The sequence below is a fragment of the Moraxella bovoculi genome (assembly GCF_000988745.2).
In the GTDB taxonomy this organism is placed as follows: Bacteria; Pseudomonadota; Gammaproteobacteria; order Pseudomonadales; family Moraxellaceae; genus Moraxella; species Moraxella bovoculi.
Window position 1 is genome coordinate 807,401 of the sequence record NZ_CP011381.2, and the last position, 115,343, is coordinate 922,743.

Below are 115,343 nucleotides of genomic sequence, written 5' to 3' on the forward strand. Positions count from 1 at the left end.
ATGTACCAAAGACACGTGTTTGATTTTTTACGATGGTATGAGTGCTGATGGTAGCACGGCACTGCTCCCGGCATCGCCTGTGACGGAGTTGCTTGAATTTTTAAAGTCGGGCATGGATTGGCAGCTGCCTGATTCAGCTGATGATTTGACCAGACGGGTTGGTGAGCGACTACCTGGCTTAATTGAGCATTATCTGCTGACTAGGCATGAGGCGATGAGCTTTGAGCGGTCGTTGTTCTATCGTGATGATGGCGTGATTGACGATGATGATCCTGTGTCTGCCTTAACGAGCGTCATTGATGACAAAAAGCGTGAACTGCAGTCATTCCTACCGCCTGCACCACTTTGGCAAAATGTGCGTCAGGTGCTTGACGATAGATTGCGCGATACAGAAGATAAGTCGTTTGTAACACTGCCGACTGATGATGAGCTGGCAAGGATTCAAGCGGTGTTTATCAAGGTGATGACTGGGTCGTCAGATGCTGATCAGTCGGTGGATGATCTACTGTCAGCTTACCACATCGAGCTACCAAGTTACCTTACCGTACAGACGATCAACAGCGCCATCAAATCACCTGCCAAATCTTATCTGCAAGGTAAACTTATGGTATTAACCGCATTGGAGGGGATGGATCGAGATGAGCCATTATCGATGGGTGGTCTGGAGGGTTGGCGGCTCAGCGATGCCATCGTTCAGACCTTGGCGACAGGGGTGTTCGATGGCAAGAACATCAATGAGATGGATGTAAAAGCGCTGTTTGACGTGGCAATGCCATCTGACTTGACACCCCAAAGACAGCAAAAGCTTACCCAGTTCAAGGCGCTTCGTCACGAGCCGCTACTGCCTGCAGGCGCAACCAAATACGCACGCCTAAAACAAGACATTGAGCTGGTAAGTGGTGTGGTTGATGAATTTTGGACTCAGCTGAATAATGCGAATGGTAGTCTAGTGGGGCAGTTGGAGGTGGATGGCGGTAGTAGTCTGAACTTTTCGGCATTCATCACATCCACCCAAGAGCAGGCGATCCCGCTACATATCGGCACGAAGCCGCTGAAGATCTTGGCTCAATTACCAGATTTCTCAAGCGATCATTGGCTTAATGTCTTGGTAAGTAGTACTTCATCGGATAAGCTGCTTGGGTTCTGGGTGCAGCATTTGTTATGGCAGATTCATCGCCAAACAACCGCTCAAGACGAACGTACCGATCTCGGTATGAGTATTTGGCATTATAAAAAAGGACGAAAGCTGATTAAGCCATTTTCTGAGGTCGCTACCATCGTGATGCGCCCGATTTGTGCCGATAAGGCGATGCGGTATTTAAAAAATCTGATACTATTCGCCGTATTGACTCGCGTGACGCCATTGGTGCTAACGGCAGATAACGCCTTAAAAATTCTATCTTTGGATGATACGCCGGTGGAGGATTTAAGTCTTGATGACTGCATTGGCAAGGATACAGATTATTCTAGTAAAGATCTGTATTGGGAGGCGCTGCTTCAAGGGCAGAACGTAGATCAAGCAATGAGACAGGCAGCGATATTGGCTAAGCCTTTATATGGTGATATTTTGGCATACATGACAACTTTAGAGAATCTAAATCGCCCACCAGCACAAGGAGATGCTCATGAGTGATATTCGTAGCACGCCTGCCACGGCCTGCACGCTATCAGGCGCTTATCTGATCGAGGCATCTGCAGGTACGGGCAAGACTTGGACGCTTTCGGGCATTATTTTACGCTTACTGGTTGAGAAAAAGTATGCACCAGAGCGGATCATTGCCACCACATTTACCCGCGCTGCCGCCGCTGAGATGCAGGAGCGAATTCAGGCGCGCTTGACGACTTTTTATCGCTATTTGACTTGGATGAAGTCCAAGCAGGCTACTCATGAGTCATGGTTTGACCGTAAGATACACACTTCAGATCGTCTTAATGAGATCATCACAACTGCCAAGCAGGCGGGCATTGATGAAGCGGATGATATTGTCAATCAGCATTTGATTGAGTTCTTGATTAACCATGAGGATGATTTTGCTTTTGATGAGGCGTTTCGTCGGGTGGGGCTATTGCTATCAATGCTCGATAAGCTCTTTGTGGGTACGCTCGACAGTCTGGCACAAAAATGGCTCAAAGAGTTCGCCGCTGAAATTGGTCATCAGGCAAAAGCAGAAATCCAATACGACAGCGATGACATCACGACCGCCATCATTCATGACAGCCTGCGTAAGAAGCACGCACAAATAATCACTCAAAACCCCAAGCTATACGCATTCATTGCGCCCAGTAATGTATTTAGTGACATTCATGGCACCAAAGCCACCATCAATCTTACCACACAGTTTTTTGATGCGCCGATTGACTCGATGCCCGATATTGATGATGCTTATGTGGAGAGTCTTGAGGCTGAACTGGATGAAATTTTAAGTTATGATTTGGACGAGATTCATCAATTCTTGGATGATGACTATCGAAAAAAAGTAGGGATTAATGGTCATGCCAACCTGCCCAAATCTTTGGATAAGTTGACCGAAATCCAAGCACTGATTCGTGAGCATGGCATTGGATTTGTCAATCATTTGGAACCATTGAAAAATTGGATTAAAAATATCGAGAAAATCAAAGACATAACAAATCTGACGAACAAAAATTACGATCACGATGCGGTGATGATGCTGTATGATTTTATCCAGCAAAAACTGATCAACATTCCGCCAATCATTGAGAAGATTCGTGATATTAGTGTTCAATATCGAGCTTATCTATATCGTCAAATCGCTGAGGATGTCCGACGGCTGAGCCCGTCATGGCTTGAGGGCATGGGTAAGACGACATTCACCTTGCAGATGAAGCGTTTGAATGATGCGCTGGCAAGCAGTAAGGACTTGGTGCGTCGCATTCGTCATCACTATCCTGTGGCACTCATCGACGAGTCGCAGGACGTGAATGGCGCTCAGGTAGCCCTGATTAAGCGGGTATATATCGACCCCTTGCAAGACGAATTACAAAATAACAAAACACCCAAGGGATTTTTGTTACTGGTGGGCGACCCTAAGCAGGCGATTTACCGTTTCCGTGGCGGTGATGTGAGCAACTATAACTACATAAAATACTTGGGAAATGCTCAACATCAACAAGACAAACAGCCTCAGATTATTAATAAAGACTTAACACTCACCGTAAATAGGCGCTCTAACAAAGCCCTGATTGATGCGTTAAATCAATGGTTCGTGAATGAGTCGTTTGATGGCTTGAACCCTGCCAAACTTGGTGAAGGCATCTATTATCAGCACATCGAAGCGCACAATCAAACCCAAAGACTGTCTTGGCAAAATAAATCAATGCAGGCAAGCTACCTAGATGAACAGCCATTAACAGTGTTGCACACGTCTTATCTAAATGGCGATGATGCTTGGCAAAAACATCAGGCGATCGCCCATCATATTAATAGCCTTCTACAAAATCCGCATTGCACGATGGATGATAATGGCAGGTCAAGACCCATCGTCCCCAGTGATATTGCTGTCTTGGCTAAGACCAAGGCTGAATTCTCAGCGGTTAAAGGTTATTTAGATAAACTAAACATTCCTGCCATTGCTATCAAAGATGAGAATGTCTTTGCCATGCCTGCCGCTAATGATTTATACGCCTTGTTGGCTGTGTGTCTGGATGCGGGCAATCTTGAGAAAGTAGGTCGGCTACTAAGCGGGTATTTGTTTGGATTGTCTCTTGACGACATTACGACTTTATTCACTGATGAGTCGGATCAAATGAGCCAAGATGGTGCAGAGCAGAAGATTCGATTGTTCGGTTATCTTGCCAAAATGCGCGAACAGTGGCAAAAGTACGGCATCGCCAGCGCGATTTGGTATGCACTATCGATTAACCCGCTAAATGACAAACGCAGTCTATCCGATGGCTTATGGCTAAATGCTGCCAAAGCCGGTGAGCGATATTTGGCAGACTTGTGGCAAGTGGTTGAATTAGTAGGTGAGCAGTCGCATCTGCACGAGACCGCGCTGTTAGAATGGTTCGATATTCAAATGAAAGAGGGTGCAAGTGAGTACAACAAAAGAAGGGTGCTGCCCAGCGAAGCAGGCGTGAATCTGATGACCATCCATGCATCAAAAGGGCTTGAATTTCCCATCGTATATGTGCTCGGACTTGAAAAGTCGGTGAAGGGCAATAATGCGTTATTTTACCCTTATAGCGATGATAAATATCAAAGACGCATCTCGCCCGTTCGCAATAGAGGTGATGTGGATTATGGGGCGCTTGATCTTACGGAGAGTGTCGATGAGGCTAAGCGCATAGGCTATGTCGCCCTAACACGTGCATCTGAGCAGGTGTATGTGGTGGCTTCGGACAGCTATTATGCAGATAATAGCACATCCTCCATGTTCATATGGTGTCAAGCTAGTAAGCAAAAAGCGCTGATGTTACCGGAGCGAATGCAAGGCAAGATGGGCTGGATTGAGCTTTTGGATTGCGAAGACTTAATCAAATCGCGCTATAATGCCAATGATAAGCCTCAATCTTGCATCAATTACGTGGATTGGCACGTCGCCATTCCCAAGCAGTCTTTTGAAGGCATACATCAGGCGAGCTTTACAAGGTTAATCAATCAGTTAGAGTCATCACAGGGGATGATGGATGATGACAAACAAGACGTTCATGACGAAATGGTGATCGATGACTCATCTGATGAGGTGGTTGAGCGTATTCAAAACACCTTTGTCCGTGGTGCGACAGCGGGTGAATTCTTGCATTTGGTATTACAAGAAGTGGGTACATCCATGCCCATCACTGACAGGTCGGGTCAGCTACTCGCCATCAGTCAGGAGATTGATCGTCAGGCGCGCAAATTAGGCTTGGCTGAGTATCTAAGCCATAAGCACCAATCTATGCCTTTAGAATCGGATAAAAACACGCCGCATCGTCAGCTGGTGCTTTGGCTGTATGAGGTGATTCATGCCAAATTTGGCGCATCGGGCACCAATCTAAAATCACTGCATAATGGCAATAGTGTGCGCGAGATGAAGTTTGTGCTTGGGTTAAAGCATGGCTTTGGCGTGGCTGACATTAATGCAGTTTTTGAAGAACACAGCGACCATGCGTTGGAATTAACCCCCGACCATAACGATCGCGTGTATCATTATCTTAAAGGTGAGATTGATTTATTATATGAGCATGAGGGTAGGTTCTTTGTGCTGGATTATAAGTCGAATTTTTTGGGTGATGATTGGCGTGATTATGATAGACAGTCGCTCATATCAGCGATGTATAAGGCGGGTTATTGGCTGCAAGCAGCGTTCTATCAGGTGGCGCTACATCGCCTATTAAAGATGAGAATCGCTGACTACGTGGGTAATGAATCGCGCTATCTTGGTGCGACAGAATATCTGTTCTTGCGTGGTATCTCATCTGACGATGAGCGCGGGGAGTGCGGGCGCATGATATGGCAGATACCGTTAAATCTAACTTTGGCATTAGATGAATTATTTGAATAGGATACACCATGAACGATACTGCGATCAGTCATTACATCACCAGTCGCATCAGGGCAAATGCCGATTGGTATGAGGGCAAGGGAATGGTTTTGCCATATCAGTACGATTCATTGGCATCTGATGTATTCCTTGTGCTGAATTTTAACAGCATGCTTGCCTTGGATGAGGGGCATACTGTGATGATGGTTGCCAATGATGGTACGCCATCAGACATCAAAGGGCTGTCTCATTGGCAGGCGACACTGTTGTCTCCTGCGATGATGTCCTTGGCAGGGCAATTTAAAGATGGGCAAAGCCCACTTGAGTTTGAGCGTTATTTTGATGAGATGGGTGAACTGCGCAGACAGTCACCTCATGAACTGCCTAATTATCTTAATCGACAACATCACGAGTTCAAGCAGGCACTGCTAAAGTCGCCACGCCTTAGCGCTTCACCAGCTGAGCTAAGCTTATTATTCATGGCGGTTCTTAGGGTATTTGATGGTGTGAGTCATGAGCTGAATGATGATTTTGAGCGGTTTGTGACGTTATTGGCTGATAGTATATATTTTGCTGACTTTGAACATAAGCCGACCATTGGCACGCCATTGATGATAAAACGAGGTGATTCTGGCGAGTTATATATCTGGTCAAATAGAGCATGGCGAGCTGAGCGCATGACGATGCATCACATTGAGCGTATCTTGGGGGCGAGAGTCGAGCAATTCGATGTGAGTGATTTGCCAAAAGGTATGAAAGCTGCACAAGAGCAGGCCGTTAAGCTGGTGAGTTGCTCGCCATTTGCCATTATCACAGGCGGACCAGGCACGGGTAAGACATATACGGTGGCTCAGATTGTGCTGGCACTGCTTCGCCAAAACCCACAAATTAACCTAGCGTTGGCAGCTCCTACAGGTAAGGCAGCTCAGCGTATGGGCGAGTCTTTACAAAAATCACTAAATGGCGCTCAAATCGATCTGCCAGAGCCAAAAACCATCCATCGACTGCTTGGTATCGGTCGTCATGGCAGTCCGCGCTACCATGAATATAATCCACTGTCCCAAGACATCATTATTATTGATGAGGCATCCATGTTGGGTGCGGAGCTGTCCTGTTCGCTGCTGGCAGCAGTCAAGACGGGTGCCAGATTGATACTGCTTGGGGATGCGCATCAGTTGTCAGCGGTGGAAGCAGGGGCGGTGCTTGCTGATCTTTGCCGTGTGGATAAGCTACAACAATCTCGTGTGCATTTATCGGAGTCAACTCGCTTTACGTCCACATCGAGTGTGGGTAAATTGGCGACGTTCATCAATGACTATAATGCAAAGGGCAGCGCCTTGCCACAGATTGAGGCGTTAATAGAGAGTGAGGTGAATTTATCATGGGTCAATTTACAGCATTATAAGGACTTTTTAGAAAAGTTAATCGAGCCTTATTCCGCATATTTTGAGCAAAGTAAAAATCTACTAAGACAAATCAACCGATACAGCGATGACCAAAAAAACAATCAAATCAAAGTGCTAATCGATGAGCTGAATCGCTATCGCATTCTCACGGCATCGCATGTCGGGGTGGCGGGCGATGTGATGATCAATGAATACATCGCCAAGAAGCATCGCGATGAACTGCGCACCTCTACATGGACGCTGCCATGGTATCATGGGCGAGTGGTGATGGTGCAGACCAACCGATATGATTTGGGCTTGTTCAATGGCGACATTGGTGTATGCATCCAAGAAAATGGCGATTTGTTCGTGTATTTTGATGGCGCGACACTCAAGAAAGTCTCTGTGAGTGTTCTGGGTGGCGAGACGGTGACAACAGCCTACGCCATGACTGTTCATAAATCGCAAGGTTCGGAGTTTAATGCAGTGGCGGTGGTTTTTGATGATTCTAACAGCCGACTGCTGTCAAAAGAGCTGATCTATACTGCTGTCACGAGAGCCAAAGACAGTGTGCAGATTTATGCCACACCTACTGCGCTAGACATCGCCATCAAAACGCCAACCGTCCGTACTACAGGACTTGGGTTGTTGCATAAATTGTGATTGGCGCTAGCTGCACTATAATTTTGATGGTGTAATTGTTTTATCTGATTTCAAACGAATGTCTGGTTTAAATTTGCATTGATCTGATTAGGATGCATTCAATTTACTGAGTCATGTCGTGATTGCGCAAAAATTCATCCACAACAGCAAACTGCCCAGCAGTGGTGTCTTTGCTGTACATCGCTTCACGAAAGGCGTTGGAGTTGGGCAAACCACCTGTGTACCAGGCGATGTGCTTACGAGCAATGCGGCAACCTGAATATTCACCATAGAATTGATATAGCTCTTCTAAGTGAGTAAGTACAATCTCGCGAAGCTCTGATATGCTAGGCGACGCAAGAAGTTCACCTGTTTGTAGGTAATGATGAATGTCACGAAAAATCCACGGCTTGCCTTGAGCGGCGCGTCCGATCATGATGGCGTCCGCGCCTGTTAGTTCATAGACGGCTTTGGCTTTTTGTGGGCTGTCGATGTCGCCATTGACGATGACAGGGATTTTGACTTGTTGTTTGACTTGCTTGATAAGGTCATAGCGTGCCTCGCCCGTATAAAAATCCTCTCTGGTGCGCCCATGGATGGCAATGGCAGCAATGCCTGCTTTCTCGGCGATGTCGGCGATTTTTAGGATATTTTCTTGACCGTTGGCGAAGCCCAGCCGAGTTTTTAGGGTGACAGGCACATCCACAGCATCTACGGCGGCCTCTAATAGCTGTCTTACCAGGATTTCATCTTGTAGTAATGCCGAACCTGCCAGTTTTTTGCAGACTTTTTTGGCAGGGCACCCCATGTTAATATCAACAATCTGCGCACCATTAGCCACCTGAAAACGAGTCGCTTCGGCAAGCTTGTCAGGTTCTGCGCCTGCGATTTGAGCAGAGATGGGCGCAATTTCACCGTCAAAATTAGCACGATAAAGTGATTTTTTGCGTGCGTATAGAGCAGTATCAGCGATGATCATTTCACTGACTGCGTGACCTGCGCCAAATGACTTGGATAGTCTTCGAAACGGATTATCAGTAACGCCTGCCATTGGGGCGACGATCAGCCGATTGGCGATGGTTTGATTGCCGATATTGAGCGGCGTTAGTAGGGGGTGTGTTGTCATTGCCAAACCTAAAGATCTAAGAAAAGGACCACCAAAATGGCGGTCCTTTTATCATTAAAGCAAAATTACTTGATTTTTGCTTCTTTGAATAGAACGTGTTGGCGAATTTTTGGATCAAATTTTTTGATTTCCATTTTGCCAGGCATGGTACGCTTGTTCTTAGTAGTGGTGTAGAAATAACCAGTACCAGCGGTAGAAACTAGTTTAATTTTATCTCTCATGATCGTGTCCTTAAAACTTAATCTAAATGGAAAAATCTAAAATTAGATTTTTTGACCTTGTGCGCGTAGGTCGGCAAGCACTTTTTCGATGCCGTGCTTGTCAATGATGCGCATACCTTTAGATGATACACGAAGACGTACGAAGCGGTTCTCAGACTCTACCCAAAAACGATGGTTGTGTAGGTTTGGTAGGAAGCGACGACGGGTTTTGTTGTTCGCGTGTGATACGTTGTTACCCATTAGCGGGCGCTTTCCAGTCACTTGACATACTCGAGACATGGTGAACTCCTAATAATACATGGCGCGGATATTGAGCGGTATCGGGTGCGCCGTTTGGACAAGGTGCCTTATAAATGGTATGGACATAGCACAAATTTGACCAAACTATAAGGTTACACCATTCTTTTTTGTTGTTAAAGGCGACAACAATCAAGAAATGGCAGAAAAATTAAAGCCCAAATTATATAGCAAATTTACTCGAATTTCAAGTAAATTCTATCTAATTTGGGATTTTTAGCATTTATTTAATAGTTGAAATCAAATGTTAAGCATTAACGAGCGGTTAGGGCGTTCTTTTGAAGTCCGATGCCTTGCCAACCATAATGCATAAAATTACGAATATTGGCATGATCAGTGCCGTCAGGATTGTCCAATACAGATTGATAATACTCAGCGAAAAGTTTTAGCGTGTCCACTTGATTCAATCCGTGCAGCTTGGCTAGGCTAAATACTTTGGCAGAACCTTCGTTGGTGCCAGCTGCATTCACAACTTCGCCATTGCTAAATTCAACAGGCGTGTAGTCATAATTGCCATCGATGAATGCCATCACGTCAGCGAATCTTAGTGCGCCTGTTTCGATGCCATTTAGCATAGCAGAGATACTCGTGGTCATGATGTCATCCTGCAATTATCGGTTGAAGTAATCATCATCATCGAATGATGGCGGTGCGAAGTTGCCTTGTTCTAGGTGGCTCATGTGTGCCTGCATAGAACGCTCATGTTGAATGCGCTGATATATCTCTTCGCGGTGAACAGCGATGTCTTTTGGGGCCTTCACACCTAGGCGAACTTGGTTGCCTTTGACACCAAGAACGGTTACGCTGACTTCATCACCAATCATTAAAGTTTCGCCAACACGGCGAGTTAGGATTAACATAAATAGCTCCTTGCACTATAAAAATAAAGTAAACTCGATTACGATATACGTTGAAATTCACTCACACAAAAATAAAAAATACCCAAGTTGCTATTATAAGGCGCGTTGGGTATTTTGTCAGCAGTTTTTAGAATGAGTTATGTAAATTTTTCTTATTAATGATTTACAACCATGCTAAAATCGTTACTATTGTTGATGGAATTTTAAGCAATTATTTGATTGAAATTCCATCGGTTGTCAGGCAATTATAGGCCAGCAACTTTACTTTCACCATCTTCACGATCTAGACCAAAAGCGGTGTGTAGTGATTTCACAGCTTTTTCTAGGTGCTGTTCTTGGATGAGTACAGAAACTTTAATCTCAGAAGTTGAGATCATTTGTAGGTTGATGTTCTCAGATGCCAGTGTGTCGAACATCTTGCTAGCAACGCCTGCGTGAGAGCGCATGCCCACACCAACAATCGATACTTTGACAACTTTATCATCGCCAACAATTTGGGTTGCACCGATGTCGTCTTTTACTTTCTCGTTTAGGATTTTTAGGGCTTTATCATAGTCGCCACGAGGTACAGTAAAGCTAAAATCAGTCACACCGTTCTCAGAGATGTTTTGGATAATCATGTCCACTTCGATGTTAGCGGCACTGATTGGGCTTAGGATGGCAGATGCAATGCCTGGGCGGTCTGGCACGCCAAGCAATACAATTTTGGCTTCATCGCGGTTAAAGGCAATGCCTGAGATTACGGCACGTTCCATATCATCTCCTTCGTCAACGGTAATTAAAGTACCGACATTTTGTTTAAATTCACCATCAAATGCACCATCAGTGCCTTCATCAAAACTTGACAGCACTCGTAAAGGCACTTTGTATTTGCCTGCAAATTCTACCGAACGAATTTGCAATACTTTTGAACCAAGAGATGCCATTTCTAGCATTTCTTCAAAAGTGATTTTTGAGAGTTTTCTGGCTTTTGAGGTAACTCGTGGGTCGGTGGTGTATACACCGTCCACATCGGTGTATATTTGGCATTCATCAGCACCGATGGCAGCGGCAATCGCAACACCTGTTGTGTCTGAACCGCCACGACCCAGTGTCGTTAAGTCATTATGTTCGTTCACACCTTGGAAACCTGCCACGATCAGAACTTTACCATCGGCAAGTTCGCGTTTTAGATTGTCAGCGTCAATGTGCTCAATGCGCGCCTTGGTATGTGTGGTGTCGGTCTTAATGGCGACTTGGCGACCAGTCATTGATTTGGCATCTAAGCCTAGGTCTTTTAGCGCCATGGCAAGTAGGGCGATAGAAACCTGTTCTCCAGTAGCAACCATTTGATCATATTCGCGTGCATCTGGATCATTGCTGATTTCATGAGCCAGAGCAATCAGTCGGTTTGTTTCACCACTCATCGCTGATACCACAACCACAACTTGATGTCCGTGGTCATGCCAGCGCTTAACTCGGGCTGCGACATTTTTGATGCGGCTGGTGTTACCCATTGAGGTGCCGCCGTATTTTTGTACGATTAACGCCATTGTGTCTGCCTTTTAATTGCTAATAGAAAACCCAAAGGTTCTCAATAAATTGTAAAAATTATAATCCAAATCATTCTTAAAATAAACTGATAAATTCATCAAAAAAAATTAATGAATCACTGTCTATTTAGTATGGTTTAATCATTCGGATGACTTTAATGTTGATGTTCTGATAATTTCAAATGATCAAAATATCGCCACAAGCTTCTGCTAGATCTGTCAGATTTTATCCATTTCTGTCAAAATCTCAACCGCTGCACGATAAGCTTCTTGGGTAGCTGGTGCGCCACAATAAGGCAAGCTGTGCAGTAGTACTTCTTGGATTTCTTCAACACTGGCGCCATTATTGATCGCGCCGCGAATATGACCCTTGAGCTCGGTTGGTGACTTCTGAGCGATCAAAAAAGCCATCGTAACCAAGGAGCGTGTTTTGTTGTCAAGTACACCGCGCTGCCAAGTAGAACCCCAAGCGTGCTCATTGATCCATTCTTGCAAAGGTGCAGTAAAGGGCGTAACATTGCTCATCGAACGCTCGACATGAGCGTCGCCCATCACAGCTCTACGCATGGCAATGCCATCATTGTAGGTATTGTTACCGTTTGACATAGAACGCTCCACTGATATATCAATTTAACTTAAATTTGCAATCAGTATGATCTACCGACATCAATAATAATTAAGCTTTTGCCATTGCCCTCATCAACCAATCCAGAATGGATCATGCTAATGTATCGCTCAAATTGGCTTTCAATGCACTTAGTACAGCACCTAGCTTATCCGACTTCTCAGCACCGCCCTGAGCATAGTCTGGCTTGCCGCCGCCTTTGCCGCTGAGCTCTGCGGCCAGATGACGAATGATATCACCTGCTTTAACTTTATCTGTCAGACCCTTGGCGACACTTGCCGCTAGTGCTAGGTCGTTCGTCTCACCCACTAGAACGATGACGGCATTATCAAGGCGTGATTTGGCAGTGTCCATCAGACCGCGAATGGCTTTACCGTCGATGCCATCAGCTTTCGTTACTAGTAGATTTACGCCATTATCAAGCTTGATTGCGCTGCTAAGTAGGCTGGCGGCTTGATAGCTGGCAAGTTTTTGCTCGGATTTCTCTAGCTGTTTCTCGAGTTCGCGACTGCGCTCACTTAGGCTGGTCACACGCGTTTCGATCTCGCCACGTTTTGCTTTGAAATTGGTGGCAAGATTGCCCAGAATAGATTCGCCTTGTTGAACGTAGCGAATCGCTCCCATGCCAGTTAGGGCTTCGATGCGGCGCACACCTGCAGCGATACCGCTTTCAGCAACGATCTTAAACAGACCGATATCACCAGTATGAACCACGTGCAAACCACCGCATAGCTCGATAGAAAACGGCGTCTTATCAGCATTCTCGCCCATGGTGAGCACGCGCACAGTCTCGCCATATTTCTCCCCGAATAGTGCCATCGCGCCTTTTTTCATGGCTTCATCGATTGGCAGATGTTCGATTTGCACAGGGCTGTTTTTTTGGATTTGTTCATTAACCATGCGCTCGATGGTTAGTAGATCTTCTTGGCTGATCGGCTTATCATGCGAGAAGTCAAAGCGCAATACCTCTGATGATACCAATGAACCTTTTTGGGCAACACCTGTGCCTAGTACAGAACGTAATGCCGCGTGTAGTAGGTGGGTTGCTGAGTGGTTCTTGGCAGATGCGCGGCGGATGTCTTCGATCACTTGAGCGTGCGCGCTTTGGTTTGGTTTGATGCTGCCCATCTTTACGGTGCCGTAGTGGATGATGGCATTGCCTGATTTTTTGGTGTTTTGCACTTCGAACACGCCTGATTCGGTGCTGATCTCGCCAAGCTCACCCACTTGACCACCGCCTTCAGCATAAAATGGCGTGGCTGACAATACGATAACGCCTTCATCACCTTCGATAAGTTCGCTGGCTTCTTTACCATCTTGATATAAACCGATGATTTGGCTGTCGTGCTGAGCCAGTCCATAGCCGACGAACTCGGTCCGGCTATCCACCTTGATGGCGGCGGTATAATCCACGTCGAATTTGCCTGCGTCACGCGCACGTTCACGCTGCTCTTGCATCAATGCTTCAAAGCCGTCTTCATCAATGTTCATGTCACGCTCACGAGCGATGTCGGCGGTTAGGTCGGTTGGGAAGCCATAAGTATCGTATAATTTAAATACGGTTTCACCTGATAATGTATCACCTGAATTAAGCTTATCAAGCTCGCCTGATAGCAGACGTAGACCTTGCGCCAGAGTTTTGGCGAATTGCTCTTCTTCTTTTAGGATGATGGCTTGAATGTGTTCTTGCTTTTTAGCCAGTTCTGGATAAGCGTCGCCCATCTCCTTGACCAGTGCAGGCACGAGCTGATAGAAGAAGTTGTCTTCTGCGCCAAGCTTATTGCCATGACGTACGGCGCGGCGAATGATGCGGCGCAGCACATAGCCACGACCTTCATTGCTTGGGCGAACGCCATCAGCGATCAAGAACGACACAGCACGGATGTGATCGGCAACAACCTTAAATGACGGCTCGTAAGTATTGGGTACGCCAATCACTTTGGCAGCAGCATCCATCAGATTAACAAAAAGATCAACTTCATAGTTGCCTTGTTTGCCTTGCATGATTGAGCTGATGCGCTCAAGACCCATGCCTGTATCGACTGAAGGCTTTGGCAGCGGCTCTAGCGTACCATCTTTTTGGCGGTCGAACTGCATGAATACGCAGTTCCATACTTCGACATAGCGGTCGCCATCTTCTTCGGGGGTGCCAGGTAGTCCGCCTTCAACGTGCTTGCCATAGTCATAAAAGATTTCACTGCTAGGGCCACAAGGGCCTGTATCGCCCATTGTCCAGAAGTTATCAGACTCGTACTGCTTGCCTTTGTCGCCGATACGAATGATGTGCGATGGATCAAGACCGATTTCTTTATGCCAGATGTCATAAGCTTCGTCATCGGTATGATAAACGGTGACGTACAATCGGTCTTTTGGCAGGGCAAGCCAATCTTCGCTGGTCAAAAATTCCCACGCGAATTTTAGGGCGTCTTGCTTGAAATAATCACCAAAAGAAAAGTTGCCGAGCATCTCAAAAAACGTATGATGGCGAGCGGTGTAGCCAACGTTGTCAAGGTCGTTATGTTTACCACCTGCGCGAACACATTTTTGGGAAGTGACGGCGCGGTTGTAGTCACGTTTTTCAAGACCTAAGAAAGTATCTTTGAATTGGTTCATGCCTGCGTTGGTGAACAGCAGGGTGGGATCGTTATGAGGGATGAGTGATGAGGAGTCAACGTGCGTGTGATTTTTGGTATTAAAAAAATCAACAAAAGCTTGGCGTACTTCGTTTAGTTGTAGGGTCTTTTTGAGATGAGTCATAATAAATCCTTGGCAAAAAATGGCAAATAAATCGTGCTTTTTAAAAGTTTTTGGCTCTTTTGATTAATAAATCTGCAATTAGATTGTTACTAAGCTTAAAATCACTAAGCGTCATAACAAACGTCTAATTTTAGCATAAACCACGTCAAATTAAAGCGAATTTTCTCCAAAATCACGCACCATTTAACGAAAATTTATGAATTTTTTAAATTAACAAAAATTTTAGGGATTTTTTGTGAAAAACACTTAACATTTGTGCAAAAAAGGTGTATAAATAACATATCAATTTTATTCCGTAACTTTTTTGGGGAATTGCCATGAATATTCCATTATTCACAGCCATGTTATCGATTGCGTCTACCGTTGCGATTGGTGTATTGATGATTGTTGCTTTCGTGACAGGCTATGACAGCAGTAAGTTTATCATTGGTTCGGTGATTGTGGGCATATTGATTAGCTTGCCGATCGCCTTGGCTGTCACCAAAAAAATTAGTGCGCTAACAGGTGCGCCAGACAGAGCGCCTAAAGCGTAATTTAGTTAAGATTTTCATCTAAAAATATAAAAACACGGTTCTGTATGACCGTGTTTTTTGTTGTTAAAAATAGGTGAAAAGTAAGCAAAAAATGACGATCATGTGACCGTCATTTTTTATGGGATTATTTCAAATAATCCTTCAATGCCTTCGCCTGCTCATCAGCATTGCCGATATAGGTTGCTGGGGTCAGTTCAGCCAAGCGTGCACGCTCATCGGCAGGAACAGCTACCAGCTCATCACCATTGACAAATCCCACCATCATCTCACGAGTCATCGCTTGTCCGCGAGTCAGTGCTTTTAGTTTCTCGTATGGCTTTTCGACGTTGTAGCGTCTCATTACGGTTTGGATAGGTTCTGCCAGCACTTCTTGCGCTTGGTCCAGATCCTCAGCCAGTCGGGCTTCGTTAATTTCAAGTTTGCCAATGCCTTTTAAGCATGCTTCAAAAGCAATCAGACTCTGAGCAAAACCCACACCCATGTTACGAAGGACAGTCGAGTCAGTCAAGTCACGCTGCCAACGTGAGATAGGCAGCTTCTCGCCGAGATGAGCAAGAACTGCGTTGGCGATGCCAAGGTTGCCTTCTGAGTTTTCAAAATCAATCGGATTTACTTTGTGTGGCATGGTAGATGAACCAACTTCACCGTCTTTTAGCTTTTGTTTAAAATAGCCCAGCGAGATATAGCCCCACACATCACGGTTAAAGTCAACCAAGATGGTGTTAAAACGACGCAGTGCATCGAACAGTTCCGCCATGTAGTCGTGCGGCTCAATCTGTGTGGTATAAGGGTTAAAGGTTAAATCTAGACTCTCAACAAAACCTTGAGAGTGCTTCGCCCAGTTGATGCTTGGATAGGCGGACAGGTGAGCGTTATAGTTACCAACGGCGCCGTTGATTTTGCCAAGCAGTTCTACATTCTTGAACTGCTTTAATTGGCGGTGCAAGCGATATGCCACGTTTGCCATTTCTTTACCTAGCGTGGTAGGGCTTGCCGTCTGACCATGTGTGCGTGACAGCATCGGCGTGGCAGCGTAAGTGTCTGCCAGCTTGGCGATTTCATCGATGATGGTTTGCATCGATTCAGCTAAGATATCACGACCTGATTTTAGCATAAGGGCGTGCGATAGGTTATTGATGTCTTCAGACGTACAAGCGAAATGGATAAATTCGCCAGCATCTTTAAGTTCATCAATGTCAGCAATCTGCTCTTTTAAGAAATATTCCACCGCCTTAACGTCGTGGTTAGTGGTGCGCTCAATTTCCTTGATGCGCAGGGCGTTATCTTCGTTAAAATTCGCCACAATCGCATCTAGCTTGTCATTGGTAGCCTTGCTAAATGGTGCGATCTCGCTGATCTCTGGGTGATTGGCAAGGGCTTGTAGCCAGCGGATCTCAACAGTGACACGAGCGTGAATCAGTCCAAATTCAGACAAAAAAGGGCGAAGAGCATCGCATTTAGATGCATAACGACCGTCAAGGGGGGATAGGGCGGTTAGGGCGGATAACGACATGGAATTTCCTTAATGTTGGGTAGGGGTAAGAGTTGGGTGATTATATCAAATTGTCAGATTTATTTAAACCATCAAAGCGCACGATTATAACGGGTTAATAAAAAGGAGCCATCAAGGCTCTTTGTAATGTTTAATTGATTTGGGCGTTGGTTGTTTGTATCACGCCCCCACCAAGACACACGTCATCAATATAAAACACGACAGACTGCCCTGCGGTAACGGCTCGCTGTGGCTCATCAAAGACCACACGCACGCCTGTATCGGTGGCAAAAACGGTGCAAGTTTGGTCGGGTTGGCGATAGCGGGTTTTGGCGGTGCATTTTAGTCCGTTGTCATGGATTTGGGGTGGCTCGCCTGTTACCCAGTCCAATTTATAAGCGTTAAGTTTAGTGGATTGTAGCCAAGGGTGGTCATGCCCTTGCCCGACTATTAGGCGGTTATTTACCAAATCTTTGTGCAAGACAAACCACGGCTCTTCGGGGCGGTTTGTCACGCCACCAATGCCAATGCCCCCGCGTTGCCCAAGCGTGTAGTACATGAGTCCGTCATGCGTGCCAATTTTTATGCCATCATCGGTATAAATGTCGCCTTGTTTGGCAGGCAGGTAGGTTTGTAAAAAGTCTTTGAATTTACGCTCACCAATAAAGCAAATGCCTGTTGAGTCCTTTTTCTTGGCGGTGGCAAGCTCGTATTTTTCGGCGATTGCCCTAACTTCACTTTTTTCAAGTTCGCCCACGGGGAATAAGGTTTTGGTGATTTTGTCGCCCCCTACTGCGTGCAAAAAATAGCTTTGGTCTTTGTTATTATCCAGCCCACGAAGTAGGCTTGCCTTGCCATGCGTCTCAAAACTTCGGCGGGTATAATGCCCTGTGGCGATGTAGTCCGCCCCAAGTGTCAAGGCATGGTCCAAAAAGGCTTTGAATTTGACTTCTTTGTTGCACAAAATATCAGGGTTTGGTGTGCGACCTGCTTTGTATTCTTCCAAAAAATGCTCAAAGACATTGTCCCAATACTCCGCCGAAAAGTTGGCGGTGTGGAGCGTTATGCCCACTTTGTCGGCAACGGCTTGGGCGTCCGCTAGGTCGGTCATGGCGGTGCAGTATTCGGTGCCGTCATCTTCTTCCCAGTTTTTCATGAATAAGCCTTCAACATCAAAGCCTGCTTCTTTTAGCAGGACTGCTGACACTGAGCTGTCCACGCCGCCAGACATACCTACAATGACTTTGATTTGATTGGGATTTTTGTTGTGAAATTGGGCGACATCGGACAGACGGTAGGGGGTGGTGTTCATGTTGTTATCTTACTAAATTAAATTTGCCATTATATGGGGTTTTGGGATTTATTTTCAAGGTGTTGGGCGTGTTGATGAAGGCATTTTTTGGTGATATACTATAAAGTAAATATGCAAGGAGCTAAGCATGTGCATTGCCCATATTCGTAAATCCGACAAAGCCATTCAATCGCTTCAAACGCATTTAATTGAGACTTCCCAAATCGCTCGTGTATTAGCAGGTAAATTGAATTTATCGCAAGCGGGTGAATTATTGGGTCTTATGCATGATTTTGGTAAATATTCACAAGATTTTCAAGAATATATTCGGGCAATGACAGGTATAGATGTTGATATAGACAATGATTATGTTCTGCCCAATGGCAAGAAGATTGATCATTCTACCGCAGGGGCTCAGTGGGTTTATCAAAATTTACGTCAATTCGATACCAAAAATGGCATTGGTGAATTAATTGGGCAAATACTTGGTTTGTGTATTGCGTCTCATCATGGATTGGGGTTGATAGATTGTTTAACGCCTGACGGTGAATTAAATTGGAAACGCCGTTTTGATAAATCAGATGAATTAACGCATTTATCCGAATGTCAATCAAAAGCCGATACAGAAATTTTACAAAAAGCCCATGCTTTGGTTAATGACAATCTTATCAAAGAATGCCTAAAATTTATTTTACCAATTTTTAAAAATACTGATATTAAAAATAACTCAAAAATCCAAGAATTTTATTTAGGATGTTTTGCTCGGTTTTTATTTAGTTGTTTGATTGATGCTGACCGTATCAATAGTGCAGATTTTGAGCGTGAACACCAAAAATCTTTACGCCGTTTTGATGAAAAACCCAATTGGCAACAAGCCATTGATTTATTAGAAACACATTTGGCAAATTTTACCATCCAATATCCCATTGATAAAATTCGCCAAGACATCTCGGAGACTTGCCTATCCCGTGCCAATGACTCACAAGGCATTTACACCCTAACCGTACCCACAGGCGGAGGCAAGACTTTAGCCAGTCTGCGTTATGCACTTCATCACGCCAAAAAACACAATCTCGACCGCATTATCTACATCATTCCTTATACCTCTATTATCGACCAAAACGCCAAAACCGTGCGTGATATTTTGGGTGATGATTGGGTATTAGAACATCACTGTAACATCGAACCTGACAAACAAAACTGGCAAGACAAACTGTTGTCCGAAAATTGGGATAAACCTATTGTGTTTACCACAATGGTGCAATTTTTGGATGCATGGTTTGGTGCTGGTACTCGGGGCGTGCGCCATGTTCACGCCATGACAAATAGCGTGTTGATTTTTGATGAAATCCAAACTTTGCCGATTAAATGTGTGCATTTATTTTGCAATGCATTAAATTGGCTCAATCAATTTGGCAAAAGCAGTGCCATTTTATGCACGGCAACCCAGCCTTTATTACATCAATTAAAAAATTCACAGTTAGGGCAAATCAAATTATCAGACAATCATGAACTTATGGGCTTGGATAATTTAAATCAATTATTTGATGATTTATCACGAGTACAGATAACTTATCATCCAAAAGTCGGCGGTTATGACATAGATGATGCAGGTGATTTTTTATTAAAGCAATTTAATCTAACTCCAAGCTGTCTATTTATTGTCAATACCAAGCAATGGGCAAAAGACTTATATCAATATTGTCAAAAAAATAATGTCCCAAAAGAAGCCCTATTTCATCTAAGCACCAATCAATGCTCGACTCATCGCAGGGCTATTTTTGATAATATCAAACACCGCCTAAAAAATAACGAACCTGTTATTTGTATCAGTACTCAGCTTATTGAAGCGGGTGTGGATATTTCTTTTGCGTGTGTCATTCGGGCATTAGGCGGATTAGATAGCATTGCCCAAGCTGGCGGTCGCTGTAATCGTCATGGCGAAAAACAAAATAAAGGGCAAGTTTTTGTTTTAAATTTAAAAGAGCCGAGTTTTGAAAAAGTATTGCCCGATATTTATCAAGGGCAATTATGTGGCGAAAGGGTATTGCGTGAATTTGACGATCAAGATATTTTACAACCCAATGCTATGAATCAATATTTTAATTATTATTTTTATAATCGAAGTGATGAGATGCGTTATGACATCAAAGATAAAAATCAAACATTGGGCAATTTATTAGATTGGTTGTCAGACAATAGCCAAAATATTTATACACCAAAAAATAACAAACGCACCAAACCATTTCCGCTACTCATGCAATCTTTTAAAAGTGCAGGACAGTTTTTTAATGTCATTGATGCACCCACTCGTGCTGTTATTGTGCCTTATAATAAAGGAAAAGAGATTATCGCTCAATTATGCGGTGCGTGGAATCCCAAACAAATGTATCAGGCATTGTCAGATGCTCAGCAATATAGCGTGAATGTATTCCCCAATGTATTTAAAAAGCTTATGGATAATCGCGCCATTTATGAAGTTCAAGCAGGTTTGGGTATTTATTATTTGGACGATAAATATCATGATGACAATTATGGGTTGTCGCTTGATGAAACAGGCGAGATGACTTTTTATAATCTTTAAAACGCAATAAAAAAGGTATGATATGACTAATTGCAATACATTTAAAAGTGAGCTGTTTAGCTTACGAGTATGGGGTAGGCAAGCGTTATTCACCGACCCCATTACCAAGATTGGCGGTGAGAAATTTACCTACCAAGTACCCACTTATGAAGCCATAAAAGGCATTTTAAAAAGCGTGTATTGGAAGCCTACAATCATTTGGCATATAGATAAAATTCGTGTCATCAAACCCATTCGCACCCAAAGCAAATCTACCAAACCCCAAGACTGGAATGGCGGTAATACGCTTGCCATTTATACATTTTTGCAAGATGTGGAATATCAGGTGCAGGCGTATTTTACTTGGAATGAGAATTGGGACGAGTTAAAAGATGACCGCAATGCAGGCAAGCACACCGCCATTACCAAGCGAATGCTAGAACGTGGCGGACGACAAGACATCTTTTTGGGAACTCGAGACTGTCAAGGGTATGTTGAGCCGTGTGAGTTTGGGGCGGGGCAAGGGTTTTATGATGAGATTGATAATTTGGACTTTGGGCTGATGTTTCATAGCTTTGGCTATCCTGAGGAGACGGGCAAACATGAGCTTGTCAGCCGTTTTTGGCAAGCGAATATGGCGTATGGCGTGATTGATTTCCCAAGTGTTAATGATAATGTGCTAAAAACTCGCTTTATCCGTGAGATGAAACCTGAAAAGCCCTTTAAGCGTGGTGAGAATGTCAAGCCCGTGGAGAGTGAGGCTGGGGAGCTTGATGTATGAGCTGGATACAAAAACTTTATCGGACTTATGAGGCGGTCTCATCAAAATCATCTGATGATGATACGCCCTTGACACCCATTGGGCATACTCAGCAAACCGCCCATATTGTCATTACTATCAATGGCAATGGTGATTTTTTGACAGCAAGTGTCATGCCCGCCAAAACCGCCATTATGCTACCTGCTACCGAATCATCAGAAAACCGCACCAGTGGCGAAGCCCCACACTCATTGGCGGACAAATTACAATACGTCGCCCAAGATTATCCAGTGTTTGGCGGTAATAAAAAAGCCTATTTTGACGGCTATTTGGCACAGCTAAAAGCGTGGTGTGACAGTCCTTTTGCTCACCCAAAAGTCCAAGCGGTGCTAAATTATGTCAAAAAAGGCAAGGTTGTTTCTGATTTGGTGCAAGCAGGCGTGTTGCCCGTGAATGCACAAGGCAAAGTTCTTAGCAAATGGGACGAATCAAGCGAAGCTCCTGCTATTTTTTCGGTATTGACAAAAACCAAAGGCGAGATTGAATTTGGGTCGGCTTTGGTGTGTTGGCGTGTTGAAGTGGCAGGCGATGTCCAAGCGGATACTTGGACGGACAGCGACATTTGGCAATCTTGGGCAGAATATTTGTCGTCTGCAGACAGTGAGCAGGGTTTTTGTTTGGTAAAAGGCGAGATGCTTGCCATTGCAACCATGCACCCTGCCAAGTTGCGACATACGGGCGACAAAGCCAAACTCATCTCATCGAACGACACGGCAGGTTATACCTATCGTGGGCGGTTTGTCTTGGCAGAAGAATCGGCAAGTATCTCGGCTGACGTGTCGGCGAAGGCACACAGTGCATTACGCTGGCTCATCGCCAGACAAGGCATTCGTAATGGTGAGCAGGTAACGGTTGCTTGGGCGGTTGGCAGACAAGAGGTGCCGTCGCCTTTGTTGGATTATTTTAGTCAAATTGATGTTGATGATATTGACGCTCTTGATATTACTGCTGATGAGACACCGCAAGATGCTAAGCAAAATACTCAGCAAGATGTTCAGCAAAACTTATCAAGCAATAAAGACTGGTCGGCAGACTTTGGGCGTAAAGCGTCTTATTTTATCAAGAAAAAATTGCACGGTTATCAAGCCAGATTGGCCGAACATGAGCAAATTTCTCTGCTCATGCTTGATTCTGCGACCCCCGGTCGTATGGCATTGACTTATTATCAAGAATTTTTGCCCAGTGATTATTTTGCCAATTTGGATGCTTGGATAGATGATTTTTGTTGGTATCAACGCCACAGCATCGAAAACCCCAATGTCAAAAAATCTGATAAAAAACGAACGCTTTGGGCAGTCGTTCCACCTTCGCCTTTTGTGATTGGGCAGGCGGTCTATGGCGTGTCATTAAGCGACAATCTAAAAAAACAGCTCTATGCTCGCCTGTTGCCTGTGATTGCAGGCGGTCAAAACGTGCCAATCCCTTATGATTTGGTGCAAAAAAGTTTTCAGGTTGCCTGCAATCCCAACGGCTGTGAAAATTGGGAATGGCAACGCAATATCGGGGTTGCTTGTGCTTTATATAAAGGCTGGCGAGCCCGTCATCACGATTTATCACAACGGAGAATTTATGACATGAATTTAGACAAAGAAAATCGTTCACGAGATTATTTATTCGGTCGGCTGTTGGCAGTGGCAGAAGCCCTAGAAAGTAAAGCCTTGCAAATTGCGGATGAGAACCGCTCAACCAATGCCGAACGCTATATGCAACGCTTTGCCACAAGACCGCTTAGTACATGGCTTCAAATTGAGCTGGGGCTTGACTCCTACAAAAATCGCTTGCGTAATAACCGCTACATGGGCTTTTTGAAAAACCGTGAAAAAGAGATTGATGAAATCGTCTTTGCCCTAAACAACCTAGACGGCGACAAAACTTGGCTAGATAAGCCATTGGACGGCGAATTTTTACTTGGCTATCACAGCCAAAAAATGGCATATCGCACCAAATCTGCCCAAACTGACCAAACCAATCAAGACAACGAAACCGAATAATCCCAACAGGAGTATCTTATGAGCTTAACCAAAAAAATTGATTTTGCCCTTATCATTCAAGTGCAAAACGCCAACCCCAATGGCGACCCACTAAACGGCAACCGCCCACGCACCGATTTTCAGGGCTTTGGCGAGATGACTGATGTCTGCCTAAAACGCAAAATCCGAGACCGTTTGCAGGACGCTGGCGAGAGCATTTTTGTGCAATCCGATGAGAAAAAGACAGACGGCATGACAAGCCTTGCCAATCGTGCCAAAGATAAAGAAGTTGGCTTGGGGGCGGACGCATTTAACGCCAAAAAATCAAGTCGTGATGAAACCGCCAAAAAAGCCTGTGAGAAATGGTTTGATGTGAGAAGTTTTGGGCAAGTGTTCGCCTTTGGCAAAAGCGATGAAGGTTCGGGTGTATCCATTGCTGTGCGTGGACCTGTGAGCATTCAGTCGGCATTTAGCGTTGAGCCTGTTAGCGTAACCAGCACCCAAATCACCAAAAGCGTGAGTGGCGAGGGCGACGGCACCAAAAAAGCGTCCGATACCATGGGCATGAAACACCGTGTGGATAAGGGCGTGTATGTGGCGTTTGGGGCGATGTCGCCACAGCTTGCCGAGCGGACGGGATTTAGTGATGACGATGCCCAAAAAATCAAAGACGTGCTTGTCAAGCTCTTTGAAGGCGATGCGTCATCGGCTCGCCCCGAGGGGTCTATGCAAGTTGTCAAACTCATCTGGTGGGAGCATAACTGCAAAGCAGGACAATACTCATCGGCAAAAGTACACGCCAGCCTAAGCGTAAAGGCAGACGGCAGTTATGAGCTAAACAACCTAGCAGGGCTAAAACCAGAAGAAATTGATGGATTCTGATAAACGCCTTATCTTGCTCTCCGCCCTGCAACATTACGCCTTTTGCCCGCGTCAATGCGCCTTGATTCACAATGAACAAGCATGGGCGGAGAATTATCTGACCGCACAAGGCAAACTGCTCCATGAGCGGGTGGATGGCGGTGAGCGTGAAACTCGTCAAGGCACCCGTTTTGAGCGAAGTGTACGCGTCTTATCGAATACGCTCGGGATATCAGGCGTGCTTGACATGGTGGAGGTATCCAAAAATGGCGACATGCACCCTGTTGAATATAAGCACGGCAAGCCCAAGCCTACCGACATGGATAAGATTCAGCTTTGCTCGCAAGCGATGTGTCTAGAAGAGATGACAGGGCGGACAGTGGCAAGTGGCTCGCTGTGGTATGGCAAAACCCGTCATCGCTTGGCGGTGGTCTTTGATGATGAACTGCGTGCAAAAACGCTGGCGACCATTGACAGCGTTCGCACCATACTCCAAAGCGGACAAACGCCATTGCCAATTTATGACAAACGCTGTAAGGCGTGTTCACTTATGGATATTTGTGAACCAAAAGTGTTTGGGAAAGATAAGTCGGTGGGGTATGTGGCTGAGATTTTCATATAAAAAATATTCAAAGAAGATTTTTGTTGAATGATGTAATTTTCTGGTGTAGAATAATTATTTATACTGGTTCAAGAAGTATGCTCGTAAAAACGGTCATGATGAACTTATTAAGTTATGATGGCTTTTTAGCTCTTTGATTTGGTTCAAAGGAGTAGAAAAATCTAGGACTGTATGCTTTTGAACTGCTATTAGTAAATTCTAGCTTAGGATATTTTATGAGTAAAATCCAAAAATCACATAAAAACTGTTTGATTCACCTTGAGAAAAAAGCAAATGGTATTTTTTCTTTAAAATATCAAGGTGATGGCAGTCTTGTTTTAATAATATTTCTTGTGATATTACCCACCTTCGTGTTGTTAAAGTATTTTCTCAAGTGAAATCCTATTGACTATTTGGGTTTATTGACAATTTTGATGGTTTTTATGACAAATCTAGTTTCTGAATTAGATTTAGGTTTAACCAAACTGTTTTGTCAGTTATTTTCAGTTTTAATAAAAATAGCTGTGTGTTGAAACTTTGATTATTTTTTATAAAGTCGAAACTGTCCTATGGCAACATGGCACAAGTTTTTACGTATATAAATTTTAAAAATTATCAATCAATTCTGAGATAAGTCTGTGGAGTAGTTGCACCACCCTTGTAGCAAACTCCTAATTTTTAGTGAGCTAACCCCTTCTATGTTCAAATCTCAAAACATCTTTGGGCTTAACAATCCTAAAAAAATTAATGATTGGTAAATTTTGAAACGCAAGTATTGTGCTATACATTTACGGAGTGAGTGATGAAAAAACTCAAAAACACACTCTATATCACAACCCAAGGCACTTATTTACATAAGGAGCGAGAAACGCTCGTGGTGGAGCAAAACCGCCAAAAGGTCGCTCAATTGCCCATTCATGCCATAGAACACATTTTTTGTTTTGGTAATGTGTTGGTGTCGCCATTTTTATTGGAATTTTGTGGGGAATATGGCGTGAATTTGGCATTTTTTACCGAACATGGGCGGTTTTTGGGTCGTTTTGTCGGTCGCCAAAGTGGTAATGTGTTGCTAAGGCGTACCCAATATCGGGTGTCGGATTCAAACCCTGTGCCGATTGCCAAAAACATCATCGCCGTCAAAATCGGTGCCAGCAAGCGTGTATTGCAACGCCATATCCGCAATCATGGCGACAATGATGAGATTCAAAATGCCATCATCGCCCTAAATCAAGGACTTCACGCCCTAAAGCAGGCACAGAGTTTGGAGGTGATTCGTGGAATTGAGGGTAATTGTGCGTCTTGTTATTTTGGCGTTTTTGGGCAGATGATTGGGCGTGCGACTGGGTTTAGCTTTGAGGGCAGAAACCGCCGTCCGCCCCGTGATGGCGTGAATGCCTTGATGTCGCTCCTTTATAGCGTGCTTGGCAAGGAGATAAGTGGGGCGTTGCAGGGTGTGGGGCTTGACCCACAAGTGGGGTTTTTTCATGCCGATAGGTCAGGACGAGACAGTTTGTCGCAGGATATGCTTGAAGAGTTTCGGGCGTGGTGGGTGGATAGAATGGTGCTGTCGCTCATCAATCGTGGGCAGATTAAGCCTGATGATTTTCGCCAAGAGATAAGCGGTGCGGTGATTTTAAAAGATGATGCAAGACGGGCGGTGTTTCAAGCCTTGCAAGCCAAAAAGCAAGAGAAAATCACGCATCCATTTTTGGGCGAGGAGATTGCAATCGGGCTACTTCCCCATGTGCAAGCCATGCTACTGGCTCGGCATTTGCGTGGGGATTTGGCAGAATATCCGCCGTTTTTGATGAGATGATGAGATATGTTAATGTTAATCAGTTATGATGTGGCGATGGACGATGGCGGACAAAAACGCCTAAGGCATATCGCCAAACATTGCCAAGATTATGGCGTGCGAGTGCAGTACTCGGTGTTTGAGTGCGACATCATGCCCGACCAGTGGGTGGTATTAAAAGACAAGCTATTAAAGGCGTACGACCCTGACAAGGACAGTTTGCGGTTTTATCATTTGGGCAGTAAATGGCGTGGCAAAGTGGAACATCATGGGGCAAAAAAGAGTGTGGATTTGTTTCAAGATACGCTGATATTGTGATGAAAAAGAGGTAAATCATGGCTCGCTAACGGGCAGTTCTCATCAAAATACAGGCAGGTTAGCGATGAGCTAAGTTTTTGAATTATTTAACAATTGAAAAGAAAGATAAGTACATTTATAATAAATGGCCTTTTTAAGGCTTAGGTTAGCGATTTTACCCAGTCTAAGCCTTAAAGATATAGCCTTTAAACAAAGGCTATCGCACCCCATACGGGTGCGTGTGTTGAAACACGGCGGTATTTAACACCCTTAGAATATCCACAATCGCACCCCATACGGGTGCGTGTGTTGAAACTGCCATTGCCTTGCCAGCTTCTTCGGCCGTGATATCGCACCCCATACGGGTGCGTGTGTTGAAACATTTACCCTCCTACAATCTCATCAACTCTGGAAAATCGCACCCCATACGGGTGCGTGTGTTGAAACTTAATCAAAAAATTATTTGCGGTTAAAAAAGATGATCGCACCCCATACGGGTGCGTGTGTTGAAACATCGTGTTCGATGCGGCACTGGTGTTTGACTTGTATCGCACCCCATACGGGTGCGTGTGTTGAAACAAAACGACCGTCCTTAAACAATCGCCAGCCTTGCATCGCACCCCATACGGGTGCGTGTGTTGAAACCGCTTGCCGTTGCATGACGACCTCCTAAAACGGATCGCACCCCATACGGGTGCGTGTGTTGAAACTCATCGTTGATCCAAATCCAATGACCGATGAGAATCGCACCCCATACGGGTGCGTGTGTTGAAACTTCTGCTGTAGTGATAGTGATACTCAAGTTAGAAATCGCACCCCATACGGGTGCGTGTGTTGAAACATCAAGTGCGCCGTGATAGTCATACCCCAAGAAATCGCACCCCATACGGGTGCGTGTGTTGAAACAGCGGTAGGCTTGATATGGTTTGGCTTCGCAGTCATCGCACCCCATACGGGTGCGTGTGTTGAAACTATCACTCGGCTGTCAGGCAGATAATAGCGCCCATATCGCACCCCATACGGGTGCGTGTGTTGAAACAGCTCATCGACTGTAGTAATGTTAAGCACAATCGATCGCACCCCATACGGGTGCGTGTGTTGAAACAATCATGCCGTACATGATGGTTTTGATTTTGCCATCGCACCCCATACGGGTGCGTGTGTTGAAACAATCGATGCAATGCACCGCTGATAATCACTGGGTATCGCACCCCATACGGGTGCGTGTGTTGAAACAACTTGCCCAATCTTAGCATTAGCCTGTCTGTCAATCGCACCCCATACGGGTGCGTGTGTTGAAACAAAATAGACGTGTGAAGAAAGAAGTAGAGAATGCGAATCGCACCCCATACGGGTGCGTGTGTTGAAACTATCCCTAATAGGGTGATAAAATGCGATTTTTTAAATCGCACCCCATACGGGTGCGTGTGTTGAAACTTTCACGATGATAGGAGCTAGACGATGATCCAGAATCGCACCCCATACGGGTGCGTGTGTTGAAACCATGACACACGCCACGAAGCCATCAGCCGATTTGATCGCACCCCATACGGGTGCGTGTGTTGAAACTCCTTCGGGATTTGTAAAAACTTGATAGCTATTATCGCACCCCATACGGGTGCGTGTGTTGAAACATGACACACGCCACGAAGCCATCAGCCGATTTGTATCGCACCCCATACGGGTGCGTGTGTTGAAACATTTTTAAGCACCACGCCATAATCGCCAAACACCATCGCACCCCATACGGGTGCGTGTGTTGAAACAGCTTCGGTGATGACAGTAGAGCCGACAAATTTATCGCACCCCATACGGGTGCGTGTGTTGAAACTTCCCCTAAGCCTTGGATTTTCTCCGTGGCTTTTATCGCACCCCATACGGGTGCGTGTGTTGAAACGCCACACCGTCCAAAACTTATCCGAACCCATGAAAATCGCACCCCATACGGGTGCGTGTGTTGAAACATCTGTGTATCGCTCATTATGACTGCGAATAACCATCGCACCCCATACGGGTGCGTGTGTTGAAACAAGGCATTATCTGCGTTGATGTGTGTATTATGCAAATCGCACCCCATACGGGTGCGTGTGTTGAAACATCATGCTTTTCTTTGCCGACTTCCACAAGCTCCAATCGCACCCCATACGGGTGCGTGTGTTGAAACTAGCACTAGGCAAACTGGCGGTGCGTGGTCGGACATCGCACCCCATACGGGTGCGTGTGTTGAAACTGGTGAATTTTCTTTTGAGATGCAGTCTGATGAAATCGCACCCCATACGGGTGCGTGTGTTGAAACCCCTACAATGTTAATCAAGCAAACTTAATCAAAGATCGCACCCCATACGGGTGCGTGTGTTGAAACCACAGATATGGCTTGGACGCTGATGTCTGTTGTAATCGCACCCCATACGGGTGCGTGTGTTGAAACCCAAGTGACGTTTTCAAAGTTTGGCTGTCCGTTGATCGCACCCCATACGGGTGCGTGTGTTGAAACATGGTGCTAGAAGCTGGCATGACGGTCGCCACCATCGCACCCCATACGGGTGCGTGTGTTGAAACATCAATCCCAAGTACTCGCCACTGATTAACCGTTATCGCACCCCATACGGGTGCGTGTGTTGAAACCACAGATATGGCTTGGACGCTGATGTCTGTTGTAATCGCACCCCATACGGGTGCGTGTGTTGAAACCCAAGTGACGTTTTCAAAGTTTGGCTGTCCGTTGATCGCACCCCATACGGGTGCGTGTGTTGAAACATGGTGCTAGAAGCTGGCATGACGGTCGCCACCATCGCACCCCATACGGGTGCGTGTGTTGAAACATCAATCCCAAGTACTCGCCACTGATTAACCGTTATCGCACCCCATACGGGTGCGTGTGTTGAAACCACAGATATGGCTTGGACGCTGATGTCTGTTGTAATCGCACCCCATACGGGTGCGTGTGTTGAAACAGCCAAGCTGGTTCGGTTGCCCTTGCCTTTGGATATCGCACCCCATACGGGTGCGTGTGTTGAAACAAAGTTATCTCTTGCCGATTGCATTAAAAATTTATATCGCACCCCATACGGGTGCGTGTGTTGAAACATGCGCTGACCGCCATGGATGTCGCGGCGGTGACATCGCACCCCATACGGGTGCGTGTGTTGAAACATTTTTAAGCGCCACGCCATAATCGCCAAACACCATCGCACCCCATACGGGTGCGTGTGTTGAAACAATTGTTACGCTGTTCATGCTTATCCCATTCTTGATCGCACCCCATACGGGTGCGTGTGTTGAAACTTTTGATATTAAAGGTTTGCCGTTAGCATCATGCATCGCACCCCATACGGGTGCGTGTGTTGAAACTAGCATCCGTTCGGCATCTCGCACCATCTGATGGATCGCACCCCATACGGGTGCGTGTGTTGAAACATCATACAGCTTATCCTTATCCCATTCGCCAAGCATCGCACCCCATACGGGTGCGTGTGTTGAAACACATCGCGGTGGCGCACAAGGTTGGCAATCGCCTATCGCACCCCATACGGGTGCGTGTGTTGAAACATAATCAGGGTGTTTTGAATTAACTGGCATAATGATCGCACCCCATACGGATGCGTGTGTTGAAACACATCGCGGTGGCGCACAAGGTTGGCAATCGCCTTATCGCACCCCATACGGGTGCGTGTGTTGAAACCTATTCAATGATACACCCCTTGCCACTGATTGCATCGCACCCCATACGGGTGCGTGTGTTGAAACATCGGTTTTGCATTCGGCTAAGGATTTGGGTGTAATCGCACCCCATACGGGTGCGTGTGTTGAAACCTTTGCTTTTGTGTACAATCGCTCTACTTAAAGCATCGCACCCCATACGGGTGCGTGTGTTGAAACTTCGTCTATCTGGACAAACGAACTGGCGAGCAGGTGATCGCACCCCATACGGGTGCGTGTGTTGAAACATCGCCATCTCTCAATGGTTCTGACTCAGGCTTTATCGCACCCCATACGGGTGCGTGTGTTGAAACTCGGACATGCTGACTAATTGCAGCTGACAAATCCATCGCACCCCATACGGGTGCGTGTGTTGAAACAATGCCAAAAAAATCTTTAAGCTCTTTTGTTCGATCGCACCCCATACGGGTGCGTGTGTTGAAACTAGCGGTCTTGCTTTACTCGCCAAACGCAAAAAATCGCACCCCATACGGGTGCGTGTGTTGAAACTCCTTTGCGTAATACCACGCCTGCTGTTCGGCTGTATCGCACCCCATACGGGTGCGTGTGTTGAAACATCGGTGAATAATGTCGGTCTGCCCCTTGTGGGCATCGCACCCCATACGGGTGCGTGTGTTGAAACATAAGTAAATTTAAAGCCTTCGGGCGTTGTTGTATCGCACCCCATACGGGTGCGTGTGTTGAAACTATCTCTTCAGCTTGCTCACGCCAACCCGCCTGCATCGCACCCCATACGGGTGCGTGTGTTGAAACATCTCTCAATCCCCCATCATATATTTTTCAATATATCGCACCCCATACGGGTGCGTGTGTTGAAACATCTGCTTGCCGTTTGCTACCGCATTTGCCACATATCGCACCCCATACGGGTGCGTGTGTTGAAACGTTCTCGGTCGCAACAGCCACCGACAGAGCCTGAATCGCACCCCATACGGGTGCGTGTGTTGAAACATGGCTTGGATGGTGTCCCTAAGCTCGGTAATGGATCGCACCCCATACGGGTGCGTGTGTTGAAACCATACGTCCATGATTGATGCAATCGTGGGCTTTTATCGCACCCCATACGGGTGCGTGTGTTGAAACTGTTGCACATGCCAATACACCAAAAAACCTTTCTATCGCACCCCATACGGGTGCGTGTGTTGAAACAATATCCATTTTGGTTTTTTGATTTTGCGCCCTGATCGCACCCCATACGGGTGCGTGTGTTGAAACATGGTGCTAGAAGCTGGCATGACGGTCGCCACCATCGCACCCCATACGGGTGCGTGTGTTGAAACATCAATCCCAAGTACTCGCCACTGATTAACCGTTATCGCACCCCATACGGGTGCGTGTGTTGAAACCACAGATATGGCTTGGACGCTGATGTCTGTTGTAATCGCACCCCATACGGGTGCGTGTGTTGAAACAGCCAAGCTGGTTCGGTTGCCCTTGCCTTTGGATATCGCACCCCATACGGGTGCGTGTGTTGAAACAAAGTTATCTCTTGCCGATTGCATTAAAAATTTATATCGCACCCCATACGGGTGCGTGTGTTGAAACATGCGCTGACCGCCATGGATGTCGCGGCGGTGACATCGCACCCCATACGGGTGCGTGTGTTGAAACATTTTTAAGCGCCACGCCATAATCGCCAAACACCATCGCACCCCATACGGGTGCGTGTGTTGAAACAATTGTTACGCTGTTCATGCTTATCCCATTCTTGATCGCACCCCATACGGGTGCGTGTGTTGAAACTTTTGATATTAAAGGTTTGCCGTTAGCATCATGCATCGCACCCCATACGGGTGCGTGTGTTGAAACTAGCATCCGTTCGGCATCTCGCACCATCTGATGGATCGCACCCCATACGGGTGCGTGTGTTGAAACATCATACAGCTTATCCTTATCCCATTCGCCAAGCATCGCACCCCATACGGGTGCGTGTGTTGAAACACATCGCGGTGGCGCACAAGGTTGGCAATCGCCTATCGCACCCCATACGGGTGCGTGTGTTGAAACATAATCAGGGTGTTTTGAATTAACTGGCATAATGATCGCACCCCATACGGATGCGTGTGTTGAAACACATCGCGGTGGCGCACAAGGTTGGCAATCGCCTTATCGCACCCCATACGGGTGCGTGTGTTGAAACATCGGTTTTGCATTCGGCTAAGGATTTGGGTGTAATCGCACCCCATACGGGTGCGTGTGTTGAAACCTTTGCTTTTGTGTACAATCGCTCTACTTAAAGCATCGCACCCCATACGGGTGCGTGTGTTGAAACTTCGTCTATCTGGACAAACGAACTGGCGAGCAGGTGATCGCACCCCATACGGGTGCGTGTGTTGAAACATCGCCATCTCTCAATGGTTCTGACTCAGGCTTTATCGCACCCCATACGGGTGCGTGTGTTGAAACTCGGACATGCTGACTAATTGCAGCTGACAAATCCATCGCACCCCATACGGGTGCGTGTGTTGAAACAATGCCAAAAAAATCTTTAAGCTCTTTTGTTCGATCGCACCCCATACGGGTGCGTGTGTTGAAACTAGCGGTCTTGCTTTACTCGCCAAACGCAAAAAATCGCACCCCATACGGGTGCGTGTGTTGAAACTCCTTTGCGTAATACCACGCCTGCTGTTCGGCTGTATCGCACCCCATACGGGTGCGTGTGTTGAAACATCGGTGAATAATGTCGGTCTGCCCCTTGTGGGCATCGCACCCCATACGGGTGCGTGTGTTGAAACATAAGTAAATTTAAAGCCTTCGGGCGTTGTTGTATCGCACCCCATACGGGTGCGTGTGTTGAAACTATCTCTTCAGCTTGCTCACGCCAACCCGCCTGCATCGCACCCCATACGGGTGCGTGTGTTGAAACATCTCTCAATCCCCCATCATATATTTTTCAATATATCGCACCCCATACGGGTGCGTGTGTTGAAACATCTGCTTGCCGTTTGCTACCGCATTTGCCACATATCGCACCCCATACGGGTGCGTGTGTTGAAACGTTCTCGGTCGCAACAGCCACCGACAGAGCCTGAATCGCACCCCATACGGGTGCGTGTGTTGAAACATGGCTTGGATGGTGTCCCTAAGCTCGGTAATGGATCGCACCCCATACGGGTGCGTGTGTTGAAACCATACGTCCATGATTGATGCAATCGTGGGCTTTTATCGCACCCCATACGGGTGCGTGTGTTGAAACTGTTGCACATGCCAATACACCAAAAAACCTTTCTATCGCACCCCATACGGGTGCGTGTGTTGAAACAATATCCATTTTGGTTTTTTGATTTTGCGCCCTGATCGCACCCCATACGGGTGCGTGTGTTGAAACTAGCTCCACTCTTTTTGTCAAAAATTGGCAAAATATCGCACCCCATACGGGTGCGTGTGTTGAAACACCGTTAGCACAGCCATTTCAAAAATGGATGCTATCGCACCCCATACGGGTGCGTGTGTTGAAACGAGCGCGCCATGTTCGCGGATCTGGATCGCGACATCGCACCCCATACGGGTGCGTGTGTTGAAACAACTTATGGCCGGCCTCTAAAAATGCATTGTCCATCGCACCCCATACGGGTGCGTGTGTTGAAACTGTCAATGACTGCCACGCTCTTTGCTACTGCTTGATCGCACCCCATACGGGTGCGTGTGTTGAAACTATCAAAATAACAACGAAAAAATGCAGGAAATCGATCGCACCCCATACGGGTGCGTGTGTTGAAACGACGTTGAGAATCGCGAGTACGGAAGCAGAATAATCGCACCCCATACGGGTGCGTGTGTTGAAACCCACGCTTGTTTTTCGGTGGTTGCGCCTGAGTACATCGCACCCCATACGGGTGCGTGTGTTGAAACCTAAAATCTGGAGACCGCAAAAAATGAAAACCTTTATCGCACCCCATACGGGTGCGTGTGTTGAAACGTAACCAGCCACAACCAAGTCATTGGCTTTAACAATCGCACCCCATACGGGTGCGTGTGTTGAAACATACCACATCCCCACGGGGTTCTTTTGCGCCCAGATCGCACCCCATACGGGTGCGTGTGTTGAAACTTTGGTGTTAATAACAATCTTAGCGCCATTTGGATCGCACCCCATACGGGTGCGTGTGTCGAAACTGTTGCTAGCATGCAAATCAACAATGGCAAAAAGATCGCACCCCATACGGGTGCGTGTGTTGTGCAAAATCCATACCTTCTTGACCACCTATTCCAGCCCCAAATGGACAAAGATTCCAATTTAAAATGACCAGTCATTCCGATAAATGCTGGTCATTTAATTTTTTATATGATTGTTATTTGGATAAATCTAATTGATCATATAAGTCAATTTTTTCCGCATGGATTCCCCTGTTAATGTAATAGGATATGATCGGTGAATAATGCGATCTAATATAGCGTCAGCAATGGTCGCCTCAGAAAATAAATCATGCCAATTTGCAACAGGATACTGGCTAGTTATCAGCAGACCTCCAACACTAGATTGCTCGTCAATAATGTCCAGTAACACAGGGCATATCTGTGGTAGCAATTCACCTATGCCAAAGTCATCAATGATTAACAAATCCACCTTGCAATATTTTTGCTTAACCTTGGCAATACTACCATCAGCGATTGACAAAATGATATCTTCATACAAATCAGCAGCTTGAACAAACATCACTTTTCTTAAATTTCGGCAAGCATGATTACCCAAGGCACAAGCCAGCCAAGTTTTACCCGTGCCAGTAGCTCCTACAATAATGACACCTCGATGTTTATCTATCCATTCATCTTCCAATAAATGCGAAATGGCATCAGGATTTAATCTTTTACTACTATAATCCATATCTTCAATTCTGGCTTTACTGTAGCGAAATTTGGCATTTTTGATTAATTTATTGACATAATTATTATGTCGTTGATTAATCTCATGCTCCACATGCCATCAATGAGTTGCGCTGTACCAATTTGAGGATTGTTTGGCGTTAAATATTGCGCTTCATAGTAATTGGCAGCATGACTAAGTTTTAACTGTTTGAGTTTAGATATTATTTTGTTGTTAGACATACTTATCTCCTAGATTGAAATCGTGTTGTATTGATTTGCATAGTAACTTGAGCCACGAATATTTTCATGTTTTTGATTTTTAGAAAACACAACATCTAACTCTTCCATGGTTGGAACAATCAGATGATTATTCTTTTGATAAACTTTGTTTTTAAATACCGAAAAAATTCTGTCAATCGCATTGATATTAAGTTTTTGTACATAGTCAAATCCTTGTTCGATTTGCAAGGCTGGAACTTTGTTTTCAAACAGATATCGCTTTAATTGATTAATCTTTTTAAGATTGTTGGCATATCCTGATTTGTTACTCAATGTCTTTTGAATGACGAAATTGGTTTGCACACCGATGCTTTGCGCCCAAGCAACCAGTCTGTCTGGTTGCATCTCATCTTGTAGTTGATGATTTCTTGGCATGTGTTCATTTAAAATGCTATTGCCTGATGGGATACGTGCATGGCTGGCAATCAATTCTCTATTTAAGTACAGATCAATTGTCCGATCTGTCATTTTAGCATCGACATATTGACCAATAAACTGATAAGGTACGGAATATCCAACACCTTCCAAGGTTACTGTATAAAACTCAGAAACTTTAAGATGATAGGTCCATTGGCATACTTCGTATCCTCTACTAGGTAGTGGATTAAGAAATTGCTGATCGGTCTTACTAAAGCAACTGTAGCGACTCTCTGGATAGCGCTTGGTTGTTTTTGTATTTAAAATAACAAGCTCTTGTGTAAGCATATCATTCAATTCATCAAGATGGAAAAATTTACGGTTTCTTAATTTGGCCAAAATACCCATTTGCACAATGCGCACTGCTAATTCCGCCATAGACTTATCCTGAGTTTTTCTTGGACGCGAGGGAAAAATTATAATATTGTAATGATCAGCAAGCTCACTATAAGAGGCGTTTAGATGCACTCCTGTTTTATTATTGCTGATCACGGCAGATTTTAAATTATCAGTGATAAGCTTTTGAGGCACTCCACCAAAATAATCAAACATTCGAATATGACACATCTGCCAGTCATCAACCCTTTGTGAGGCGACAGCAGTGCAAAAGATGTAGCCTGATGCTGGCAATATACTGACAAATATTTGAGCATTGATGGCGACTTGACCTGTCTGTTCATTATAGATTGGCATTGTTTGACCACAAAAATCTACCTGTGCCATTTCACCAGCCTTATAAGTTTGTCGTTTGCTTGGGCGTACAGTTTTCTTGTATTTGCGTACACCTCGCAAAACTGGGAGTAGCCGATACCATCAGGATGAACGGCTTTAAATTCTTGCCATAGTAGCTCTAAAGTCACATTAGGCCGTGACATTTCTTGATCAATACATGCTCAATCAGGATGGGACTTGACATGCTTGGTCTTGTGTGGATTGTAGACCTTTTCAATTCCTAGCAGTCTACGCATTTCAAGGTCATTGACAGTCAGCAATTTATCAATATCCACCGTACAGTTATTGCATAATTGCCGTATTTTAGCCACTGTTGTTGGTGAAATCTTCTGATTGCGTGCAATTTCACGATTGCTTAGTTCTTGCTTGATTTGCCGTAGCACAGCACGGATGATTTTGTTAGCTATTTTCATAAGTTGCATCCTCTTTGGATAAATTAAGGGTTAATCTAAATTTTGAGGATTGCAAAACTCTTGAAAAGCTTGACATATCAAGCCTTTCAAGAGACAATACATATGTCTCTACCTAAAAGACATTTTGTATCAACACCCCTGATTGCCGTCAGGGGTGTTTTGCAATCAATGACTAAAAAATATAGCTCTACTTCATTAACTACTCCTTTTTTACATCTCAGTTTAAATATCACACATCTGCACGCAAATCAGCTCTCTTGTGTTATCTTTTTTTCTCGTCGAATCTTTTCTTCATTAATCAGCTTGGCAACAAAGCCAGACAATGACTGAAAGTCCTGCACTGCTTGTTGTCTTGCCCATTCTTTTAATTCTGATGGAATTTTGGTGTTTAATTGCTCCATCGTCTGAGAGTGTGGCATAACTACCTCTATATTTTCTTTTTGCGTCTAGGTTTCGTATGTTAATACAATAATGATAATTAATTCAATAAATTTAATATTAAAATAATATTTTTATGTTTATTTTTATATATTAATTAAATAATTAATTATATTTTTCGTGACTAAATAATGCTATTTTACAGAGCATTGTATATAATAGGATGATTTAGTCAGTTGGGGTATAATATGAGTGCTGAAGTACAGGTTAACTTGCGTTTACCTATCGAATTAAAAGAGCGCATACACAATGAAGCTCGAAAAAATAATCGCTCATTGAATGCAGAGCTTGGAGATAGGTTGCAAAAATCTTTTGTTGGCCTGGATGATGCTCACTTTGACATACTTGATAAGTTAGAGGAATTAATTACAAGGCATCAAGCCTCCAACAGAACAAAAAATATTGGAGATAAACTCAATAGTCTGTTGGGTGAATTATCTCATATCCCTAGTGTACCATACTTGACTCCAGCACTCATTGCTCACGATTTGGGCTTTGATAGAGCATCCATGGTAGAAAAGTGGTTTCAAGGCAGACTTGAACCCACCTTTGCACAACTAGATATGTTGGCACATTTTTTAGGTGCCAGCCCTGAATGGCTAAGTTTTGACATAGGAGCGTGCTATCCTACACTACGCGCACCATCAATGTTTTCAGCGGAAAGTTTTGTGGAGTTTTGTTTTACACCAGAGGAGAGCTTTAATGATGTTGAGCAAGTTCTTTTTATCAGAAATAATAGCGAAGCAGGAGAAGTACTGATTATCAAGCAATACAGCGTTAGGCAAGCAAGAGTATTTGATACAAATATTCACTTAAGTCATGTGGTAGGTGCTACAGGTGCTCGAGATCAGGCGGAGTTCGTTGCAGCTCTCAAAAATATTAAGCAAAGCGACAAAAAGCTAAAAACAATCAGTTATTTAATCAGCCCTGATAAGTACGAAAAGCTAATCAGAGGAGGTGAACACCCACTGAAAGTCATTGTTAGAGAACCAGTTAGCTACTGGGCGGATGATATCTGGGACAAACAAATGTATTTGCAGCAAAAAGATAATGAATATTGGCAGGGATGGAAAGATTTATGTATTGCGATTGATACTTATAAGAGTCGGTAATTGAAATTTAGTCCTGCATCGCACAATAGCACTACAGAGCCTGCGGTGAGTTTGGCGGTGTTTAGGATTTGTTGTTTGTCGTGATCGCTTAATACAAGAATTCTGTCACCATCAGGTGTGATGATTTCATGATCATTCACCATCCAATCACCCACCATCTCACCTATAATAGCACCAACTGCTCCTGCTTCACAAGATTTGTCTTTGTCTTTGGCGGATAGGCAGCCTGTCAGACCTGCGGCAAGTTTGTGAGAGAGGTTGTTGATGAGCTCATTTGTGGTGGTGGTATCTAGCTTTGGCAGGTAGCATAGGTGGGCTAAGTCCACCCTACAGGACTATCGCTGTTTGTCTTATGAGCTATAATCAGCCTGAAGTCTATTTTATTATATAATCAAAACGATCTGCCCGGCCAAAACTCTCATCTTGCTCCTTAACTCTTTGTAAGACATTAATGATTTGGTAGAATACTGACGCGCCCATGAATTTTTTTGAATTTTCAGAATTATTCCAAATAATACAAACCGGTCTTTCCACCCCCCCAGAAAGCAAATCCCAAAGAGCATTAAGATTATGCCCATAAAACTCTGTTACATCACACTGAATTGCTAAGGTTCTATGAAAATCTTTTTCAGTTTTAACAATATTGCCATCAATCATAATTTGATTCATTTCCATCTCCCTATAAAAGTTACAGATTGATAATGGTCTGTTGTAATATATAACAAACCATCGTTTGAATACAAGAGTCTTGTACCTGGTTGTTTTGATCTGGATATGGTATTTTTAAGACCAACATCCGCCTCATACCAGATTCTCCTAGGTGCATTAGGTACAACACTGGGAGTATTCCAAAAGATATCTCCTCCAATTTGCTTACCTGGGTTTGTGCTATTTAAAGCCTTTCCTGTTTGCCATCCATTTTTCCCCGCCTCAATTTTTGTAATGTAATGACTAGGCAACCTTCCATTTGAGCGCAAGCTCTCAATAAGAGAGTTTGCTGCTTCAGTAGTTCTAAGATCCAAATTTAGCCTCACGCCACTATAAGAGCTGGTAGCATACCCATTTACATGGCTAACAGTGCCAGATAAACTTAGTTGATTGGTAGGGGTTGCTTTTTTACCAATTGGCACAAACATTAAAGTTCCAGCCACAACCTGAAAAGAGCCTTGTCCTGTTTTTCCTTGTTTAACACTCTGAATGCCGCTTGCTATCATAGTGCTGCCTGTGGCAATGCGAACAACATTCATTACCTTTCCAGGAGCTGCAAATACAGCATCACCACCTAAAGATGCAACATCACTAACCTGCTTGTTTATATTGCGTTGTGTTGCAGCATTCCAAAACATTTTTTCATGTTCACCACCTGTGCCCCTATTAAACAGATAGTCATTTGGCTTTAAGGTGGAGCCGGTATGATTTGTGAGCATGGACTGAATATGTGATAAACTACTGCCACCAGCATAATAGTAGTTTAGTATGTCTCCTAGTGCCATCAGTTCACTATGGCTGAGTGATGATGGATTTTGCCTGTATTTATCTATTAACTGATTTCCAACTTGGTCTAAAATAACTAAATTGGTTAATTCTTCAGCCTCAGCCAAAGTCATTTTATATCGAAAAATAAAAATTAAATTTTTAAATAGATAAGACTTTACTTTTTAAAAATATTCATGCTAATATCTACCAAATATTGCTATTTTGTTGCTAAAATAGGTAAGCTGGCAAGTATTTTGGTAAATTAAGATTAGAATTTGGTAGTGTAAGATAGGTGTGCAATCATGAACCGTTTTTGTTATCGTGTGATTTTCAGTAAAAGCCTAGGCAGACTTGTGGTGGTTTCTGAAAAGACAAGATCGCAAGGCAAATCTGACAACCCTAGCACAGTCAGTAGTGCACCTTCTACGACATCATTGTTTGGATTGGGCTTGGGGTTTGGTTTAAAGACTCTTACACTATCACTTCTGCTTGGTCTAGGTTTGATCGCCCATGCCAACCCAACCACCATCATCGCCGACCCATCTGCCGATAAATCACTACAACCGATTATTCTGCCTACCGCCAGTGGCATCGTTTCTGTCAATATCCAAACACCCAATGCTCGTGGCTTATCCAATAACCATTACAGCCAGTTTGATGTCGGCAATACTGGTGTTGTTTTAAACAACAACCGTCAAGCAACAAATACCCAAATCGCAGGCTTTGTACAGGCCAATCCCTTCATGGCTCGTGGCGAAGCTAATACCATCTTAAACCAAATCAATTCAAACCACCCAAGTCACTTGGGTGGTTTTATTGAAATTGCAGGTAAAAAAGCCGATGTCATCATTGCCAATCCATCAGGGCTTATCATCAACGGTGCTGGCTTTATCAATGCAGGCAATGTGCATCTGGCAGCAGCAAACAGCCAGGTTCATCAAGGACAGCCATCAGGCTATGAGGTCGGAGGCAACCATGCAAGTAACATCACAGTTAATGGCAAACTAAACCTACAAGGCACCGATTATGCCGCTCTCATCGCCAAAACCGCCCAAATCCATGATGAGATTTATGCAGGTAATACGCTTGATGTTATCTTGGGTGAAAACCAAATCAGTCTTCAAGAAGGTGATTTTACCAAGCTTAACGCCACCAATAAACAAACCAATGTATCATCTGCTAGCCAAACCACCAATAATAAAGAACAGCAAGGTGCCGCTCTTGATATTTCATCTTTAGGCGGTATGTACGCTGGTAAGATTCACCTTGTCGGCACAGACAAAGGATTTGGCGTTAACAACCAAGGGGCAGTGCTTGCAACTGGTACTGGGAGTAATGGCGGTTTAACATTAGATGCTCAGGGCAATCTTGTTAATACTGGTGTGATGTCTGCCAAAGACAAACTTGCCGTCAATACCCATAATCATGCTGTTCAAAACGATGGCACGCTACTGAGCGAACAAGCTGACATCACCATCAATACAAACACACTTAACAACACAGGCATCATTCACAGCACCCAAACTGCCAAGATTGCAGCCAAAGAAGCGATTGAAAACCTTGGCAGTATTTATGGCGGTGTTTTGCAAGTTCATACGGATAAGCTTAATAACACCGGTCAGCTTATCCAAACTGGTACAGGTAAGCTTGATATCACCACCGATACACTCATCAACACTGATAAAGCTGTAATCGGTCAAAGTCTGTATGAGCAAACCAGCATCCCTGCACCTTCTACCCCAAGCAGTGATCAAAGTGCTGGCAGTATTAGCAGTGAGCCAACAGATAATACAGCAACCAACCCACAGCCACCTACTTTAAGTGACTCTGGTTCAAACTCGCAAACCAAACCCATCCCAAATGCTCGTGGTCATATCATTGCTACCAACAGTATTCACAACACCGGCAATCAAGCACTCATCACCGCCACAGGTGATATTGGTATCAGTGCTGATAAAACCAGTAACTCCAAGCAAGCATCGATTGATGCTGCCACTTTAAACACCAACACTCTTGTCAACACTGACAGTAAAATCGCCTTAGATGATATTAATTGGCAATTAACCAGCTTTGACAACAGCAAAGGCGATATTAGCGCCAAAGATGGCATGGTGATTGACAGTGAATCTACCACCATTAACTCAGAGGGTAGCCTGACAAGCGGCGGTGATATGACACTTATCGCCAAAGACAACATCATCAATCAAGGCGGCAGCATCACCGCAAGAGAGCAAGCAGATATCACTGCTAAAGAATTACAAAATGGCGGCAGTATCACGGCTGATACCCTGACCATCACACAACTGGCAGACTATACCCACACGGATCAAGATAAGCTTGTTGCCAATCGCTTAGCGTTTACAACAACTGGCAAGCTGATTAACCAAAGCCAACTGACTGCTAATCAAGATTTGACGCTTAGTGCCAGTCATATTGACAACAGTCAAGCAGGTAGTATTACAAGCGGTAATCACACACAGATTACTAGCCAAACCAGCATCAATAACCAAGGTTTAATCAATGGCGAAAAAACGCTTGTTCAAGCTATAAACACCATTGACAATCTTGCTGGCGGCCGTATCTATGGCACACACCTTGCCATACAAGCCGACACCCTAAACAACACCCCAGCCAAAGCCAGTGATACCGACAGCCATCACACAGTCCCTGTGATTGCCGCAAGAGAGCGTCTGGATATCGGTGTCAACACCTTAAACAACAACCCCAACCCTGACAGAGCAGGCAAATTCAACGAAGATTTCGACAATCAGACCTTAATCACAAGTCTTGGCAGTCTGCACATTGGTGGCAGCCTAGATGACAACCATCATGCCACAGGCAAAGCACAGACAGTGGTCAATAAAGGTGCGACGATTGAATCGGCAGGACAGATGCAGGTTGACACCAAAACCCTGCTAAACACCAATGCTGATTTTAAAAAGCATACGGTTAAGGTAGACGCAGAATCTGTTTATGGACAAACACTCTATCGCAATCGCGAGCAATCAGAAAGTGCTCCAAATGTCATAAAAAGCACTGATGTTGCTGATTTGGGCAACAAGCCAATGGCTGGTTTATTTGACTGCCCTGAAGGTAGCGATTGCATCATTAACTATGACAATAACTCTGCCATATGGGAATACTTTAAGATTGATGCACCCAAACAGCCTATTCCCAACATCAAAGCCAAAGATTTATTGGATGGGCCTGAGCTGCCAAAGGATGAAACCGCTGAAAGCTGTGCGTTGGCAGGTGCAAACAATCAAGCGTGTGCCCAATACAACAAAGAGTTGGCGAATTACACCAAAGTCATGGGACCATTATTGCAATGGGAAGAGGATAATGCCGCTGCCATTGAAGCGTTAGAGCTGGCTATTCGAGAGTATAACCGCCAATTTAACAAAAATAAAAGCGATGTCGATTTAGCCCTAAACATCTACACCACCGATGAAGCGTACTTAGGCCCAACCAGCCGTAAAGGCGCACCGACTGGCGCTTTGTATGTCAAACAAGCAAACGGTGATTATCATCGTGTCGGCGAAGAGATTGATGAGATCACTGTTGACTTTGTGGTCTATGAGGATAAAACCCTCACCTCTGACCCTGCTCGTATGGTAGCAGGACAAAATCTTATCATCCATGGCGACACCTTAATTAACGATAAAAGCCAAATGAATGCGGGTAATGGTTTTGCCATCGTTGGCGATACTGTCATTCAAACACCTGACAATGGTCTGTATGGTGAAAAAACCAAAGTCACGGAAAATGGTCGATATGTCAGTCGTACGGTTGAACCATCAGGTTTGGGAGGTCGCAGACACAAGCGTGTTGATATCGGTAGCGGTAGCTTTGTGCGATCCTTTGCGCCACTGGCAACTTATGAGCTCCCCATCCTAAACGCTGCCATCAATACCACGCCAAATAGCACCAGCATTGACAAGCCAGCCACAGGCAGTGATTTCTCTGTAATCATTGATGTCAATGACAACACTCTCACCATCCCAACTTCAGCCCTATACACCATCAATGCAGATAGTCCTAATCAACCACTGATTCAAACTGACCCTGCTTTTACCAATTACAAACAGTGGCTATCCTCTGATTATATGCTAAAAGCATTACAATCAGACCCAAATCACAACCACAAACACCTCTTTCATGGCTATGGTGAGCAACAGCGTATTAAAGATGAGTATTATCTACTGACAGGCAGACACATCAACACCGATTACCGCAGTAACGAAGAAGCCTTTAAACAGCTGATGGATAATGGCATCGCATCAGCCAAACAATTCGGCTACACGCTTGGCACCGCACTCACGCCTGAGCAGATGGCAAACTTAACCACTGACATCGTCTGGTTGGTGAAACAGTCCATCACGGTCGCCACCAAAGACAAAGATGGCAATAGCATCACCAAAACCCAAGACGCCTTAGTGCCTAAGCTGTATCTAAGATCTGCCAATATCGCGACAGGTGCGCTTACCCCTGATGGTAGATACAGTGCCGTCTCAGCAAGAAATATCAACTTGCAGCTGACTGGCGATCTTGACAATAATGGCAACCTCATCGCCAAAGACACTGCTGCCATCACCGCAAACAATGTCACTAATGACGGCAGGATCTATGGCAACTTTGTCGCCATCAAAGCAAACAATGACATCACCAACCATGGCACCCTACACGCAAACAGTGCCATGAGTCTTGATGCTGGCAACCAAATCATCAACCAAAGTCTAACCACCACCCAAACAAACACCCAAGGCAGAAGTAGCAGTAGTCGCACCGATATCAGCCAAATTGCCACCATCAGTGTTGGTGAGGGCTTAAAAGACAAAACTGATGAAAACGGCAAACCATTAACCACCCTAAGTCTGCGTGGCAATCAGATCATCTATCAAGGTGCCACATCAGACAACGCAGGCGGTAATACCCAAATGACCGCCGAAAACGGCATCGACATTGGTGCTGTTACCGCAAGCAACCACATCAGTGCTGTGGCAGATGACAATAATTACTTTAAGTACAGCCAAAGCACCGATGTAGGCTCAAATATTAGCAGTTATGGTAACACCATCATCACGACCACGGGCAAAAACGCAGACATCAACATCCAAGGCTCAAGCGTACAGTCGGAAGGTGTGACTGCTGTTAAGGCGACCGGTGATGTACGCATGACTGAGGGGCGGCAAACACAGAGTGTAGAGAGTGCAAGTTTACACACCAATCGCCGCTTAACAGGCAGTAAGACCGAGCAGTCCAGCTTTGAGCAGCACAGCAGCACCAGCATAAAAAATCAGGTGGGTGGCAATCAAGTTGTTATCAGCGGTGTCAATACTACTTTGATGGCAACTGAAGTATTGGCAGATAAGGACATTCTTATCAAAGCCGACAAACAGCTTAGCATTGGCTCTACCACAGACAGTCTAAGTAGCCACAGTAGCGAGCAAACCACCAAAAAAGGCATATTTACCACCGCACCCGCCTCAGTGACCCTAGGCAAACAGCATACTCGTCAAGAAAACAGCCATGAGCAAACCACCTACACAGGCTCACTGATTGGCACCACAGGGGGTAACATCCGCCTTGAAGCTGGTGATGACATCAATATCATCAATAGTGACATCATCGCTCAAAAAGATGCGATTGACGCCAATACAGGTAATATTTTATTTAAAGCCCAAGCTGTAGACATCACAAGCCAAAATATCCAAACCAGCAATCAATCACACTTCTATCAAAAAACCACAGGAGTGGCTGCCAGCGTCTCTAGCAGCCTTGTGAGTGATATACAAAGCATCAAAAGCTTAAAAGACGCCACCCAAGACACCAACTCTCGCCGTGCCAAGCTCATGGGCAGCTTGGCTGCTGTATCTAAAGTACGCACCCTCGCTCAAAATCTACAAAACGGCAACCTAGGCAGCATCAGAGTTCAGGCGACCGCAGGCTCTCAAAGCACAAAAAACCAAACACTGGTTCATCAAGAGGAAAATGATGCCGCCAATATCCATGCAGACAACAATCTTATCATCAATCTTAAAGGTAAAGGCAAAAACTCCGATTTGGTTGTCACAGGCTCAAACATCAGCGTTGGCAATAACTTATATCAAAATGTAGAGGGCGATGTCATCTATCAAGCCTCAACCCAGACCAGCACTACCACCAGCCAAAACAGCAGCAAAGGCGTAGGCTTTGGTGTCTATGCCAGTGCTCAAATAGGTGGCGGTCAATCCAATCAAGGCTTTACCATCAATGCCAACAAAGCAAAAGGCAATAGCCAAGAAACAACCACCACTCACACCAATACTCAAGTTACTGTTGGCGGTACAACCCATAACAATATCCAAGGCAATTTAACCCTAGACGGTGCCAATCTTGATACCACATATCTAACAGGCACAGTAGGCGGTGATCTGATCGTCAAAAGCCGTCAAGATACCTATCAATACACCCATGATCAAAAACAAGCAGGATTTAGTGCCGATGTCGGCTTTAATGGCAAACCCCAAAGCTTTAGTATCAATGGTGGTAAAACAGACATAGACGCAAGCTATCAACAAGTCACCCATCAATCAGGCATCAAAGCCAAAGAGTCCACCTTGTCTGTACAAGGACAAGGCAACTTCACAGGTGGCTATTTCATCACCGATCAAGGTAAAAACCAAACCCAGTTTGCCCAAGGTATCCAAACCCAAGATATACAAAATCACCTAAATTATCAAGGTGATGCCATCAGTGTTGGCATTGGTATTGGTGCAAACACCAGCAATCCAAATGGCAAAGCAAAACCTGCCCTACAAGGCTTAGGCTATGGTACAATAACCCCAACCCATAAAACCAGCACCACCCATTCTGCCATCACCGACCAAGCAGGACTTAGCCACATCAATACAGAAAACTTCAACCAACCAGAAGTTCAAGATGAGCTAAATCAAATCATTGCTAATGACTTTGATAAGGAGCAAACATTAAAAGAGTTAAATGCCCAAACAGTGATTACCACAGAGTTTGGGAGAGAGGCTCCAAAGGTAGTGGCTGATTTTAGTAAAGATCAAATCAAACGCATTGCAAGCGATCCAAATCTAACCCCTGAAGAAAAAACAACGGAGCAACAAAAGTGGGCAGAAGGTGGGATTTACCGTGTGGCACTGCATACAGCTGTTGGTGTAATCGGTACTGGTACGATTGAAGGAGCTGTTACTACAGGCAGTATTGCTGCCTCAGCACCAATAATCGATAAGTTGTCAGAACAAACAACTAAGCAATTGGTAAAAGCTGGCATTTCAGAAAATGCGGCACAAAATGCCACAAGTCTAATCACAAGCCTTGCCATTGCAACTGCTACCCAATCAGCAGGAGTAGACACTTCAAGTACTGTAATGGCGGTGAATGCAGATGCGTTTAATCGGCAGTTGCATGCCAATAAGGGGGAGGCTTGGGTTATTGAGGAGCTCTACAAAAGACAAGGTGGTAATAAAAAGTGGTCAAGAGAACAAATTGCCAATGCCCTAAGAGCCGCCAATTTTAGAAAAGGTGATTTTTATGAAAGTGCTGATAGTAATAACGCTGTTCCATCAGGTAGACCAGATTTGGGCTATGATACTTTAGTTGGCGTGCAATGGAATAATCATGGTGCTGGTATCAGCCTAAACATCCCAAAAGTTGATCCAGATTTAGTTAGATATATTCAAAGCCATACTGGCAAAGGTGATTTTGCATCATATCAGTATACTTGGAATAATAATAGAATTGTTGGCAATCAACAGCCTTTATCAGCTCCAAGAGTAACTAGAGTTCCATATACAGACTACAGCAGGTCTCTTGAAGCACATAATACAGCAGTAATGAATAATCCTATGATTGTTGCTTGTGCCTTGAATGAAACGCGTCATTGTAGGGAGATGGATCAGAAGGGAATGGAAGCTATGACCAACGCTTCTTATTTTATACCAGGAGGTCAATATTTGAGACCGGTGACAGGGACATTGGCGGTGGCATCGAAAATAGAAAACGAAGGTTTTGGTAAGACAGCAATTGGTCTCGGTGTGTCTAAGACAACTGAAAGAGTGGTAAGAACTCCACAAACTTCAGCCATTGTTGATCAGATTGGCACAAATGACGCAATTACTAATGCGATATATGATAGCTGTGTATCTCACAATCTTAGAGGGGAACAAAAACATGAGTGTCAAAAATAAAATGCTTGTTATCGCACCTTTTTTGATAAGTATGGCTGTATCAATTGAGTTAGATAGGAAATATTATTTTGATATTTATGAATTTTTTATGTTTTTATTTATTTCTTTGATGGTTTTTGTGGATATTTATGACTATGTTAATGGCAGGGATTTTTGGTCATTTGGAAATAAACTGAAGGCAGGTGATAATAAGCTATTAAGATTTTATTGGTTTTTTCTAATGGTTGTAGTATATCTAGGCAGTATTTTTTATTTTTTATTTAAGGTTTAGCTTGCTATTGCCATTGCCAAAGCGTTTGAAGGCAAAGCCCAAAAGATTGAACAAAACCTAAGACTCTTTGATGGTATCACCTCCGCCTTGTACGCCCCCAACTCAAATGGTATCATAGGTGATGTGGCAAGAGCAGCAAGCCCAGAGCTTGCTTATCGGATTGGTCAAGAATTTAAAGAAAACAAAGCTCTAAACCAAACAGACAATGGCAACAGACCAGAAGAACAAAGCCTGCAACACCTACTGGCTCATGCCATCTTAGGAGCTGCCACAAGCTACGCTGCAGGTAATGACATCACAACTGGTGCTTTATCAGGAGCAGGTAGTGAAGTGGCTGCACCTGTCTTGGCTAATTATCTATATGGCACCAAAGACCCAAGCGAACTTAACCAAGAACAAAAAGACACCATCACAAGCATTCTAAACTTAGCCACTGCGACAGCCATCTACACAGCAACTGATGGCAGTGCTGCTGATGCTGTGAGTGCGGCTGAAGTTGGGAAAGTGGGGATGGAATGGAATTTTAACGCCATTCAACAAAGTAGTGCGGCAAATGCTAGGGCGTGCAGAGGTGGTAAAGTCAGCGCTTGCGAAGTCAGAAACCTTGGTGATATCCTTGGGGAGTATGCTGATAAGTATCATGATCTGACAATTTACTCAGTTGGCCTCGGGGCGGTTTCATATACTGTCATTGTAAATAATAAAAATGGCAATGTCTGGGTTGGGGGCGTTCCTGAATCGGATAATTATCGAGCTGGATATGGGCTATCTACACATCCAAGAAATCTAGATCTAAGAAACTTGATAAAGACGCTTGAAGAAGATGCCAAAAATGGCAAAACGCCGAGAGTTATTGACTGGAAATTAGGAGTTTCTGCTCAGGCTGGGACTGTTGTTGGTGCAACCACACCCGAAGAAGTTGATAAGGCCATTGGAGGAAGATCTCTAGGTGCACAAGCCTGTCATGTTGGCTGCCTGAGCATATCCAAGGGTGAGGGCAAGGATGGCGCTGTGATTCTAGCTATAGGTGCTGGTACCAGTCAAATTGGTATTGGTGGCAATGTTATGCGCCAACTAACGGACAATGAGAAAAAAACTCTAAAAGATTTAGGATTATTGCGATGAATATATTAACCAGAATTATGCAGATTATTGTGGCTATGATTAGTACAGTTGTAATTGGTTTTTATCTTTATCAATTTTATAAGCCAAGGCAAATTGACCCTTATCGGCAAGCCAATCCTTATTTATATGATCGCCAATATTACAATGTGCCAACCAAAGAGGAGTTAGAGAAGCTCCTTGATGAATTGACGGATTATGACAAAAATTATGATCATAATTTTTACATAAAAAAAGCCAAATTTTCCCCTGGTTCGTTAACAAGAGGCTGGACTCAAGGTGATAAAATAGGTGAAGTTAAAAAGCAAATAAATAAAAGGCAGTTTATGCTATTAAAAACAAACAAAGGAGATATATATTGCAAGGGGGAAATTATGGTTGAGTTTGGCATGGATTTAAATATTCGCACCCAAAAACGCTGGTTTGTTATATCAGCATCTTGGTCAGCCGATAACGAATGCCGTAAATACTGGTGGGGCGGTAAAAATCCAAGAGCATTGCGAGACAATCATCAGCCTGTACGTTAACGGACACACCAAGCCAAACCTGCCCTACAAGGCTTGGGTTATGGTACAATAACCCCAACCCATAAAACCAGCACCACCCACTCTGCCATCACAGACCAGGCAGAGCTTAGCCACATCAATACAGAAAACTTCAACCAACCAGAAGTTCAAAACCAGCTTAATGAAATCATCACCAATGACTTTGATAAGGAGCAAGCATTAAAAGAGTTAAATGCCCAAACAGTGATTACCACAGAGTTTGGGAGAGAGGCTCCAAAGGTAGTGGCTGATTTCAGTAAAGATCAAATCAAACACATTGCAAGCGATCCAAATCTAACCGCTGAAGAGAAAATAACGGAGCAACAAAAATGGGCAGAAGGTGGTATTTACCGTGTTGCTCTACACACCGCAACCGCCGCCCTTGCCACAGGCACAATAGAAGGTGCTGCATCAGCAGGTACAACCGCCTATACCATTCCAAAGATAGATGAATACCTAAAAGAACAAGGCTTTGATGAAAATACAAGACAAACTGCCTTACTTGCCCTATCAGCAGGGCTAGGAGCAAGCATTGGCGACAGCACAGCAGGCACCATCAATAATGTTGGGCAGGTGCAGTGGAATTATTTGAGTCATAGGGAGAATGCAAATCTTGCTAAATTAAAGCTAGAAAGATCTAAATTGATGGATAAATATCCAAATGGAGGATGTTTATTGACTGCTGAATGTGCAACTCAGCTTGAGGCGTACAATAAGGAGATAGACAAGCTAGAAAGGCTTAGTTGGCAAAGAGATAGGATTTTTGATAAGGCTTATGCGGACTGTAGGTCTGGAAAAGACTGTAATCAATTTTACTATTTACATGTCACTCAGCGAAATGAGTGGAATAAGGAAGGGGTTGAGTTATTTAAAAAACAGTTCAACCCAAAATTGAGCTATGAGCAACAGTCCGTTGATTTTCAAAAAAATTGGGATAAATATGAGGATTATAAAAATGCCTTTCATAATTTTTCTATTGATGGAAAAACAATTTTAAAAAATCCCGATGGAACCTATCCCCATGCAAAATATGTACATAAAGAAGGTCAATTTGAGGTTATTGTAGACAAGAAAACGGGGCAGATTGTTACTACGCCGTCTAACGCTGGCACATTTAATTATTACAAGGATTTGGTAGGTCATATGGATTATGATGTTGACCCTTGGACGGATTTTGGCAGTGGTAATGGTGATAATACAAAATACAATTTGCGCAGATCTGGTTCAGGTATATTATTTGGAGAGTTTGGTATTTGGGATGACAAAGATAAAGCTATAGAAAAATTTAAAAAGATTGATGAGGAGAAAAAGAAATGATGCACTTTGAAAGGATATTTGTTTTATTAGTAATTGATTTTATTATTATTTTTAATCTAGGTTTGATTTTTGGTTCTCCCTTTGCTGAACATTTTATGTTTAAAGCTCTTCCTTATTATTTACCTGTTACAATATTCTTGATATTTTTTTATTATACTATTTCTTTATTTTTTAAGAAAGTACATAATTATTACTTGGTATTTTTTATTTTATTTATCCTTGTAAAAGAGTATTGTGCAGTACTCCTATATGGAGCATCAATTCTGTAAATGAATGGTAAAATTGGCAATTAACTGGAGCGGGGGCTGTAGCTCTTGGCACTGGTTATGGGTTTGGCGGTTCCGTAAATTCCGATGGCTCAATTACAGGTAGTGCAGAAGGTACGGTAGGTGGTGCATTAGGTGGAGCGGTTATGATTTGCTCAAAAAAAGTAGGAGATACTTGTGTCAATCAATGATGGTTATTATAAGAATAGAACTAAGTTGAGAAACTTTCATATCAGCTTGCTAATATGTTTTTTTATTTCTCACTTTAGTTATGTTGGCATATCTTAGATTTGTACTTCTTTATAAAATAGTGTTCTATGTGATGTTTTTATGCATATTGCATGCTTTTTATCGATGCTTCATTCTTCACCAGCATGTTATGGGAAAAATGAAAAAAAGAAGAAAAAAAGGGGTAAATCCCACTTTTGATATAGATATTTTTGATGATTGATCTTGATGCCTGATGAACAAAATATTTTTCATAATTTTGATAAAAATGGTAAGCCTAATTTACTACCAAATGGTAATTATCGTTATAAGAAGTTCGTTCCCAAGACATTCGCAACCACCTAAATTATCAAGGTGATGCCATCAGTGTTGGCATTGGTATTGGTGCAAACACCAGCAATCCAAATGGCAAAGCAAAACCTGCCCTACAAGGCTTAGGCTATGGTACAATCACCCCAACCCATAAAACTTCCACCACCCACTCTGCCATCACCGACCAAGCAGGACTTAGCCACATCAATACAGAAAACTTCAACCAACCAGAAGTGCAAGATGAGCTAAATCAAATCATTGCTAATGACTTTGATAAAGAGCAAGCATTAAAAGAGTTAAATGCCCAAACAGTGATTACCACAGAGTTTGGGAGAGAGGCTCCAAAGGTAGTGGCAGACCTTGCCGACAACCAAGCCTTTAAACTTATTCAAAAACTTGATGAACTTAATGATAAAAACATTGACATCACATCTGATGAGTATCAAAATACCATCAAAGAGATTGATAAATGGGGCGAAGGTGGCATTTACCGTATTGCATTACACACCGCAACCGCAGCCCTAGCCACAGGTACGATAGAAGGTACTGTATCAGCAGGTACAGCTGCCTATACCATTCCAAAGATAGACGAATACTTAACAAAACAAGGCTTTGATGAAAATACAAGACAGACCGCCTTACTTACCTTATCAGCAACACTAGGAGCAACCATAGGCGACAGCACAGCAAGCACCATCAATAATGTTGGGCAGGTGCAGTGGAATTATTTGTACCATGAATCTGCATTAAGAAGTGGCAAATTAACTCCTGCACAATTGGAACATGTTCTAGCTCTCAAAAGAGCTGGTGCTGTTTCTTATGAAACACTAGAAAAAAAATATAATGCTTGTAAAGATGATGCTTGTAGAGATGCGGTTAAAAACGAGTGGCATCGAGAATCAGAACGCACCAAGAATATACAACTCCAATTAGTTGAACGGGGTATACTTACTTGGGAGGATTTTGATAGTTTTGCTAATGATGGCTATATCGGTGTAAATTCACCACATTTAGAAACCATTCAAAATAAACGTCATACTTTGGCTGCAATGGAACTATCAAGCTGGTCATCAACTCAAACGCCACCAGCACGAATAGAGGCTCTTCGAAGAGATGGTGGAGTAACACCTGGAAGCACTGAAGATTTGCTAATGCAAGTTGGTGCCGGTACGGTTGGTGCTATGGCTGTGGGTAGCGGGAGAAAAAGCGTCAATCCTAGCAGGTCTAATAGCCAGAACCAAAGAGATTTAGACCCTGTTTTAAAAAACGGTTATATTTTTAAACATGGGGTGGATATCGATCTAAGAAATACAGGCAAAACTCAAAAAGATGCTTTGGATTTGGCATTCCAAAAAACCGGGGTTAGTCGTTCTGAGTTCTCTGTTACTAAATGGGCAAAAGATAAGAATGGTAAAAGTTTTCCAGTGGAATATCGGGTTTTGTCTGGAAAAAACAGAGGTGCGGAGGTCAATATAGACATGGGGCATACTAAACCAGGAACGCCAGGCTCTCCACATATTGGATGGCAAACCCCAGGAAAAAACAACATAGTTGGTCACATTTTTGTGGACAAAGTTGATGTGTATAGAGTGAGGTAATTTATGAGTAATAAACCTTATTTTGTTGAAGATTTTTTTGAGGTACTGTTGGAAAAAAACATATCTCAATATTCAATACTATCATCTAGTGATAGAAAAACTTTTTTTGAGCTGGTATTGAATAAATTTTTTAAAAGAAAGAATTTTTCAGATGACTTGTGGGAATGTGTAATTGATGATCATACAGGCATACATCTACCCTATATTGCTGAAAACAGATCATTTTTCTTAGAAAGACTTTCCTTTAGTCAATCAGTTTATTTTTTCTTTGAACCTTTGGAATATGATGAAGTACTACACTTTTCTAATTTAAATGATTTAGTGGCTATTTTATCTAATTGCTATAACTTTAATTTTTATATTATTACTGATGATTTATCAAGATGTGTGATCTGGGAAAGGTATGAAGTCTTAATCGGTCTTGGCCAATGTCAAAAGCAAATTGAAATAATAGGGAGGGAGTGGCAGGCTTTTTGTGGGGCAAATAGCCCGTAAGCTGGATAGCGACAGCACAACCTAAGCATTACAGTGCAACCCATTGAATTGTTTGATTTTGATTTGTTAAACCCCCAAATCCCATTAACCACAACCACCAACCCAAAAACCCCAAACCCATGACCCATACCAACCACTCATCTTACCCTATATTAGCCCTGCCAACACGACTGGCACTGGCTGTCTCTTTGACCTTATGTTGTTCAGCTTATGCCAACACTTCTAAACAGATTGCCCATCAGCAAATCTTGCTTAATGAACAAAGACAGGCGGTGTTTCATCAATCATTGATGACAAATCCTAGCGTACAAGTTGAGGTGCCTGCCTTTGAGCCTGCCGCTAAGATGGATTCTGTTCATACTGACAATCAAGACAGCCACGATGATTTGCCTTGCTTTACCATCAATCAAATCGCTTATGCACCACTGGATGCTGCTGCTACTGGTAGTATGGATTTAAACCAATTTGCCTTTGCTCTTACGCCTTTAACCCATGGCAAGAGTAGTGTACTGGGTCAATGCCTAAACATCAATGACATTCATCACATCGTCCATGATGTGCAAAACCGCTTGATTGAGCGTGGCTTTGCCACTACCAGAGTCTTTATCGGTGATCAAAACTTATCTGGTGGTCAGCTTGTCTTAACTGTCGTACCAGGCATCATCGGACAGATTAAGGCGGATACTTTAAGTAGCCCCAAACCTATTTATACAGTTTATACAGACCCCACAGGACTGCCTGCCAATTTTAAGACTGCTTTGCCTTTTAAAGAGGGTGATGTACTAAACATCAGACAGCTTGAAACCGCCCTTGAAAACCTAAAACGCGTGCCAAGCTCTGATGCTACCTTTGCCATCATGCCAAGTGAGACTAACAAGGTGGGAGCAAGTGATGTACTCATCAAATACACCGCATCACAAAAAGTGCGAGGCAGTCTTAGCCTTGATGATTCAGGCTCAAAAACCACAGGTAAATATCAAGGCAGTACTACTATTAGCTTTGACAACCCCACTTGGCATAATGACTTACTTTATCTGACCTACAGCCGTGATTTGGGCAATCACATCAATAAAGACGAATATGCCAATAAGACCGACAAAGGCGGCAGTAAGAACTACGGTATGGGCTATGTATTACCTATTAACAACACCGTCTTTCATGCCAATGCCAGTCATTACACTTATCATCAAACCGTGGCAGGGGTGAATCAAGATTATCTCTACAGCGGTGATTCTGATAACATCAGTCTAAATGCCAGCCACTTGGTACATCGAGATGTCAAGAGCAAAACATGGCTTACCATGGGCGGTTTTACCAAATCACAAAAAAGTCATATTGATGATACCGAGCTTGATGTACAACGCCGCAAAATCTCAGGCTGGACGGCAGGCATTCGCCATGAGGCGCGCCTAGGGCAAAGCCAGCTAAATACAGATGTCAGCATACAACGAGGTACAGGAGCCTTTAATGCCTTGACACCACCTGAGAGTCTGTTTAACGAAGGCACAGATAGAACCCCTATCTACAAGCTCAATCTCAACTTTGCCACACCCATCAGAATAAGCGATAACTACCAAGCAGGTTATCAGGCAAACCTAAAAACCCAATACGCCCAAGAAGCCTTAGTCCCCAGTGAGAGAATGAGCATTGGCGGACGATACAGCGTGCGTGGCTTTGATGGTGAGCGGACACTGTCAGGTGATATGGGAGCAACCCTTCGCCAAAATGTCAGCTTTCCCATCAAACAATCCAATCACAGCCTATATCTGGCTCTAGATGCTGGCAGTATCGCCATGTCCAATAAAGAACAAGACAACCTACTGTTAGGACACACCCTCATCGGTGGTGCAATCGGCATCAAAGGGCAAATCAAGCCACTACGCCTAAACTACGACTTCTTTGCAGGACACCCCATCAGACAGCCTAAATACTTTGGTGATAAAGATTGGGTCGGTGGGATGAGTTTGGGGGTGGCGTTTTAACCACATGGTTTTTTTAACCAGCAGACAAATAAATCCTGCGTAAACCATCAGTTGGGCATTGGCTTGGCTGGTGGTTTTTTATTAGGCGATCAAATAAGACCAGAATAAGTGGTCACATGAAGAATGGAATGGGTGGTCATTTGAGGTGGAATGTGCATGTTGAAACGGACAACTAAAATCAATGGCATAGCCGTATAAGATTGCACCCCATACGGGTGCGTGTGTTGAAACTATAAGAGCTAAAGCCGCCACTTTATTAAGTTGGATCGCACCCCATACGGGTGCGTGTGTTGAAACTGCGTTTGGGTGCGGGCGGTACGCCAAGGCAAGATCGCACCCCATACGGGTGCGTGTGTTGAAACTCAATATCTTAATCTGATTCAAAAGTCCTACCAGGATTGGAAAAGGCAAGGCAATAATTCACTTGATTCTTCTTCATCTTTTGTTTGATTTATTTTTCTATTTTACTGGATTATTTTCTAAGTTAATGCCTGAGCAATAAGAGGGGTTAAATCGTTGCATCTAAGTTTTTAATAATCACCATTATAAGAGCGGCAAACAAGTGATTTTATTTAGCTTAATTTAAGAAATGCTTTGTTGTTTTTTAAGTGTTTGCTTTAAGTTGATGGTCATATTGAAGTCATATGCAAGGCATACTATAATGTGACCTCTTAAAACATATATTGATTGCAAGGTTGGATCATGATAAAAATCGGTCAAGGTATAGATGTTCACGCTTTTACGACAGGCGATTTTGTAACGCTTGGCGGTGTGCGTATTCCTCACACGCACGGCATTAAGGCTCACTCAGATGGCGATGTGTTGTTGCACGCTTTGGCGGATGCACTGCTCGGAGCGTTGGCACTTGGCGACATTGGACAGCATTTCCCTGATACCGACCCTGCGTTCAAGGGGGCGGATAGCAAGATTTTGTTAAAGCACGTCTATGAACTTATCAAATCACATGGCTATACGCTTGGCAATGCTGACATGACGGTTATTTGCGAGAGCCCAAAAATCGCCCCACACAACACCGCCATGCGTGAGACCATCGCAGGTGTGCTTGGTGCAGGTGTGGACTGCGTGAGTATCAAGGCGACCACCAATGAAAAAATGGGCTGGATAGGGCGTGGTGAGGGCATTTGGGCGAGTGCGGTGGTGCTATTGATTAAAAAATCCTAGCTTAACATAATTGTAGATTTAGTTGCCAATAAATACAGGAAAATCAAATGATTGTCAAAAACACCGCCTTATTACTCATTGACTTACAACAAGGCTTTTATGATGAAGCCTACTGGGGTGGCAATCGCAACAACCCAAACTGTGAGCAGGTTTGTTTTGAGTTATTGAGCCATTGGCGAGAGCAGGGTTTGCCGATTTTTCACATTCGTCATTCATCAACCACGCCCCAATCACGCCTACACCCTACACACCAAGGCTTTGACTGGATTGAGCTGACCAAACCGCAAGCTCATGAGACCGTCATTACAAAGCATGTCAATAGCGGTTTTATTGGCACGGATTTGCATGAGCAACTGACCAAAGCGGACATCACCACCCTTGTTCTTGCAGGGCTTACGACCAATCACTGTGTATCCACGACCGCACGCATGGCAGGCAATCTAGGATTTACCACTTTTGTGGTATCGGACGGCACAGCGACTTTTGATAGAATGGGGGCGACAGGCGAGCGGTTTGACAGCCAGCTTGTGCATGAAATCAGCCTTGCCAATTTGCATGGCGAATTTGCGACCGTGCTGACAAGCGATGAGCTTTTAGGGCGTGCTGAACTTTTGTATTTGCAATGAAAAATGAGAAAAATCGCACGTTTTTCAAGGAAAAAGTGAAGTTTGATAGTCATTCTATCAAACGAGCTTTTGACGAAGAAAAACAAGAGTTAGCCATTTTTCATGCAAAAACAGTATTTTATCTCTAAAATATTTCTACATTACAAATAGTGTTATAAAGGTTCAGCACGCCCTATACAAAAAATTCTTGTAAAAATCCCCATTTGCCCCCATAATAACTCAAATTTTCCAAATCGGAGCAATCCTATGACCGACATCAATCCCCAAATCAAAACCTTGATTGAAAACCAAATCAAAGACCATGCTGTCCTACTATATATGAAAGGCACGCCACAATTTCCCCAATGCGGATTTTCAGCCCGTGCCGTGGAAGTTTTGACCCAAATCGGTAGACCATTTGCCTTTGTTAATATTCTAGAAAATCCTGAAATCCGTAGCACCTTGCCACTCATTGCCAACTGGCCAACTTTCCCACAGCTATGGGTAAATGGCGAGCTGATTGGTGGTAGCGACATCATCCTACAGATGTACCAATCAGGCGAATTAAAGCCACTTATCGAAGAACATAGCCCAGAAGTATAAGGCTATCCAAAAGAGCGTAAATTTACGCTCTTTTTTATTCGGCTGCGGTGTTAAAGTGCCTTTATCATTAGGTAATATTTGTATCCTTGATTTATCTTGGTGGATTTATATTTAAATATTGGACATGAGATTGTCTATAAAATATCCTATGTTTTTGCTAGAAATTTAGCTGAATGTATGCTATAAAAGCAATGTTATTACACCAAAATTTTCAAGGAGAAAATCATGACTAATATCAAAAAATTCTTGGCGTGTGCTAGCGCCACATTAACTTTGACTCTTTTAACATCACCAGTTAGCGCCGCAGACAAAAAGGGCGATGTATGCTATGCACAGAACTACAAAACAGATGCTGTGTTTAAATGCTCCTATCTTTTTGACAAACAGCCAGTCACTGTAAAAGAAATTTATGAGAGAGGTTATAAAGTAGTAATCTCTCAAATTCCACATGTAAATAGTAATTACAATTGGTTTATTGTTGTGGAAAGCCAATGATTTTTTAGGGTGTTTATTATTAGGATTTTAGCAATGAACACCCATAATTTTTTATCAATAATACCCCATCCATTGCTAGATTTTATTTGGATAGTCTCCCGTTTCGGCTGGCAATTTTCCACCTTTTTTGAGGCGACCAGTTTTTAAGTAAGAATATATTGTCTTACTACCATGTTGTAAACCATCAACGTAAGTTTATTATTTTTCCACACCTAGTGAATATGATGGTTTATTTGCTTGATTGAATTCGATGTTGATGTGGGGTTGAAACTTTTGATTTTATGATTATTATAAATAGAGCGTTCAATAAAGACGCGATATTTTTCTAATTATAAGAGTTGTATTATGCCAAGCATTTCTGAACAAATTATCAGCCTTTGCCAAAAGCCAAATACCGCCCTAGGAGCTATTCATCTTTTGATTGCCAATAATGGGGCGAGCGAATCGGCTTTTCGTGCCGTTTATGATAGGGTTATGGCAGATAATGACGTGGACGGGGCATATTATTTGGCAAATTTTGCCCAAAAGGTAGATGATTTACCTTTTGACGGTACGCCGCTTATTGATATGGTGATGAATGGCGATGATAAAAATATGAAATTGGCATTGATTGAAAAACTGCCAAAAGAGATTCAGTCGGAGTATTTGAATAAGATTTAAGGGCGTTGATCCGCTCTTTTTTTAATGCCCAATGATTAAAGTTATGCTAAAATAATCGGTTTCTTTTTAAGAATATATAATCTTATGAGCTTTTTAACCAAAACATTTGATGTCATCGTCATCGGTGGCGGACACGCAGGCACAGAGGCCGCTCTTGCGTCCGCTCGCATGGGGGCAGATACCCTACTTATCACGCACAACATTGAGACGCTAGGTCAGATGAGCTGTAACCCTGCCATTGGTGGTATCGGTAAATCGCATCTGGTGCGTGAAGTGGATGCACTGGGCGGGGCAATGGCACTCGCAACCGACAAGGCAGGCATTCAGTTTCGGGTGCTAAACAGCCGAAAAGGGGCCGCCGTGCGAGCGACCCGAGCCCAAGCTGACCGTATTTTATACAAGGCAAGTATCCGTCATACGCTTGAAAATCAGCCAAATTTGACGATTTTTCAGCAACCTGTGGACGATATTATCTTGGAGAACGGGCGTGCGGTGGCGGTGGTTGCAGCCACGGGCATTCGTCTAAATACCCGTGCGGTGGTGCTGACATCGGGGACGTTTTTGGGTGGGGTGATTCATGTCGGGCTAGACCACCAAAGCGGTGGACGGGCAGGCGATATGCCATCCATTCGTCTTGCCGACCGTTTGCGTGAGCTTAAACTGCCAGTAGGACGACTAAAAACAGGTACGCCTGCTCGTATTGACGCTCGTACGGTGGATTTTAGTGTGATGACCCCACAACCAGGGGATACGCCCTTGCCTGTGATGAGTTATATGGGCGATGTTGCCATGCACCCACGCCAAATCATGTGTTATATTACGCACACCAACGAACGCACGCATGACATTATTCGTGCCAATCTTGACCGCTCGCCCATGTTTAGCGGTAAGATTGAAGGGGTGGGGCCCCGTTATTGCCCAAGCATTGAGGATAAAATTCATCGCTTTGCTGACAAAGACAGTCATCAGATTTTTATTGAGCCTGAAGGCCTCTCCACGCATGAGCTATACCCCAATGGCATTTCAACAAGCCTGCCCTTTGATGTGCAAATTGAGTTTATCCATTCTATGCGTGGGCTTGAAAATGCTCATATCACACGCCCTGGCTACGCCATTGAATACGATTATTTTGACCCGCAAAATCTCAAACCCACGCTAGAAACCAAATCCATTGACGCCTTGTATTTTGCAGGGCAAATCAATGGTACGACAGGCTACGAAGAGGCGGCAGCACAGGGGCTACTGGCAGGGCTAAATGCAGGACGCATGGCACTTGGCAAGGCATCGTGGATACCACAGCGGCATGAAGCGTATCTTGGCGTGTTGGTGGACGACTTGATAACTCACGGCACCAAAGAGCCGTACCGTATGTTTACAAGCCGTGCCGAACATCGCCTCTTACTGCGTGAAGACAATGCGGATGAACGCTTGACTGCCATTGGGCGAGAGCTTGGGCTTGTGGACGATGAACGCTGGGCGAAATTTAGTCAAAAAATGGAGTCCATCGCCAGCGAAACCGCTCGCCTAAAAGACATCTGGGCAACGCCGAATAACGCCATTGGTGAAGCCTTTATGGAAAATACAGGCGAGATTTTGACCAAAGAAAACAGCCTACTTGACCTTTTAAAACGCCCAAATATCACGTTTGCCGACATTGCCAAAGTGTCAGACAGTACGGTAGGCGATGACGTGGGCGAGCAGATTGAGATAAGTGTTAAATATCAAGGCTATATTGACCGCCAAAATGATGAGATTGAGCAGATGAAACGCCTTGAAAATACAGCTCTGCCGCTTGATTTTGATTATGCAAGCGTGTCAGGCTTATCCAACGAAATCGTGCAAAAACTCACCCAAGTCCGCCCTGCAACACTAGGGCAAGCAAGCCGTATCAGCGGTGTTACCCCTGCGGCGGTGAGTCTTTTGGCGATGACGGTGAAAAAGCTCAAGAAAGCACAAGTAGTCATTACTAAATAAGCGTGTTAAAGGGCGAGGCATTCGCCCTTTATTTTTTGGTGGTTTTTTATTATTATATGCAAGTTGTTTTTATAAACCCATAAGAATTTTCGATGAATGTCCAAGAAATTTTACAAGCCATTAACTTCGCCCTCATGATTGCCTTTCCGAACCTAGCCTTGATGGGGCTAGGTTTTTATATGAAAAGGGCGGGCAAGATTGATGGGGATTTTATTGATACCGCATCTCAGATTGTTTTTAATTTTGGCTTGCCGTGCTTACTGTTTTTTAGTGTGATAAAGAGCGAAGTGAATTATGCTGAACAACTACCGCTCATCATGGCGGGGTTTGTGACGACTTTTGTACTGTTTTTTGGGGCAGAGCTGTACGCCAAAATGCTCATCAAGGACGTGCGTGATAAAGGCGTGTTCGTACAAGGGGTATTCCGCTCGAACATGGCGATTATCTCACTGTCGGTGGCGAACAATGCTTATGGCGCGGTGGGGACGAGCGTGGGGGCGGTGTATATGGGGATTTTGACGATCTTATATAATATTCTGTCGGTCATTACATTGTCGCGCACCCAAGAGGGTAAGAACTTATCTGCACAAAGTGTTGATATTGTTAAGAAAGTTTTTACCAATCCATTAATCATCGCTTTGGTATCAGCCTTTGCTTATAAAGCGGTCAACCTACCGTTGCCACCGCAGCCCATCACGAAGACGGGCGAGTTTTTATCTAATATCGCTCTACCGCTTGCCCTGATATGTGCAGGCGCGACGCTGGACATTAAGTCCATGTTGGGGCTGTCGGGCGTCTCCATGCAAGCAAGCATTGGGCGGATTATTATTGCGCCGCTGCTTGCGGTGCTGACTGGTGTGGTGTTTGCGCTGCCGCCTGTGCAGTTTGGCGTGTTGTTTGTCATGGTGGCAAGTCCTGCCGCTGCTGCCAGCTATGTGATGGCAAAGGCAATGGGTGGTAATGACGTGTTGGCGGCGAATATTTTGACGTTTACTACGGTGGTTAGCATGGTAGGTATGGCGGTGGGCATGGCATGGCTTCGGGTGCTAGGGTGGGTATAAAATACACAAAAAAAGAGCCTGATTTAGGCTCATTTTTATTGGAAGGGATTAATCGGGTGTTTCAAGCAGCGCGCGGTAAATTACACCACCTAGCACACCACCGATGATTAGTGCTACCTAGAACAACCAAAACTGTTCAATCGCCCAGCCACCTTGGAAGATTGCCACTGCCGTACTACGTGCAGGGTTTGCCGAGGTGTTCGATACCGGAATGCTGATTAAGTGGATTGGCGTTAGAGTCAGACCGATCGCGATAGCCGCAAAGCCTGCTGGTGCGCGCTTGTCAGTTGCGCCATGGATGATGATTAGGAAGAACGCGGTTAATACAACTTCTGCCACCAATATCGCCATCATTGAATAGCCATTTGGTGAATGTTCGCCAAAACCATTCGAAGCAAAGCCGCTTGCCACAGCGTCAAAACCTGTCACTCCTGAAGTGATAACATGCAGCACAGCCGCCGCTGCGATACCGCCGATTACTTGCGCTGCGATACCACCAAATGCGTCTTTTGCGCCGAAACGACCGCCTGCAACCAAGCCTAGCGTTACTGCAGGGTCAAAGTGACCGCCTGAAATATGACCCACACCATAAGCCATGGTCAAAACTGTCAGACCGAATGCCAAAGAAACACCAGCAAAACCAATACCTAGCTCTGGGATACAAGCTGCCAAAACAGCACTACCACAACCACCAAAAACCAACCAAAACGTGCCGAAAAATTCTGCACCTAGCTTCTTAGACAATGAAACATGACTCATTGCATGCCTCAATATTAGGATAAGAAGAAAATAGAACGCTTACAAAATAAATCTATCATTCTAATGTTGCCATAAGAAGACAAGGCGGAATTTAGGACTTAGCTTGCAAAAGAACTGAACAAAAATTAATCAATTTAAAAAAATTCATTAATGCTAATCAATAAACACGCGTATTCTAAAGTTATTTATCTAGTAACAGTAGGGGATTTGTGTACAGTTATGTGGTTTTAGTGATAATTTTTATAACGATATGAGAGTTTCTTTGTGAAGTTTTGTATTTATAATTAGGTGATTGGCTAAATAAAAGCCCAATACATAGACTGGGCTTGATTAATGATAGACGATATCAGAGCAAAATCAGCCAATTATCATTAAGCCAATTTGTACTACTTGCCAATAACTCATTGTCTAAGTCGTTAAACGTAATCACGTCATTATCGGTAAAGCGGTTAATAAGAACCCATTCTTTATCATTAAAACACACGCATTCGCCATTGATGTACCAATCATCGTTTTGTAGGACGAAACGGCAGGCGGGATTTATCATCAAGCATTCGCCATTTTGCAAGCGTTCGGCAAGCTCATCAGGGGCAAGTTCGTCATCAAAGGCGACTAGGTCATACTGGCGTTTGCTAACCAATTCACTCAATGCTTGGGTTAAAATGGCGTTGCCTTTATCAGAATTTAGCAGATTGATAAGTTCGTTCTTTATGGCAGAAATACTGTCGTCCGTGAGTTCATAAGCATTGTCTTGCAGGGCTTGGGGTAGCATAAGCGGAGAGAATAGGGCGTGTTCGCCTGTGGCAACGTCCGCTATTTCGTCTAGGATTTGCACCATGTTAGGACGGCGAAACCCAAAGCTAAACGTCAAGCAGTCGTCCATAGCAACCCCATAATGGCTAAGGCGTGGCGGTACATACAGCACGTCCCCTGCTTCTAGGATTTCATCAAAAATAATCTGCCCCATGTCGTCAAGCAGGCGAATGGGCTGACCTTCGACAAATGGCGTGTCGCTATCACACATTTTGCCCAGCATCCAACGGCGAGAGCCATGGCCTTGTGCCAAAAACACGTCATACTCATCATAATGCTCGCCGACCGAGCCGCCTGCCCCAGCGAACGATACCATGATGTCGTCTTGTTGCCATTTTGGAATAAAATCAAAGGCTTGCCACAGCTCGCCAAGCTCGGGCGACCACTGTTCTAGGTTTTGTACCAATACCGTCCACAGGCGTGGCGTGTTTTGCAGGTCTTGCTCAGTCAAAGGCGAATTTTTAAGCGTCCATTGGTTTGGATTGTCTTCTTTTTGGGTAATAAGCCGTGCTGATACGCCGTCTTCTGTCGCCAAATCAAGCACATCAACAGGCTCAAACATACCCACAAGGGCAGGCAAGCCGTTTTTGATAAGTAGGGGCTTTTTTTGCCAGTATTCTGCCAAAAAAATCTCGGGCGTGATGTCAGTAGGCAGGCAAAAGGGCAATTTGTCAGTCATGGGTGTCTCTTATGGATGTTGAATATGGTTAATTTGATTATTTTAACAACTTTTGGTCAAAAAAACTATTTTTATGCATCAAACCTTCCTAAAATCGGTTTTAAAATCAGCCATTTTTCTTTATAATGATGATTTTATTTATCAAGAGAATACCATGTTAGGCACACACCAATTTAGCGATGAATTTGCGGGCGATTTTGACCAAGACTCTGATCAAGGCCTTGAACACGAGTTTCAGGATGAGGACTTGACTGAGGGTAAAATGAGTCAGGCTCAACTTGATGAGCTGTATGCTGAGCTGGACGAGGCGGGTAGAAATCTGCGGACGATTCGTGATTTTATCCGTTTTTGCGTAAGTAAATTGCGTGCCTATGACGTGGTGGTGGCTCAGGGTACGACCGATGAATTTGCTGAAGCAGCGGCGATAGTCTTGCACACATTATCACTAGATTGGTCTGCGGACCCTGAGATTCTTGATTGTCGATTGACAGACAGCGAAAAACAAGCGGTACTTGAGCTGCTATCTGCTCGTATCACGCAGCGTAAGCCGTTATCATATTTGATTAATTTGGCGTATTTTTGTAATTTGCCGTTCTATGTTGATGAGCGTGTCCTTATCCCGCGCTCGCCAATTGCTGAGCTAATTAATCAAAGATTCTATCCGTATTTTGATGTAGATGATGCCAATAAAGCTGATTACTATAATCACGGTTTGCAGGAATTACAGCTGACACCACCTGAACGTATTTTAGACCTTTGCACGGGATCAGGTTGTATCGCCATTGCTTTGGCGGTAGCATTCCCCGATGCCAACGTCGACGGGGCGGACATTGATAAAGATGCCCTAGAAGTGGCATGGACGAACGTCGAGCATCATGAATTATCTCATCAAGTGAATCTGGTTGAAAGTGATCTATTTGCCAAAATCCCTGCCGAGAATCAGTACGAACTGATTGTAACCAATCCGCCTTATGTGGATGCTGCGGTCATGGCGGAGTTGCCGCCGGAGTTCTTGCATGAGCCAGAACATGCCTTAGCGGCAGGGCAGGATGGGTTGGATTTGGTACATCAAATCTTGTACCACGCCCCTGACTATCTGACAAAAGACGGGCTGTTAGTGTGCGAAGTGGGCGACAGCGAATGGGCGTTACGCCAATCTTATCCTGAGATTCAGTTTGACTGGCTCACTTTCCAAAAAGGCGGAAGTGGGATTTTTGCCATTACCTGCGAGGAGCTTTTGGAATATCGTGATGAGTTTAAAAGACAGGTGGATAGAGTTAAGAATATCTAAATACAGGGAGTTAAAGTTATGACAACGACACAGCAGCAGACTATCATCAAAGAAGAGGCTATTAAACTATTTGTTTTTGATGAAGTGTATTCTTTTCGTGCTGCCGAAGAGCAAGCGGAAAAAAAGAAGTTAAATGCTTTTGGCATGATGGCAAAATTAAATCCATTAAAAAGACCGAAAGAAGATACGGTTAATTTAGCAAGAAAAGAAAGTCGTTACGAACCTTTTTGGTTGGTTGAAGCGGTTAGGTCGGTAGATTATTCCAGTCAAATCACCTATCCCATCACCATGAATAACCCCTATGTTCAATGGGTTAATATTAATGGCGTAGATTATGAAGTGGCTCATAATAGGGATAAATCCAAAATTGATGTAACCGCTCAAGAAAATTGCTATAGAAAAATCAATTTTAATGAATATCTTGATGGTCTTAATCGAGATGTTAGACGTGAGCATTTTGAAGGTTTGATGCAAAAATATCATTTTTCAGAAATGGAAAGTTTTGAGAATGATACCATCATTGAGCCACTCTTTCCGCAGCAGGCGGCTATTCAAAAAGCTTGCTCTGTATTGAATGGTGAAAGTATTAATGCTCATAAGATTTCAGAAGATGTCATTACTTTTGAAAAAATCCATCTGTTTTTTGTGCCAGTATTTGCTTTTGAGTTTGTTTGGACAGCGGGTGACAAATCAGGTGTTATTGAAGTTAACGGATTGACTGGTGAAATCACAGAAAATGGACAGTGGTACAAGGATAAGTTGGGCGATTTTGTTACTCGTGATATGCTTATTGATTTGAGTGCGGATATTGCTAGTGAATTGGTACCGGGAGCTGGCATTGCTGTAAAAGTGGCTGGCAGAATTGCCGAACATTCAAAGAAATAACAATTTTTTATTATCTTAAGTGAGATAAATCATGTCAGGCAACACAATAGGACAACTTTTTACCGTAACCACCTGTGGCGAGTCGCATGGGGTGGGCTTAATGGCGATTGTGGACGGTGTACCGCCCAATTTGGCGCTGTGCGAGGCGGATCTGCAAGCCGAGCTTGACCGTCGTAAACCGGGGACGTCCAAATTCGCCACTCAGCGTAAAGAAGATGACGTGGTGGAGATTATCTCTGGGGTGTTTGAGGGGCGTACCACAGGCACACCGATCGGACTGCTCATTCGCAACACCGACCAAAAATCAAAGGACTACGGCAATCTCGCCACGACTTTTCGTCCCAATCATGCTGACTACACATACACAATGAAGTACGGCTTTCGGGATTATCGTGGCGGTGGGCGTTCGTCTGCTCGTGAGACTGCCATGCGTGTGGCGGCAGGGGCGATTGCCAAAAAATACTTAAAAGAACGCTTGGGCGTGGTCATTCGTGGACACGTTACCCAAATTGGTACCGAAAAGGCTGAGAAGCTCGATTGGGATATTGTAAACCAAAACCCGTTCTTTTGCGGAGATATTGACGCTATACCACGCTTTGAAGCCTTGGTTATGTCTTTGCGTGAACAAGGTACAAGCTGTGGGGCGAAATTAGAAATTTTTGCCGAGAATGTCCCTGTTGGGCTTGGCGAGCCGATTTTTGACCGCCTAGATGCCGATATTGCCCATGCGATGATGTCTATCAATGCCGTCAAAGGTGTGGAGATTGGCGATGGCTTTGGCGTTGCCGAGCAGTTTGGGCATGACAGCCGAGACGAGCTGACCCCTGAGGGCTTTTGTGCCAATCACGCAGGCGGGATTTTGGGTGGGATTAGTAGCGGGCAGACCATTCGTGTCGCCATTGCCCTAAAACCGACCGCCAGTATCACCACCGCAGGCAAGACAATAAACCTAGATGGTGAGGCGACAGGCGTGATTACCAAAGGTCGTCATGACCCTTGTGTGGGCGTGCGAGCCACACCGATTGCCGAGGCGATGCTTGCCATTGTCCTACTTGACCATTATTTGCGTCATCGTGGGCAAAATGCCGATGTGGTACAGCCATTAAAGCCGATTGAGTAATGTCATGACCCCTGCCATTCGCCTTCTGCAGAAGCAAAAAATCGCCCATAGCATCCACGAATACCACCACGACCCAGATAATACTAACTTTGGGTTGGAGGCGTCCAAAAAGTTAGGTTTATCGCCTGATACGGTGTTTAAAACCTTGCTTGTTACAGACGGTAAGGCGTATTTTGTGGCGATACTGCCCGTGTGTCATTTGCTTAATTTAAAGAAAATGGCAACGGCTGTCGGTGTAAAAAAGCTTGTTATGGCAAACCCTGCCGATGCTGAACGCTTAACGGGCTATATCGTGGGTGGGATTAGTCCCATTGGGCAGAAAAAACACCTAACAACCGTGATACATTCGTCCGCCCAAACCCTTGATAAAATGTATGCCAGTGGTGGCAAGCGTGGTCTAGATATTGGTGTCGCTCCTCATGATTTGGCGAATCTTTTGACAGCTCAATTTTTTGACATTATTGATAATTAGTCTTGTATTTTAAGAATATGTTATGAAAAAATTAGCTGTATTTGGCGTGGTTGCATTGTTATTATCTGGCTGTGCAACTGGCGGCAATGGCGGCATTTTGGGCGATATTGACAACAGTCTATTCAAGGAGGCTGTCGATTATCAATACCGAAATCAATTAAATGCCAACTGAGTTCACAAAACTGCCAGCATTCTCATGAGCGACGCACAAAAGACCAAAATTGAAGATCAAGTGTGTGGCTGTGTGAGTGAAAAAGCACCCCAAAGCGTAACCTTGAATGAAGTTGGTCAAGCGGTAATCGATCCGGCTGCCCGCACCCAGATTGCCGCCAAAGCAGTAACTAGGACGTTAAATGCTTGTGTGAATGAATTTTTGTCAGGTCAATAATGATCTGTTCGGCGGCTTATTTGTTTTAGTTTTGTAAATCTTATGTTATAATTTGTATTCTTTAGATTTATTTGTACTCTTAATGACTAAAAGTATGCATACTGGTAAATGATTGCTTTTCACCCAAAATACAAATCTATGGCTGATCTCTCAAAAGGGCGATGGGCCTTGGGATTTTTTTTGCTGCTTACTGGCTGTGGTAGTGAGAGCGCAGAGGTGGTTAAGGCAGAGCAATCGGCTGTCATCTTAGAGAATTACACACCCGCCAGAAACGATAAGTTGCAGCAGAGACGGGCAAACGTGGGCGACGAATGCCCTAAATTAGTACAAAAACGTGTTGATCACACTGCTGTCTCTCGTCAAGATAGTATTATGGGTAATACTTGTGATTATTTTATTTATCCAGCTGTGGGTGATACGCTGACAGTCTATGTATCCGATGGGCGCATGAAGCCTTTTTTAAATACGCCATACTATCACGATTTTGCCAACGGCAGTTATAAAGTAATCGCGAACGGTAGGCATGTCATGCGCTTGGAATACAATGCGCTGGAACATAAGCCTGCCGTGATGGATTATGTGCTTGTGGTGAATATCGCATCGCCAAAGTAAGTCGTTAAAGTATTGTCAAATATATCAAAAAGCCTAGGTATTCCCTAGGTTTTTTAATTTGTGAGCTTCAATGGCGGCAAATCCACTAATCTTATTTAAGAAATCTCGTATTTGGGGTGAAGGAGTGGAGCGGCTAGGGTGATTGTTGTATGATTAATATTCTGCAAAATAGCCAGTTGTATTAATGTATGTTTGAATAAGCAATAAAAAAACCCTTGAATATTCAAGGGTTTATGTTGGTACCAGTGGTCGGACTCGAACCGACACGCTTTTAAGGGCAACGGATTTTGAATCCGTCGTGTCTACCAATTTCACCACACTGGCATAAGTGGTTGTCGTTAAACATGCAGCGTATTATATAGGATTTTTTAAAAAGGTCAAGTGTTTTTAATGATATTTTAAAAAAATCCGACTTTTATTTAACCACCGCTAATGACACCGGCGCCACTCAATCCACTTGTGCCATTAGCGCCTTTATGAACGAGAATCTGAGTGCTGATGCGCTCCTTTAGCGTGGCGACATGTGAGATGATACCAATCATTTTCCCTTCTTCTTGAAGTGCGGACAAGGTGGATAGAGCGATATCCAGTATCTCTTCATCGAGCGTGCCAAAGCCTTCATCTAGGAATAATGAGTCAATCGTAACCTTGTCACTGCTCATCATGGAGAGACCTAAGGCGAGCGCAAGACTGATGATGAAACTTTCACCACCTGATAGGTTCTTTGTGCTGCGCTCTTCATTACCTTGATGGGTGTCGATGATGCTGATTTCTAGTGAGTTTCTGTCATCGGCATTGCCATGTTTTAAAATATAGCGTTCGTTCATTCGGCTAAGTACTTGATTGGCGTGATATAGCATCAGATCCAATGTTAGCCCTTGGGCGAAGTTGCGGTACTTTTTGCCATCTGCTGAGCCGATAAGCTCGTTTAACTTTATCCAGATTTGAATGTCCTGCTGCTTGCGTTTGATGTTATTGGTTAGGGTGTTTTGTTTTTCGCGGGCAATAGCAGCACTTTGTAAGATTTGTTGGTTTTTACCCAGGCTTTGTAGGGACTCGCGTTCTTGTTGTTGCAGCTCATCTCGTCTGCTGTAGAGTTCATCAAGTGTTTCTTTGTTGGTGATGGATTGGGCGAGCGTGTTTAAATTGTCATGCTCTTCTTCTAGGCTTTCTTTGCTGCGCTTAATAGCGTATAAGATGACGTCCGCTTCTTGGCTTAACTTTGCTCTGTCGTTGTGATTTAAGCAAGCCTGTAAGAACGCTGCCTCATCATCAAATCCCTTTTTGTGTAAGGTGGACGTGAATTCATCGGCCGCTTGTTTAGCTTCTTGAGATAGATTGTTTAGTTTGCTATTAAGTGATTGTAGCTGTTCGGTCAATAATAATGCATTGTTTTGATGATGGTTGTGCGCATTGACAGCTTTATTTAGCATCTCATTGGCGTGCTGAAGTTTTTGCCTTAGTAGTAGGGCCTCATCATCAATACTTTTATCGCCAAATATCGTCCGCCTTTGTGCTTGCAGGCTGCTGATGTTATCTTGGATACAGGTGTACTTTTCTTGATATGAATGGCTATCTAAGCTTAATTTATCAAGTTGCTGCTGCTGATTATCAAGGCTGATTTTAATGACATCAAGCATCCGAGTAAATTCTTGATATCTGGTTTTAGCGTCTTGATGGGTTTGATATTTTTGATTGAGTTTATTAATTTTATCTAAAATATCATCTGATACGCTTGATAAGATTTCAACAGTGAATTGTGTATTGAAGTCACCTTTGGGTATTGTTAAGTCATACTTATCTAAAGTATGCGCGATGTTGAAATGGCTTTGCTTAAAGTTATTCAAGGCGTGATTAAGATGTTTGGTCTGTTGATTGATGATGTCTTGGGTGTTGGCAATGTTGCCCTTTAAAGTCTCACCTTCGACTTTGATATTGCTAAAGTACTGTGTGTATTTATCTACATTATTAATCGCTTGGGTCAATTCGGGTTCTTGTGCTTGGTACTTGGCATGCGTACTATTTAGCTGTGCTAGTGTTTGCTGATTCTGTAGGATTAGGTTATTTAATAGATTGTCATCCAATTGATTAATATCAAAACTAAAATCATTCTTAATGCTTGACAGCTCATCAAGCGCTTCTTGCATCTTTTGTCTTAAAGTGGGTTGCTGCTTGATGATGTCGTCAAGGTTTTTATTTAGATTATCTAAATTATTATTACTGACGGCAAGTTGTTGGTTGTTACTTTGCATTGAGCTATTTAGGGTGCTGATTTTGTCTTTGGCGTGTTTAATCGTCTCTGCATCCAAGCTCTTTTCTTCATGCAAGTGCGGGTGCTTATCAGCATAAGGGTGATCAATGGCGCCGCACAGTGGACAGGGTTTGCCATCTTGTAGATTGCTAAGGTGCTTTTTGAGAATGCTGACTTCTAGGCGTAGGGCGTGCGCATCCTCAAGCGCAATAAGGGTTTTGTTTTCTTTATCCAGTTCATTGCCAAGCTGCTGGGCTGTGTTTTGTATTTCGCCAATCTGCTTGATGAGCTTGCCGATTTGAGTTTGTAGCTTAGCGACCTGCTCTTGGTTGAGCTGATATTGATCATAAGGGTCTTTTAGGGTGGTTAGTGTGGATTTGATCTGTGATTGCCGCTGAATTTTCTGGTTGATGGACATACCGTACCGCATGATGGATTCGGCAGTGATGGGGCTTTGTATTCCCGTCAAGGTGATAAAATCAGCCTGTATTAGCTCAAGGTTTTTCTGACTGTTGGTTAATCGAGTCTTAGCGTCTTGGTAATCAATACGCTTTTGGGCGATGGTGTTTTGTAGGTTCTCAAGGGTAGCTTGATGATGGTTAAGGTCTTGATTAAGTATTTGAATTTCTTGGATTTGACTATTAAGCTGTGTGTGTTCTGCGTTCAGGCGACCCAGATCCTGCCCAAGATCGGCAACATCATAACGAAGTGTGTCTTGTAGCTCTTTTAAGATTTCGTTTGTTTTGGTTTGATCATTGAGTAATGATTGGATGTTGTTGTTTAATGCTTGAATGTTTTGATTGTTTTGGCTGATGGTTTGATTAAGCCGATCCTTTTGTTCATTTAGATGCGATAATTGACCATCAAGCTCTCGAACTTGCTTAAAAATAGGCTGTGCGGCAGCCTCTTCGCTCTCGACGTCTTTTAAATTTTTGGCTGCATTGCCTTGTTCTATCGAGCTTTCGGTGATGCTTTGCTGAGCGTGATTAAGATCACTTTCAAGCTTTAGAATATCATCTCTGACTTGGTTTGCTTGCTCACGCAGATGGGAGAGTTTGGTATATTCGTCGTGGATGGCAAAGGCATTATTGGCAAGCTCTAATGCTGCAAATTTTGGCTTAAAATGTTCTCGAGCCTGCTCATGTTCGACAAGCGATTGAGTGAGTTTTTGAATTTTTTGTTCGATTGTTTGTTTTTGTTCTAGTTTTTTTATGTGAGTTTCGGTGTCTTTTAGGGTGTCTTGCTTTTTATGAAGTGCAGCTTTATCCGCCTCGATGCTTGCTTTTAAGGCGTTAAACTCATCGTCAGCCATGATCTCACTGTCGTCAAGCTTGTCTTGTAGTGCGGTGAGTTCTTGGCGTTTTTGTTTTTGAATTTCAAAGGCTTTAGTACCGATTCTGCCGTAGATTTGAGTGCCGGTGATTTGTTCTAGAATTGCGCCTTTTTCACCAGCATCCGCCTTCAAAAATGCCGCAAAATTTCCCTGAGCAAGCATGACAGAGCGGGTAAATTGCTCAAAGTTCATGTGCATGATTTCGACAGCTTTTTTTTCGCATAGTTTGATTTTGCTCTCTAAGATCTTGCCATCATCGCCCACGTGCTTAATTTGGCTGATTTCACGTTTGACGGCTTGTAATTTACCGTCTGCCTTGCCACCAGCGCGGCGCTGCTGCCACGTAAATCGATACATCTTACCACTGATTTGTAGTTCAACTTGTGCGCCGCATTCACCTGCGCCTAGGCTCATGAGTTCGTTTTGGGTGGTGCTAATTTGATTGATGCGTGGTGTCTCGCCGTAGATGGCAAGGCAGATGGCATCCAAAATCGTTGTCTTGCCCGCGCCCGTCTGACCGATGATGGCAAAAATACCATCGCGTACGAACGCATCATCGGTGAAATCAATGTGCCAATTGCCTTTAAGGGAGTTAAGGTTGTTAAATTTTAGGCTTAAAATTTTCATGTCATTCGGCGCGGTGATCGGTGTGGTGTAGGTCGGTAAGTAGAGTTTGGTAGGCTTGTTTTAAGACCTGCTGTTCAGCATCCTCTATGTCGTTTTGATTGAGCAAGGTTTCAAAAACTTGCATCTCGGTCAGCTGTTTTAGATCGATTGTTTGATGATGTAAGCTAAGGCTTTGCTGATACAGAGTTTTGTTTTGGATATTTAATGCGATGACGAGGCTGTATTCAAGCAGGCTACGAATGTCCTGTACGAGTGTCGGACGAATCTCGTTGCCTGTATAAATAATCTCAACCCAGATGCTCTGACCATATTCGATAAGTTTGCTCAGTTCTTTGGTGATTTGATCCCAGTCGCCATTGATGCGTGCAAGCTTTTGAAACACTGGAACGGGTAATGCCGTGATACTAGGCTTGGTATTGGCATCATCGAAATCAACCAACAGCACTTGCTTGGCTTTACCCGCCTCGCCAAAACCCATCGCAATCGGCGAGCCACAGTAACGTATGTGATCGTAGCCGGCAACCTTTTGTGGCGCGTGAATATGCCCCAGCGCCACATAGTCGATACACTTATCAAAGGTGTTGGCGGATATTTGACCTAATGTACCAACATACAGATCGCGCATCCCGTCGTCCTTGGATGAGACGCTGGCGCCTGCGGCGAAGAGATGCCCTGTGGCGATGATGGGGATTTTTTTGTTGAATTTATTGAGAATGTCGGCTTGCGTTTGTTTGGCTTGTTCACTTAGCGTCTGATAATGATTGGTAATGCCTTGGATGGTGTCACACTCTTTGGTGGTGATGTCATCAAAGCTTTTGCTAGCGCGAACGTCTTTGTCGCGCAAATAAGGCACAGCAAGGATAATGGCTTCAGGGGTGTCGCCTTTGTGTAATATCAGAAGCTCATCGCTAATATCATCGCTTGCGATGCCGATGACTTGAACATTCAGCGCGCGCAAGATTGTCTTAGGTGCATCTAAGAAAGTTGGGCTGTCGTGATTACCAGCAGTGATAATCACATGACGGCAAGCGCTTTTGGCAGTGCTACCTAGGAATTTATAATAAAGCTCTTGGGCTTTATTACTTGGTGTCATCGTGTCAAAAACGTCACCCGCCACGATCAAAACATCCACCTCATGCTCATTAAGTACATCAATGAGCCAATCCAAAAATTGCGCAAATTCGCCATAGCGCTGCTCTTGGTAGAGTCGTTTGCCAAGATGCCAATCAGAGGTGTGCAAAATGCGCAGGGTGGATTTTTTTGGGATGGTGTTTGATGTCGTCATGTAAAAAAATCATTAAATACGGTAAGCTATAAAAAAGACCGCCTAATTGCGGCCTTGGCTTGATTTATTATAACATCAATCAAGGAGATTTATACCACTGTTTTGACCGTTTTGGCCTTGTCTAATGCGGTATATAGGCGATTCACTTCATCCGCACAAGTGAGATAGAGTCTTGCGCGCAGGGCGTGGAATTTACCTGTTTTGGATGGCTTGACCATGATGCTTGCGGCATCAAAATCAGGGAAAATCTCTGACAGAATCAGCGTCACTTCGTTGCGCAATGTGTCATGCTTGCCTTCATGTCCGATGATACTGATAGGGTAATCCATTGGGAAGTTCCACAGTTCTGGATTTTGGATCTCGGTGCGCTTAGCATTAGGTGCGGTGGGTGCACGATTTAGATTGGTAAATTTGGTCATGATGACTGCCTTTTAGATAATGATTGAAGATAAAATGGGGCAAGCTGCCCAAATTTCAAGGTGTGTCGATGCTTGGCTGATATCAATAAAAATAACCACACGAAGGTGGTTATTTTTGTGATGAAATGAAATCAATCATCCTCAAGGAATGAGCGTAGGTGTTCAGAGCGTGAAGGGTGGCGCAGTTTACGTAGTGCCTTAGCTTCGATCTGACGGATACGCTCACGGGTGACATCGAACTGCTTGCCGACTTCTTCTAGGGTGTGATCAGACGCCATGTCAATGCCGAAGCGCATTTTTAATACTTTGGCTTCACGTTCGGTTAGGTTGTCCAGCACTTCTCGGGTGGCTTCACGCAAACCTTCGGCAGTGGCGCTATCTACAGGGCTTGAGATGGTGCTGTCTTCGATGAAATCGCCCAAATGGCTATCTTCATCATCGCCGATTGGCGTCTCCATGGAGATGGGCTCTTTGGCGATTTTTAGGACTTTGCGCACTTTGGCTTCGTCCATGTCTAGACGTTCGCCAAGCTCTTCGGGGGTGGGCTCACGCCCCATCTCTTGGAGCAGCTGACGACTGACACGGTTGATTTTATTAATCGTCTCGATCATGTGCACAGGAATACGAATGGTGCGTGCTTGGTCGGCGATAGAGCGTGTGATCGCCTGACGAATCCACCAAGTGGCATAGGTTGAGAACTTATAACCACGGCGATATTCAAACTTATCAACCGCTTTCATGAGCCCGATGTTGCCCTCTTGGATAAGGTCAAGGAATTGTAGGCCGCGGTTGGTGTATTTTTTGGCGATGGAGATAACCAGACGTAAGTTGGCTTCAACCATGTCTTTTTTGGCGCGACGAGCTTTGGTTTCCCCGATTGCCATTTGACGCGCCACAGCTTTCATGTTTTTTACGTCCATTTGCAGGTCGTTCTCATGAGCTAAGATTCTCTCTTGGAGGGCGACGACCTCGGGTAGGACTCTTTGTAGCGTCTCGGCAAAAGCAGGCTTACCGCTGATGCGTAATGGTAGCCACTCTAGGTTGGTTTCGTTACTTGGGAAGGTTTTTTTGAATTCCTCAAGAGGCATCTTACCGCGGCGCACGACCAAGCGCATAATCTTACGTTCGCTGTTGCGCACGTCTTCATAAACCTCGCGCATGAGTGTGATGACTTGCTCAGATAGGCGGTTATTTAGCTTAATAAGCATAAAGTGAGACGCCAATTCATCGTAGGCGGCTTTTGCTTCTGGGCTGCCGCGTCCGTACTTTTCTAGAGCTTTTTGAGATTGGTTGAATAGCTGTTCAATCTCTTCAAAACGTGCGCGTACTTCTTCTGGATCTAGATTGCTGTCATCATCACCGCCACTTGCACCATCTAGATCTTCTTCGTCTTCTTCCAAATCATCAATGTCGTCCTCTTCCTTAATGTCTTCTGGCTCGATGTCGTTGTCTTCTTTGAGTTCAAACTCGTCATCTTCTAGATTTAAGAAGCCTGAGACGATGTCGGAGATTTTTTTCTCGCCGGTTTCGATTTGTGCGTATTCATCCAGCACGAACTTTACGGTGCCAGGCCAGTAGGCCATGATGTACTGAACTTCGCGCGTGCCTTCCTCGATGCGCTTAGCGATGCTGATTTCACCTTCGCGAGTTAATAGATCAACGGTACCCATCTCGCGCATGTACATACGCACAGGGTCGGTGGTGCGACCAGGTTCGGTTTCTACGCTGGCGAGAACCGCTGCCGCTTCATCAGCTGCCATCTCATCTTCGCTACTGGTATCGGTAAGTAAGATGTCATCATCATCAGGAGCAACTTCATAGATGGGAATGCCGACGTCGGTCAGCATCTGTACGATGTCCTCAATTTGATCGCTTTCGGTGACCGATTCTGGAAGTTGGTCATTGACCTCAGCATATGTCAGATAGCCTTGTTCCTTGCCTAACTGAATCAACGTTGCTAATTGAGAATTTGAGTGTTGTTCGCTCATGAGTGCTCGCTTTTTTTATGCTGTAAACTGATGAATCTAATGAAAATGGCGCTTATTATAACATAGTTGACTGTTATGTGGGGATGCTTGCGGTATTTTAAAAGGTGAATTCATACAATTTTGTTTTTTAATAAGTTTTATTAAAAAACGTGTGTCAATATCCATGAATAAAAAACATCGCATGATCTATTTATTACTGGCAAAATCACATAAAAATAAGGTAAAATAACCACTTTAAATTTAGAACCCAATACATCGGTTTGTGGTGTTGATGATTAGCATGAAAGCTTCTTTTTTGTCGTTAAAATATTCTTGTGCTGCCGGGCTACTTATTGCCTTGACGGCATGCGAGCCTAAAGTTAATCATGATGCCTCATCAGATGCTAAACCTGTCGCCACATCATCAAGCGATCTTATTGGCTGCTATACGGTAAGCCACGAAGAGCCTGCACAGATTAAGATTAATCAGGTCGAAGGTGGCTTTAACATGCAAATGAGAGAGCTTGAAGGCTCGCCTAACGTTTGGGATAAGCCTGCACCTTTGGCGGTTATTGATGTAGATAAGGGCTGGGATTACTTTAAAGTAAATACGCTGGATCTGAATAAGAATGATGTGGATGCGATGATTGGTAGGTTGGACGGTATGATGGTTCTTGCTAAAGTCAAAGACACCGCCATAAACATCAATCCACGACTTGACAGTAGCTATGTCATGTATATCGTACAGGGCTCTAACACTGTCTATAAAGTGGCGTGCAACTAAGGGGCTGTTATGGGATTATTTGGTTATTTGATATTGGGTGCGATCATGTATCTGGTTGGCTTTATGATAAACCAAAAGCTACTAAAAAAACATCGCACCAATGAAGCGCAGCTGCCCATCATGCACCCAATGATCATAAAATGTGTCGCGGCCTGCTTTGTGATTATGCTGGCAGTGAGTGCGCTGATTGGTCGATATGTGCTGCATCATGATGGATTTGACTGGGCGTTTATTATTGTGAATAGCCTAGTGGCGACGGTGGTATTTTATTTTGGATTGAACCCTGATACTACGAAGATGAAGATGCCTAATTAGTGCGTTTGACCGATTTATTAATACAAGTTATTAATAAATCGGTTTTTTTGATAAGTTTTTATAAAATCCGTCATATTGTCGAAAGTGATTGACAGATGACAAGAAGGGTTTTAATATCGTAATGTTTGGTTTGGCTTATATTTTTGATTTTTTGGAGTGAGTTATGTCTAATAAGCTATTTGATTTGATTGAATCATCAGGCGCAAAATGGGTGGATTTCCGTTATACCGACACACGTGGTAAGGAGATGCACCTAACTTTTCCTGCGTACAGCGTTGATGAAGACACGCTAGAAGATGGTAAAATGTTCGACGCGTCGAGCGTGGCAGGTTGGAAGGGCGTGGAAGCATCCGACATGATCTTGCTGCCAGACCCTGATACTGCGTATGTTGATCCATTCTTTGAGGCACCGACCGTGGTGGTGACGTGTGATGTCATCGAGCCAGACACACTACAAGGCTACGCCAAGGACCCTCGTTCTATCGCTCGCCGCGCTGAGACTTACCTAAAATCAACAGGTATTGGTGATACTGCCCTGATCGGTCCTGAGCCTGAGTTTTTCGTATTTGACGAGGTCAAGTGGGACATCGACATGTCTGGCGCGCGCAATACCGTGATTTCAGAAGCGGCGGCATGGAGCACCAACAAGGACTATGCGTGGGGCAATAATGGTCAGCGCCCTGCCGCGAAGGGTGCTTATGCGGTGGTTGCGCCAGTGGATCATTATCATGACATGCGTTCTGTCATGTGTGATCGCATCGAAGAGGTAATGGGTACAGGTCGTATCGAAGTGCATCACCATGAAGTGGCGAGCAGTCAGCTTGAAATTGGTATCTCCTTCAATACATTGTTAAAAAAAGCAGACGAAGTTCAGCAATTTAAATACATCGTTCAAAACGTAGCTAACCAGTTTGGCAAAACTGCCACCTTTATGCCAAAGCCGCTCGTTGGTGATAATGGTTCAGGCATGCACGTAAACATGTCTATCTCTAAGGATGGCGTGAATACATTCTCAGGTGATGAGTATGCTGGCCTATCAAAGACGGCACTGTATTTCATTGGTGGCATCATCAAGCACGCACGAGCGCTAAACGCCATCACCAATCCAAGCACCAACAGCTACAAGCGTCTAGTGCCGCACTTCGAAGCGCCAATCAAGCTGGCTTATTCTGCATCTAACCGATCGGCATCGATTCGTATTCCGCACGTGACCAGCCCTAAGGCGGTTCGTATTGAAGCGCGATTCCCTGATCCATCAGCGAACCCTTATTTGTGCTTTGCGGCGCTACTAATGGCAGGTCTTGATGGTATTGAGAATAAGATCGATCCAGGCGAGGCAGCGGATAAGAACTTATACGATCTACCGCCAGAAGAGGAGGCTCTAATCCCTACAGTGGCTGAGAACCTTGAAGTGGCGCTTAATGCTCTGCGTGATGATCATGACTTTCTACTAAAAGGCGACGTATTTAGCAAAGATATGATCGAAAGCTATATCGCGCTTAAGATGAAAGAAGTTCAAAAAATTAACGAAGCAGTACACCCACTTGAGTTTGACATGTACTATCGTGTGTAATGACTTAATCATCCAAAAAGCACAAAGTTGTCTTTGTGCTTTTTTGTTATCCATGAATGGATAATTGATTTATTGTCAAATAAGGGTAATTTTGGGTACAATGATAGGTATTTTTTATAAGCGAGCACACGCATGAGCGCACTAAATTCATCTAAAATAGATACCGATGTTTTAATTGTCGGTGGTGGTGCCGTGGGCATGTGCCTTGCCATTGGCCTTGCCAAGCTTCATCAACAGGTGGTATTGATTGACATTAAGCCTAAGCTTGGTGCTGTGGATAGACAGTCGATGCTCGCCAAAAGAGATGCTCGTGTGTATGCGCTAAATTTATTAAGTCTTGAGCTATTTAAGGATATTGGCGCAGATGATTTTGTGCGGCGTGCTGACTATATACAGATGCACGTGTGGCAAGGTGACGGGCGTGGCGAGCTTAATTTTGCCAAATCATCATTAACGCCAAGCTTAATGGGTAGCATGGTCGAGCCTAATGTGATCGATGATGCGCTAGACAGACGTGCCTCTCATGCAGATGTTGCGCCATTTTTAACGATATTAAATGCAACTCATATCGATGATCGGCTCGGTATCGATGCGCGCCATGATGGCGTCAGCGTCCGAGTGTGTGATGCAGATGGCGCCAGCAGCATAATCAGCGCACGCCTGATGGTCGGTGCGGATGGTAGGGGTTCTACAGTGCGTAGGCTGGCTGGGATTGAGGTGGATCGCTTGGATTACCGTCAGACAGCGATTTGCTGCGCCATTAAGACTGCCCATCCGCATGATAATACCGCGCGTCAAGCCATGCTGCCAACAGGAACATTGGCATTATTGCCATTGGCAGATCTTGAAGAGGGGGATGATGGTCATTGGCAATCGGTGGTATGGACGCTTGCAACCCAAACAGCTGAAGAATGTCTGATGTTATCACCCAGTCAGCTTGCAGATAAACTGAGCATAGCGAGCGGATTTGAGCTTGGGGAGATTCTTGATATTGAGTCGATTGCAAGTTTTCCGCTGTCCGCGCAAGTTGCTAAGACATACACGGCGCTCCACACCTTACTCATCGGTGATGCGGCGCATGGCGTGCATCCACTGGCAGGGCAGGGGTTGAATTTGGGACTGGCAGATGTGCAAGCCTTGCTTGATTTGATGGAGTGTTGCGATTTGTCAGACAATCATCAAAATGCTCGGTTGTTACGCCGCTATGAACGAGCAAGGCGTGCGAAAAACGCGCTGATGATGCACAGTTTTTCATTGATTAATCATGCGTTTGTGGGCGATGTCTTTCAAAAAGAGCCGATGAGATTCATTCGGTCGGAAATGGTGAACATGGTGGGCAAAATTCGCCCCTTGATGGAGTTTTTCAATAAAAAAGCAAGTGGATTTTAGAGAGTAAAAAAGCTTGAATGGGCATGGTTGATCGGATCTTTAAACAAGCGTGGCATTTGGTGAGAATGAGATGATGAAACGCAATCAAACTCTACAAATTTATAACAAAAATTAACCCCATTCATCATGTCGTTGCAACCAAGTTTTGTTATCATGTTTGATGGATATAAAAGGCATGTCGTTACTTTCCTATGGTAATTTTATGATGCGATATTTGCTTTTTAACTTGAAGTTATTTGATTTTTTTTAACTGTAAAATAAACAATCGGAGGTTTTTTTTATGATTAATCGAAAATACACAAACCTTGCCTTGGCAACAGGTTGTCTGTTGTTATTATCAGCATGTGCAACCAGCAATGCAAGCACCAAGCATAGTGGTCATCAGTCAAACACTCCGAAATCCATGCTGAGTGAGGCAGAATCCTCACCGATACTAGATGGAGTACAATCAGAGCCTGTTGGACTTGGCATCATGCAGGGCTTTCCACCACCTGCGGACAAAACCATCAACATACTCAACGCCAGAGACTTTCCTCAGCTTCGTTGGACTTTTAGCAACATTCCAAATCTTGCACCAACGAAAGTCGTTGCATCTGCTCGAGAAAATCTTTATAAATTTCCTGTTGAATTGGACGGCAACATTGGCAAGATTAAGTTCATGCCTCAATTTCTACCAGCCGATCAGACTCAGCCAATCACCGTAGAAGATGCTTTTGTGCGTAAAGTTTATGGCGACTCAATGATCGTGCTACACGATGGAAGGATTGTTTATGAAACCACGCCAAACAAAGCTTATGACCCAATCGACGGTACGCATATTTTGATGTCGGTAACCAAAAGCCTTACAGGTACGCTGGCAGCCCAACTGGTTCATGAGGGCGTGATTGATGCTTCAAAGCCTGTTACTTACTATGTGCCAGAGCTTGCCAAATCTGCATGGGGCGATGCCACAGTTCGTCAAGTGATGGACATGACGGCTTCTTTGGATTATAGTGAAGATTACGCCGATCCTAATTCGGACATCAATGCGTTTTCTAAATCCATGTTGCCTGTACACCCATCAAATTATAAAGGCCCTAAGAGCATGTATGAGTTTTTGACCACAGTCAAAAAAGACACTCATCCGCATGACACTGGATTTGAATACAAAACTGTCAATACTGATGTCTTGGCGTGGATCATCGCTCGTGCAACTGGCAAAAGTGTGAATGTGCTGTTCTCTGAGCGTTTCTTTAAGCCAATGGGAATGAATGTTGATGCTTACATGCTTGTAGATGGTGCAGGAAGTCCTTTTGCTGGCGGTGGCATGAGCATGAATTTGCGTGATATGGCGATGTTTGGTGAGATGATGCGTAATAATGGTCGTTTCAACGGCAAGCAAATCGTTTCTCCATCGGTGGTCGCAGACATCATGCGTGGTGGTGATCGTGCCAAGTTTGCCACTGGTGGCTATCCAAACCTAAAAGGGTGGAGTTATCGCAACATGTGGTGGGTTACCCATAACGATCATGGTGCCTATATGGCTCGTGGCGTACATGGTCAAGCCATCTATATTGATCCAGCGGCTAAAATGGTAATTGTGCGTTTCTCTTCAAACCCTGTTGCCAGCAATGCCCATAATGACCCATGGTCATTACCTGCCTATCAAGCGGTCGCAGAGTATTTGATGAAGCGATGAGCATGAAAGAATGACGGTTTGGCGATTGGTTGAGTTGATCAGCCAATCGCTTTTTTATTGATTGATGCCTTGGTGGGTTTATCCATGCTTTTTTTTTGGATTAAAGGGTTGATTGAATTAGCCCAGTGTGCTAAAAAATACCATCATGATGGGTGAGATGATGTTGGTAATGAATCCAAAACTGATGATGGTTGGAATGATCTTAGTGCCGCCTGCTTGGGTGAGTGTTGGCAGGACAAAATCAAGACTGGTCACGCCACCAAGCCCAATCGCGGCTGACTGTGAGTAGCGCATGACCCACGGAATAAAGATCAGCGCGATGATCTCTCTTGATAAGTCATTCAGCAGAGCGACGCTGCCCCATACCGCACCATAGGCGTCTGTCATCACGGTACCTGATAGAGAATACCAACCAAACCCTGAAGCTAAGGCCAGACCCTTAGTGATGGACACTTCCTCAAAGAGCAGTGCAAATACCACGCCTGAAAGCAGGGTAATCACTATAAATACAGCACTAATCTGAAGTCCGCGCTTGTTTAGCATGGCTTCTTTCAATGTCACACCAGACCCCTTTAGGCTAACTCCCACCAAAAACAATAGCGCCATCAATAACACAGTAGTCGTGTTATGAGGCGGCAGTAGGCTATCCGGTAGAACCTTCGCGATGACAAAACCAATTACCAGACAGCTAATCTGTACAAGGCTACCACGCAAGTTGATTTTAGGTTTGGTGTTATTATGATGCTGGGTATGTGTAGAGGGTGGCACAAACTTATCAAAGGCAATCAGAGCGGCTGTTCCTATACCAATGGTCAGAGCAATCAGCGTGCTTAGATATAACGTAATGGCGTCGACTTTTTGGCTTAGATTCTCAACAAGACCCAGCTCGATACCAATCACAATCAAAATCAAAAAAACCAGGTAATTCAAGGCGCGCTCGGCAACACTCGCCCAATTTGCGTAGCTAGGTAGTGCAAAGCCGATGAACATGGGTGTTAATATGAGTAATAAGGTGATCAGTCCATTCATCTTAGTAACTTATGCCGTGTCGTATCGAGAGTTGTTTTTTGGTTTTGTTATTTTAAATAGCCAAAAAATAAAAATCTGCCAAAAACCATGATTTACTGACGAAAAAATTCAAATAAAGCAGTTATTTGGCGTTAAATTTTGTTAAAATAAGCAAACTTAACGGATGTCTTGCGACAGGCCATTAATCCATGCGTATTATGCCATTTTAACATCAACCCGCTCTTAACGCCACCATTAGATTATGAACACCCATAATATCACTCGGTTTTTTGAAAATATCATGCGCGACTTATACCAAAGCGTGTATTTATTTTTGGGTGGTTCGCTTGATGATCAGACCTTAAACTGGGCGGATCGCGGTCTTGCATTTGCAGCGACCATGATTAAGATTGTCATTCTGCTTGCGATTATCGGATTTATCTATTGGTTTTTGGTGTATTGCGTTAAGCATGCGCGTGCTTTTTTACACTTATCTCAGCGTCAAGTGCGCGTGATGCGTGCCGTGCTGCGTTATACGTGGTTTGTTGCCAGTCTTATTGCAATCATGATGCAGATTGGCTTTCATACAGATACAGTGAAGGCGACAGCGAAGGCGGCAGGCTGGGCGGGCTTCTATTATGTGCTTTGGACGATGTCGGGCAAGATGCTCAGCGGCGTTCTAAAGCATTATGAATTAAACGCATCCATCGAGCAGCTACTAAAGAACATGGTTCTTGTCATCATCCTAGTGCTGACGACAGCGAGCGTACTTGCTCAGTTTGGCTTTGACATCGTGTCGTTGGTGGCGGGTCTTGGTATTGTGGGTTTGGCTGTGGGTTTTGCCGCCCAAAGTACGCTTGCCAACTTCATTGCAGGCATTACCATCTTGATTGAGCAGTCATTTCAGGTGGGTGATTGGATTCGCCTGGGTGACAAAGAAGGACGCGTAGTGAAGATTTCGCTACGAGCGACGCAGATTCTTGATCGTGATAATATCATTATTATCATTCCAAATGCTACCGTGGCATCGTCTGAGGTAGTTAATCTTACCTCTAAGAAGATGATTCGTTTTGATGTCAAAGCGCGTATTGCCTTGGAGGCGGATATAAGTCAAGCTCGAAGCATCATCGTTAAGACGCTTGCCAAAGACGAAGTGGTGTTAAAGCATCCTGCACCAATGGCAACCGTGGCGGAAGTCGGCGAATCTGGCGTGTATTTCATCGTGCGATTCTGGGTGGCACCATTATCCGTGGCACGCATCCCAATCATCAAAGAAAACATCAACGAGAAAATCAAACGCGCCCTAGATGAAGCAGGGATTAAAGCGCCTTATCCGCACATGCGCCTGATCGTCGACGATCATAATACCTTGCACATCCCCACCACTCAGGTGGAGGTAGCAGAGCACATCGAAGAAGATCTAGAATCTGCTGCTCGCAAAAACTAACTGCTGTCTAATAATCAAGTAAAAATACATTCAAAATATGCTATAATAGGCGGTTTATTTGCCTTGCGTATTTTTGAGAAAATTATGAGTAGTCACACCCCTGTTCTGATTAATCCTTTTGAGAAGTTCGATGTTAATGATTTCGAGCTGATCATCACTTGTGCTGACGGGCTTGAAAATGCGCTATTAATCGAGCTTGATAGCTTTGGCTTGGCGGGTGAGATTATGCGCGCAGGGCGTATTCGTGTGCAAGTGAGCCTTGCCAAATTCTACCACATCTGTCTATACAGCCGTGTGGCGAGCCGTGTGCTGCTGCCGATCGGCGAATATCATTTCAAACAAAAGCAAGCAACCACTAACCAAATCTCAAAAGACGCCAAAGGGCGCACTGTTGCCCGCACACTAGACACTCAGATCATCGACGAAGACGTGCCTGAGGCGCTTTATAAGTTCGCTGCGCGATACGACTGGGCGAAGGTTTTTGGTCTGGATGATACATTCGCCATTCGCCTGTCTACGGATAAGCGCCTAACCGTAAATCAGCAGTTCGCCACGCTACGCATTAAGGATGCCATTGCGGATAATTTTAATAAGCAATTTGGTGAGCGTCCTGACGTCTCCAAGACGCCAGATTTTCATATCTTTGCAGCGGCGAATAATAAGTTTGCTGAGCTCTTTTTGGATTTATCAGGCACCAGTCTGCATCGCCGCGGCTACCGCGTGGTTAATACCGCTGCACCCTTAAAAGAGAATTTGGCTGCAGCGTTATTATATGAATCGAATTGGCATACTGGCAAGCATGACGCGCTGATCGATCCGATGTGTGGGTCGGGTACTTTCATCACAGAGGCATTGCTCATGCGTGCCGACTATCCTGTGGGGCTTGATAAGACAACAGCGGAGTTTGGTTTTTATCATTGGGCGTATCATGATGATGTGCTTTGGCAGGAGGCTGTGAGCCGTGCCAGTGAGAGATTCCATGCCAATCTAGATAAGCTTGCCCAAAACCCACCCACCGTCATCGCATTGGATGCAGATGCCAATGCGACTCATGCCTGTCATCAGAACTTATTGGCATCGGGTCTAGCGCCCATCATCAGCCACATCACCCTGCAACAAAAGGCGGTATCAGGGCTAAAAGACACATTGTCAAAAATCCGTGCTGACCATCCGCTAATCATCACAAACCCGCCTTATGGTGAGCGTCTGGGCGAAAGTGATTTTATTAAGCCGCTGTATCACGGGCTTGGCTTGTCGGTGGTGGACGGGCTGATGCAGGCAGGCGTGACCCGTGCTGACATGGCAGTGCTGGGCAGTCATGTAGAGCATGTCGATACGCTACCGATCATCGACCCTAAGACACTGCGCTGTCATAATGGCGCGCTGACGGTGTATTTCCGTCATGGGGCGCTTGATTTGTCCAAAAAAGACAGCTTAATTGAGAGTTTCGTTAAGCGCGAAATTAGTAATGAAGAATCGCAAGAATTCATCAACCGCTTCCAAAAGAACTTGGCGCATCTAAAGAAGCTTGCTAAGACTGATGACGTCACCAATCTGCGTGTTTATGATGCTGATCTGCCGAATTATAATGTCGCGATTGACCTGTATGATGATAAGGTGCATGTGCAAGAATACGCACCACCTAAGCAAATCCCTGCCGATGTCGCGAAGGCTCGATTCAATCTGGTGTTAAATGGGGTGCGCGAAGTGCTGGGCGTATTCCGTGAAGATGTGTTTATTAAGACACGCGCCAGACAATCGGGCAATGAGCAATACACCAAAAATCCCAATGCGGACACCAAGCGCAAAAAAATGTACGTCGCGCGTGAGCATGGGGCTTACCTGTATGTGAATTTCACCGATTATCTAGATACGGGGCTGTTCATTGACCATCGAAACATGCGTCAAATCGTCGCTAACGCCAGCCGTGCCAAGCGTGTATTAAACCTATTCGCCTATACATGTACAGCAAGTGTACACGCTGCAATGGCGGGCGCGCGATCGGTCACGAGCGTGGATTTGTCCGCCAACTACCTAGATTGGGGTAAGCAGAATTTCGCCCTAAATGGCCTAGTGCTGGATGCTGAATATGAAAGCGGGCAAAAGTATCAGTTCATCGCATCTGATGTCTTTGAATGGATCAAAGAGCACACCGAGCAGTACGACGTGATATTCATCGATCCACCGACTTTCTCAAACTCCAAGAAATTCAAAGGCACCTTCGATGTTCAAAGGGATCATGTTGCCCTGATTAATCGTGCGATGAACCGCCTGTCTGCTGATGGCGTGCTGTATTTTAGTAACAACTACACGCGTTTTGAATTGGATGAAAGCCTAAACGCTCGCTATGACGTGGTGTGTATCACGGATAAGACCATCGGGTTTGACTTCAATCCGAAAAAACCCATCCATCAAAGCTATCAAATCCGCCACAAAAATGGTAAAAAAACCATCAGTCAGCCATCTGATCAATTCGATGCTAAAGCTCAGATCGCGGATGATGAAGCTTATCATGTAAGACGCCACACACAAAAAGACGAGTTCAAAAAGAATCGATTCAAAGATGATTGTAAAGACTTCAAAAAATCTGGCGCCAAACGCGATGACTTTAAAAGACGTGATAAAAAATCATATGATTTTAAAGGTGGCTTTAGAACGAATGCTAAAGAAATTTTTGGTAGCACAAAAGACTTTAAACGAGATCATCGCGACAGAGATTTTAATGGCCAAACTAATACGCCAAAATCAGACAAGCCAAAAGTTCGCTATGAAAAGATTGACGGTAAATTGGTTGCCGTGCCAATCGAAACCACGCAGACTGACAAACCTAAAAAATATACGGTAAAACCGAAATCTTGATGTTTATTTTAAAATCAATGATGTTTAAAGAAATTTGAGAAACAGCCATGACCGACAGCCAAACCTTAAACGATGACATTTTAAATCAAGAAATCCTAAACGATGTAGACAGTCATTCTGAAATCGTTCACGCCTTATCTACCGATAGCGAGCGAGAGACGGACACGGACGGTGATGATGAGCATGACTTTGATGACGGTATTAAATCCGCGCGCTTTAAAAAATTACAAAAGAAACTGCGTAAAGAAGTATCATGGGCGATTCGGGATTTTAACATGATTGAAGACGGGGATGTCGTCATGGTGTGTATCTCGGGCGGTAAGGACAGCTTTACGTTGCTTGATATATTGCTGTTTTTAAAACGTATTGCTCCGATTAACTTTGATGTTGTGGCGGTCAATCTTGACCAAAAACAGCCCAATTTCCCAGAGCACGTCCTGCCCCAATACCTATCCAAACAAGGCATTCCGCATTATATCCTAGAAAAGGATACTTATAGCATTGTAAAATCGGTTGTGCCAGAGGGTAAAACTTACTGCTCGGCTTGCTCTCGCCTAAGACGTGGCTCGCTGTACGGTTTTGCCAAGCAGATTGGGGCGACTAAGATTGCTCTGGGTCATCATCGTGATGATATTTTGGCGACTTTCTTTTTGAATTTGTTTCATGGCGGAAGTCTAAAAGCCATGCCCCCTAAGCTATTATCCGATGATAAGCAAAATGTGCTAATCCGTCCGCTTGCCTATGTTGCTGAAAAGGACATTATTAAATACGCCAATTATAAGCAGTTTCCCATTATCCCTTGTGGGCTGTGTGGCTCACAAGAAAATCTGCAACGGGCGATGATCAATGGCATGCTTCGGGAGTGGGATAATGCCCACCCAAAACGCCTAGCCAGTATGTTTAAAGCCTTGCAAAATGTCGCCCCAAGCCAGCTTGCTGACCGTGAACTGTTTGATTTTGAAAGTCTTAAAACCGAGCGGACGGACGATGAGAGGCTGTTTGAAGGGGATAATATCCAAGTCGGCGTGAGCGAGAAACTTGCCGATATTGGCTTGCCGACCGCCCCACAAGTGCAAACCTTTAACCCAAAATTTAGCAACAAAATCCCAACGATCAATCCTGTACTGGATTAATAAAAAAGCCCTAAATTTAGGGCTTTTTCATCGGGTATAAGTACTCAATGTGAAAGGTTGATTTTGTAGAGATTTTTTAAAAACCACATAAGCGCCATGTCATAACCCATGTCACCAAGTCCACAGATGACGCCTACCGCCTTATCCGAAAAATACGAATGTGAGCGAAACGGCTCACGAGCGTGCACGTTGGACAGATGCACTTCAATAAAAGGCTTATTGATGGCTGATAGCGCATCTCGAATGGCGACTGAGGTATGAGTGAGTGCTGCAGGATTGATGATAACAGCATCAATGGGCGATTCACAAAGCAGACCCAGATTGCCAACAGCATCAACGATGTCGCCCTCGTGGTTCGATTGTAGGCTGATGAGTTCAATGCCGTGCGATTTGGCTGTCTTGGTGAGTCGCTCTATGATGTCATTTAAAGTGGTCGTGCCGTAGATCTCAGGTTCGCGCTTGCCCAATAAGTGCAGGTTGGGACCGTTGATGAGAAGAATCTTCTTGGATGGGGTGATTTGTTCCATATTGATTGCTTGATTTGATGAATTTGCTTTATTTTATCAGATTTGTGAGTATTTTGGGTGTATTGACGATATTGATAGAAAATTTCAGTCATTATTCCACAAAAACACTTGTATTCTTGGTTTATCATTGATATGATAATTTACAGCAGTTATTCGCAGATGTGGTTTTTTGTAATTGTCTAGCAAAGCGTGTGATTGTATTAGCCATGACAGTGAATGGGTGTTTTTAAGGTGTGGGTGTTTGCCCGACTTGCTCAACTTGCTTGCTTAGGCTTTGGCGTAACAAGCGTTATCGATAGGAATGAAATATGTCAGTTCGTGAACAAGGTACTGTAAAGTGGTTTAATGATTCCAAAGGCTTTGGTTTCATTCAACGCGCTACAGGTGAGGATGTTTTTGTGCATTTCCGCGCGATTCTTGGCGAGGGCTATCGCTCTTTAAAAGAAGGTCAGGCTGTGGAATTTGTCGTGACTGAGGGTGATAAAGGATTGCAAGCTGAAGAAGTAAGCAAGCTGTAACGCTTTTTTGACCCGTAAAAGTCCGCTATTTTGGCGGGCTTTTTGTTGCTGTGAGAACTCTGAATTGCTTAGATAATTTTGCAAATCATTTGCATGAATTGATATAATATGCTATTGTGGTGGCATTTTTATGTGACAATTTAGGAGTAATCAGATGAAGTTTGCACAAAAATTAGCAATCGGCGCATTGGCATTGACAATGGGTGCATCAGCCATGGCTGCTGAAAACAAAGGCGCAGATGCACTAACCAACGCAGAAGAAGGTGCACTAAACATCTGTGATGTCGTGTCTGAGGGTATATTCAATATCTCTGCCATGCATCAATCAAACATCTCAGAAGCCGAAGCCAAAAAAACCATGGACGAAGTCGCTGCTGATTTGATTAAGCAGCATGGCAATGATGAAGTAACCGCATTCGTCAAAGAATTCTGGCAAGACAGCCTATCAACCATCATCTATAAGCAGCCAATCCAAACCGCTGATGACAAAAAACGCGAAATCGTTCAAGCCAATGCCGTAGAATCAGGTCTTGCTTGTCTGGGTATTTTGCTTGGCGAGAAAGAGGCTGAGCAAGCACTCAAGAAAATACAGCCCGGCCAAAAATAACTAAGGATATCAATTTGAGCCATCAAGCCAATAAAGACACAACTACTCCATCAGGTTTTGTAAAATTTCATGATTTGCCATTGTCTGAGACGACATTAAAGGCGATTCGTGCGCTGAATTTTGAGAATCTGACACCCATTCAGTCTCAGATTCTACCGCATACGCTTGCCAATCAAGATGCCATTGGTCAGGCTCAGACTGGCACTGGCAAGACAGGGGCGTTCTTGATTACTATTATTGAGTCGTTGTTAAAGCGTCCTTTTGGCGAGGATGAGCGAAGATTCTTAGGTGAGCCGCGTGCGCTTATTCTGGCGCCAACGCGTGAATTGGCGCAGCAAATCTATGCTGACTGCCGAGAGCTGACCAGATTTAGCGACCTTTATAATCTGTGTATTACAGGTGGTGCCGATTTTGACAAACAAGCCAAGCAGCTTGAGTGTCGCCCGCTTGATATTCTGATTGGTACACCGGGTCGTATTATTGATTGGGTGCAAAAAGGCGTTCTATTCTTGGATCGGGTTGAGGTATTTGTGCTTGATGAGGCTGATCGCATGCTTGACATGGGATTCATCCCTGATATTAAGCGCATTGTGCGACACATGCCTGCCAATACCCATCGCCAAAGCCTGCTATTCTCAGCGACATTCAATACTGATGTGATGAATTTGGCGTATCGCTGGCTTAATAATCCTGCTTTTGTGGAGATTGCACCTGAGAGTAAAACCAATAAAGCCATTGATCAGCAGTTTTATCTGCTGACTGAACGTGAAAAGATGTCGGCACTAAGAGAGATTCTCTCAGGTAGTGATGTCAAAAAAACCATCGTCTTCGCCAATCGTAAAGATCAGGTAAAGCGTCTGTATGACAATCTGCGCCGTCAATTTGAAGTTACCATGCTCTCAGGCGATGTCGCCCAGCAAAAACGAGAAAGATATCTACAGCGCTTTAAAGAGGGCGAAGTAAATATTCTGGTCGCGACAGACGTGGCAGGGCGTGGCATTCACGTTGATGATGTGACCCATGTGGTTAATTATACCTTGCCTGATATGCCTGACGACTATGTACATCGTATCGGTCGTACAGGGCGCGCAGGGCACACTGGTGTGTCTATCAGCTTTGTTAGCGAGAATGATGCTTTTAACCTGCCTGCGCTCGAAGATCACGTCGGGATTAAATTTAAACTAAATCAGTTTGATTTTAAGCCTGCCGATGTTGTTGATAATCCTAAGAGTGATGATTGATGAATCCTCTTTTGGAGCTGCTGCCCGAACGTATTCCTTTGTCATTATACATTCACATCCCGTGGTGTGTGAAGAAATGTCCGTATTGTGATTTTAATTCACATGCGCTACCCGATTCACCTGATGATGCTGTGCTGACTGCGCCATTCTCTGACTATGTGGATGCGATGATTTTGGATGCGCGTTCTCAGCTGTCTTTTGTGCAAGGGCGTCAGATTCATTCGGTGTTCATCGGTGGCGGTACGCCGTCACTATTGCCCGTTCATGAATTTGCAAGATTATTCGATGCGCTGCGTGCGATGTACGACTTTGCAGATGATTGTGAGATTACACTTGAGGTTAATCCAGGTACGGTAGAGCATGCGCCTTTTGAGGAGTATCTGGCGCTTGGGATTAATCGACTGTCCATTGGTGTGCAGACCTTTAATGAAGAGGCGCTGGGAGTACTTATGCGCATTCATAATCCCAACCAAGCCATCAATGCCATTCGCAATGCCAAGCAAGCAGGATTTCGCCGTATTAATGTAGATCTGATGCATGGGCTGCCGAATCAGACGGCAGACTTTGCGGTTCATGACCTACAAACAGCCATAGACGCTGGCGCAACGCACATCTCATGGTATCAGCTGACCATTGAACCTAATACGGCCTTTTATCGTGCACCTCCTGATCTGCCCGAAGAGGATGTGTTGGAGTCAATCGAAGAATCAGGGCGTGCGTTGCTGACTGAGTATGGCTTTGATAATTATGAAGTGTCAGCATGGACAGGCAAGGATGATACACCATGCAAGCACAATATTAATTATTGGCAGTTTGGGGATTATCTAGCCATCGGTGCAGGCGCGCACGGTAAAGTTACATTGCATGGACATCCTGAGCATGATGATGGCATTTATCGCTTTCATAAATCGCGCCTACCCAAGGACTATATGCATGCCGAATCATCAGCGCCCAAGATGGTAAATTTTGAAAAAATCAACGAAGAAAATCTGCCATTTGAATTTATGATGAATGCACTAAGATTGCGCCATGGTGCTAGCACGCAGATGTTTGAGGAGCGTACGGGGCTGTTTGTCAGTACGATTGATAATGAGCTTTTGCCATTACAGCACGAGGGCTTTATGGTGCATGATGCTAACCTACTAAGCCCAACAGCCATGGGCTTTAGATATGTGAATCATTTGGTGCGTTTATTTTTATGATGTTTTGGCAATGAACTAATCGTTAATTTTTGATTGATTTACGCCAAAAATAAAATGCCGAAACTTGATTAATTTCAGCATTTTATTGATAATTTCAAAAGAAATTAGATTTTGTTTTGAACTTTTTGTGCGCCGTCAGTTACTGCGTCGCCAGCTTTTGATACGTCTTTGCCAAGACCTTTAACAGTGTTGCAACCAGTTAGAACAAAAGCAGCAGCAACAGCAGCGATGATTAGTTTTTTCATGGGAATTTCCTTAAAAAATTAGGGTTGGAATAAGTTCTTTTTTAATGAACTTAAACTTATATTAGCGAAATTTTGAACAACTTTGTGTAATTGTATGTAACTTTAAGTTATTAAATGTCAACTTAAAAGTTTATTAATCCAAGACCATGACCACTATCCATATTGTATTATTTTCACCCAAGATTCCAAATAACACCGGCAATATCATCCGTCTGTGTGCAAATACAGGTGCAAAGCTGCATTTGGTACGACCTTTGGCGTTTGAACTTGATGATACCAAGCTAAAACGAGCAGGGCTGGATTATCACGAATACGCCCAAATGCGGGTGTATGAGAACTGGAGAGAATGCCGAGATGCGCTGAGGGCTCAGGGTATTCATAAGACGGTTGCGATGACGACGAAGTTTAGCCATTCTTTTTATGAATATGATTTTAACCATGTTGATGGCGGTGATGTTGCGCTTGTATTTGGTTCTGAGACGGACGGTCTGCCTCAGGATGTGCGTGATGACATCGGTTCGGATAATTGGCTAAGGCTGCCGATGTTGCCAGAGTCTCGCAGCCTTAACCTTGCCAATTCGGTGTCTATCTGCCTGTATGAGATATGGCGACAGCTTGGCTTTACGGGAGATGTTGGCGAGAGCGTGGGCTATCATCGACTATCGTCTCGTCTTGAGGATTGATCGGTTTTAATATTAAAGGCGATGTTTTGTGCATCGCCTTTTTGTTTAGGGTTATTTAGCTTTAGGTTTTACAGGCAATTCGGTGGCTTGGGCAGTCCTGCGATGCGATTCACGTGACGTGCCACTAGGCCTGTGTTAAATAATGCTTGTAATTTGGCATTATTAATCTCATCATCGGGTAGGGTAGATGATAAATGCTTGATAAGTGGGCGTGTGGCGGGACTGTGATGGTATTTATCAAAAAAAGCCCGCACTTGCATTAAGATTCGATAGTGAACATCGGTAAGCTCGACATCCAGCGCATCCGCCAAAGTCTGTGCGACACTTAGCGTCCATTGTGTGTGGTCTTGGAGGTGTCCATCAGCATCTAATACTAAGTCTGTCATTAAAACTCCAATATGCTGTCAAATAAAGACAAATCAACTTGCGCACTTTCTGTCTGTGTAAGCATGTCTTTGATAGCATCATCGAATTGATTAACATCAAACGTCGTCCAAGCCTTGGGTAGGTCGTACAGTTCAAGCGATTGAACCATGCCATAGAGGCGCGATTCCTCATCTGCTAAGATAACATTAGACTTGTCCGCAAAATAAAACTGCACCTCGTGATCGAAGCTTGCTAAGGTAAAACCTAACGCGATCGCTTCATAAGTGATTAGCTCACTGTCTGATTTTATATTGATTAAGAATCTCATGCCAATCTCTCACTAAAACTGAATCACGGTGGCGCCGTCATCAATCCGTAATGCCAACTCTGATAGCCCAACCAGACGAAAGGGCGCGCGTAGATTATCGCCATTAAGACCGTGTCGATTGGCGTTATCGACATCAGTAATACCGCGCGCCAATGCCGTGCTGACACAGACCGGTAGGTCTAGATTGTGCTGCTTTGAAAGTTTCACCCATTCATCGCTAATGCTGGGCACATCGGCGGTTTGCCAAAGTAGGCGGCTGGCTGTATATGCGCCATCACCATAAAAAAATACGCTAAGCATCTCGCCAGCTGTTAAGCGTTCTTTGGCGGTGTGTAGTGCCTGTTTGCTCTGGTTGCTGTGAGGGCTTGAAGTGATGAGTAATAAAGTTGCCATAAATCAAAAAATCACCAAATTTATGCTTATTATAGCCTAATTTTTGGTGTAAAATGGCAAAATTGAGCGGCTTTTTAAAATTTATCCATCATGATGACACCTGTATTCACACCCAATCAAACCGAGCTTGAGATTCTAAGTCTTGCCAGTCCTTTTGCTTACTCAGTGTACGATAAAAAAATTGACGAGGCACAAGCATTCTTGGGGGAGTTTGGCTTTGAGCGTGCGTTGACCCGAGGTGATTTTGATGTGCTGATTGGGCGTTTTGCAGCGCATTCCGATGAAAACGCTGTCATGACAGGGTTTAGACAGCTTCGTAATCTACTCATGCTAAAATGGGTCTGGCAGGATGCGCTGGGCGTGATAGAGCTTGAAAAGTTGATGGGGGAGCTCTCAGAATTTACCAACGCCTGCATCTGCCATGCCAAAAACCACGTCTATGATAGGTTGGTCGAGAGATATGGCGTGCCGATGACGGTGGTCGAGGGGCGAAAGCAGGTAGATGAATTCGCCGTGATCGCCATGGGTAAGCTGGGTGCGATGGAGCTGAATTTATCCAGTGACATTGATTTGATCTTTATTCATAAGGGTGTGGGCGAGACTGACACGAGCGAACACGGCAGAAAAAGCATCGACAATCAAAAATTCATGACCAATCTGGGTCGTGGCATCATCCGTCTGCTCGATGAGGTGACGGCAGATGGCTTTGTATTTCGAGTGGATATGCGACTGCGCCCGTGGGGTGATGGCTCGCCGCTTGTGATGACGACGGCCGCACTTGAGAAGTATTTTGGTCAGCATGGACGTACTTGGGAGAGATTTGCTTGGCTAAAAGCACGAGTAGTGAATGAGGTTTCTGAGCCGTTCTTGACCCAGATGCTCAATCTGCGCAAGAACTTCGTCTATCGTTATTATATTGACTACAGTGCGTTCGGTGCGCTGCGTGAGATGAAGTCGATGATCGTCAGCCAGCAGACGCAGCGTCAGGATCTAGATAATGTCAAGCTGGGTGTTGGTGGTATTCGTGACATTGAATTTATCGTGCAGGCATTCGCACTGATATATGGTGGTCATCAGGCGGCGCTCGGAGAGAATTTATCCTGTCTTTCCGCCATTGGTGTACTTGATGAGTTTGATTATCTGTCCCGCGCTGAGGCGGATGAGTTGGCGTCAGCTTATCGATTCTTAAGACGGCTAGAGCACGCCATCCAAGCACGTCATGACAAACAAACTCAAAAACTTCCTAACGACCTCGATGAATTAACTGCCATCGCTCAGATTATGGGGTTTGATGGTGTTGATGATTTTCGGCAGGTGCTTGACACGCATCGGCAAAAGGTGTCTGTGCCTTTTGAGCGCATGGTGACGGATCGTCAAAGTCCTACCCAGGAGCTCAGTGACACTAAGGATGCTTGGCAAGAAATCAAAGACGTGCTAAGTGATGAAAGCGTACAAGCGCTTGATGAATTCATGTCATCAAAGTTGGTGCAGGGTCTGGATGATGAACCAAAATCCCGCCTAGAATCTGCCTATCCCATCATATTACACGCGCTATTAGAGCACGCCAAAAAAGATGGTGTAGAGCGTGCAGACATGGCAGTATCAAGGTTGGTGAGCTTGCTTGAGGCGATATGTCGCCGCTCGATTTATCTTGTGATGATCGCTGAGAACCCAAATGCCACCATTGCGCTCATCCCGATGTTGTCAGCAAGTCCATGGATCGCCAAAGAGCTGGCTTTATACCCCATGCTGCTGGATAACTTTTTACAAAAGCGCTATTTGCATTTGCCCGATAAAGCAGAACTTGCCGACATTCTGCGTCAAAGCTTGCTTCGGGTGGAGCGTTTTGATGATGAAAGTTATTTGGCAAATATTCGATTATTTAAAAAGACTCAAGTTTTGGCTGTGGCGACTGCCGATGTTTTGGGGCTGCGTCATATCATGAAAGTGTCTGACAGCTTAACGTTCATCGCTGAGGTGGTGGTGGAGTCAGCACTGTATCGCGCCTTTGATGAATTGGTGTGTAAGCACGGCTATCCAATGCTACAAAATGGCGAGAGAGCAAGTCATGCGCACATTGGCTTTGCAATCATTGGCTATGGCAAGCTTGGTGGCATTGAGATGTCTTACGCCTCCGACTTGGATGTGGTGTTCTTACATGAGATCGATGAAAAGGCAGACACGGATGGTGAGCGTGCGGTGAGCGGCATGAAATTCGCCTCTCGCCTGATCCAAAAGATTCTTACCTATCTAACCACACAGACTCGCGATGGTCGCGCTTATGAGATTGACATGAGGCTTCGACCTTCGGGCAATGCTGGCGTGATGGTGGTCTCTTCGCATGCGTTCGAGGTGTATCAGCATGACAAGGCGTGGGCATGGGAACATCAAGCGTTGGTGCGGGCGCGTGCCATCGCTGGGGATGTGCGCGTGATGGCAAGCTTTGATAAGATTCGCACTGACATTCTAACCAAGCCTTATGATAAGGCGAAAGTGCGTACGGATGTCATCGAGATGCGCCAGAAGATGCAAACCCATCTGGGCAATAAAGACAGTGGGAGGGCGGAGTATCAATTCCATCTAAAACAGGACTTTGGCGGTCTGGTGGATATTGAGTTCTTGGCGCAGTATGTGGTGCTTGCCTTTGCTCATGATTACCCGAACCTAGCCATATGGTCAGATAATGTTCGTATCTTTGAAGAAGTAGCGAAAACTGGGCTGTGGAGCGTGGAGCGCTGCGAGAAATTAACCCAAAGCTATCTAAACCTACGCAAAAAAACCCATGAACTTGCTCTGATGGAGCAAAAAATCATCGTCCAAGACGACACTTGGCAGGAGACTCGTGAGTTTGTCCGCGGGGTTTGGGATAGGGTGTTGGGTTAGGTTAGTCCATGACTTCATTATTAAATATTTGTTTGGCAAAATTTTGCCATGAAATGGGCTGATAATGTTGTTTTATGTGTTGCTCTTTTTGGGTGATGTAATCGGGATTATTGATTAAAAACAAGAACTTATCACACCAAGCATTGACATCATGCGGACTGATATAGTCAATAAAATCACCACCTGCTTCTGGCAGGGCGCCTGCATTTGATGCTAAACAGTATTTACCCATAGAGAGGGATTCTGCCACAGGTAAGCCATAACCTTCGATAAATGAAGGATATATCGTAAACCAACAATGTTTAAATAAAGTGATGAGTTGGTGGTCAGTAATGTTATTTAGCATGACAATCTTGTCTTTAATGCGTTCATCGGTGGTTAGGTTATGTAATAGTTCATCAACTTTCCAGCCTTGCCTGCCAACAAAATAAACTTTTGGCAAATGGTCAATGCCTTTTTCTAATAATTGAAGATACATCTCATAAATCAAGGCATGGTTTTTACGAATCTCAATGGTGGAAACAAACAGCAAATAAGGTTCATGGATTGAAGATTGTATAAAAGTATCATCACTGCCACTACCTGCTTTGGTATGCAAATCACAACCCAAGGTTAAAACCTGCATGGGAACAAGTGGTAGGTTATTTTTTTGATAATAATCTATAAGTTCATGTTTGGTAAAGTTAGAATTGCAATAGAAAATATCCACCACTTTGGCAGCTTCTTTTATGTACTCAAAAAATAATTGAGTATTGGCATTAAAAAAATATTGAGGATAATTAATGGGAATTAAATCATGGCACAAAACTTTTAAAGTAATATCCTTTCTTTTTTTGATGAATGCAAAAGAACGCATTTCAAGATGACCAAGTTTTTGCCCAACACCGATAATCGTGTCATTATCATTAAAGCAATGATTAACAATACCAAATAAAAATTTGATTTTGTTAATTCTTTTTAAAACACTTCTTTTAAATTTCTCAGGAAACTTAGGCTTGGTTGTCTGTGGATAATTGCCATTTTTTAAGTTTTGTAATGTTTGGCGTAATTTTTCATTTTCAATAATCACAAAACCCATGCGGTCATCAAATGTACAAAAGCCGATGTTTTTTCCTTGTTGTTGCAATTGGTAAGCGTACAGGCATAACTCGTATTCGGTGCGAGCAATGCCAGAGAATTTGGTTTCAAATAAAATATTTGAGATGTTAATCCAAATCATAATGACTCTCTTGGGTGGAGAAAATTATTCTTTAAATTTGCCCATGGATTTTAGGGTGTTTTTAAAGAGTCTGGCGAAAACGATGTATGTGCTGGATAAAAAATTAAGCCAAGTGCCTTGATTCACCACATAGCCTTTATGACTTGCATAATGCCCTTTTAGGACTTTTGTGTGAGCGGTATTAGACTCTAAAGCGCTATAAACAAAGCCGATGTCTTTATCAAATCTTTCAAAGCGAATGGAGTATAAATGTTTTATTTCGTGAATGGCTTTGGTGTATGCAATGGGACCTGTAACGAACAATACGCCACGCTTGCCATAACTATGCACACCATAGTGCCATGCTCGGTAGTTTAAAATGTTATCCACGACTGAATCTAATATATGTTTCATGACGGGTGAATGTTTTTCACAGATGATAAACCATTGTTGGTATTCGCCATCTTTGATGCCAAGCTCTTCGGTAAGATATAAAAATTTACCCGTGCCTTCGTCTTTTTGCCCTGCTTCATTTTGCCATTGGGTAACAATAAAGGTATCATCGGGCTTGATGACTTCACTTAATGGATGGGTGCAAGTGCTTTTGATGTCAAGATATACACCGCCTTCATGGTAGAGTACCAAATAGCGGAATAAATCGGCTTTGGCTGCTCCATAGACAGGATTGATGCGATGATAAGCATCCAAAATCCGACCATCGTCATGTGCCTTGATGTATGCCAATACAGCATCATCATCATAAAAACGGTATTCCCAATCAGGATTTTTATCCTTAAGTTCGGCAACAATCGGAGCAATGGGTGTTGGCAGCGTTTGGGTTTTATAGGTTTGATGAATGATTTTAGGAATTGCCATTGCCAGTCCTACCATAAATGTCATCAAAACGAACGATGTCATCTTCGCCCAAATAGTCGCCAGATTGCACTTCGATAATCTCCAGTGGAATCTTACCAGGGTTCTCCAAAGAATGGGTTTCACCAAGGGGGATATATACCGACTCGTTTTTTGCTAATAAAAAACTCTCATCTGCTTTATGGATTTTTGCGGTGCCATTTACCACAATCCAATGTTCAGAGCGGTGATGGTGCATTTGCAAAGACAGCTTTTGGCCGGGATTGACAACGATGTGCTTGACTTGATAGCCTGTATCCTTGGCAAGGCTGTCATAATGACCCCAAGGGCGATACGCTTCTCGATGAATGTCGTGTTCGTATCGGTCGTTGTTCTTGATTTTTTGAACAATGTGCTTTATGTCTTGGGCGTGGTCTTTATTTGCAACCAAAATGGCATCTTTGGTTTCAACCACGACCAAATTCTCCACCCCCACCAAAGTGATTAGGCGATTTTCACTATGAGCATAGTTATTATGACTGTTGTGGGTGATGACATCGCCAATTAAGATATTGTTTTCTTGGTCTTTGGTTTGGATGTCCCATAATGCCGACCAAGAACCAACATCGCTCCAGCCTGCATTTAAAGCAACAACCACTGCATTGTTGGTGTTCTCCATGACGGCATAATCAATAGAGTCAGAGCGACAGCTTTCAAAAATGGCTTTATCAATGCGAATAAAATCCAAGTCTTTCTGGGTGTTTAGCATGGCTTTTTGGCAAACGTCTGCAATATCAGGTGCATGAGTGGCCAGCTCCTTTAGATACTGACTTGCCTTAAACATGAACATCCCACTGTTCCACAAAAAATCCCCGCTTTGCAGGTAGTTTTGGGCGGTAGCGTAATCGGGCTTTTCTACAAAGGTGTCAATATGGTGCCCGTGTAATACGGCTTTGCCTTGTTTGATGTAGCCGTAACCTGTCTCGGGATGTGTGGGCGTGATGCCAAAAGTGACCATGTTGTCTTGCAGGGCAAGCTCATGGGCGTTGATGATACTTTCGGTAAATGCTTTTTCATCATTGATGACATGGTCAGCAGGCAACACAAGCATGACGGCATCGTCATTTTGCTTTAGGTGATATGCCACCAAAGCAGTTGCAGGGGCGGTATTTTTGCCAACAGGTTCAAGAATAATGGTTGGATGAACACCAATCTTACGCACTTGTTCTGCCACTAAAAAACGATGTTCTTCATTGCAGATCAATATGGGTTCAGCACAATTTAATTCTTTTAAACGCAGAACGGTTTTTTGCAGTAGAGTGTGTTCATCCAGCCCTAAAGTAAGAAATTGTTTTGGGTATTTAGTTCTTGACAAGGGCCATAGTCGAGTACCGCTACCGCCAGCCATGATGACAGGAATAATGTTGGTGGAATGCATAATGATGTTCCTATTTTATTTATTCTTGTTAGACCGATTCATCTGCCACAGCATGATGTATTTATCGAACGTATAGCCCAAAGACGCTGCCGCCAAAATATAGCCATACGCTCCGCCCATAAAGTCTGCACGGATAATATACTCACGCACAAATGAAAACCACGAGCGAGCGAGCAGTCCTGCCATGCTTACCGTTTTGCCTTTTTTGTGTTTTTCTTTTGCCCAATCAAAGCTATATCGGATGTTTTTTACCAAAAAATGGTGTAGATTGTCGTTGGTAATGTGGGGTAAATAGCCCTTTAGTACCACGCTTGGCACGCCTTGTTGGTCAAGTGATTCATGGACTTCTAAATCCGAATATTTAAAATGCGTGGGAGTATAGAGCCGAGCAAGCTTGTCGGTGTACCATGAGCGTGGCTGAACCTCCACACCACAAAAGGTATTGACCCGAGCAATGGCAAAGACCTTATCCGTCTGTACAGGCTGTCTTAACACATCGGCGATAGACAGCCTTAATTGTTGATCAAGGCGTTCGTCCGCATCCAGCACCAATACATAATCGCTCGTGGCGTAGGACTGAGCAAGTTGGCGTTGTTTACCAAAGCCTTGCCAGTCGGTATTGACGTACCATTTTGCCCCAAAAGATTCAGCAATCTTGCGAGTATCATCGGTGCTACCGCTATCTAGGATAATGATTTCATCTACCAAATCATGCACGGTATCAAGGCACGCTTTTAGGTGCTTAGATTCGTTTTTGCAAATCATGACAAGCGACAGCGTGCTTTTTTTTTCTGTTAAGTCAATAGGCGCAAGAGTTTTGGCAAATTCTACTGATTTTAAAAACGCTTGTTCGGCTTGGTTGTGGGTCAAATCGTACAAAATGGCATATTTATTAAAGGTGTATTGGGTAAACATGAGCGAGTAAATCAGCCCATACCTGCCCTGCAAAAATCGTCCGTCCACAAAATATTGCTTAAAAAACGCCCAAAACGGATTTAAAATCACCTTGCTAAATTTGCCTTTTTTGCCCTGTCTGTGCCTATCGTCCGCCCATGCTTTGGCGTATTCTAGGCGTTTGGTGAGCCAAAATAGGGGTGTGTCTGCCGTATGATGTCTCATAAAGCCGTCAAGCGTGGCAGTACTTGCCCCATTTAGCACGACCGATTCATGCACTAAGTTATCGTCATAATTGTATTTTTTGGGATACAGTCGCCAATGAGCCTTGACTGCCCATAGTCTGTTGTCAATCTCATATCCAAAAATACAGTCTATGCGTTTGATGCCATATACCGTATCAGCAGGGGGATTTTTGATGACCGCCAAAACGCTCTGTTTTAGCTCATTGGTTATCTCTTCGTCAGCGTCTAGTGCCAGTATCCACTCGCCTGTGGCATAAGATTGGGCAATTTGTCGCTGCCTGCCAAAGCCTTGCCAGTCGGTATTGACGTGCCATTTTGCCCCATATTGTTCGGCAATTTCACGGCTGTTGTCGGTGCTGCCGCTATCTAAGATGATAATCTCGTCCGCCAAGCCGTCTAGGGCAGGCAAGCTGATTGCCAAATTTTTGGCTTCATTTTTGACAATCATGACGACCGATAGGGGGTATTGATTTTGCATGGGTGATTACTGTGGATAAATTCTGGATATTATACTTATTAATTTGCATAATTTTAAGTGGTTAATGATATATTTTTTCATTAACATTTTAGGTGGCAACCCGAGTAAAAACCTCTCTTAACTCAAAACTGGTATGAAGCTGACTGACCCCATCAATTTTGCTCAATCTATGGAGTAAAAACTCTTCATAATGACTCATATCACGCACCACCACCTTTAATAGATAATCTTCCGACCGTCCTGTAACAAGGCTACATGACACCACTTCATCAAAGGTTTTGATGTGATTTTCAAATTCGCCAAAGCGTTCGGCGGTGTGTATATCCATACTGACCGCCACAAAGACGGACAATGTATTGCCAAGCGAGCGAGCGGATGTGTGGGCGTGATAACCTGTGATAACACCCATGTCTTCAAGCCGTTTAATCCTGCGAATGACAGGCGTGGCGGTCAGATTGACCCGCTCACAGATGTCGGCAACAGCAAGGCGAGCGTTGTCCGTGAGTAGTTTTAGGATTTTATGGTCAATGGGGTCTAGATTAATGGCGTTCATGTTGAGAAATTATCAAAATTTGGCGGATTTTACCATAAATTTATCATTTTTTGGTAAATATGGCTAAAATATGCCAAAAATTTTTGTAAAATTGGTAAAAATTAGTGCAAAATTTTGGTATGATAATACAATCACTTATTAAGGTTTCCCGTTTGTCCTGAGTTTATCGAAGGGCAGGAAAATCCTTGTGGTTCGACAAGCTCACCACGAACGGTTTTAATTTAAAAAATATAGCGAGCCTAGACATGACAACACCCAAAATCACCCCAAAAAATCCTGCGTTTGATTTTACCAAATACCGCCCCTTTGAATTTGCCCCAAACCTGCCCGACCGCACTTGGTGCGACAGACGCATAGAAAAAGCCCCAATTTGGGCGAGCGTGGATTTGCGAGACGGCAACCAAGCCTTGATTGACCCCATGACCATTGAGCAAAAATTGCGCTTTTTTAAGCTGCTCGTGGCGGTTGGGTTTAAAGAGATTGAGATTGGTTTTCCGTCTGCTGCCCAAGTAGAATTTGATTTTACACGCTTACTTATTGAAGGAAACCATGTGCCTGATGATGTTACTTTGCAGGTGCTTGTACAGGCTCGTGAGCATTTGATTGAGCGTACCTTTGAGAGCCTAAAAGGGGCAAAACGTGCCATTGTTCACGTTTATAACAGCACGTCAAGAGTGCAACGCGATAAGGTATATCAGCTTGATAAGGACGGTATTAAGGCGATTGCGGTGGGTGGAGCGACTTTGCTAAGAGACATTGCGGGGCGTTATCCTGAGACCGAGTGGATTTTTCAGTACAGCCCTGAGAGTTTTAGCCAGACCGAGACCGATTTTGCCGTAGAAGTGTGCCAAGCGGTGTGCGATGTGTGGCGACCCCAAGACGGTCAAAAAGTGATTTTGAACCTACCTGCAACGGTAGAAGCGTCCACGCCCAATCTATATGCCGACCAGATTGAGTATTTTTGTCGTCATTTGCCAAGCCGTAAAGACGTGATTGTGAGTCTGCATACGCACAATGACCGTGGCTGTGGGGTGGCGGCAAGTGAGTTTGGCGTGATGGCAGGGGCTGACCGTGTGGAAGGCACATTGTTGGGTAATGGCGAGCGTACGGGCAATATGGATATTTTGACCATGGCGATGAACCTGTACACACAAGGGGTGGACCCTGAGCTTGACTTGTCGCAGGTGAGCGAGATTGTGCAAGTGGCGACCGATTGCACCAATCTGCCTGTACACCCACGCCATGCCTATGTCGGTGAGCTTGTGTTTACCGCATTTAGCGGTTCGCACCAAGATGCCATTAAAAAGTCGCTTGACTATAACGAAAAACACCCCGAAACCGAACAGCATTGGGACGTGGCATACTTACCGATTGACCCTGTGCATATTGGACGCAGTTATCAAGACGTGGTGCGTATCAATAGCCAGTCGGGTAAGGGCGGGGCGGCGTATATCTTACAGCGTCATTATGGCTTTGATTTGCCACGTTGGACGCAGATTGATTTTGCTAAAGTGGTGCAGAACCAAGCCGAGAGTTTGGCTCGTGAGCTAAAAACAGATGAGCTCCTTGACATCTTTACCAAGACTTATCTGACCCAAGAGACCTTTAAATTAAGCGATTATCAGATTAACAACAAGGGCGGAGATGTGTCATTTAACGGGCAAATCGCCACGCCATCCGATGTGCTAGAAATCATCGGGCAGGGCAATGGGGCATTGTCGGCATTCATTGGCGGTCTTGTTAAGGCGACAGGTAAGGATATCCACGTTACCAATTATTCAGAGCATGCCATTAACGTCAAGGCGACCGAAAGCCTGCTTGATGACGAGTTTGGCGACAACCAAACCAATTCAGCGGCGGCATCATACGTTCAGTTAAATATTGACGGCAAAGTGTATTCGGGCATTGGCGTGTGCAGCAGCACCGTATCGTCGATGTTAAAAGGCGTGTTGTCAGCTTTAGCCCAAACTTGGTAAGATAAGCAAATAAAATAGCGCAATCTGTGATTGGATTGCGCTATTTTTTGTGATGAAATTTAACAATTTGATAATTTTGACACTGGTGAATTGCGATTCACACCAAAGGATAAACAATGATCCATTTTAATCTAGCAAAGACAATCGATAACGCCACCGACCTATCCTTGATGGGGAAGATGGCGAACCGCCACGGACTTATCGCAGGTGCGACTGGTACAGATAAGACCATCTCGCTTCGTAAGATGGCAGAGGAATTTAGCCGAGCGGGAGTGCCTGTGTTCTTGGCGGACGTGAAGGGTGATTTATCAGGCATTGTCAAGTTAAGCGAGTCAACTGGTAAGGTTGGTGAGCGCATGGCACAGTTCGGTTTGGATGAGAATTACCTGTCTGGCTTTCCTGTGCGATTTTGGGATGTATTTGGTCAGACAGGTATTCCTGTGCGTGTGACGGTTAGCCAAATGGGTGCGATGCTACTAGCAAGATTGATGAATTTGAATGATATTCAAGAAGGGCTTTTGAATGTTGTATTTAAAGTCGCTGATGATAATGGCTGGCATATCCTAGACCTAAAAGACCTGCGTACGATGCTGACTCACATCTTGGATAATGCCAAAGAATATCGCACCAAATATGGTAACATCTCACCTGCCAGCGTAGGGGCAATTCAGCGTCAGCTACTACAGTTTGAAAGTGAAGGTGCGGATACTTTCTTTGGCGAGCTTGCCCTAAACCTTCAAGATTGGGTGCAAACCAATGACGGCAAAGGTATCATTAACATCCTAAATTCCGAGAAGCTCATGCGTGTGCCACGCTTGTATAGTGCGTTTTTACTTTGGTTCTTGGCGGAGATTTTTGTGACTTTGCCTGAGGTGGGCGACCTTGATAAGCCAAAATTTGTATTATTCATTGATGAGACGCATTTGTTGTTTGATAATTCACCAAAAGCACTGGTGGAGCAGATTGAGCAGGTGGTGCGACTCATCCGTTCAAAAGGTGTAGGTGTGTACTTCGTCACCCAAAATCCATTGGATTTGCCTGATAGCATCCTGGGTCAATTGGGCAATCGCATCCAGCACGCCTTACGCGCGTTCACACCACGCGATCAAAAAGCCGTCAAGGCGGCGGCTTTAACTTTGGTTAGTCTTTCGCCTAGAAAGAGCGACGCCATCAAGATGATCGCAGCACCTGCCGCATAAGTTAAAAATGCCACTAAGGAAATCGATGCTTCGCTGAACGCCCAAGTCTCAAAGAAATATAAACAAAATATCCCAAAAAAGAATAACAGGGCATAATGATGCCAGTATCGTGAGAGTGTGCGGCATTCGATACGCAGCTTGGGCTTTGATAGACAATAGATAGCAATGATGATAAAGGCGATGAAGCATTTATAAAAGGCGAGAACGCTGGGCGTCAGTCCTGCCTGAAGTCCAAAACGCGTAAATACCCCAATCGTACCATTTAGCATCGCTGCTATGAGTGCCAGATATTCAGCGCGCATGGGCGTGATTTTGAGGTTCATCGATCAATCGTATTGATTACCAACGCGTGCTATCAGCACTCATGAACTCTGCAGCACTGTCTAGTAATTTTGCCATCTCGTTATGCTTGATGGGGTGTAGTGGTACGTGTACAAGCCAATCGTTACCGTCTTTTTTTAGGTGCCATGCGATGATGGCATGGGTATTTTTGTCAAGTGATGCCAATTCAAACTCATGTGCCAATACGCCATCGTTATCTCTTAAGATGCCCAACCCTTTAGTAGCGCGTGTCAGACAGTGACGATGATGGCTGGCGATGACGATGAGAATGTGATGGGTTTTCTTGTCCAGTTTATCTAGATGTAGGTCGATTTTTTCTTGATTGATGAATTTATCTTCGAAGCTGGTTGCGCCCGTGAGTGCATCGCCGCCATGACGCACACTGTTATCGTCTGTGCGAATGTTACCGTAATAAACGCGTTGTAATTCACTGCCGCTTTGATCCAGCAGTACGCACGCCATGTCAATATCCATGGGTGTTGGCTTCTTATTCATCTTAGGTAGACAAGACAGAAGTGCCTGAATGCCTTCTTTGTTGATTTCTGTAGCTTCATAGCGCACAGCAGGCGTGATGATTTGCCCACTAAGTCCTAATTCGCTTAGTGTCTTGGGTTCAAAAAAAGCTCTTAATGGTTTATCAATCGGTGATTGCGACATGGTTTTCCCCTTTAATTTTTTGCTATTGTAACAAATTTTCTATAAAAAACCTAATGTATCAACATAAGGATGTTGATATCATCTAACGAAAATTTGCCAAAACAGATGGCTTGGCACTAACCAATAACAAAAACTAACACATTTGTTTGCTCAATGATGCTATCATTGTAGAAAATCAGAACTTATTTTTAATTATTGTTAAATAAATCTACCAGTTTTGGATAAAGTTTTTAAAGTTGAATACCATGACAAAAACAATCATTCAAGCCTTAATGCTATGTACGCCATTGGCGTTATTGGGCTGTCAGCACAATAATGATGTGGCGACACCCAATCGCGAGCCGACCACCATCACCAAGTCTTTGGCGGATGAGCTGTACGATTATGATTGGCGGCTTGTTGCGTCTGATGATGCTCGATTTAATCAGTTCATTGAGGCACGCTCGGTGTATTTGACGGCGGCTGAGGATCGATTAAGCTTTGGCGTGGGGTGCAATGTGCATTCGGCTGGCTTTACGCTTGCCAAGGATGTCTTGACCATCAGTGACGGTGTTGCTGCGACTAGCAAAGCGTGCAACCCCATTGCTCATGAGGCTGAACGAGCGTTGGTGGCGTCATTTAACAATGCCAAATTGACGCTAAAAGTTCAAAATGATCGTCAGGCTGTTCTGACGCACACGCACCAAGATAAAAGCTGGACATGGCAAGGAATCAAAAAACCTGACGTGCTGTACGGTGAGCCGGTGGCGTTATACTGGGAGATTGAGCCTGAGCCGATATTATGTGCCAATAATGCCCCAAACTGCCTTAAGGTGCGCAATGTACGCTATGATGAGCAAGGCATTAAGATGGGTGCGGGTGCTTGGCGTGAGTTTGATGATGTGATTGAAGGCTATCATCATGAGGCTGGTGTGAGTAAAATCATCCGTTTAAAAGCCTATACAGACAAATCCACAGGCGAAACTGTCCATGTCTATGACGGCACGGTAGAATATGGATTGGCTGATCGTTGATGATGACACACTATAAATAAAGCACCGTGATATGGGTGCTTTATTTATATCTGATGAGAATTTAACACAGTCGAATCAAATCATCAGCGTAAGTTCAAGAAATCTTCTTCGGACAGTCGCCAGCGGCCTTTCTTCTTTGAGCTACTGCGACCTGCCAATGCCGTATTGCCCAGAAGCTTATGCATGGAATGGCTTGAATGCGCATGGCAAATGGCGCACGCCAAACCATCGGCGGCATCCGCTTGCGGCACGACCTCTAATGACAAAATGCGGCACACCATGGCACAGACTTGTTCCTTGTCGGCGGCGCCATAGCCGCAGACGGCTTGTTTGATTTGGCGGGCGGTGTATTCTGACACCATCAGATCAAGCGCGGTTAAGGCAGCGATGGCAGCGCCGCGAGCTTGCCCCAGTTTTAGCGCAGAATCAGGGTTACTTGCCATGAATACTTGTTCGATGGCGGCGTGCATGGGCTGATCGCTGTATTTTTGGTAGTGCTTGACGATGCGCGACACCCCAGAGAATATCTGTCCTATGCGTGTCGGCATGTCGCTGCCATCGGTGCGAATCGTCCCTGCATCTAAGAAGGTAAGCTTGTCCGCTTGGGTGCTGATGATGCCATAGCCCGTCATGCGTGAGCCAGGATCGATGCCGATGATAAGTGTCATAAATTCGCCAAAAGTGTCAAAACTGAATAATTGTGCTAAAATCTAAAATGCTGGGCTTGAATTTTTTATATTTGCCCAAATTTTTGAATGCACCAAGAGGTTGCCATAGTATAGCGCATTTTTGGTTGTTTTTGAATTTATTCACTGTTTAGGTTTTTTAAGGAAAATATATGGGTGCTGTTGTTGGCATTGCGTTGGTTTGGTTTGTCATTGAGATGCTGCTTTGGTATCTTGTTGCGCAGTTTGTGAGTGGCTGGTGGGTGTTCTTTTGGTTCATCATCGCTGCTGTCATCGGTCTGATGCTGATTAAAAATGCCGCCGCCACGCTTAACCCAATGGCGCAGCAGCTAAAACAAATGCAAAGCGGCGTTATCCCCAACCCTGCCAATCAGCCCGCTGAATCTACCGTTGCTAAGTCAGTTGCGACAGGGATTGCAGGTCTACTACTGTTACTACCAGGATTATTGAGTGATGTGGGTGCGGTATTGTTGCTGTTGCCATTCGTGCAGCGCAAACTTACCAACGCTGCCAAGAATTACGCCCTAAAAAACCAAGACAAGATGATACAGATGATGTCTCGTCAGATGGGTGGTCAAAGCCCATTTGGCATGGGTGGCACTGTTAATCCCAATAACCCATTCGGACAAGGCAATCCGTTCGGTCAAGGTGGCGGCTTTAGTGGTTTTAGCAAAGGCGGTTTTAATCAAGGCACGACCGTGGATGGAGAGGCTAAACCCGTCCAAAAAGACATTAAGCGATTGCCATCTGCCAATGATGAATGATTAAAATCTACCTAACCTGTCCAGTGTGGCGGGTTTTTTATTGCGCACCGTGATTGTTTTGGTTAATATAAAGACTTTATGAAGTGGATAAATGATGATGAGAAAGGCTATTTTGCTTGGTGGAATATTGATGTTGGCTGGGGCTGTTCACGCCAAAGAGCTGCCCGAAGGATTTAATGAGCTTATACGCACCGATGAAGGCTGTTATCTTAACAACTCATTCCCAAAGCCCAAAGAAACTGCCTCATGGACAGGCGGCTGTGTTGATGGTTGGGCTGACGGATTTGGGGTGATGCGCTGGTATAGTGATGGCGTGCTAACTGAGACCTATGTCGGTGAATACAAGAAAGGCAGGATCAATGGCGTGGGACAGTACACATGGCAAGATGGTGGCATTCAAACAGGTGTCTGGGTGGATGATGTCATGCAAGGATTGGGCGAGGCTATCTCGGGCAAGGGGCGGCATCGTGGCGATGTCTATGTTGGTAATTTCAAAGATGGCATGATGCATGGACGAGGTAAGTATCATTTTCACATGCATAATGAAGATTTTCAAAAACTATCAGGCGGCAGGGCGGTTGATTTGAGTGACATTTCGGTTCGCAGCGGGAAATATTGGGTTCTTGATGTTATTCATGATCATAATGACGTGGTAGCAGTGTGCGGCATCCATGAGCATGAATACTGTGAGTAGCCAATCCGCGACGTGACACGGATTTGGTGTAAGGTACTGATTTAACCTGCAAATTGCGCTTGGCACAGCTTGATGAATTCGTGCCCGAATTTACGAATCTCGCTGTCGTCACGCACCGCAATCCAACTCGTGAATCGCCCAAAGTGTGTGATGGGGATCGCCACAAGGTCTGGATAATGCTTGGGCTCGTAAGCCATCTCAGCGATGATGCCAATGCCAAGACCTGATGATACATAGGTGCTAATCACATCGGAGTCAAGCGCCGCTAGGACGATGTCTGGGGTCAGCCCTTTTTTGGCGAATGCCTTGTCAATCGCACCGCGACCGGTAAAACCGCCATGATATGTCACAATCGGATAGCTCGCCAAAGTAGGCAGATCCACACCATCAATCACGCCTGCCAGCTCCGCCAGTTCGTGATCCTTAGGCACGATGACCACATGCGACCAATCATAATAGCGGTGGCAGCGCAGAATGTCATTATTGAGCAGGCTCTCGGTAGCGATGCCAATATCGGCCTGTCCGCGAATCACCATCTGCGCGATGGTCTCTGGGTCGGCTTGTTGAAGTACCAGATTGACTTTGGAGAATTTCTCGCGGAACGCCTTGATGATGCTAGGCAGAACGTAGCGCGCCTGAGTGTGTGTGGTGGCGACCGTCAGTGTACCTGCCGCGGCATCATTAAAATCAAGACTTAGATTCTCAATCGTACGAATCTCAGCAAATATCGCTTCAATGTGCGGCAATAATGCCTTACCAATGGGTGTCAGCCCTGTCAGTCGTTTACCTTGACGTGTGAAGACGTCTGATTTTAGCTGGTTCTCTAGAGCGGCGATTTGTTTGGATAGGCTCGATTGGCTGGTGTGTAGCAGTTCGGCAGCTTGACTAAGGTTATAGCCATTGACCACGGTGTGCCAGACGGTTTCGAGTTGTTTTAGCTGGATTTGTAGGTGACGCTGATTGATGACGATGTCAATTGCCATGAGAATGCTCGATTGTAAACCAAAAGACCAAAAATGTTCGTAAGAAATAAAGCTGCCGATGAGTGGCTTTAACTCTGCCATTATAAAAATACTGACATAAAAACAAACCGCTAAGACAGTAAAAGTATATTCCAAAATTGAATATACTGCAAAAGTTTATTCTAAATAATGACTTAATTAACAATAAACTTTGCAAAAAAAGCATTTTTATCTTAATATTGCACCATTTATCTTAATTTTAAGATTTATATTATTATCAAAAGAGATGGTTCATGACTGACTTGGTTCGCTCGACTTCGTCGTTCGCCGCCTTTAAAGAGGCGTATTTTAACCCGCAGGCGCTTGCCATGCTGTTCTTGGGCTTCGCTGCTGGTGTGCCGATTGTGCTAATTTTTAGTAGCTTGGGGCTTTGGCTGCGTGAGGCGGGCATTGATCGCAGTACGGTGACGATGTTTAGCTGGGCGGCTTTGGGTTATTCGTTCAAATTCATCTGGTCGCCTTTGGTGGATGTACTGCCCGTACCTGTGCTTAATAAATGGCTTGGTCAGCGTCGCGCTTGGCTATTATTGACACAGATGGGCATCATCGGTGCGATCGTGCTCATGGCGAGTGTCGATCCAGCAGAGTCTAGGCTATCCATCATGGCGCTGGGTGCGGTGCTGCTTGGTTTCTCGGCGGCGACGCAGGATATTGTGATTGATGCGTATCGTATCGAATCAGCACCCAGTCAGATGCAGACCGCGCTGTCAGCGACTTATGTCGGTGGCTATCGTATCGGTATGATTGTCTCTGGTGCAGGCGCACTTTATTTGGCGGATTTTTTTGGTTCGAGCGAGGCGGCTTACAGCTACACAGCATGGCAAAAAACCTATCTCGTCATGGCGGCGGTCATGCTCATCGCTGTGGCGACGACCTTATTCATTCGTGAGCCAAAATACACCGCCAAAAAAGAACACATGAATTCAACTCCGGATAATCTGCGCTTGCTTGTTGTCTTTGCGGTATCGGTGATTGGATTTATCTTCACCTATGTACAGGTGGGCAGTGTGCTACCTAAGACGGATAGCGTGGGTTTGGGTTTCTTATATGGTGTGGTGCGATTCATATCAAGTGGCATCGTGATGGGTTTGATTGGCTATGCGCTGGTACAGGTTGGCTTGGTGGCTAAGTCTGTCGCGGCGCGTGCATGGGTGATGCCGATCAGAGATTTCTTTGAGCGTTATGGCAAAAAGGCGCTGTTGGTGCTTGCGCTCATCGGGCTATATCGTATCTCGGACATCGTCGCTGGTAACATCTCTAACATCTTCTATCAAGACCTGGGATTCACCAAGACACAGATCGCCAAAGCGGTGAAAGTCGTTGGCGTGATTGCAGCCATTGGTGGGGGCTTTGTGGGCGGCTGGATCGCCCAAAAAACTGGCGTCATGCGTGCGATGATGATTGGCGCACTGCTTGCCTGTGCGACGAATTTGCTATTTATCTTGTTATTCTATACGCCGACATCGTTCATGATGTATCTGGCGGTCATCACGGATAACTTGGCGGCAGGACTGGCAAGTGCGGTATTTATTGCGTTCTTATCAGCTTTAACTTCCATTCGCTTTACGGCGGTTCAGTACGCACTGTTCTCATCACTGATGACGCTGTCGCCAAAGATTCTAGGCGGCTATTCAGGGGCGATCGTGGATGCGACGAACTATCCAGTATTCTTTGCCATTACTTTTGTGATTGGTATCCCGATTCTGTTATTGGTGTATTTGGTGAATAAGTACATCACCATCGAAGAGCCTGTTATCAAGAAATAGATTCATACTAAAAATCATATGTTAA

The 115,343-nt window shown here is 44.4% G+C and carries 93 protein-coding genes, 1 tRNA gene, 2 pseudogenes and 1 CRISPR repeat array (2 of these 97 running past the window's edge); of the genes and pseudogenes, 55 read left to right on the forward strand and 41 right to left on the reverse strand.

Going from position 1 to position 115,343, the window contains the following annotated elements; genetic code table 11:
• The 3 genes in view from AAX10_RS03670 to recD are tightly spaced (at most 8 nt apart) and all read left to right on the forward strand, a layout consistent with a single transcriptional unit that may run on beyond the window.
• A protein-coding gene (locus AAX10_RS03670; RefSeq protein ID WP_080947020.1) for an exodeoxyribonuclease V subunit gamma crosses the window boundary here: on the forward strand, nucleotides 1–1,633 show its 3' end. The gene continues 2,489 nt to the left of window position 1, outside the view; only the last 1,633 of its 4,122 coding nucleotides appear in the window; its start codon lies off the left edge, out of view; it ends in the stop codon at nucleotides 1,631–1,633.
• Nucleotides 1,626–5,507, forward strand: coding sequence for a UvrD-helicase domain-containing protein (locus tag AAX10_RS03675; RefSeq protein ID WP_158580304.1), 3,882 nt, complete (start codon nucleotides 1,626–1,628; stop codon nucleotides 5,505–5,507). Before AAX10_RS03670 ends, AAX10_RS03675 begins: the two co-directional genes overlap by 8 nt.
• An 8-nt stretch (nucleotides 5,508–5,515) precedes the next feature.
• Nucleotides 5,516–7,534, forward strand: coding sequence for an exodeoxyribonuclease V subunit alpha (recD, locus tag AAX10_RS03680; RefSeq protein WP_046699864.1), 2,019 nt, complete (start codon nucleotides 5,516–5,518; stop codon nucleotides 7,532–7,534).
• Between the two features lie 103 nt (nucleotides 7,535–7,637).
• Here recD and dusB read toward each other — a convergent pair whose 3' ends face one another.
• From dusB to alaS, 8 genes and pseudogenes are all read right to left on the reverse strand, one after another.
• A complete protein-coding gene (gene dusB, locus AAX10_RS03685) occupies nucleotides 7,638–8,639 on the reverse strand; it encodes a tRNA dihydrouridine synthase DusB (RefSeq protein WP_046699865.1) in 1,002 nt (333 codons plus the stop codon).
• Between the two features lie 65 nt (nucleotides 8,640–8,704).
• Entirely contained in the window at nucleotides 8,705–8,860 is a 156-nt protein-coding gene (gene rpmG / locus AAX10_RS03690) for a 50S ribosomal protein L33 (protein WP_003659281.1), read from the reverse strand.
• 42 nt (nucleotides 8,861–8,902) lie between these two features.
• Nucleotides 8,903–9,139, reverse strand: a complete 237-nt coding sequence (gene rpmB, locus AAX10_RS03695; RefSeq protein ID WP_046699866.1) for a 50S ribosomal protein L28 — start codon at nucleotides 9,137–9,139, stop codon at nucleotides 8,903–8,905.
• A 272-nt stretch (nucleotides 9,140–9,411) separates the two neighbouring features.
• Nucleotides 9,412–9,753, reverse strand: a complete 342-nt coding sequence (locus AAX10_RS03700) for a HopJ type III effector protein (RefSeq protein WP_046699867.1) — start codon at nucleotides 9,751–9,753, stop codon at nucleotides 9,412–9,414.
• 96 nt (nucleotides 9,754–9,849) lie between these two features.
• Nucleotides 9,850–10,017: pseudogene (gene csrA, locus AAX10_RS03705) on the reverse strand (carbon storage regulator CsrA); the annotation flags it as partial.
• Nucleotides 10,018–10,262: 245 nt separating this feature from the next.
• Nucleotides 10,263–11,549 carry an aspartate kinase gene (locus AAX10_RS03710; RefSeq protein WP_036362165.1) on the reverse strand — a complete coding sequence of 429 codons (1,287 nt, stop codon included), beginning with the start codon at nucleotides 11,547–11,549 and terminating at the stop codon, nucleotides 10,263–10,265.
• A gap of 219 nt (nucleotides 11,550–11,768) precedes the next feature.
• Nucleotides 11,769–12,155 carry a carboxymuconolactone decarboxylase family protein gene (locus tag AAX10_RS03715; RefSeq protein WP_046699868.1) on the reverse strand — a complete coding sequence of 129 codons (387 nt, stop codon included), beginning with the start codon at nucleotides 12,153–12,155 and terminating at the stop codon, nucleotides 11,769–11,771.
• A gap of 112 nt (nucleotides 12,156–12,267) precedes the next feature.
• Entirely contained in the window at nucleotides 12,268–14,931 is a 2,664-nt protein-coding gene (gene alaS / locus AAX10_RS03720; RefSeq protein WP_046699869.1) for an alanine--tRNA ligase, read from the reverse strand.
• Between the two features lie 317 nt (nucleotides 14,932–15,248).
• Between alaS and AAX10_RS03725 the strand changes: the two genes are divergently transcribed.
• Nucleotides 15,249–15,464 (forward strand): hypothetical protein, encoded by a 216-nt coding sequence (locus tag AAX10_RS03725; RefSeq protein WP_036362172.1) that lies wholly within the window; start codon nucleotides 15,249–15,251, stop codon nucleotides 15,462–15,464.
• A gap of 124 nt (nucleotides 15,465–15,588) precedes the next feature.
• Here AAX10_RS03725 and purB read toward each other — a convergent pair whose 3' ends face one another.
• The gene (gene purB / locus AAX10_RS03730) at nucleotides 15,589–16,977 is read right to left on the reverse strand and encodes an adenylosuccinate lyase (protein ID WP_046699870.1); all 1,389 of its coding nucleotides are present in this window, start codon (nucleotides 16,975–16,977) and stop codon (nucleotides 15,589–15,591) included.
• A 130-nt stretch (nucleotides 16,978–17,107) separates the two neighbouring features.
• A complete protein-coding gene (mnmA, locus tag AAX10_RS03735) occupies nucleotides 17,108–18,268 on the reverse strand; it encodes a tRNA 2-thiouridine(34) synthase MnmA (protein ID WP_046699871.1) in 1,161 nt (386 codons plus the stop codon).
• A 127-nt stretch (nucleotides 18,269–18,395) separates the two neighbouring features.
• Between mnmA and AAX10_RS03740 the strand changes: the two genes are divergently transcribed.
• From AAX10_RS03740 to cas2, 7 genes are all read left to right on the forward strand, one after another.
• Nucleotides 18,396–20,831, forward strand: a complete 2,436-nt coding sequence (locus AAX10_RS03740) for a CRISPR-associated helicase/endonuclease Cas3 (RefSeq protein WP_036362182.1) — start codon at nucleotides 18,396–18,398, stop codon at nucleotides 20,829–20,831.
• Between the two features lie 22 nt (nucleotides 20,832–20,853).
• The gene (gene cas5c / locus AAX10_RS03745) at nucleotides 20,854–21,591 is read left to right on the forward strand and encodes a type I-C CRISPR-associated protein Cas5c (protein ID WP_046699872.1); all 738 of its coding nucleotides are present in this window, start codon (nucleotides 20,854–20,856) and stop codon (nucleotides 21,589–21,591) included.
• Complete coding sequence (gene cas8c / locus AAX10_RS03750; protein WP_046699873.1) at nucleotides 21,588–23,621, forward strand: type I-C CRISPR-associated protein Cas8c/Csd1; 2,034 nt, start codon at nucleotides 21,588–21,590, stop codon at nucleotides 23,619–23,621. Before cas5c ends, cas8c begins: the two co-directional genes overlap by 4 nt.
• Nucleotides 23,622–23,639: 18 nt before the next feature.
• A complete protein-coding gene (gene cas7c / locus AAX10_RS03755; protein ID WP_080947021.1) occupies nucleotides 23,640–24,482 on the forward strand; it encodes a type I-C CRISPR-associated protein Cas7/Csd2 in 843 nt (280 codons plus the stop codon).
• Nucleotides 24,472–25,083, forward strand: coding sequence for a CRISPR-associated protein Cas4 (gene cas4, locus AAX10_RS03760; protein ID WP_080947022.1), 612 nt, complete (start codon nucleotides 24,472–24,474; stop codon nucleotides 25,081–25,083). Before cas7c ends, cas4 begins: the two co-directional genes overlap by 11 nt.
• A 781-nt stretch (nucleotides 25,084–25,864) precedes the next feature.
• Nucleotides 25,865–26,878: a type I-C CRISPR-associated endonuclease Cas1c gene (cas1c, locus tag AAX10_RS03765; protein ID WP_046698054.1), complete on the forward strand. Its 1,014-nt coding sequence runs from the start codon at nucleotides 25,865–25,867 to the stop codon at nucleotides 26,876–26,878.
• 6 nt (nucleotides 26,879–26,884) lie between these two features.
• On the forward strand, nucleotides 26,885–27,175 hold the full coding sequence (cas2, locus tag AAX10_RS03770; RefSeq protein ID WP_036362202.1) for a CRISPR-associated endonuclease Cas2: 291 nt from the start codon (nucleotides 26,885–26,887) through the stop codon (nucleotides 27,173–27,175).
• Between the two features lie 198 nt (nucleotides 27,176–27,373).
• Nucleotides 27,374–35,056: a CRISPR direct-repeat array (repeat unit 32 nt; unit sequence ATCGCACCCCATACGGGTGCGTGTGTTGAAAC).
• Between the two features lie 124 nt (nucleotides 35,057–35,180).
• Here cas2 and AAX10_RS03775 read toward each other — a convergent pair.
• The 5 genes from AAX10_RS03775 to AAX10_RS10070 form a co-directional block, all read right to left on the reverse strand.
• On the reverse strand, nucleotides 35,181–35,792 hold the full coding sequence (locus tag AAX10_RS03775) for an ATP-binding protein (RefSeq protein WP_080947023.1): 612 nt from the start codon (nucleotides 35,790–35,792) through the stop codon (nucleotides 35,181–35,183).
• Nucleotides 35,744–35,920: a hypothetical protein gene (locus AAX10_RS10065; RefSeq protein WP_158580306.1), complete on the reverse strand. Its 177-nt coding sequence runs from the start codon at nucleotides 35,918–35,920 to the stop codon at nucleotides 35,744–35,746. Before AAX10_RS10065 ends, AAX10_RS03775 begins: the two co-directional genes overlap by 49 nt.
• Before the next feature lie 9 nt (nucleotides 35,921–35,929).
• On the reverse strand, nucleotides 35,930–37,168 hold the full coding sequence (gene istA, locus AAX10_RS03780) for an IS21 family transposase (RefSeq protein WP_149038850.1): 1,239 nt from the start codon (nucleotides 37,166–37,168) through the stop codon (nucleotides 35,930–35,932).
• Nucleotides 37,169–37,269: 101 nt separating this feature from the next.
• Nucleotides 37,270–37,521, reverse strand: coding sequence for a helix-turn-helix domain-containing protein (locus AAX10_RS03785; RefSeq protein WP_118873356.1), 252 nt, complete (start codon nucleotides 37,519–37,521; stop codon nucleotides 37,270–37,272).
• A 248-nt stretch (nucleotides 37,522–37,769) separates the two neighbouring features.
• A complete protein-coding gene (locus AAX10_RS10070) occupies nucleotides 37,770–37,940 on the reverse strand; it encodes a hypothetical protein (protein WP_155399871.1) in 171 nt (56 codons plus the stop codon).
• 207 nt (nucleotides 37,941–38,147) lie between these two features.
• On the opposite strand from AAX10_RS10070, the gene AAX10_RS03790 reads away from it, so the two are divergent.
• On the forward strand, nucleotides 38,148–39,071 hold the full coding sequence (locus tag AAX10_RS03790; RefSeq protein ID WP_046699875.1) for an Arc family DNA-binding protein: 924 nt from the start codon (nucleotides 38,148–38,150) through the stop codon (nucleotides 39,069–39,071).
• Here the strand turns inward: AAX10_RS03790 and AAX10_RS03795 are convergent.
• The 3 genes from AAX10_RS03795 to AAX10_RS03805 are packed head-to-tail and all read right to left on the reverse strand — an operon-like array spanning nucleotide 39,056 to nucleotide 40,678.
• Nucleotides 39,056–39,397 (reverse strand): hypothetical protein, encoded by a 342-nt coding sequence (locus AAX10_RS03795; RefSeq protein WP_046699876.1) that lies wholly within the window; start codon nucleotides 39,395–39,397, stop codon nucleotides 39,056–39,058. The two genes, AAX10_RS03790 and AAX10_RS03795, sit on opposite strands and share 16 nt — an antisense overlap.
• Before the next feature lie 49 nt (nucleotides 39,398–39,446).
• Nucleotides 39,447–39,740, reverse strand: a complete 294-nt coding sequence (locus tag AAX10_RS03800) for a barstar family protein (protein WP_046699877.1) — start codon at nucleotides 39,738–39,740, stop codon at nucleotides 39,447–39,449.
• The gene (locus AAX10_RS03805) at nucleotides 39,737–40,678 is read right to left on the reverse strand and encodes a ribonuclease domain-containing protein (RefSeq protein WP_226997814.1); all 942 of its coding nucleotides are present in this window, start codon (nucleotides 40,676–40,678) and stop codon (nucleotides 39,737–39,739) included. Before AAX10_RS03805 ends, AAX10_RS03800 begins: the two co-directional genes overlap by 4 nt.
• Before the next feature lie 171 nt (nucleotides 40,679–40,849).
• Here AAX10_RS03805 and AAX10_RS03810 point away from each other — a divergent pair, with 171 nt between their 5' ends.
• The 8 genes from AAX10_RS03810 (at nucleotide 40,850) to AAX10_RS03850 (ending at nucleotide 56,881) form a co-directional block, all read left to right on the forward strand.
• On the forward strand, nucleotides 40,850–48,745 hold the full coding sequence (locus AAX10_RS03810) for a two-partner secretion domain-containing protein (protein WP_046699878.1): 7,896 nt from the start codon (nucleotides 40,850–40,852) through the stop codon (nucleotides 48,743–48,745).
• Nucleotides 48,729–49,016 carry a hypothetical protein gene (locus tag AAX10_RS03815; protein ID WP_046699879.1) on the forward strand — a complete coding sequence of 96 codons (288 nt, stop codon included), beginning with the start codon at nucleotides 48,729–48,731 and terminating at the stop codon, nucleotides 49,014–49,016. The genes AAX10_RS03810 and AAX10_RS03815 overlap by 17 nt, the downstream gene beginning before the upstream one ends.
• Nucleotides 49,017–49,103: 87 nt before the next feature.
• The gene (locus tag AAX10_RS03820) at nucleotides 49,104–50,141 is read left to right on the forward strand and encodes a VENN motif pre-toxin domain-containing protein (protein WP_046699880.1); all 1,038 of its coding nucleotides are present in this window, start codon (nucleotides 49,104–49,106) and stop codon (nucleotides 50,139–50,141) included.
• A complete protein-coding gene (locus AAX10_RS03825; protein ID WP_046699881.1) occupies nucleotides 50,138–50,665 on the forward strand; it encodes a hypothetical protein in 528 nt (175 codons plus the stop codon). The genes AAX10_RS03820 and AAX10_RS03825 overlap by 4 nt, the downstream gene beginning before the upstream one ends.
• 33 nt (nucleotides 50,666–50,698) lie before the next feature.
• On the forward strand, nucleotides 50,699–52,000 hold the full coding sequence (locus AAX10_RS03830) for a hypothetical protein (protein WP_080947025.1): 1,302 nt from the start codon (nucleotides 50,699–50,701) through the stop codon (nucleotides 51,998–52,000).
• Nucleotides 52,001–53,039: 1,039 nt separating this feature from the next.
• Nucleotides 53,040–54,404, forward strand: a complete 1,365-nt coding sequence (locus AAX10_RS10280) for a polymorphic toxin type 47 domain-containing protein (protein WP_226997815.1) — start codon at nucleotides 53,040–53,042, stop codon at nucleotides 54,402–54,404.
• Between the two features lie 3 nt (nucleotides 54,405–54,407).
• Nucleotides 54,408–54,899 (forward strand): hypothetical protein, encoded by a 492-nt coding sequence (locus AAX10_RS03845; RefSeq protein WP_046699883.1) that lies wholly within the window; start codon nucleotides 54,408–54,410, stop codon nucleotides 54,897–54,899.
• A 119-nt stretch (nucleotides 54,900–55,018) separates the two neighbouring features.
• Nucleotides 55,019–56,881, forward strand: a complete 1,863-nt coding sequence (locus AAX10_RS03850; protein ID WP_046699884.1) for a ShlB/FhaC/HecB family hemolysin secretion/activation protein — start codon at nucleotides 55,019–55,021, stop codon at nucleotides 56,879–56,881.
• Between the two features lie 81 nt (nucleotides 56,882–56,962).
• Here AAX10_RS03850 and AAX10_RS10590 read toward each other — a convergent pair whose 3' ends face one another.
• The gene (locus AAX10_RS10590) at nucleotides 56,963–57,223 is read right to left on the reverse strand and encodes a hypothetical protein (protein ID WP_420812465.1); all 261 of its coding nucleotides are present in this window, start codon (nucleotides 57,221–57,223) and stop codon (nucleotides 56,963–56,965) included.
• Nucleotides 57,224–57,583: 360 nt separating this feature from the next.
• Between AAX10_RS10590 and ispF the strand changes: the two genes are divergently transcribed.
• From ispF to AAX10_RS03885, 7 genes are all read left to right on the forward strand, one after another.
• Nucleotides 57,584–58,063: a 2-C-methyl-D-erythritol 2,4-cyclodiphosphate synthase gene (gene ispF, locus AAX10_RS03855; protein ID WP_036362205.1), complete on the forward strand. Its 480-nt coding sequence runs from the start codon at nucleotides 57,584–57,586 to the stop codon at nucleotides 58,061–58,063.
• 47 nt (nucleotides 58,064–58,110) lie between these two features.
• The gene (locus AAX10_RS03860; RefSeq protein WP_046699885.1) at nucleotides 58,111–58,689 is read left to right on the forward strand and encodes a cysteine hydrolase family protein; all 579 of its coding nucleotides are present in this window, start codon (nucleotides 58,111–58,113) and stop codon (nucleotides 58,687–58,689) included.
• Nucleotides 58,690–58,935: 246 nt separating this feature from the next.
• Nucleotides 58,936–59,271 carry a Grx4 family monothiol glutaredoxin gene (gene grxD / locus AAX10_RS03865; RefSeq protein WP_036362211.1) on the forward strand — a complete coding sequence of 112 codons (336 nt, stop codon included), beginning with the start codon at nucleotides 58,936–58,938 and terminating at the stop codon, nucleotides 59,269–59,271.
• 225 nt (nucleotides 59,272–59,496) lie between these two features.
• Nucleotides 59,497–59,766: a hypothetical protein gene (locus AAX10_RS03870; protein ID WP_046699886.1), complete on the forward strand. Its 270-nt coding sequence runs from the start codon at nucleotides 59,497–59,499 to the stop codon at nucleotides 59,764–59,766.
• A gap of 345 nt (nucleotides 59,767–60,111) precedes the next feature.
• On the forward strand, nucleotides 60,112–60,426 hold the full coding sequence (locus tag AAX10_RS03875; protein ID WP_046699887.1) for a hypothetical protein: 315 nt from the start codon (nucleotides 60,112–60,114) through the stop codon (nucleotides 60,424–60,426).
• An 84-nt stretch (nucleotides 60,427–60,510) separates the two neighbouring features.
• Nucleotides 60,511–62,400, forward strand: a complete 1,890-nt coding sequence (gene mnmG, locus AAX10_RS03880; protein WP_046699888.1) for a tRNA uridine-5-carboxymethylaminomethyl(34) synthesis enzyme MnmG — start codon at nucleotides 60,511–60,513, stop codon at nucleotides 62,398–62,400.
• Nucleotides 62,401–62,507: 107 nt separating this feature from the next.
• A complete protein-coding gene (locus tag AAX10_RS03885; RefSeq protein WP_046700597.1) occupies nucleotides 62,508–63,461 on the forward strand; it encodes an AEC family transporter in 954 nt (317 codons plus the stop codon).
• Between the two features lie 120 nt (nucleotides 63,462–63,581).
• Here the strand turns inward: AAX10_RS03885 and aqpZ are convergent.
• A pseudogene (gene aqpZ / locus AAX10_RS03890) lies at nucleotides 63,582–64,220 on the reverse strand (aquaporin Z); the annotation flags it as partial.
• A gap of 346 nt (nucleotides 64,221–64,566) precedes the next feature.
• Nucleotides 64,567–65,712 carry a cupin domain-containing protein gene (locus AAX10_RS03895; protein ID WP_046699889.1) on the reverse strand — a complete coding sequence of 382 codons (1,146 nt, stop codon included), beginning with the start codon at nucleotides 65,710–65,712 and terminating at the stop codon, nucleotides 64,567–64,569.
• A 262-nt stretch (nucleotides 65,713–65,974) separates the two neighbouring features.
• Here AAX10_RS03895 and prmB point away from each other — a divergent pair, with 262 nt between their 5' ends.
• From prmB to AAX10_RS03925, 7 genes are all read left to right on the forward strand, one after another.
• The gene (gene prmB / locus AAX10_RS03900) at nucleotides 65,975–67,003 is read left to right on the forward strand and encodes a 50S ribosomal protein L3 N(5)-glutamine methyltransferase (RefSeq protein ID WP_226997832.1); all 1,029 of its coding nucleotides are present in this window, start codon (nucleotides 65,975–65,977) and stop codon (nucleotides 67,001–67,003) included.
• An 18-nt stretch (nucleotides 67,004–67,021) separates the two neighbouring features.
• Nucleotides 67,022–67,888 (forward strand): hypothetical protein, encoded by an 867-nt coding sequence (locus AAX10_RS03905; RefSeq protein WP_046698069.1) that lies wholly within the window; start codon nucleotides 67,022–67,024, stop codon nucleotides 67,886–67,888.
• Between the two features lie 31 nt (nucleotides 67,889–67,919).
• The gene (aroC, locus tag AAX10_RS03910; RefSeq protein ID WP_046699890.1) at nucleotides 67,920–69,008 is read left to right on the forward strand and encodes a chorismate synthase; all 1,089 of its coding nucleotides are present in this window, start codon (nucleotides 67,920–67,922) and stop codon (nucleotides 69,006–69,008) included.
• 4 nt (nucleotides 69,009–69,012) lie between these two features.
• The gene (gene ybaK, locus AAX10_RS03915) at nucleotides 69,013–69,480 is read left to right on the forward strand and encodes a Cys-tRNA(Pro) deacylase (RefSeq protein ID WP_046699891.1); all 468 of its coding nucleotides are present in this window, start codon (nucleotides 69,013–69,015) and stop codon (nucleotides 69,478–69,480) included.
• A 22-nt stretch (nucleotides 69,481–69,502) separates the two neighbouring features.
• Nucleotides 69,503–69,652, forward strand: a complete 150-nt coding sequence (locus AAX10_RS10075; RefSeq protein WP_158580308.1) for a hypothetical protein — start codon at nucleotides 69,503–69,505, stop codon at nucleotides 69,650–69,652.
• 24 nt (nucleotides 69,653–69,676) lie between these two features.
• Complete coding sequence (locus AAX10_RS03920; RefSeq protein WP_080947027.1) at nucleotides 69,677–69,868, forward strand: hypothetical protein; 192 nt, start codon at nucleotides 69,677–69,679, stop codon at nucleotides 69,866–69,868.
• 180 nt (nucleotides 69,869–70,048) lie between these two features.
• Nucleotides 70,049–70,480 carry a hypothetical protein gene (locus tag AAX10_RS03925; protein WP_226997816.1) on the forward strand — a complete coding sequence of 144 codons (432 nt, stop codon included), beginning with the start codon at nucleotides 70,049–70,051 and terminating at the stop codon, nucleotides 70,478–70,480.
• Between the two features lie 237 nt (nucleotides 70,481–70,717).
• On the opposite strand, the gene AAX10_RS03930 is transcribed toward AAX10_RS03925, so the two are convergent.
• The 5 genes from AAX10_RS03930 to rpoD form a co-directional block, all read right to left on the reverse strand.
• Nucleotides 70,718–70,804, reverse strand: a tRNA-Leu gene (locus tag AAX10_RS03930).
• A 95-nt stretch (nucleotides 70,805–70,899) separates the two neighbouring features.
• Nucleotides 70,900–74,691: an AAA family ATPase gene (locus AAX10_RS03935; RefSeq protein WP_046699893.1), complete on the reverse strand. Its 3,792-nt coding sequence runs from the start codon at nucleotides 74,689–74,691 to the stop codon at nucleotides 70,900–70,902.
• Nucleotide 74,692: 1 nt separating this feature from the next.
• Complete coding sequence (locus AAX10_RS03940) at nucleotides 74,693–75,976, reverse strand: exonuclease SbcCD subunit D C-terminal domain-containing protein (RefSeq protein ID WP_149038852.1); 1,284 nt, start codon at nucleotides 75,974–75,976, stop codon at nucleotides 74,693–74,695.
• A gap of 89 nt (nucleotides 75,977–76,065) precedes the next feature.
• Nucleotides 76,066–76,395, reverse strand: a complete 330-nt coding sequence (locus AAX10_RS03945) for a YbeD family protein (protein WP_046699894.1) — start codon at nucleotides 76,393–76,395, stop codon at nucleotides 76,066–76,068.
• A 131-nt stretch (nucleotides 76,396–76,526) separates the two neighbouring features.
• On the reverse strand, nucleotides 76,527–78,383 hold the full coding sequence (gene rpoD, locus AAX10_RS03950; protein ID WP_036362235.1) for an RNA polymerase sigma factor RpoD: 1,857 nt from the start codon (nucleotides 78,381–78,383) through the stop codon (nucleotides 76,527–76,529).
• Between the two features lie 280 nt (nucleotides 78,384–78,663).
• Here rpoD and AAX10_RS03955 point away from each other — a divergent pair, with 280 nt between their 5' ends.
• The 5 genes from AAX10_RS03955 (at nucleotide 78,664) to AAX10_RS03975 (ending at nucleotide 84,101) form a co-directional block, all read left to right on the forward strand.
• A complete protein-coding gene (locus AAX10_RS03955; protein ID WP_046700601.1) occupies nucleotides 78,664–79,146 on the forward strand; it encodes a hypothetical protein in 483 nt (160 codons plus the stop codon).
• A 9-nt stretch (nucleotides 79,147–79,155) separates the two neighbouring features.
• Nucleotides 79,156–79,461, forward strand: a complete 306-nt coding sequence (locus AAX10_RS03960) for a hypothetical protein (protein ID WP_046699895.1) — start codon at nucleotides 79,156–79,158, stop codon at nucleotides 79,459–79,461.
• Nucleotides 79,462–79,624: 163 nt separating this feature from the next.
• Nucleotides 79,625–81,034 (forward strand): type I glutamate--ammonia ligase, encoded by a 1,410-nt coding sequence (gene glnA / locus AAX10_RS03965; RefSeq protein WP_046699896.1) that lies wholly within the window; start codon nucleotides 79,625–79,627, stop codon nucleotides 81,032–81,034.
• Nucleotides 81,035–81,166: 132 nt separating this feature from the next.
• The gene (locus AAX10_RS03970) at nucleotides 81,167–82,423 is read left to right on the forward strand and encodes an FAD-dependent monooxygenase (RefSeq protein ID WP_046699897.1); all 1,257 of its coding nucleotides are present in this window, start codon (nucleotides 81,167–81,169) and stop codon (nucleotides 82,421–82,423) included.
• A 280-nt stretch (nucleotides 82,424–82,703) separates the two neighbouring features.
• Nucleotides 82,704–84,101: a serine hydrolase domain-containing protein gene (locus AAX10_RS03975; protein ID WP_080702131.1), complete on the forward strand. Its 1,398-nt coding sequence runs from the start codon at nucleotides 82,704–82,706 to the stop codon at nucleotides 84,099–84,101.
• A 117-nt stretch (nucleotides 84,102–84,218) separates the two neighbouring features.
• On the opposite strand, the gene AAX10_RS03980 is transcribed toward AAX10_RS03975, so the two are convergent.
• A complete protein-coding gene (locus AAX10_RS03980) occupies nucleotides 84,219–85,130 on the reverse strand; it encodes a LysO family transporter (RefSeq protein WP_046699898.1) in 912 nt (303 codons plus the stop codon).
• Between the two features lie 241 nt (nucleotides 85,131–85,371).
• Between AAX10_RS03980 and AAX10_RS03985 the strand changes: the two genes are divergently transcribed.
• The 3 genes from AAX10_RS03985 to ttcA all read left to right on the forward strand — a co-directional run bounded on the left by AAX10_RS03985 (nucleotide 85,372) and on the right by ttcA (nucleotide 90,548).
• On the forward strand, nucleotides 85,372–86,556 hold the full coding sequence (locus AAX10_RS03985; protein ID WP_046699899.1) for a mechanosensitive ion channel family protein: 1,185 nt from the start codon (nucleotides 85,372–85,374) through the stop codon (nucleotides 86,554–86,556).
• 84 nt (nucleotides 86,557–86,640) lie between these two features.
• A complete protein-coding gene (rlmKL, locus tag AAX10_RS03990; protein WP_080947029.1) occupies nucleotides 86,641–89,415 on the forward strand; it encodes a bifunctional 23S rRNA (guanine(2069)-N(7))-methyltransferase RlmK/23S rRNA (guanine(2445)-N(2))-methyltransferase RlmL in 2,775 nt (924 codons plus the stop codon).
• Nucleotides 89,416–89,462: 47 nt separating this feature from the next.
• A complete protein-coding gene (ttcA, locus tag AAX10_RS03995) occupies nucleotides 89,463–90,548 on the forward strand; it encodes a tRNA 2-thiocytidine(32) synthetase TtcA (RefSeq protein ID WP_046699900.1) in 1,086 nt (361 codons plus the stop codon).
• Nucleotides 90,549–90,592: 44 nt separating this feature from the next.
• Here the strand turns inward: ttcA and aroQ are convergent, their stop codons facing one another.
• On the reverse strand, nucleotides 90,593–91,075 hold the full coding sequence (aroQ, locus tag AAX10_RS04000) for a type II 3-dehydroquinate dehydratase (RefSeq protein ID WP_036362252.1): 483 nt from the start codon (nucleotides 91,073–91,075) through the stop codon (nucleotides 90,593–90,595).
• A gap of 308 nt (nucleotides 91,076–91,383) precedes the next feature.
• On the opposite strand from aroQ, the gene AAX10_RS04005 reads away from it, so the two are divergent.
• From AAX10_RS04005 to hemW, 4 genes are all read left to right on the forward strand, one after another.
• Nucleotides 91,384–91,593, forward strand: a complete 210-nt coding sequence (locus AAX10_RS04005) for a cold-shock protein (RefSeq protein WP_036362254.1) — start codon at nucleotides 91,384–91,386, stop codon at nucleotides 91,591–91,593.
• Between the two features lie 154 nt (nucleotides 91,594–91,747).
• On the forward strand, nucleotides 91,748–92,200 hold the full coding sequence (locus AAX10_RS04010; RefSeq protein WP_046699901.1) for a hypothetical protein: 453 nt from the start codon (nucleotides 91,748–91,750) through the stop codon (nucleotides 92,198–92,200).
• Nucleotides 92,201–92,214: 14 nt separating this feature from the next.
• On the forward strand, nucleotides 92,215–93,441 hold the full coding sequence (locus AAX10_RS04015) for a DEAD/DEAH box helicase (RefSeq protein ID WP_046699902.1): 1,227 nt from the start codon (nucleotides 92,215–92,217) through the stop codon (nucleotides 93,439–93,441).
• A complete protein-coding gene (gene hemW, locus AAX10_RS04020) occupies nucleotides 93,441–94,643 on the forward strand; it encodes a radical SAM family heme chaperone HemW (protein ID WP_046699903.1) in 1,203 nt (400 codons plus the stop codon). The genes AAX10_RS04015 and hemW overlap by 1 nt, the downstream gene beginning before the upstream one ends.
• A 104-nt stretch (nucleotides 94,644–94,747) precedes the next feature.
• Here the strand turns inward: hemW and AAX10_RS04025 are convergent, their stop codons facing one another.
• The gene (locus tag AAX10_RS04025; RefSeq protein ID WP_036362263.1) at nucleotides 94,748–94,888 is read right to left on the reverse strand and encodes an entericidin A/B family lipoprotein; all 141 of its coding nucleotides are present in this window, start codon (nucleotides 94,886–94,888) and stop codon (nucleotides 94,748–94,750) included.
• Between the two features lie 146 nt (nucleotides 94,889–95,034).
• Here AAX10_RS04025 and AAX10_RS04030 point away from each other — a divergent pair, with 146 nt between their 5' ends.
• Nucleotides 95,035–95,571, forward strand: a complete 537-nt coding sequence (locus AAX10_RS04030) for a tRNA (cytidine(34)-2'-O)-methyltransferase (protein WP_046699904.1) — start codon at nucleotides 95,035–95,037, stop codon at nucleotides 95,569–95,571.
• Nucleotides 95,572–95,639: 68 nt separating this feature from the next.
• On the opposite strand, the gene AAX10_RS04035 is transcribed toward AAX10_RS04030, so the two are convergent.
• Genes AAX10_RS04035 through tusD form a run of 3 tightly spaced genes read right to left on the reverse strand, consistent with a single transcriptional unit; the run spans nucleotide 95,640 to nucleotide 96,658 of the window.
• Nucleotides 95,640–95,957, reverse strand: a complete 318-nt coding sequence (locus tag AAX10_RS04035; RefSeq protein WP_036362269.1) for a TusE/DsrC/DsvC family sulfur relay protein — start codon at nucleotides 95,955–95,957, stop codon at nucleotides 95,640–95,642.
• Entirely contained in the window at nucleotides 95,957–96,265 is a 309-nt protein-coding gene (locus AAX10_RS04040) for a hypothetical protein (protein WP_046698083.1), read from the reverse strand. Before AAX10_RS04040 ends, AAX10_RS04035 begins: the two co-directional genes overlap by 1 nt.
• Before the next feature lie 12 nt (nucleotides 96,266–96,277).
• The gene (gene tusD, locus AAX10_RS04045) at nucleotides 96,278–96,658 is read right to left on the reverse strand and encodes a sulfurtransferase complex subunit TusD (protein ID WP_046699905.1); all 381 of its coding nucleotides are present in this window, start codon (nucleotides 96,656–96,658) and stop codon (nucleotides 96,278–96,280) included.
• 90 nt (nucleotides 96,659–96,748) lie between these two features.
• On the opposite strand from tusD, the gene glnE reads away from it, so the two are divergent.
• The gene (glnE, locus tag AAX10_RS04050) at nucleotides 96,749–99,541 is read left to right on the forward strand and encodes a bifunctional [glutamate--ammonia ligase]-adenylyl-L-tyrosine phosphorylase/[glutamate--ammonia-ligase] adenylyltransferase (RefSeq protein WP_046699906.1); all 2,793 of its coding nucleotides are present in this window, start codon (nucleotides 96,749–96,751) and stop codon (nucleotides 99,539–99,541) included.
• A 1-nt stretch (nucleotide 99,542) separates the two neighbouring features.
• On the opposite strand, the gene AAX10_RS04055 is transcribed toward glnE, so the two are convergent.
• The 5 genes from AAX10_RS04055 to AAX10_RS04075 form a co-directional block, all read right to left on the reverse strand.
• A complete protein-coding gene (locus AAX10_RS04055) occupies nucleotides 99,543–100,760 on the reverse strand; it encodes a glycosyltransferase family 4 protein (protein ID WP_046699907.1) in 1,218 nt (405 codons plus the stop codon).
• A 24-nt stretch (nucleotides 100,761–100,784) separates the two neighbouring features.
• Nucleotides 100,785–101,615 carry a glycosyltransferase family 32 protein gene (locus AAX10_RS04060; RefSeq protein ID WP_158580310.1) on the reverse strand — a complete coding sequence of 277 codons (831 nt, stop codon included), beginning with the start codon at nucleotides 101,613–101,615 and terminating at the stop codon, nucleotides 100,785–100,787.
• Complete coding sequence (locus AAX10_RS04065) at nucleotides 101,602–103,029, reverse strand: mannose-1-phosphate guanylyltransferase/mannose-6-phosphate isomerase (protein WP_046699908.1); 1,428 nt, start codon at nucleotides 103,027–103,029, stop codon at nucleotides 101,602–101,604. The genes AAX10_RS04060 and AAX10_RS04065 overlap by 14 nt, the downstream gene beginning before the upstream one ends.
• A 15-nt stretch (nucleotides 103,030–103,044) precedes the next feature.
• Complete coding sequence (locus AAX10_RS04070) at nucleotides 103,045–104,646, reverse strand: glycosyltransferase family 2 protein (RefSeq protein WP_226997817.1); 1,602 nt, start codon at nucleotides 104,644–104,646, stop codon at nucleotides 103,045–103,047.
• A gap of 88 nt (nucleotides 104,647–104,734) precedes the next feature.
• The gene (locus AAX10_RS04075; protein WP_046699909.1) at nucleotides 104,735–105,199 is read right to left on the reverse strand and encodes an Lrp/AsnC family transcriptional regulator; all 465 of its coding nucleotides are present in this window, start codon (nucleotides 105,197–105,199) and stop codon (nucleotides 104,735–104,737) included.
• Nucleotides 105,200–105,444: 245 nt separating this feature from the next.
• Here AAX10_RS04075 and leuA point away from each other — a divergent pair, with 245 nt between their 5' ends.
• Nucleotides 105,445–107,175, forward strand: a complete 1,731-nt coding sequence (leuA, locus tag AAX10_RS04080; RefSeq protein WP_046700604.1) for a 2-isopropylmalate synthase — start codon at nucleotides 105,445–105,447, stop codon at nucleotides 107,173–107,175.
• A 116-nt stretch (nucleotides 107,176–107,291) separates the two neighbouring features.
• Entirely contained in the window at nucleotides 107,292–108,374 is a 1,083-nt protein-coding gene (locus AAX10_RS04085; RefSeq protein ID WP_080947031.1) for a helicase HerA-like domain-containing protein, read from the forward strand.
• Here AAX10_RS04085 and AAX10_RS04090 read toward each other — a convergent pair.
• Both AAX10_RS04090 and AAX10_RS04095 read right to left on the reverse strand, forming a co-directional pair.
• The gene (locus AAX10_RS04090) at nucleotides 108,281–108,697 is read right to left on the reverse strand and encodes an EamA family transporter (RefSeq protein WP_080947032.1); all 417 of its coding nucleotides are present in this window, start codon (nucleotides 108,695–108,697) and stop codon (nucleotides 108,281–108,283) included. The genes AAX10_RS04085 and AAX10_RS04090 overlap by 94 nt on opposite strands.
• Before the next feature lie 16 nt (nucleotides 108,698–108,713).
• Nucleotides 108,714–109,373, reverse strand: a complete 660-nt coding sequence (locus AAX10_RS04095; RefSeq protein WP_046699910.1) for a TerD family protein — start codon at nucleotides 109,371–109,373, stop codon at nucleotides 108,714–108,716.
• Nucleotides 109,374–109,618: 245 nt separating this feature from the next.
• On the opposite strand from AAX10_RS04095, the gene AAX10_RS04100 reads away from it, so the two are divergent.
• Nucleotides 109,619–110,386 (forward strand): META domain-containing protein, encoded by a 768-nt coding sequence (locus AAX10_RS04100; protein ID WP_046699911.1) that lies wholly within the window; start codon nucleotides 109,619–109,621, stop codon nucleotides 110,384–110,386.
• A gap of 83 nt (nucleotides 110,387–110,469) precedes the next feature.
• Here AAX10_RS04100 and ruvC read toward each other — a convergent pair whose 3' ends face one another.
• Nucleotides 110,470–111,054, reverse strand: coding sequence for a crossover junction endodeoxyribonuclease RuvC (ruvC, locus tag AAX10_RS04105; RefSeq protein ID WP_036362294.1), 585 nt, complete (start codon nucleotides 111,052–111,054; stop codon nucleotides 110,470–110,472).
• Between the two features lie 170 nt (nucleotides 111,055–111,224).
• Between ruvC and AAX10_RS04110 the strand changes: the two genes are divergently transcribed.
• On the forward strand, nucleotides 111,225–111,836 hold the full coding sequence (locus AAX10_RS04110; protein ID WP_046699912.1) for an FxsA family protein: 612 nt from the start codon (nucleotides 111,225–111,227) through the stop codon (nucleotides 111,834–111,836).
• Between the two features lie 91 nt (nucleotides 111,837–111,927).
• Nucleotides 111,928–112,530 carry an MORN repeat-containing protein gene (locus AAX10_RS04115; protein ID WP_080947033.1) on the forward strand — a complete coding sequence of 201 codons (603 nt, stop codon included), beginning with the start codon at nucleotides 111,928–111,930 and terminating at the stop codon, nucleotides 112,528–112,530.
• 41 nt (nucleotides 112,531–112,571) lie between these two features.
• Here the strand turns inward: AAX10_RS04115 and AAX10_RS04120 are convergent, their stop codons facing one another.
• On the reverse strand, nucleotides 112,572–113,513 hold the full coding sequence (locus AAX10_RS04120) for a LysR substrate-binding domain-containing protein (protein ID WP_046698933.1): 942 nt from the start codon (nucleotides 113,511–113,513) through the stop codon (nucleotides 112,572–112,574).
• A gap of 272 nt (nucleotides 113,514–113,785) precedes the next feature.
• Here AAX10_RS04120 and AAX10_RS04125 point away from each other — a divergent pair, with 272 nt between their 5' ends.
• Together AAX10_RS04125 and prmC are read left to right on the forward strand one after the other, a co-directional pair.
• Nucleotides 113,786–115,318 carry an AmpG family muropeptide MFS transporter gene (locus AAX10_RS04125; RefSeq protein ID WP_046699913.1) on the forward strand — a complete coding sequence of 511 codons (1,533 nt, stop codon included), beginning with the start codon at nucleotides 113,786–113,788 and terminating at the stop codon, nucleotides 115,316–115,318.
• Between the two features lie 18 nt (nucleotides 115,319–115,336).
• A protein-coding gene (gene prmC, locus AAX10_RS04130; protein WP_036362303.1) for a peptide chain release factor N(5)-glutamine methyltransferase crosses the window boundary here: on the forward strand, nucleotides 115,337–115,343 show its beginning. Its footprint extends 833 nt past the window's final position; 7 of the gene's 840 nt are visible here — the first part of the coding sequence; it begins with the start codon at nucleotides 115,337–115,339; its stop codon lies off the right edge, out of view.

Bases quoted from the DNA above. Each gene is read 5' to 3' on its own strand.
- AAX10_RS03675 (WP_158580304.1), top strand. From the start codon at position 1,626: ATGAGTGATATTCGTAGCACGCCTGCCACGGCCTGCACGCTATCAGGC.
- recD (WP_046699864.1), top strand. From the start codon at position 5,516: ATGAACGATACTGCGATCAGTCATTACATCACCAGTCGCATCAGGGCA.
- dusB (WP_046699865.1), bottom strand. From the start codon at position 8,639: ATGACAACACACCCCCTACTAACGCCGCTCAATATCGGCAATCAAACC.
- rpmG (WP_003659281.1), bottom strand. From the start codon at position 8,860: ATGAGAGATAAAATTAAACTAGTTTCTACCGCTGGTACTGGTTATTTC.
- rpmB (WP_046699866.1), bottom strand. From the start codon at position 9,139: ATGTCTCGAGTATGTCAAGTGACTGGAAAGCGCCCGCTAATGGGTAAC.
- AAX10_RS03700 (WP_046699867.1), bottom strand. From the start codon at position 9,753: ATGACCACGAGTATCTCTGCTATGCTAAATGGCATCGAAACAGGCGCA.
- AAX10_RS03710 (WP_036362165.1), bottom strand. From the start codon at position 11,549: ATGGCGTTAATCGTACAAAAATACGGCGGCACCTCAATGGGTAACACC.
- AAX10_RS03715 (WP_046699868.1), bottom strand. From the start codon at position 12,155: ATGTCAAACGGTAACAATACCTACAATGATGGCATTGCCATGCGTAGA.
- alaS (WP_046699869.1), bottom strand. From the start codon at position 14,931: ATGACTCATCTCAAAAAGACCCTACAACTAAACGAAGTACGCCAAGCT.
- AAX10_RS03725 (WP_036362172.1), top strand. From the start codon at position 15,249: ATGAATATTCCATTATTCACAGCCATGTTATCGATTGCGTCTACCGTT.
- purB (WP_046699870.1), bottom strand. From the start codon at position 16,977: ATGTCGTTATCCGCCCTAACCGCCCTATCCCCCCTTGACGGTCGTTAT.
- mnmA (WP_046699871.1), bottom strand. From the start codon at position 18,268: ATGAACACCACCCCCTACCGTCTGTCCGATGTCGCCCAATTTCACAAC.
- AAX10_RS03740 (WP_036362182.1), top strand. From the start codon at position 18,396: ATGTGCATTGCCCATATTCGTAAATCCGACAAAGCCATTCAATCGCTT.
- cas5c (WP_046699872.1), top strand. From the start codon at position 20,854: ATGACTAATTGCAATACATTTAAAAGTGAGCTGTTTAGCTTACGAGTA.
- cas8c (WP_046699873.1), top strand. From the start codon at position 21,588: ATGAGCTGGATACAAAAACTTTATCGGACTTATGAGGCGGTCTCATCA.
- cas7c (WP_080947021.1), top strand. From the start codon at position 23,640: ATGAGCTTAACCAAAAAAATTGATTTTGCCCTTATCATTCAAGTGCAA.
- cas4 (WP_080947022.1), top strand. From the start codon at position 24,472: ATGGATTCTGATAAACGCCTTATCTTGCTCTCCGCCCTGCAACATTAC.
- cas1c (WP_046698054.1), top strand. From the start codon at position 25,865: ATGAAAAAACTCAAAAACACACTCTATATCACAACCCAAGGCACTTAT.
- cas2 (WP_036362202.1), top strand. From the start codon at position 26,885: ATGTTAATGTTAATCAGTTATGATGTGGCGATGGACGATGGCGGACAA.
- AAX10_RS10065 (WP_158580306.1), bottom strand. From the start codon at position 35,920: ATGTCTAACAACAAAATAATATCTAAACTCAAACAGTTAAAACTTAGT.
- AAX10_RS03785 (WP_118873356.1), bottom strand. From the start codon at position 37,521: ATGAAAATAGCTAACAAAATCATCCGTGCTGTGCTACGGCAAATCAAG.
- AAX10_RS10070 (WP_155399871.1), bottom strand. From the start codon at position 37,940: ATGCCACACTCTCAGACGATGGAGCAATTAAACACCAAAATTCCATCA.
- AAX10_RS03790 (WP_046699875.1), top strand. From the start codon at position 38,148: ATGAGTGCTGAAGTACAGGTTAACTTGCGTTTACCTATCGAATTAAAA.
- AAX10_RS03800 (WP_046699877.1), bottom strand. From the start codon at position 39,740: ATGAATCAAATTATGATTGATGGCAATATTGTTAAAACTGAAAAAGAT.
- AAX10_RS03805 (WP_226997814.1), bottom strand. From the start codon at position 40,678: ATGACTTTGGCTGAGGCTGAAGAATTAACCAATTTAGTTATTTTAGAC.
- AAX10_RS03810 (WP_046699878.1), top strand. From the start codon at position 40,850: ATGAACCGTTTTTGTTATCGTGTGATTTTCAGTAAAAGCCTAGGCAGA.
- AAX10_RS03815 (WP_046699879.1), top strand. From the start codon at position 48,729: ATGAGTGTCAAAAATAAAATGCTTGTTATCGCACCTTTTTTGATAAGT.
- AAX10_RS03825 (WP_046699881.1), top strand. From the start codon at position 50,138: ATGAATATATTAACCAGAATTATGCAGATTATTGTGGCTATGATTAGT.
- AAX10_RS03845 (WP_046699883.1), top strand. From the start codon at position 54,408: ATGAGTAATAAACCTTATTTTGTTGAAGATTTTTTTGAGGTACTGTTG.
- AAX10_RS03850 (WP_046699884.1), top strand. From the start codon at position 55,019: ATGACCCATACCAACCACTCATCTTACCCTATATTAGCCCTGCCAACA.
- AAX10_RS10590 (WP_420812465.1), bottom strand. From the start codon at position 57,223: ATGGGGTGCGATCTTGCCTTGGCGTACCGCCCGCACCCAAACGCAGTT.
- ispF (WP_036362205.1), top strand. From the start codon at position 57,584: ATGATAAAAATCGGTCAAGGTATAGATGTTCACGCTTTTACGACAGGC.
- AAX10_RS03860 (WP_046699885.1), top strand. From the start codon at position 58,111: ATGATTGTCAAAAACACCGCCTTATTACTCATTGACTTACAACAAGGC.
- grxD (WP_036362211.1), top strand. From the start codon at position 58,936: ATGACCGACATCAATCCCCAAATCAAAACCTTGATTGAAAACCAAATC.
- AAX10_RS03870 (WP_046699886.1), top strand. From the start codon at position 59,497: ATGACTAATATCAAAAAATTCTTGGCGTGTGCTAGCGCCACATTAACT.
- AAX10_RS03875 (WP_046699887.1), top strand. From the start codon at position 60,112: ATGCCAAGCATTTCTGAACAAATTATCAGCCTTTGCCAAAAGCCAAAT.
- mnmG (WP_046699888.1), top strand. From the start codon at position 60,511: ATGAGCTTTTTAACCAAAACATTTGATGTCATCGTCATCGGTGGCGGA.
- AAX10_RS03895 (WP_046699889.1), bottom strand. From the start codon at position 65,712: ATGACTGACAAATTGCCCTTTTGCCTGCCTACTGACATCACGCCCGAG.
- prmB (WP_226997832.1), top strand. From the start codon at position 65,975: ATGAGTCAGGCTCAACTTGATGAGCTGTATGCTGAGCTGGACGAGGCG.
- AAX10_RS03905 (WP_046698069.1), top strand. From the start codon at position 67,022: ATGACAACGACACAGCAGCAGACTATCATCAAAGAAGAGGCTATTAAA.
- aroC (WP_046699890.1), top strand. From the start codon at position 67,920: ATGTCAGGCAACACAATAGGACAACTTTTTACCGTAACCACCTGTGGC.
- ybaK (WP_046699891.1), top strand. From the start codon at position 69,013: ATGACCCCTGCCATTCGCCTTCTGCAGAAGCAAAAAATCGCCCATAGC.
- AAX10_RS10075 (WP_158580308.1), top strand. From the start codon at position 69,503: ATGAAAAAATTAGCTGTATTTGGCGTGGTTGCATTGTTATTATCTGGC.
- AAX10_RS03920 (WP_080947027.1), top strand. From the start codon at position 69,677: ATGAGCGACGCACAAAAGACCAAAATTGAAGATCAAGTGTGTGGCTGT.
- AAX10_RS03935 (WP_046699893.1), bottom strand. From the start codon at position 74,691: ATGAAAATTTTAAGCCTAAAATTTAACAACCTTAACTCCCTTAAAGGC.
- AAX10_RS03940 (WP_149038852.1), bottom strand. From the start codon at position 75,976: ATGACGACATCAAACACCATCCCAAAAAAATCCACCCTGCGCATTTTG.
- AAX10_RS03945 (WP_046699894.1), bottom strand. From the start codon at position 76,395: ATGACCAAATTTACCAATCTAAATCGTGCACCCACCGCACCTAATGCT.
- rpoD (WP_036362235.1), bottom strand. From the start codon at position 78,383: ATGAGCGAACAACACTCAAATTCTCAATTAGCAACGTTGATTCAGTTA.
- AAX10_RS03955 (WP_046700601.1), top strand. From the start codon at position 78,664: ATGAAAGCTTCTTTTTTGTCGTTAAAATATTCTTGTGCTGCCGGGCTA.
- AAX10_RS03960 (WP_046699895.1), top strand. From the start codon at position 79,156: ATGGGATTATTTGGTTATTTGATATTGGGTGCGATCATGTATCTGGTT.
- glnA (WP_046699896.1), top strand. From the start codon at position 79,625: ATGTCTAATAAGCTATTTGATTTGATTGAATCATCAGGCGCAAAATGG.
- AAX10_RS03970 (WP_046699897.1), top strand. From the start codon at position 81,167: ATGAGCGCACTAAATTCATCTAAAATAGATACCGATGTTTTAATTGTC.
- AAX10_RS03975 (WP_080702131.1), top strand. From the start codon at position 82,704: ATGATTAATCGAAAATACACAAACCTTGCCTTGGCAACAGGTTGTCTG.
- AAX10_RS03980 (WP_046699898.1), bottom strand. From the start codon at position 85,130: ATGAATGGACTGATCACCTTATTACTCATATTAACACCCATGTTCATC.
- AAX10_RS03985 (WP_046699899.1), top strand. From the start codon at position 85,372: ATGAACACCCATAATATCACTCGGTTTTTTGAAAATATCATGCGCGAC.
- rlmKL (WP_080947029.1), top strand. From the start codon at position 86,641: ATGAGTAGTCACACCCCTGTTCTGATTAATCCTTTTGAGAAGTTCGAT.
- ttcA (WP_046699900.1), top strand. From the start codon at position 89,463: ATGACCGACAGCCAAACCTTAAACGATGACATTTTAAATCAAGAAATC.
- aroQ (WP_036362252.1), bottom strand. From the start codon at position 91,075: ATGGAACAAATCACCCCATCCAAGAAGATTCTTCTCATCAACGGTCCC.
- AAX10_RS04005 (WP_036362254.1), top strand. From the start codon at position 91,384: ATGTCAGTTCGTGAACAAGGTACTGTAAAGTGGTTTAATGATTCCAAA.
- AAX10_RS04010 (WP_046699901.1), top strand. From the start codon at position 91,748: ATGAAGTTTGCACAAAAATTAGCAATCGGCGCATTGGCATTGACAATG.
- hemW (WP_046699903.1), top strand. From the start codon at position 93,441: ATGAATCCTCTTTTGGAGCTGCTGCCCGAACGTATTCCTTTGTCATTA.
- AAX10_RS04025 (WP_036362263.1), bottom strand. From the start codon at position 94,888: ATGAAAAAACTAATCATCGCTGCTGTTGCTGCTGCTTTTGTTCTAACT.
- AAX10_RS04030 (WP_046699904.1), top strand. From the start codon at position 95,035: ATGACCACTATCCATATTGTATTATTTTCACCCAAGATTCCAAATAAC.
- AAX10_RS04035 (WP_036362269.1), bottom strand. From the start codon at position 95,957: ATGACAGACTTAGTATTAGATGCTGATGGACACCTCCAAGACCACACA.
- AAX10_RS04040 (WP_046698083.1), bottom strand. From the start codon at position 96,265: ATGAGATTCTTAATCAATATAAAATCAGACAGTGAGCTAATCACTTAT.
- tusD (WP_046699905.1), bottom strand. From the start codon at position 96,658: ATGGCAACTTTATTACTCATCACTTCAAGCCCTCACAGCAACCAGAGC.
- glnE (WP_046699906.1), top strand. From the start codon at position 96,749: ATGATGACACCTGTATTCACACCCAATCAAACCGAGCTTGAGATTCTA.
- AAX10_RS04055 (WP_046699907.1), bottom strand. From the start codon at position 100,760: ATGATTTGGATTAACATCTCAAATATTTTATTTGAAACCAAATTCTCT.
- AAX10_RS04060 (WP_158580310.1), bottom strand. From the start codon at position 101,615: ATGGCAATTCCTAAAATCATTCATCAAACCTATAAAACCCAAACGCTG.
- AAX10_RS04065 (WP_046699908.1), bottom strand. From the start codon at position 103,029: ATGCATTCCACCAACATTATTCCTGTCATCATGGCTGGCGGTAGCGGT.
- AAX10_RS04070 (WP_226997817.1), bottom strand. From the start codon at position 104,646: ATGCAAAATCAATACCCCCTATCGGTCGTCATGATTGTCAAAAATGAA.
- AAX10_RS04075 (WP_046699909.1), bottom strand. From the start codon at position 105,199: ATGAACGCCATTAATCTAGACCCCATTGACCATAAAATCCTAAAACTA.
- leuA (WP_046700604.1), top strand. From the start codon at position 105,445: ATGACAACACCCAAAATCACCCCAAAAAATCCTGCGTTTGATTTTACC.
- AAX10_RS04085 (WP_080947031.1), top strand. From the start codon at position 107,292: ATGATCCATTTTAATCTAGCAAAGACAATCGATAACGCCACCGACCTA.
- AAX10_RS04090 (WP_080947032.1), bottom strand. From the start codon at position 108,697: ATGAACCTCAAAATCACGCCCATGCGCGCTGAATATCTGGCACTCATA.
- AAX10_RS04095 (WP_046699910.1), bottom strand. From the start codon at position 109,373: ATGTCGCAATCACCGATTGATAAACCATTAAGAGCTTTTTTTGAACCC.
- AAX10_RS04100 (WP_046699911.1), top strand. From the start codon at position 109,619: ATGACAAAAACAATCATTCAAGCCTTAATGCTATGTACGCCATTGGCG.
- ruvC (WP_036362294.1), bottom strand. From the start codon at position 111,054: ATGACACTTATCATCGGCATCGATCCTGGCTCACGCATGACGGGCTAT.
- AAX10_RS04110 (WP_046699912.1), top strand. From the start codon at position 111,225: ATGGGTGCTGTTGTTGGCATTGCGTTGGTTTGGTTTGTCATTGAGATG.
- AAX10_RS04115 (WP_080947033.1), top strand. From the start codon at position 111,928: ATGATGATGAGAAAGGCTATTTTGCTTGGTGGAATATTGATGTTGGCT.
- AAX10_RS04120 (WP_046698933.1), bottom strand. From the start codon at position 113,513: ATGGCAATTGACATCGTCATCAATCAGCGTCACCTACAAATCCAGCTA.
- AAX10_RS04125 (WP_046699913.1), top strand. From the start codon at position 113,786: ATGACTGACTTGGTTCGCTCGACTTCGTCGTTCGCCGCCTTTAAAGAG.